The organism is Bryocella elongata (assembly GCF_900108185.1).
Classification (GTDB): domain Bacteria; phylum Acidobacteriota; class Terriglobia; order Terriglobales; family Acidobacteriaceae; genus Granulicella; species Granulicella elongata.
Window position 1 is genome coordinate 57,672 of the sequence record NZ_FNVA01000002.1, and the last position, 115,343, is coordinate 173,014.

A 115,343-nucleotide genomic window follows, 5' to 3' on the forward strand; every position below is an offset into this window, starting at 1 on the left:
GGGCGGCGGCCAGTATCACTCCATCTACGACGACTTCTACTGGTACACGCACTTCCAGGACACGGACTTTGCTTATGGCAAGGCCCTCGCGCAGACCGGCGGCACCATGATGATGCGGCTGGCCGACGCGGACGTGATCCCGTACCAGTTCACCGACCAGGCCGAGACCTACAAGGGCTATGTCGGCGAGATTGAGCGGCTTGCAACCACGATGCGCGCGCAGATCAAGGAGCGTAACGAGAACATCGCGATGGGCGCCTACACGGCGGCGGCGGATCCGAAGAAGATCAGCGTTCCTCCGCCGGTCGACGTGGTTCCGCCGTACTTCAACTTCGCTCCGCTGGACCAGGCGTCGGATGATCTGACGGCTGCCGCGGCCGCCTACGAGAAGGCCTTTACGGCACACGGCGCCACGGCAGGCAACGATGTAAACCTTGAGCTGATCAAGGCTGAGCATGCGTTGACTGACGCTAAGGGCCTGCCGAATCGTCCGTGGTTCGAGAACATGGTCTACGCGCCTGGCTTCTACACCGGCTATGGCGTGAAGACCCTGCCTGCGGTGCGTGAGGCGATCGAGCAGAAGGACTGGCCGATCGTCGATGCGCAGATCGTCCGCACGGCGGCGGCGATCGAACGCGAGGTGGAAATCCTGAAGATCGCGACCGCCGATCTCAACGCGAAGTAGCAGGTACCGGAAACCGTAGGACAGAACAGGTGTTGTCCTCGTGCTTTGGGCGCGTGGGCAGCACCTGTTTTCTTATCATCGAACCTTCAGCAGTTCCTGCGGCACACACCGCGTATCTTTCGATTTTGTTCGAGCTTGAGCGATTATCTCGAGACAACCGATTGTCTAGACAATTTTCGCAACAGTTTTAGTTGACAACCGCCGTACTCGTGTTGCCTCATGGGGAGGCTTTTCGATTCTCCTTTACGGAGTTGCGGCACTTCATGCGCCTTTTTCGCAGCCTCACCCGGGCCGGCTGTAGGCTCGGATCTTCGCATTCGATTCCTCTTGCAACGCTAGCGGTCTGCCTTGTCGTGCCATCGCTGCGCGCACAGGCGCCGCAGGACAGCGACGCGGCGATGCACCGCTTTGTCGCCGGGCTGATGGCGAAGATGACGCTTGCGGAGAAGATCGGGCAGATGTCGCAGATCGCGCGGCATGCTCCGCCGGTGATCTCGCATGAAGAGAGCGTCCGCAGGGAGCAGGTGGGGTCGTTCCTGTTCATGCGCGATCCGCAGGAGATCGATCGGCTGCAGCACATTGCTGTCGAGGAGACGCGGCTGCATATCCCGCTGGTCTTTGGCTTCGATGTGGTGCATGGCTATCGAACGATCTACCCGATTCCGCTGGCGATGGCCGCCTCATGGGATCCGTCCGTCGCCGAAATGGCGCAACATATGGCGGCTCGCGAGGCGAGCGCGGTGGGCGTGCGCTTCGCCTTCGGGCCCATGGTGGACATCGCGCGCGATGCCCGCTGGGGTCGCATCATGGAGGGCGCCGGCGAAGATCCGTACCTGGGTTCGAAGATGGCCGCCGCAGAGGTGATCGGCTTTCAGGGGAAGAAGCTTGGCGCTCCGGACAGCATTATGGCGAGCGTGAAGCATTTTGCAGGGTACGGTGCGACATCCGGTGGCCGCGATTACGACGAGTCGGAGATCAGCGATAACCTTTTGTGGAACCTCTACCTGCCGCCATTTCATGCCGCAGAGCAGGCAGGCGCGGAGACCTTCATGGCGGCATACATGAACCTCAACGGAGTTCCCGCCAGTGCCAATGCCTGGTTGTTGAACGATGTATTGCGCAAGCAGTGGGGCTTCAAGGGTTTTGTCGTCAGCGACTGGGAGACGGTACCGAATCTGGTCACGCACGGTTACGCCGCCGACGCCGCCGATGCAGCCGCACGTGCGGTGAATGCAGGCGTCGACATGGAGATGACATCGCACGACTACCTCAACTACCTCGAGGCCGACGTGAAGTCTGGCAAGGTGAGTGCGGCTACGATCGACACTGCCGTTCGCCGCATCCTCGAAGCGAAGTACAAGCTGGGGCTCTTCCAGCATCCCTATGCACCGGAAGGTGCTGCGGAGCGAGAGCTGGTGTCGCCAGAGCAACGTCATGCGGCGAAGCTCGCGGCTGAGCGCACGGCTGTTCTCCTGCGTAATGAGAATGGCGCCCTGCCGCTGAAGCGCGATGTCAGGTCTATCGCGGTCGTTGGTGCGCTGGCGGATTCGAAGGCCGACACCATGGGCTCATGGAGTCTCGCCGGTCACTACGACGACACGGTGACGATTCTCGAAGGCCTTAGAGCGAAGGTTGGTAGCAGCGTTGAGGTGCGCTTCGCCAGAGGCGTGGAACTGGAGCGCGGCAATGATTCCATCTTCGATCCGCAGTTTGCGAGCCCCAAGCCGACGTTGATCACGCAGCAGCAGAAGGACGCGGCCTTCGCGGAGGCGATCTCCACCATCAAGCGTAGTGATGTTGCCGTGCTGGTAATGGGCGAGTTGCAGAGCATGAATGGCGAGCGCGCCTCGCGTGAGTCACTGGATTTGCCGGGTGACCAGGAGCGACTGCTCGAAGCTGCGGTAGCCACCGGCAAGCCGGTGGTGCTGGTGTTGCTGGCGGGCCGGCCGTTGACGATCCCATGGGCTTCGCAGCATGTGCCCGCGATTCTGGATGCATGGTATCCGGGAACCGAGGGTGGCAACGCGGTGGCAGACCTGCTGTTCGGCGATGCGAATCCCGGAGGTAAGCTTCCTGTGACCTGGCCACGCAGTGTGGGACAGGAGCCGCTGTACTACAACCCCACGCTGAGCCAGATTCCCAATGACCGCGACACCATGTACTGGGATGGATCGAACGCTCCGTTGTATCCGTTTGGCTATGGTCTGAGTTACTCGAAGATAACTGTAGGTGGGCTGAAGTTATCGGATGAGTATCTGCATGCTGGAGGCTCACTGAAGGCCACGGTGACGCTGCACAACGAGAGCGGTGTTGCAGGAGACCAGGTTGTACAGCTTTACGTGCATCAGCGCGCAGGCCTGTCGGCGAGGCCGGTGCGGGAGCTCAAGGGCTTTGAGCGTGTGACGTTGCAGCCCGGTGAGACGCGAGCTGTGACGATTCCCGTCAATGCCGCGGATCTCCGCTACTGGAGCGCCTCGGATCATGGGTGGCACGAGGGAACCGGCACGTTCGATGTGTGGGTGGGCGACTCCTCAGTGGCTACGGAGCACGCTACGTTCGAGGAGAAACCGTAAGGCGAGCTCTTAGCCCTTCGTTCTTGGTTGTCGGCGGAATGCGGTGAGTGACGCATCTCACGATCGGCCCTCTGTACCTTGCGCCACACTCCGGCGACTCGCAAGCTAAGAACTAACAACGAAGAACGAACGACAAAGAGCTTTACCACTCTGAGCATCGCTGCTTCATTGCGCAGTCGGAAACTCTGTCAGCTTCGGATCGATTCGCCCTGGAGCACACTTGGTAGGCTCACCGGTGTCATCGATGATGTGACGGAGACCGCCGTTGGTCAGCAGGCATACAGTCACCATGTCATGGAAGCGCACGCCCGGCGTCTTTGGCACCTCGAAGGCATGGGTGAGGAAGACATCGGGGTTGTGAAAGACGCTGTACACGCCCACGCCCCACGCCTCGTGTTGTTTCACTGCATCCGCAACCTTATACGCTGCCCAGCCCTCCACCCCGGAAGCGCTGGTGTACGCCGCCTGAGTCGGTGGGTCGTAAGGGATCTCCGACTGGTAGAAGTAGGTGCGGCCACGCTCACCGTTCCACTGGACCTGGAAGCGCTGGTGATGCTCGACGAAGAGACCGTAGACGGTCACGTCGTCGCCGTTCACGAGCAGACCGGTATTGCTGAGGTTCTGCGTCCAGCCAACGCCTTTACCGTGATCGGCGCGCCAGATCCAGGTGTGATCGATGATAGTGCCGTGGCTGTTGATCTCGAGGTTGACGTCGGCGCTGCCTGCCCCGGCGCCGCCAACACGGAAGAAGACATCATGCAGCGCAATCGGATGGTCGCCGTGTTGGCCGTTGCTGTTCCTCGGGCCGACCTGCACAAGAACAGGGGACTGCTGCAGGCCTGCATCGATGAGCAGGCCTGCGATGTCGATGCCATCAACATCGGCGGTCTCGATGGCAGCGGTTCCGTGCGTTGGCTTCAGCGTGGCAAAGCCGAGGCCGAGGACGACGGTGTTCGGATGCATGACGCGCAGTGGTTCGGTGAGCTCATAGTTGCCGGGGGTGAGCAGCAGACTCTTTCCGGCAGCGAGCTGAGCGTTCATCGAAGCTGCGCTGTCGTGGTCGGAGCTCGCGATGTAGACGTCGGAGAACGGTATGCTGCGAGCTGACGCGGTGTTCCGGTGGTACCAGCTGGTACCGATCGTGTTCTTTGCGAGCGACGGCACGACGATCCGCCAGTGCATGGCATCGTCGGCCACGAGATAGGGCTTCTCGAGCTCGAGCGGCGTGCGGTCAACGCGCGTAAAGGCCGGGTTGGGCCAATCGCCGCGTGGCGCCTGCATTGCTCCCACGAAGACCATGTTCCAGTTTGAGCCCGTCCAGCTCTTCCACTCGGTGTTGCGTGAGATCCATTGCTGCTGCGGGCCAGAGTCGACCCGGCCATCCACAACGGTGTCTGAGATCCAGCCGCCGGAGGCCCAGCCCTGGTGCACATGCAGCGTGAGTGAGCCCATCACGTGCAGGCGTCGCATGGGCGCTGCCTGGGAGACCGCCCACTCCATGAGGTCATTGGAGGGCGTGACGGCGAGATTTTCGATGGAGCGCCAGAATGTCGTCGTGGCGTTGTTGTCGCGGCTTGCGGGTTCCGCGTAGATGTCCCCAGTCAGGTGGGTCGCGTCAGGGGTCGCACCGAGACCGGCGACCTCGGTGTAGAAGCCGACGGGGAGGTTCAGGTGGTAGTCCCCGGGAAGGAAGAAGATGGCATGCCGCTCTGCGCCGAACTCGTTATGGCGCTCGAGGGCATAGGTTTCGTCGACCTTCTTCTGCATCTCGGCGCGTGGCGTCGCAGGAGAGAAAATGGTGACGTTGGGGCCGAGATCCGGGGTCTGGGCCTGGGCGGCAAACGCCAGGCCAAAGACAGACAAGGACAACCTGACTTTCATTGCGGACAACGATATCTCACGAAACAAGCGTTTGTCTCGAGATTTCGAGGGCAGGGGATACAGAGTATTTGTCTTGACGAATCCTGCGGTCCTTTCGGACTGTCCCTCGAGGTGCACGCTTTTGCAACGCCTGAAGGCGTCGCGACATATGCCTATCGTGGGTGTTCGCGGAATAAGACAGCTTGGAGCGGGGTTTTCGCTTGGACTAGACTGACAGCGTCCATGCCTCGCAAACCCGCTGCAGAAGCCAAACCCGGCGAAGCCAACCGGCCCGTAAGTCTCAAGATGCTCGCCGAGTATCTGGATCTGAGTCCTGCGACCGTCTCCTTCGTACTGAACAACGCCCCCAACCGCTCCATTCCGGAGCGCACGCGAGAACGAGTGCGTGAGGCGGCGAAGAAGTTCGGCTACAAGCCGAGCCACATTGCCCGCTCGCTGCAGGGTAGCCGCACCTTCACCATCGGGCTGCTTCTGCCGGAGATCGGCAACGGCTACCACTCGCAGGTTCTGGAGGGCGCGGCCGATGTGCTGATGAAGAACGGCTACTTCTTTCTCACGGCGCATCATCGGCACAAGGTGGACCTGGTGGACGAGTATCCGGGACTGCTGATCTCGCGCGGTACTGAGGGGCTGCTGTTCATCGATACGCATCTGGATAAGCCTCCCTCGTGCCCGGCGGTGACGATCGCAGCGCACGCTCCGTTGGCGGGCGTGGCGAACGTGGTGCTGGATCACGAGCGTGGCGCGGAGCTTGCCTTGGGCCACCTGTATCGGCTCGGGCATCGGCGGATTGTGTACATGCGGGGCCAGGAGTTCAGCTCGGACTCGCGTGCGCGGTGGGAGGCGACGCTGCACGTCGCACGCTCGCTGGGGCTGACGATTGCGCCGGAGCTGGTCATGAGTCTGGATCGCGACAGCCACTCGCCGGAGCTGGGCTACGAGCGCATGCAGCAGCTGCTGATGCGCCGGAAGGACTTCACCGCTGTGCTGTGCTTCAACGACGTTGCGGCCTTTGGCGTGATTCGTGCGCTGGCCGATGCGGGCCTTCGCGTTCCGGACGACGTCTCGGTCGTGGGATTCGACGACATCCTCGCGGCGGAGTTCTACACGCCGCGCCTGACGACAATCCGGCAGCCGCTGCAGCAGATGGGAGCAGCAGCGGCGTCTCTTCTGCTGGAGAAGATCAAGGGGACGAAGACCGCGGAGCTCACGCGCATCGAGCCGGAGCTGATCGAGCGCGAGTCTACGGCGAAGGCTTCTGCCGCGAAGAAGAAGACGTAGCCGGCTTAGCCTGGGGAGAGATTTCGCGGCGGTGCAAGGAGTGCCGTCGCGGCTGCGCCGAGGAGCATCACGCAGCCGCCCGCCAGGGAGACGTAAAGGCCGCGTGTGAGAGAGTGCGTCGCGTTGGAAACGATGCCTGTGAGCAACGGCAGGGCAGACGAGCCGCAGCCTGCGACCAGGAACGCGAGATTGCCGCGCTCGCCGTGCTCCAACCACATGGCCAGCGCCAACGGATAGACAGGGCCCAGCGCAAAGCCGGCGACCAAGGCGCTCAAGGACATGCTCCAACCGGTGTGGACCACGAGGATCGCGCCGATGGCTGCGCTGAGCAGCGCGGGTGCGGTCGCCAGGACGCGCTTTTCTCCGAGCGCAGCGACCCGCGGGAAGGAGTGCACCAGCCTTCCCAGCAGCAGCCCGAGCCAAAGGCAGGTGATCGTGTCCAGTGTTCCGTTTGATGCGAGGCCGGAGCGGCGGCTGTAGGTGGTGAGCCAGCCGCCGAGGCTGCTCTCGACGCCGGTGGACATGGGGATCACGACGAGCAGCGCGATGCCGGTCCAGGCTGCTTGGCGGACAAGCCGAGCGTGGCTTTCTGTCGATCTCACTGGCGCAAGGGCCACGTCAGTCGCCAGATCCGTTTGAATCACGGGTGCGGAGGCGTTGACTTCCTGCAACACCAGAGTGGCCGCGGTGGCGAAGATCGTGAAGACCACGCCGCTGGCAACGAGCATCGCGTTAAGGCCCCAGTGGGCGCCTCCGCGCAGCAGGATGGACGGGGCAAAGCAGGCGCCTACCGACCAGATGAGGTTGAGCCGTGAAAGCTCCGCGGAACGGGTGGCCGCATGTTGGCGCGACTGCATGAGGCTGATCGCTGTCATGGCCGCGCCCATGCCGCCGCCCATGAGGGTGATCGCGGCAAAGGCTCCGGAAGCCGAGGCCACGCGCAGGCCGAAGAGGCCAATACCCATTGCGAGAAATCCGAGGGAGACAGCGCGGGGGAGTTTGCCACGCGCTATGACCGCTCCCACGCTGGAGCTAACGAAGGACAGGAACAGCAGGATGCCGGCCTGCCGGTCGTTGAAGGACCAGCGGGCGAGCAGCTGGGGCAGCACGGTCCCCGGGAGGACCACGCCAAAGGCGGTCGCTGCAAACAAGACGTAGTTCAGGCCTTCAGTCGGACGATGGTTCGGCACGCGAAAGCGAGTGTACCGCGGCACGTGGGTGACGTGCCGGGACGACGGCAGGCTGCTCCAGGAAGGCGCTGGCAGAACTGACTAGGAATCCTTCTTTTCGCCACGTGGAGGGTCCTGCAGGCTGGAGCGAGTTGGGGCGAGCCCCCGATAAGACGTTGCAGCAGAGTGACCTGCCTTCAAATTGCGCCTGCGCTCCTCGACTGGCGGGACATGCTCATGTCGGCAATTCGGGGCTCGCCTGGAAGTTCCAGCCAGCCAGGCTCGCGCCGTTACTCTGCGAGCGGAGACGCGTCGCTCGGCTGGATCGAGTGTCGCGACCACCATGCGCATGCGAGCAAGACGACGGCCCCTGCGGCGTAGCTGAACGCGAAGGTCGGAGCGGCATTCCAGGCGATATGGCTCTCCACGCCTTCGGGCGTGAGGGTGTAGGCGTGGATCACGCCAAAGCCCGCCAGCAGCGCAGCGATGGCGAGCCAGCCAGCGGCTGCGACGAATCGCCGCGAGACGATCAGCGCCAGGGCTGCGGCCCACAGCATTGAGGTCAACAACGAGCCCTGGCCGAGCGCGATCAATCCGCCGAGGGCGAGGTCGCTACCCGGGACGTCGAACTTTGGCGCGAGGGCAAAGAGCGAAGAGCCAGCCTTGCGCGCGATGGTATCCGCCAGGGTGGTAGCCCATTGTGCCAGCGCCGGGATGAGACCCATGGCGACCGCGACGGTCTGCTGGCGGGGCACGGTCGAGAACGCCTGCCCCACCGTGATGAGGCCAAACCAGACGATCACCGGTGCGGTGACCTCGAGTGGGACGAAGTGCAACACCCACGGCAGCACGCCGGTCGTGCATAGAACCAACGTGACAATGCCGTTGAGCGCGGAGTATCCGGAGCGTGCGCCGTTGGCCTTGTGCGCGGCGTGGCCGAGGTAGATGGTCGTGGGAAAGGGGCTGCCGAGCAGGGCGGCGGCCAGGGTGCCGAGGCCATTCATGGCAAGCGAGGGCATCGTCGCGTAGTCGTCGCCTTCCAATTTGATGCTCTCGAGGATCATCAGGGAACCGAGCGTGTCGAGGGCCGCGAGTGGCAGGATGACGGCAAGGTAGCTCCACCATCTCCGCTGCAGGAGTAGCGCGAAGACGTTGACTGCGTGAGGCAGGTAGAGTCCGGGAGTCGTTACCGGAGGTGCTGCTGCGTCGTAGAGATGCAGCGCGCGCAACACCGCGACCAGAGAGGCCCCGAGGCCGATGGCGACCATCGCAGGCGGTATCCGAAAGGGCAGCTTCATTCGCGAACCATAGAGGGCGAAGAGCACCAACATGGGCGTCAGCGCGATGGCCGCCTGTTGAAACACACCCAGCACGAAGCCGAGGCAAAGGTAGGCGAGGGCGAGGCCGGCCAGCGGAGCCAGCAGCGCGGCCCGCGGCGTCGAGCGGCGCAGCCGGTCCGTGCCGAAGGCCCCGAGCGTCTGCACGATGCCGCTGATCAAGCTCGCGAAGATGCCTGCATGCCATGCCAGCGTGGCGTCGTGGGTGCGCGCGTAGATTGGCGCCATGATGAGGAAGACGTACGCGAAGATGGTGGGTGTGTTGACGCCGAAGGGGATCGCGGTGACGTCGTCGCGGCCTTCGCGCTCTGCCAGCCGCCGCGCCTGCCAGGCGTAGAAGAGATTACCCGCGAGCACGCTGATCGCAACTCCGGGAAGGATGCGCCCGGTGACGAGGCTCATCGGCAGGCCACAGAGCGGGGCGAGGCCGACGATCAGCAGCAGGTCCGGAAAGCCGGAGAAGAACAGACCGAAGAAGCCGTCGAGGTCCCCGGCGGTGAACCACGGCAGCTGAGTCCCACTGCGCAGCTCACTCCGTGCCATAGGTCATCCCGATCTCGGTGAGCCACTTGCGATACGCAATGGCCATGCGATCGCTGCGGAGGTGGAGCTCGGCCTGGAGATCGAGCGGCAGCAGCTCCGGGTGTTGCGATTCCACGATGGCCTTGTCCTGGTAGGCGACCTTGTCCTGGAAGGAGCGAATCTCCTCTGCAGGAACGTCGTGGCCGTAGTTCATCGCGATGATCATGCGCATCTCGCAGTGCTCGTCGTCGATGGGCACGACCTGCGTGAAGAGGCCGAACCGCCGCGTGCTGGCTGGGGAATCCTCACCGCTAACCTTCTCGAGTCCGGCCGTCAGAGGAGCGCCGACCCAGTAGCGATAGGTGACCAGCGCGGGGACGCCGGTACCGTCGGGATCGGGCTGCCATATGCGGATGGCGGTGGCTTCGGGACCAGCACCGTTCTGGTCCGTCCCGCGCCCGACCTCGTAGTCTTCGATCTCCGTATGCTGCGAATCGCCGAGCAGCTCGGTGTGCACGATGCCGAGGTGCGCGACGTCGAGGAAGTTCTCGATGAGCCGCGGTCCCAGCGCGCGGAAGCGGTACGGTCCTGCGGCTACGAGGCGGAAGTCTGGATCGTCTCCCATGCCGAAGTGCGGGACGCCGGCGCCCGGCTGCCCGAGGCAGACCCAGATCGCGCCGTAACGCTCGCGGGTGTGGAAGGTCTGCGCCCGCGCCTTGATGGGCGGAGGCAGGTGCGGTTGTGCCGGGATCTTTACGCACGCGCCGGAGCGGTCGTACTCCCACCCGTGGTAGGGGCAGACCACGCAGTCCTGTCTCACACTGCCCAGGGACAGCTTCGCACCGCGGTGGATGCAAAGATCCTGCCACGCGTGGATGCTGCCGTCATCGGCGCGCCAGAGCACGACATCGCGCGCGAGCAGGACGCGGGGCAGGAGCTGGCCGCGAGCCACTTCCTCCGACCATGCGAGTGCGAACCACTGCTGATGCAGCAGAGGGTCCTTGATTCCGGATGCGGGCCCGATCGGGACTGAAGACACTTTGCCTCTCCGCGAGGACAAATGTCCGCGCTGCAACTGCTTCCATGCCTGCCTGCTGCTCGATGGCCCGATTGTAGCGCCACAGGTAGGTGTTGCCTCCACTTCAACCTGAACGAACAGCTGTGCGCCGCATCACTTTCTATTCCCAGCTCCGTCGAGGAATCTGGTACGGTGTTGTCGTCGTAGCGAGAGGCTTTCCTAGTGTTCGCTGGTCCTTACTTACCGATCGTTGTGTTGCTGGCTGGAGGCCTCGGCTTCGCGCTTGGACCGCTGGCGATGGCGTGGCTGTGGGCCCGCCTGTATTCGCCGAACAAGCCGGGCCAGGAAAAGAACGCCATCTACGAATGCGGCCTGGAAACCCACGGTGATGCCTGGGTGCAGTTCAAGCCGGGCTACTACCTTTACGCAATCATCTTCCTCGTCTTCGATGTTGAAGTCGTCTTCTTGTTGCCCTTCGCTACAGCCTTTACACGGCTGGGTGCAGGCGAGTGCCTTGCCATGTTCGTCTTCATCCTTCTGCTGGTGGAAGGCCTTGCATGGGCCTGGCAAAAGGGCGTTCTTACGTGGTCGTAGTGTTTTGTCGTCGTCATTTGCCACGGCGGTGGGACGCCAGGCGTTGTCTTAACTGCTGCATGAGCAACCGGGATCTTCCATGGATCAAGCACTGAAGCACGAGCTCAGAAGTCAGGGTGTGATTGCCACCACTCTGGAAGAGCTTTACAACTGGGGTCGTCGAAGCTCGATCTGGCCTTTGAACTTCGGCCTGGCGTGCTGCGCGATCGAGATGATCGCGACCACGATGGCGCGTTATGACCTCGCACGTTTCGGCGCGGAGGTCTTCCGGCCCTCGCCGCGCCAGGCTGACCTGATGATCGTCGCGGGCACGATTACGAAGAAGATGGCGCCGCAGGTCGTACGCCTCTACAATCAAATGCCCGAACCGAAGTACGTGATCTCGATGGGCGCTTGCGCCATCTCGGGAGGCCCGTTCAAGCAGGGCTACAACGTGTTGAAGGGCATCGACCGCTACATCCCCGTCGACATCTACATTCCCGGCTGCCCCCCGCGGCCCGAAGCTCTCCTCGAAGGCTTCATGGCGCTGCAGCGCAAGATCGACGAGCAGGCGCTGACCGGCGCAGGCCGCGCGCGCCACCTGAATGCTGACCTTCCCAGCGAGTTCGTCGTACCGAAGTTCGGCGAGCATGATCTCGAGCCACCGATGAATCCGACAGTGTGGAATCCGCCGCTGGTGCAGATCGGCGCGGCTCCCAAACCCGCTCCGGCGGTGCATGCAGCGGCCAAGCCCGCGGTACCTCCTGCGACGGGGGGCGCATAAGCGATGACTCTGGAAGCTCTTGCAGCCCTCAAACTCGAGATTGAAAAAAACGTCCCCGGCGCGATCGTCGAGATCATTACGAACCCCAGCGTTTCAGCGCAGCACTCGCTCCTGATCGACAACGCCCATGGGCTTGCGGTGGCGATGTTCCTGCGCGATGCGCCGGAGCTCAAGCTCGATTACTGCTCCAACGTGACCGGCATCGACTGGCCGTCGCGGGAGATGACCGAGAAGACGAAGGTCAAGAAGATGGTCGAAGGGCCCGATGGGCCTGTGGAGAAGCTGGTCGACGAGGTTCGCAAGTGGACCACCCCAGCGTACCTCGAGGTCGTCTATCACCTCTACTCCATGACCCTGGGCACAGGCCCCGTGATCCTGCGACTCCGCACCGGCGACCGTGGTGAGAACGTGCAGGTGCCTTCGTTTTACTCGGTGTGGCGTTCGTGCGATCTGCAGGAGCGTGAGGTTTATGACCTCTACGGCGTGATCTTCGAAGGCCATCCTGATCTGCGTCGGCTGCTGATGTGGGACGAGTTCACCGATTGGCCGATGCGTCGTGACTATGTCGACCCGGACGACTATGAGTACGAACCCACCGCGCATGACGAAGTGCTGACGCGCGCGAAGGCGCATTATCCGGCAGCGGCGCCCGCAGAGTCCGGACCGGCGGAGGATAACGCATGAGCGCGACCGCAACGCTACCGCCCGCCGCGATGCTGCTCGATTCTGAAGAGGGATCACAGTACCTCGAAATTTCGATGGGGCCGCATCATCCCTCCACGCATGGCGTCTTCCGCATGAACGTGGTGCTGGATGGCGAGACCGTCATCAAGCTGAAGCCCGTCTTCGGGTACCTGCATCGCAATCATGAAAAGATCGCCGAGAACGAGACGTACCTCGGCTCCATGCCGTATACCGATCGGCTCGATTACTTCTGCTCGCTGACCAACAACTGGGGCTATGCCCTCGCGGTTGAAAAGCTTGCGGGGATCGAGGTGCCGGAGCGTGCGGAGTATATCCGTGTCATCACGGCTGAGCTCACGCGCCTGCAGAACCACGCCTCGCTGGTTGGCTTCCTGATGCAGGATATGGGCGCCAGCGGCACGCCGCTGATGTACGCCTTTCGCGAGCGCGAGAAGATCCTTGACCTCTTCGAAGCGCTGACTGGCGCACGCATGATGTGCAACTACATGCGCTTTGGCGGCTGCCGCTGCGATCTTCCCGCTGGCTGGTTGGATTGGGCGAAGAAGGTCGTTGCCTCGTTCCCGAAGTTCCTTGACGAGTTCGAAACGCTGCTGGTCGGCAACGAGATCATCATGGCCCGCACGCAGGGCGTTGGCGTGCTTTCGCGAGAGCTAGCAATAAGCGCCGGTATCACCGGGCCGATGCTGCGTGCTTCCGGTGTGAACTACGATCTGCGCAAGGTCGACAAGTACGGCATCTATGACCGCTTCAGCTTCCGCGTTCCGCTCGGCGATCACGGTGATGTGTATGACCGTTACATGATGCGTCTGCTCGAGATGCGAGAGAGCCTGAAGATCCTTGAGCAGGCGATGAAGGACATTCCGGAAGGTCCGTTCACGGACCCCAAGACGAAGGTTCGCAACTTCCGTCCCAAGCCCGGCGAAGCCTACGGCCGCATCGAAGCGCCGAAGGGCGAGCTTGGGTATTACCTCATCAGCGATGGTTCGCCGAACCCGTACCGTTATCGCGTGCGGCCGCCGAGCCTCATCAACCTCACCGTGCTCGAGGACATGTGCCTCGGCAGAAATGTGGCCGACGTGGTGATCACGCTGGGCTCAGTCGACATCGTGTTGGGCGAGGTCGATCGCTAGTAACAACGCGCTTCGCTGTGGGCGGAGTCGCGCTACAGAGTTTGGCTTTGAATGATTGTGCGTCCGCGCGCTGAAGCGTGCGATCGACGCAAGGGGACAGGTCGTATGGTCGGTTCAGGAATTCTGAAGGGTCTGGCGGAGACAGCCCGCAACTTCGTGGGCAGCTATGCCAGTGAAGAGCGGATGACGACCGTCGAGTATCCAGAGGAGAAGCTGCCACGCATTGAGGCCAGCCGCAACTTCCCCTTCCTCGTATTCGATGGCGATGACTGGCACGCAGGTATGCGCTGCGTCTCCTGCCAGATCTGCGAAAAGGAATGCCCGCCGAAGTGCATCTACATCGAGAAGAGCACCGATAAGAAGCCGGACGCCGTGGGCAAGCTGCAGAACTATCCGGCGCGCTTCGATATCGATATCTCGGTCTGCATGAGCTGCCAGATCTGCGTCGAGGTCTGCCCCTTCGACGCGATCAAGATGGACAACGCCTTCGAATACTTCGCTACCGATCGCTTCGGCGATCTTGTACTGGACAAGCAGAAGCTGTCGAGGTCCAACGAGTACTACCACCAGATCCACCCGACCGAAGCCGCGAACGTGGATGCCGAACTCGCTGCGGCGCGCGCGAAGGCCGCACCCAAGCCTGCCGCTCCAGCCGCCGCCGCAGCAGCACCCGCAGTTGCGAAGCCTGCCGCTGCTCCTGAGGTGACGGCCAGCACAGCAAATAAGCCCGCTGCCAACGATCCTGCAAAGGAGAGCAATGGCTAGTATGAACACAGGAATCGTGGAGCAGGCAGACCAGATCTTCGTGGTGCTGAAGGGCGCGGTGGTGTCGCACCTTCCGACCATCCTGCAGCCGCTGGTTTCGGCCATCATCTCGGTCATTGCGGTTGTTGCGGTCTTCGCTGGCCTCTTCGCGCTGACGACAGTCTTCGAGCGTAAAGGCCTCGGCCGCATGCAGAACCGCCTTGGGCCGAATCGCGTTGGCCCCTTCGGTTTCTTTCAGCCTGCCGCCGATGGCATCAAATCGCTGACCAAGGAAGATCTTGTGCCGCGCGCCGCCGACAAGATCGTCCACTTTCTTGCGCCGGTGGTTCTGGTTGCCGCATCATTCCTTGGCTACGCCGTACTGCCTGTCGGGCGCAACATGGTCGTCACCAACCTCGACGCCGGTGTGCTGTACTTCTTCGCTGCGGGTTCGATGGTGGAGCTTGGCGTCTTCATGGCGGGCTGGTCGAGCCACAGCAAATACTCGCTGCTCGGCGCGATGCGGGCCGTCGCGCAGATGATCAGCTACGAAGTGCCTCTGGTGCTGGCCTCGATCTCGGTCATCATGACTGCGGGCTCGCTGTCTACGGTCGATATCGTGGCGAAGCAGGCGCAGTACACCGGCACCATCGCCCACTGGTACGTGTTCACGCCGTGGGGCTTTGCGGGCTTCATCCTCTTCATGATCGCAGCGACAGCCGAGTCGAACCGCTGCCCGTTCGATCTGCCCGAAGGCGAGAGCGAGATCATCGCGGGCTACTTCATCGAGTACTCGGGCTTCAAGTTCGCGCTGTTCTTCGCGGGTGAGTACCTCGGCATGCTCGCCACGAGCGCGCTGGCAATCACGCTCTTCCTCGGCGGTTGGTCCGCACCGTTCTCGTTCCTCGCGTGGGTTCCTTCCTGGATCTGGTTCTTCGCGAAGCTGCTCACGCTCATCTTCTGCTTCATCTGGGTGCGTGGCACGCTGCCTCGCCTGCGCATGGATCAGCTGATGGGTCTGGCCTGGAAGTTCATGCTACCCATGACGATCCTCAACCTTTTCGTAGCTGCAGCATGGCGCTTCGTGCCCGGGGGCCTGCCGGTGCGCTGGTTTGTCTGCGCGGCGATGCTCGTGATTCCGTTCGCGCTGCTTAGCCGCGGCCTGCGCTCTGAGAAGAAGTTGCAGACCAGAACGTATCGGTTCGCGGAGTGATTCGATGACGATCTTATTTCTCATCCTCGCGGTTCTGGCTATCGTTGGCGCTTCGGCAGCCATGGCGTTTCGCAGCGCGGTGCATGCCATCCTCGCACTGGCTCTGGCCTTCGTCAGCCTCGCGATTCTGTACCTTAGCCTCGATGCACAGTTCGTCGGTTTCACGCAGATTATCGTGTACGTCGGCGCCGTCGCGATCCTCGCGGTCTTCGCCATCATGATGACGCGCAGCGACAGCGCCCATCACCACACTGAGGTCTTCTCGAAGAGCTGGCTCACGGGCCTCGTTCTTGCGGGTGGAGTCTTCACGGTGCTTGCATGGGCGGTGCTTGGCGACAAGACACAGCACGCGGCAGCAGACGCTCCTGCCCCGGTGACAACCGTCACCCAGATCGGTGAAGCGCTCATGCAGCGGTATGCCTTCCCGTTGGAGATCATGGGTCTGTTGCTGACGGCGGCGTTGATCGGCGCGGTGGTGCTGGCGATGCCGTTGCTCTCGAACAAGTCCGGAGCCAAGTCAGTAACGAAGGGAGACGCGCGATGACACCGTTGAACGGCTACCTGCTGCTCGCTGCGTTCCTGTTCTCCATCGGCCTGGCCGGGGCGCTCACGCGGCGCAACGCCATCCTGGTGCTCGCGGGCATTGAGCTCATGCTCAACGCCGCCAACCTCAACTTCATCGCCTTCTGGCGCTACGGGACACATCCCGAAGCGCTCACCGGAACGATGTTCGCCATCTTCTCGATCAGCATCGCCGCAGCGGAAGCTGCTGTGGGCCTCGGCCTGATCCTTGCTGTCTATCGCCACTTCAAGACCACCGATCTCGATGAGATCGACTCGCTCAAGGGATAAGCGAGCGGGACCGCACGCACGATGACGAACACACCCTGGATCGTTCGATACCTCTGGCTGATACCCGCGCTGCCGCTGCTGGCAGGCGGGCTCATCGCCCTCGCCAAGCAGCGGCACCGCAGCTTCGCCGCCGCGGCCGCCATCGGCTCCATGGTGGTGGCCTTTCTGCTATCGATAGCAGCCTTCCTCGAGGCGCTGGGACACCCGGACGTGAAGCAGTTCTTCAACGTGCCGTGGTTCCAGGTCGGCAGCGATGTCCTCAAGCTCGGCTGGATGCTGGATCCGCTGACCGCAGTGATGCTGGTGATGGTCACCTTGGTCGGCACGCTGATTTTCATCTACTCTACCGGCTACATGCATGAGGACGAGAACTTCGCGCGGTTCTTCTGCTTCCTCGCGCTCTTCGCCGGCGCCATGCTGGGCGTGGTCCTCTCGAACTCCCTGCTGCTGCTCTTCATGTGCTGGGAGATCATGGGCCTCACGTCGTACCTGCTCATCGGCTTCTGGTTCTTCAAGCCGAGCGCAGCGGCCGCCGCGAAGAAGGCCTTCCTGGTCACCCGCATCGGTGACCTCGGCTTCTTCCTTGGTATGTCCTGGCTCTACGCCCACACCGGCACGCTGCTCTTCTACGATGGCGGCGCCGGCTGCCTCGAGCACTCTGCGATCGCTTCGCTGGTCGCACACACCACCGCTTTCGGTTGGCCGCTGGCGACGATGATCACCCTGCTGTTGTTTTGCGGTGCCGTGGGCAAGAGCGGACAGCTTCCGCTGCATGTATGGCTCCCTGATGCGATGGAAGGCCCCACGCCGGTCTCCGCGCTCATTCATGCGGCAACGATGGTGGCTGCGGGTGTCTTCCTGATGGCCAGGATCTACCCCATCGCCAGCGCGCATGCGTTGCCCATGCCGGAACTTACACCGACGCTCGCGCTCGAAGTGGTCACCTGGGCCGGTGCGCTGACGGCAGTCTTCGGTTCACTATGTGCGGTGGCACAGTTTGATGTGAAGCGCATCCTAGCCTATTCGACGGTTGCGCAGCTCGGCTACATGATGATGGGTATTGGCGTCGGCGGTGTTTCCGTTGGCATGTTCCACCTCATCACGCATGCGTTCTTCAAAGCGCTCTTGTTCCTCGGAGCGGGCTCGGTGATTCATGGTTGTGACGGCGAGCAGGACATCCGCAAGATGGGCGGCCTGCGTGGGTACATGAAGATCACGTTCTACGCCTATGCCGCGGGCACGCTGGCGCTTTGTGGTTTCCCGCTGTTCTCGGGGTTCTGGTCGAAGGATGAGATTCTCGGCGCGGCCTTCGTCTGGAGCATCTCGCGCATCCCGTTCTACCTCGGCGCCTTCGGTGCGCTGCTCACTGCCTTCTATATGACGCGGCAGATCGCATACGTCTTCGCCGGGCCGCTGCGGCTCTCGCAGTCAGAGATGGCGGTTGCAATCCACGCAACGCATCACGATGGCGCGGACCACAAGCGTCATCCGCATGAGAGCCCGCTGGTGATGATCGTCCCGCTGATCCTGCTGGCGTTCTTCGCGGTGTTCCTCGGCTTCGCTGGCACGGCGGCATGGCCCTGGTTCCAGAGCTTCCTCGATGGCGGTTCCGCGACTTTGAGCTTTGCGGCTTTCACGCATGCGCTTCCGCTGATGCTGGTTTCGATTGCGCTGGTCTTCCTCGGCATCGGGATTGGCTGGGCGATCTATCATCGCCGCCGCATCACGGTGGCTGCCGAGGCCGATCGTCTGCAGCAGGCACAGCCTCAACTCTTCGCATTGCTTCAGAACGCCTTCTACATCGAACCGTTCTATCGAGCGACGCTGGTTAAGCTCAGTGACTTCCTCGCCGTGCTGGCCGATCTCTTCGATCGGTTCCTTTGGGGCGGCCTCGTGAAGGTGGTCTCCATGATCACGGTGGGGATAGCACACCTGGATAGCTTCATCGATTCGAACGGCATCAACGCTGGCTTCGACGAGGGCTGCGAGGTGGTCTCCTCGGGAGGTAAGCTTGGCTCGATGCTGGAGGCTGGCAGGGTGCAAGGCTATCTTCGCGCTATTGGCGCAGCGTTGATCGTGCTAGGCGCATTCCTGCTGTGGACGATTGGGAGGCGCGCATGAACACCTCCTTCCCCTGGCTCAGCTTCTTCACGGCAATCCCTGTAATCGGCGCGATCATTACGCTGCTCGCAGGCCGACGCAGGAACTCCGCGCGTTGGATCGCAGTGGTCTTCGGCGCGATCTCCCTTGTCGGCGTCCTGTGCCTCTGGCACGGCTTCGACGCGAGTTCGGGCGCGCTACAGTTTGAAGAGCGCCACGTCTGGGTACCGGTGCTGAACATCGAGTATCGTCTCGCCATTGATGGTCTTGGCCTGCTGATGCTGTTGCTTAGCGCCATTGTGACGCTGCTGGGCATGGGCGCGTCATGGAAGATCTCGGATCGCGTGCCGCTCTACTACGCTCTCGTGCTCCTGCTCGAAGCTTGTCTCTTCGGCGCGTTCACGGCGCTGAACTTCGTGCACTGGTTCACGTTCTGGGAGCTCAGCCTCGTTCCAGCGTTCTTCCTCATCAAGCTTTGGGGTGGCACGCGTCGCTCCACCGCAGCGACACAGTTCCTCGTGTACACGATGGTGGGAAGCGTCGCCATGTTGCTCACCTTCCTGGCGCTCTATCTCGGAACAGGGCAGTTCGACTTCACGGCACTCGCGCAACTGGCACAGTCCGGCTCGTTGATGCCGCAGACCTTTGCTGCGCTGCATATCCAGCACTTCACGCTGCACGGCTTCGGCATGTTGCTTTTCGCTGGAGCCTTCCTCGGCTTCGCGGTGAAGGTGCCCATCATGCCCTTCCACACGTGGTTGCCCGAGGCGTACAGCGAGGCCCCGAGCGGAACGACCGCGCTGCTCACCGGCGCAATGTCGAAGATGGGGCTGTATGGCTTCCTCCGCGTGCTGCTGCCGATCTTCGGCGTGCAGATGCAGAGCGCACACACGCTGCTACTGTGGATGGCCGCGATCACCATCGTCTCGTCGGGCTTCGCGGCGCTCGCGCAGAAGGATCTCAAGCGCATCTTCGCGTACTCGTCGATCAACCATCTCGCGTATTGCCTGCTCGCGATCTTCGCGGTGGCTGGCGCGGGTGGATTGAATCCCGCAAATGTCGCACAGCAGCAGGCTGCACTCAGCGGTGTGTTGTTCCAGATGTTCAACCACGGCCTCACGGCCGCGACGATCTTCTGGTTCATCGCCCTGATCGAGAGCCGCAGTGATGGGCTCCGTGGTCTTAGGGACTTCGGCGGTCTGCGCAAGGTTGCGCCGGTCTTCGCGGGCCTGATGGGCATCGCGTTGTTTTCCTCGCTGGGTCTGCCAGGCCTCAACGGTTTCGTGGGTGAGTTCCTGATCTTCCGCGGCTCATTCCCACTGGCCATCGCCGCCACCTCGGTTGCAGTACTTGGACTGCTGCTGACCGCGATGTTCATCCTCAATGTGATTCAGCACGTCTTTGCCGGGCCGCTTGCACCCCAGTGGTCGAGCTTCCCGGATCTCTCCCGCAACGAGCGCATGGCACTGGCTCCTGCAATCGCTTTGATGTTCCTGCTCGGGCTGGTCCCGCAGCTTATCCTTGGCCCGCTTCACGGCACCATCATCGCGATGGTGCAACAACTGAAGTTTTAGTAAGTCCTCACCGGTCTCGTACGCATGCTCGCCTGGACGATCTACATCTCGATGGGTGCCGCCGCCCTCCTGCTTCTTTTGCCGCGGCGAAGCGCGCAAGCTGCGCGTGTGGTCGCGCTGGCTGCGGCGATCGGCGGCTTCGTGGTCGCTCTGCTGGGCTTTCTCGCGCAACGGCCGGGTGAGACAGTCACCGTTGTCCGGGTGCCGTGGGTCCCAACGCTGGGCATCGAGTACCATCTCGCTGCCGATGGCATCAGTGCGAGCCTCGTATTGCTGACCGGCGTCGTTGCCATCACCGGTGTGCTCTTTAGCTGGAACATCGAAGAACGAGCGAAGGAGTTCTTCGCGTTCTTCCTGCTGCTGATCGGCTCGGTCTACGGCGTCTTCCTGAGCTGGGATCTCTTCCTGCTCTTCGTCTTCTACGAGATCGTCATCATCCCGAAGTACTTCCTCATCACCATCTGGGGAAGCACGCGGAAAGAGTATGGCGCGATGAAGCTGGCGATCTACTCCTTCGTCGGCAGCGCGATGGTGCTCGTCGGATTGATCGCTGCCTATGTCGTCGCCGGGGAGCATTCGCTCTCGCTCGACGTGCTCGCCGGCCACTACTTCCCGCAGCACTTCCAGATGTGGGCGTTCCCGCTGGTCTTTGTGGGCTTCGCGATTCTTGCCGGCCTGTGGCCTTTTCACACCTGGGCCCCCACCGGCCACGTCGCTGCTCCCACTGCGGCTTCCATGCTCCTCGCAGGCGTGGTGATGAAGCTCGGAGCTTATGGCTGCCTGCGCGTTGCTATGACGCTGTTCCCGCTGGGCATGGCTCCGTGGGGCTTCCACTTCCTCGGCTTCGGGTCATGGCGCGATGTCTTCAGCATCCTCGCCGTGATCGGCATCGTATACGGCGCGACCGTGGCGATGGTGCAGAAGGACTTCAAGTTCGTCATTGGCTACTCTTCGGTAAGCCACATGGGCTTCATCACGTTGGGCCTCATGACGCTGAACCTCACCGGCGTCACCGGCGCGGTGATGCAGATGATCTCGCATGGCCTGCTCGCGGGACTGCTCTTCGCCGTCGTGGGCCGCATGGTCTATGCACGCACGCATACACGGGAGTTTTCCAAACTCGGACCGATGCACCTAAACAAGGTGATCCCGTTTGCTGCCGTGACGTTCATCATCGCCGGTATGGCGAGCATGGGCCTGCCAGGGTTCAGCGGTTTTATTGCTGAGATGATGATCCTACTCGGCGCATGGAAGGCGTTCCCGATGCTCGCGGCTTTGACCGGCGTGGGCATTGTGCTCGGTGTGGTGTACGTGTGGCGCGCGATGCAGAAGGCATTCTTTGCGGGTGATTCCCAAGGCGCTACGCAGCCGCCGGGTGAGTATCATGAGCCGATTCCCCCGATCACGCTGCCGGAGAAGCTCGCTGCAGGCATCCTTATCGCCTCAAGCATCTGCGTTGGTGTTTATCCGCAATTTCTGCTGCGCGTCATCCAGCCGGCACTGAACTCACCGCTCTTCGCGGCACTGCACAACGGAGGCTGGCAATGATCGCGACTCCGTTCCTCGACCTGCTGCATCTCGCGTGGCCCGAGCTGTTTCTGGACATCACAGCGCTAGTGGTTGTAGCGCTTGACCTGCTCGTCCTGCGTCGGCGATCTGTAGCCCTGCGCTTCAGCTTTGCCGCGGCCTTTACGGCGCTGGGCTGTGCGATTGCCATCATCGCAATCCTCACGCGCCCGATCGACGGTGGCGTCTTCGGTGGCATCCTTGTGGGGTCGCCGCTGATCAGGACCGTGCAGGTGCTCATCCTGCTGGTCACGATCGCTTGTGCGTTGATCAGCACACGCTCGGACTTCACCGAGCATGTCGGCGAGTTCTTCCTCCTGTTGTTGCTTGCGACCGAAGGCGCCCTCACGCTGGTTGCGACGACGGACCTGCTGGTCATCTTCGTGTCGCTCGAGTTGCTCAGTCTTTCGCTTTACGCAATGGCCGCGGCGGATAAGCGAAGCAAGCGTGCGGCAGAGGCCGGTCTCAAGTATTTCCTCTTCGGCGGCATGTCGGCGGCGTTTCTGCTGTTCGGCTTCAGCCTGCTTTATGGCGCCACGGGCTCGACGAGTTTGCCGGTGATCGCCTCGAGCCTGCATACGCTCACTCCGCTTGTCGCGATCGCCATCGTGATGACGGCCATCGGCTTCGGCTTCAAGGTTGCCGCCGCGCCGCTGCACTTCTGGGCTCCGGATGTCTACCAGAGCGCACCTGCACCAGCAGCAGCGTTCATCGCCTCTGTCTCCAAGATCGCCAGCTTCTTCGTCTTTTTCGAGTTGCTGCACGCCGCACTCGGTCCCGTAGCGGGCAGCGCAGCGTGGGGGCACTTCGGCGCGGGCTGGTCGCCAGTGATCGCTGTGCTCGCGGCATGCTCCATGGTGCTGGGCAACCTGACGGCGCTGGTGCAGACCAGTGTTCGCCGCTTGCTCGCGTATTCCGCAATCGCGCACGCGGGTTACATGCTGGTCGCGATGATCGCGGGCACGCCGGAGAGCCTGGCCGCGCTGCTCTATTACGTCTTCACGTATGCGCTGACGACTGTCGGGATCTTCGCACTCGTCGCCATCGTGGAGCGCAATGTTGGAAGCGACTCGCTGTCGAGCTTCAATGGGCTGGTCCGCCGTGCGCCGTTCCTCGCGATCTGCTTGTTCATCTTCTTCCTATCCCTTGCGGGCATACCGCCGCTCTCTGGCTTCTTCGCGAAGTTCTTCCTGTTCACCGCGGCCCTCGCCTCGCCGGGCGGACTCGGATTGTTGTGGCTTGTCATACTGGCCATCGCGATGAGCGCGGTATCGCTCTTCTACTATCTGCAGGTGCTCAAGAGGGCGTTCGTGACACCAGCAGAGGAAGGCGCGCCGGAGTTCGAGGTCCCATGGTTCACGCAGGCCGTGATCGGCGTGCTGGCACTCCTTACGCTGCTGTTCGGCTGCGCTCCGAATCTGCTGCTGAGCTGGTTCGAGCACATGATGTAAGTGCGCTTGAAGTGGCGCACCAAAGATCGTGAGCCTGCTGTTCCCAACGCTGCGGAGGCTCTGCTAGACTGGGCCGCCTTACAGGTCGCGAGCACCGTGGGACGCTCGCACACCTCATCCGTTCAAGGTTCATCCACTGGAGAGAAGGAGACTCGCGCATGACCTCAGAGCAGCTCAAAGAGATCGTCGAGCAGCGCATGCGGGATCCGCATGTACTGGGTCGCGTTGCCTGCAACCTGCGTAGCAGTGCACCCGTCGAACAGAAGCACCATGACCAGAGCCTGTTCCAGGTGAGCTGGGAAGATTGCGGTGACTTCTGGCGTGCGACCGTGACCGAAGACGGTGGTTCCAGGCTCGCACAGGTCGACGTTCACGAGAATGGCACGACGCGTGTCGATGCGTTTGCACCGGCGCGTGTCACCGTCTCACCGGACGAAGAGCTCCTCTGCATCACGCGGTACCGCGCGTAGTCCGCAACGCTATTTCGCTGCGGACGGCGTGACGTCTTCCTGCCATGCCGCGCCGGCAGGGAACTCGAAGCGTGCGAGGGACTCTGGCTTGATCTGGATGCTGTAGCCGGGTTGCGTGGGCAACAGGTAGTGACCACGCCGAATGCGCACGGGGTCGAGGAAGTGTTCATGTAGATGGTCGACGTACTCGATCACGCGGTCCTCGAGCGAACAGGACACGGCGAGAAAGTCGAACACCGACAGGTGCTGTACGTACTCGCAAAGTCCCACTCCACCTGCGTGAGGGCAGACGGGCACGCCAAACTTCGTCGCCATCAGGATGATGGCGAGGTTCTCGTTGACGCCCGCGACGCGGCAGCTGTCGATCTGGCAGACGTCGATGGAACCGGCTTGCAACAGCTGCTTGAACATCACCGCGTTGTGGCAATGTTCTCCGGTTGCGATGCGGACACCCGTCTCGCGACGGATACGGGCGTGCCCGAGGATGTCGTCGGGGCTCGTGGGCTCTTCCATCCACCACACGTCCACTTCGGCGAGCTGCTTCGTGCGCTCAATGGCTGTCTCGACTCCCCACTTTTGATTGGCATCAACCATCATCCGGTTGCCGGGGCCGATGGCATCCCTCATGATGCGCGCGCGGCGGAGGTCGTCAGCAGGCTCACCACCCACTTTGAGCTTGAAGTGCGTCCAGCCGTCGGCGAGACCTTCCTGGCATAGTCGGCGGATCTTGTCCTCGCTGTAGCCGAACCACCCTGCCGATGTGGTGTACGCGGGGTAGCCGGAGGTTTCGAGCTGCGCCAGACGTTCTGCCTGGCCTTCCTTGCCGCGACGAAGAATGGCAAGCGCCTCCTCCGGCTTCAGGGCATCCGCGATGTAGCGGAAGTCGATAGCTGCGACGATCTGCTCGGGCGTCATGTCCGCCAGCAGCTTCCATACCGGCTTGCCTTCTGCCTTTGCGTAGAGGTCCCATACCGCGTTGATGAGGGCGGCGCAGGCGAGGTGAATGACACCCTTCTCCGGTCCCAACCAGCGGAACTGCGTGTCGCCGGTGATCTCCAGGTAGAAGCCGTTGAGGTCGGAGGTGATCGACTCCAGCGTGCGGCCTTCGACGCGCTGGGCGAGATAGCGGAGCGCCTCGACGCAAAGCTCCGTGCCGCGGCCCAGCGTAAAGGTCAGGCCGTGCCCTTCGAGGCCCGTGTTGGTCTCGAGGATGCAATAGGCCGCCGAGTAATCGGGGTCTTTGTTCACCGCATCGGAGCCAATCTGCTCGCGTGAGGTGGGGAAGCGTAGGTCGAGTACACGGGCGCGCTGAAGAATGATCTGTGGCAAGAGGACGTCCCAGGGGCTGCAAATGGCTACTCCGGTAAATGGGGTAGCTGGCAAAAGAGTCTATGTGTGAAAAACACCTTTCGTCAATGAAAACACAAGCTCTGGGCCGATGGAGGTGCTGAGATCGATTTTCTTTGTGGGAGCGTACTTTGACATTCAAATCCTTGAGACGGTAGAACGAAGTCGGCGGTGACATCCGCCCATGGAGCGGATACAGCCAATGTTTGAGTACCAGGGGAAGCGCGTTGTGGTCACGGGAGGCGCAAGCGGTATTGGTCTTGCCATTGCCAGGCTGTTTGCCCAGCAGAAGGCAGGCGTTGTGATTGTAGATCTCAACCAGCAGGCTGCGGATGGCGCAGCGGCGGATATCTCCAGCGCGAATGGCGCGAGAGTCGAGAGCGTCGCGTGCAATGTCGGCGATGAGGCCAGCGTGGCCGAAGCGTTTGCGAAGATTGGGGGCCCCATCGATGTGCTGATCAACTGCGCCGGGATCGCGCATGTCGGGACGCTGGCTTCGACGGAGCCAGCCGACCTCGATCGTCTCTACAACGTGAACGTGCGCGGCACGTATCTCTGCATGCGAGCCGGGTTGAAGCCGATGCTGGAAAAGGGCAGCGGCGTGATCCTGAACACGGCTTCCATCGCGGCGACCTCCGGCCTTGCCGATCGCTTTGCGTACTCGATGACCAAAGGCGCGGTGCTTTCCATGACCCTGTCCGTAGCAAAGGACTTCCTGGAGAAGGGAATCCGTTGCAACTGCATCTCGCCGGCTCGTGTCTTCACGCCTTTTGTTGCGGGGTTTCTTGCAAAGAACTATCCGGGCCGAGAGGAAGAGCAGAAGAAGGTGCTTGCGGCGTCGCAGCCCATCGGTCGCATGGGCACTCCGGAGGAGATCGCGTCGCTGGCGCTCTACCTGTGTTCCGATGAGGCGTCGTTCCTCACCGGCGTCGACTATCCCATTGATGGTGGCTTCTTCAATCTCCGCTAGCTGGCATGCTGCGTCGCCTGCGCGGCTACGTACGGAAGCGGCCTCTTGACGCTGAGGGGCCTGCGGACTACGGGAGGTTTCGCACGGAGGATGTCCGAAGCGCATTCCATCACGATGCGACGGAAGATGCTGACGGAGCGGGACTCATTGCCGGTCATCGAGGCCATCCCCAGTTGCAGTCCCGGCAGCGTCTCCTGGAAGGGCTTGGCGACGACGTCTGGAAACATGCAGAGGGACATGGACTCCGCTGCGATGACCACACCTTCACCCGCGGCGGCGTAAGCCATCTGCACGGTGCAGCTTTGCGCCGCGTCAACGATGCGGGGCGTGATGCCAAAGGGCGCGAAGATCGAGTGCAGCCAGGGCTGATGGAAGCGGCAGTCCTTCAAGCGTGTGGCGATGATGGGCTCGTCGCGCAGATCCTTGATCGAGAGCACGGGCTTCTGCGCGAGGTGGCTTCGCGCCGAGACGACGGCTACGAGTGCATCTTCGCCAATGGGGTCGAAGACCATGTCGCGAATGGGCAGCGGACCGACCATCAAGAGCATATCCACCTTGCCTTCCGGCAGGCGCGCGATCTGTTGTTCGGTGGTGAGGTCCTGGATCTCGAGCTCAAAGTCGGGATGTTCTTCTGCCAGCTTGCGCAGCACCGAGGGAAGCAGGACGAATTGACCAACAGGTCCGCAGCTCACGCGCAGTCGAAGACGAGTATGTAGGTTGCTCAGGCAGTCATGCGCGCTATGAACAGCGTCCATGATGGTCTGCGCATATTCGCGGAATGCCACACCAGCATCGGTAAGCCGCACCTGCTGACGATCACGCGTAAAAAGCTTCACCCCGAACGCTTCCTCCAGTGACTTGATCTGGAAGGTGATAGCGGGCTGGCTCATAAAGAGCACGCGAGCGGTCTTGTTGTAGTTCAGCAGATCCGACAGCGTCAGGAAGCATTGCAATTGCCTGATTCGGAAGTCCAAGGAGTGCTCCGGTTCATGAGAGAAACACGTGCGCTGCTACGGGCTGGCCAAGCATTCGGACAACGGTTGAGTTGTGTTGTGTGAAGGGAACGACACGAGAATCGTTGATTTGCGCCGATTTTCACGAACATATCACATTCTCTATCACGGGCTAAAAACTTTTGATTAGACAGCCCATGCGATGCCGGTTAGGCTCACGTCCAAGACCCCAATCAGACCAGTGGTGAGCTCTCCATCCTGGTAACGAAACCGCTCACGGGCATTGCGGATCGCATTTTGTCCGCTGCAGTTCGGCCCGAATGATGACTTCTTAGCAGGCACCAGCCAATCGGTTCTAAGCCGCTTGCAGAGCTCTCTTTGCGCGCACGGAGTCGTGTCTCTACCGCGATCCTGGTTCTCCAACGATCGTCGCCACCGCCGCTCACCGCGCGCGGACGGGTTCTTGTTGTTCTTTGGCAACACCAAATTCACGAGGCAGACCTACTGATGGTTCGACCGTTGATCCGAAGCTTCTTTGTCCTGGTTGTATCGACTCTCCTACTCACCGCTGTCGCGATGGCGCAGCAGACGGGCCTCAGCGGTGTCATCGTCGACACACAGGGAGGGGTGATCTCCAACGCAACGATTGAAGCGAAGGTGACAGGTGGGGCGGTTTACCACGCGAAGTCGAACGCCCTCGGCTCCTGGGTGATCCCAAACCTTGCCGCGGCGGACTACACGATTACCGCGACGGCGCCTGGCTTCGCCACGGTGCAGAAGAAGGTCCTGCTACTGGTAGGCCAGTTAGCCACGGTGGACGTAACGTTGCCCATTGCGAGCGCCACCTCGAACGTGGTCGTCGATGCAACGGATCAAACCGCAATCGATACGACATCGTCTGCTGTCGCAGGCAACATCACGCCGGATGAGGTGCAGGACGTCCCCGTAAACGGCCGCAACTATGTGCAGCTGTCCGCGCTTGTACCCGGCATCAAGGCAAACTCGTTTGGCAATACGCCGGCGGCGTCAGGGCAATCGACCAACGGAGGAGATGCCGAGACGGGCAAGTTCCAAATCACTCTGGACGGCCTGCAGTTCTCGCAGGATTCGGTGGGTTCGAGCTTCGGCCAGCCGCACATCTCGCAGGACGCCATCAGCCAGTTCCAGATCATCACCGATCGCTTCGATGCCACCAGCGGACGCTCTGCAGGAATCTACGTCAACGTGCAGTCGAAGACCGGTGCGAACACGATCCACGGTTCAGCATTCGGTTACTTCCGCAACTCCTTCTTCAACGCGGCCGACCCGGTGGCGAAGAAGGTCATCGACTTCGCCGATCAGCAGTACGGTGGCACCTTTGGCGGCAAGATCAAGAAGGACAAGATGTGGTATTTCGGTTCGTACGAGGGCGAGCATCAGCCCGGTACGCAGACACTGACACCCTACGTCACGACGACGGCAGGATCGCTGATTACGCATCCCAGCACGCTCAAGATCAACGAGTACCTTGGCCGTGTGGACTACCAGCGGAGCGAGAAGAATCGCTTCTTCCTTCGCGGGGATGGCTTCAAGCAGAATACGGATTTCGTGCCGCAGAACAACGAGTTGACGCAGTCCTACACCTCGAGTGTGACCTCGGATGGGTACGTCTTCGACTGGAACCACAACATCAGCGCCAACCTGGTCAACGATGTTCATGCGGGCTTCCACTACTTCCAGTTTCAGAACACGCCGTACTACAACAACAACTCCATCGTTCTGACGCTGCCGTCCGCTACTGTCGGTGAGCCTTACAACGAGCCCGAGATCTTCGACCAGTACACGCAGCAGTACCGCGACGATCTGTTCTGGCTGAAGGGCAAGCACTCATTCAAGATGGGTGGCGAGTACCTTTACACCGTGCATGGCGGAGCGTTCCCGCAGTATCTGCGCGGCGGCCTCACGACCTGCAGCTCCTCGCAGACGGCGTCGCAGGCCCTCTACAACACGTTCTTCCCCAACGGCACTCTCGATCCGACAACCTGGAACTACACCGCGATCAACAACTACTGCGACAAGGGCGAGATCTTCACGCAGGCTTTTGGCCAGTACAACATCAACATCAAGCGCAACATCATCGGAGTGTGGGCCCAGGATGACTGGAAGATCCTTACCCGCCTGACGCTGAACCTCGGCCTGCGCTATGACAACGATCTCGGTGCGTACAACACCTCGTATGTCCCGACGCCCGGTCTGCTGACGCCGAACACGAACCCCAACGCCAACTTCGCGCCGCGTCTTGGCTTTGCGTACGATCCGGGCGGTGATGGCAAGACCTCGATCCGCGGTGGCGCCGGCCTCTACTTCGCTGACCAGGTGGCGAACGCGGTCATCGACGAAGAGCTCTACTCCAGCACGGCGCGTGCGCTGCAGGCCACATTGAGCGGCACCAACCTCTCGTTGCCCTCACCGTTCGCGGGTCAGAATCCCAGCTCGAATCCGACCAACTACGTGACCTCGCCGCAGCCCATTCTTCGCGGCGCCAAGACGCCGTACGCTCTGCAGGCTTCCTTCGGTGTGGCGCGTCAGATCGGCTGGCGCACCAGCGTCACGGCCGATGCGGTTCATATGCGCGTGTACGACGACTACACGGCCCTGAGCGGCAACCTCCTGGCGAACCCGGCGAACGCCGAACAGAACCTTAACCCCACGACTGCGATCAACGCTGCCACCTACGCTTCGCGTTCGTGCGGCAATGGCGGCATCACGCTGGACTCTGTTACGAATCTTGCAACTGGGGCTCCCGGCGGAGCGGCTGCCAAGCAGGTCTGCAACAACCTGTTCGGTGGATCGGTGCGCAACTTCTCCACGCAGCCAGGTGCCGGTGTTATCGCGGATGCGTTGCAGGTAGGCGTGCAGCACACGGTGACCAAGGGCTTCACAGGAGCGTTGGCCTACACCTGGGGCCGCACGAAGAACTCGACCAATGGTGCGTTCGGTTATCCGAACAAGCCCTTCATCCCCGGGCTGCAGCAGGAGTGGGCCAACGGCACTGACGATCAGCGCCACACGTTGACAGTGCACGGCTCCTACAACTGGAAGTACGGCTTGTCTCTGTCGTCGCTCTATCACTACGGCTCCGGTCTGGCGTTTGCCACGAGCTCGGGTTCGACCGTGAACGGCTACTCTGGTTCGACCCGCACGTTTGGCGCGGGTGTGACTCCTGTGGCCCCGGGCTTCACCGGGACCTGCCCGACTACAACCTGCACGACGATCTACGCTCCGCTATCGAAGGTCTCCTACGATGCGGGCTATGGCTACTACGTAATCCAGCGCGACGGATTCCGTGGCACGCCCTACCAGCGGCTCGACGCGCGGCTCCAGGAGAGCTTCCCCATCCACGAGCGCTTCCACGCGATTGTGGCGGTGGAAGCCTTCAACCTGGCCAACCATCCCAACTACGGAAACTTCGCGACGGCCGCGACCACCGGCACCGGAACCAACGCCTATGGCCACCCCACCGCAAGTTCGGGTAACCCGCTGGAGTACTTTGGACGTAATCTACAGTTCATCGGTCGTATCAACTTCTAAGCGCTGTTCGAACGCGCGGCACAACGCTCAACCGCGTTGTGCCGCGTTCCGTCGTCTTCCCCACTGCAGAGAGAAGGTCGGTTGCATGCTTCGCGCGGTTGTCACTCGTATCGTCCTGCCCTTGTCGGTTGCGCTGTTTGTCGAGACATCGCTGTATGCTGCCGTCCCTGCGCAGCGAACCATTACCGTCACCGAAGGCACAAATGTGCAGGTGACGGTGTCGCCCGATGGCAAACAGCTCCTGGCGAATATCCAGGGGCTGATCTACTCGTTACCCTCGGGTGGTGGCTTGGCGAAAGAGATCACACAGCCGTTGCAGGAAGCCTCGCATCCGGACTGGAGCGCGAAGGCCGGACTGGTTGCGATCCAGTCCTACGCCGGTGGTACGTTTCATATCTGGACCATGAAGCCTGACGGCAGTGGCCTGAAGCAGGTGACGACCGGGCATGGGGACGATCGCGAGCCCCGCTTCTCGCCTGATGGGAAGACCATCGCCTTCACCTCCGATCGTGCCTTTGAAGGCTCGTACGACATCTGGACGGTGGATGTCGCGACGGGAAACCTCAACCGCATTACATCTTCCGCAGACGATGAGTTCGGCCCCAACTGGACCCCCGATGGAGCGTCACTGGCCTTCATCAGCGGTACCGGCAATGCAGGGCACGAGATCAAGCTCGTCGACGTGACGAGTGGTAAGCAATCGACGCTGGTGACGCTTCCTGCCACGAAGGGAACTCTGGAGGCGCCTAGCTTCTCTCCCGATGGCCGCAAGCTCGCTTATGTGCGCTTCGACTCTGCCGATGCCCCTGTGGGGCGTCCGGCGATGATCAATGATGCGCATCTCGTCGTGATTCCTGCTACGGGCGGCGAGGCTCTGTATGAAGGCAAGGCTGCGGATACCTTTCCGTTTCCTGCCGTGTGGCGCTCGAGCACAGAGCTCTACTACACGGGCGATGGCAAGATCCTGAAGACCAACCTCCTTGAAGGCACGGAAACCGCGGTGAGCTTCTCCGCGCCGATCCCGGCGAACAAGCCGACGTACACGCCGAAGAAGTACGACTTCGATTCGACGGCAACGCATCGCATCAAGGGCATCTATGCTCCGGCGCTCTCGCCCGACGGCAAAAGCATCGCGTTCGTCGCGCTGAACCAGGTGTTTGTCATGCCTGTAGGTGGCAAGCCAGTGGCGATCACGCATGACATGTTCTACAAGCAGGGCCCGGCATGGTCACCGGACGGCAAGTGGCTCGCCTACGTGAGCGACCGCGATGGCATCGAGAATGTTTACCTGCACGACATTAGTGCGACGAGTGATGCCGGCGACAAGCGCGCTCTGCCCAGCGAGTCCGCGCAGATCATGCCCGCGTGGTCCCCCGACGGCAAGCTCATTGCTTTCCAGGATCACACCATGGCGACGATGGTCGGCGATCTTGCGACGAAGAAGATTCGCACACTGGCTCCGACGACGTTCTTTCCCGGCCGCGCTGCGTTCTCGCCCAATGGCAAGACGGTCGCCATTGCGACGATCAAGCCATACACCAAGCGCTTCCGCGAGGGCACCAGCTCCATTGTGACCGTCGACCTCGCGACTGGCAAGCAGATGACCTTCTCTCCCGCGCCGTTTGAGTCCGTCACAACGCGTACTGAAGATGGCCCGATCTATTCACCCGATGGCAAGGCGATGGCCTTCGTGATGGATGATCTGCTCTACGCGATGGACGTTGACGCGGACGGCCATCCGATGGGCAAAGCATACGCGCTCAACGACGAGACGACCGATGCTGTGACCTGGAGTGGCGACTCGAGCAAGATCCTGTATCTCCACAACGGCGATTTGAGGCTGCTTGATCGGGCGACAAGGAGGGTGGAGACGATTCCCGTCGATCTGACGTTCGCGCAGGCCAAGCCGACACAAAAGGTACTCATCCATGCAGGTCGCTTCTGGAAGGGCGAGGGCTCACAGGAGCTTACTGATGTCGACATCCTCGTCACGGACAACCGCATTACCAGTGTGACGCCACACAGCGCTACGCCACCCGCGGGCGTGACTCGTATGATCGATGCGAGCAAGGATACGGTGCTGCCTGGCATGTGGGAGAACCATGCGCATCCGGACTCGGACAATGGCATCTACTACGGCGCACGCATGGGCAGGCTGTGGCTCGCATATGGCGTCACGGAGCTGAAGGGCCTCGCCGACAATGCGTATCGCGGAGTGGAGCATCGCGAGGTGTACCAGGCGAACCTGGCCCCGGGGCCGCGGCTATTCAATACGGGCGAGGCCGTCGATGGAGAACGCGTCTACTACCCGATGATGATTCCGACGACGTCGGAGGCGCAGCTGCAGCGCGAGTTTGAACGGCTGAAGGCGCTGGACTTCGACTTCGTGAAGCTCTATGTGCGGCTGCCGTTTGCCTGGGCACAAAAGGGCGCGACGTTTGGGCATGAGCAGATGGGCGTGCAGTCCGGCGGCCACTACCTGTTGCCTGAAGTGGACCTCGGCGAGAACGGCATGAGCCACATCAGTGCGACCTCGCGCTGGGGTTGGGCGTATTCGCGTTCACTGGTGGGCCGTAGCTACGAGGATGTCCACAAGCTGCTCGTCGATTCGGGCATGTGGGTGATCAGCACAACGTTCTCGCAGGCGCCGTACAAGGACGATCCGGGCATGGCGACAGATCCTCGGCAGGGCATCGCTCCGCCGTGGGAGCATGCGCGTTTGCAGGCGGCGGTGGCGGGAGCTGAGAGTGCCGACCAGACTCCGGCGCTGCAGCACCTGAAGGACGAAGAGATCACCGTCGCGGATGACTACCGCAAGGGTGGTCTGGTGCTCGCGGGTACCGATTCGCCTTTGGATATCCCGGCGACGAGCCTGCACGCGAATCTTCGCGCCCAGGTGAAGTTCGGCATGGAGCCGTGGCAGGCGCTTGAGACGGTGACGTATCTCCCCGCCAAGGCCTACGGCCTCACGAAGGACCTTGGCACGCTGGAGCCCGGCAAGCTTGCGGACCTTATCATTACCTCAGGCGATCCGCTGAAGAACATAGACGACGTGGCGAAGGTGCAGTGCGTCATGAAGAACGGCTTCCTGTGGAGCGTCTCTGACATTGCGGCTCCATTCACCAAGGTCAGCGCAGGCGCAGATGTTTGCCCCGCGCGCTGAGTCGCCACCACTGCACATTCCTTCGCAGACCTCTCTCCACCGTTTACCCGAACCGCGGGCCTAGCCAACAGCTTCACCAAGGAAACAAGCTTCGATGGGAATCAGTCGCAGGGAATTTCTTACGCGCGTCGGCCATGCCGGCGGTTATGCAGCCACCTTTGCCACGATGCAGTCGCTGGGCTTGATGGAGATGAAAGGGCAGCGCACGAAGCCGATGCCGGTCGCTCCGGGACTCGGCAAGGGCACGAAACTCGTTGTTCTCGGCGGCGGCATCGGTGGCCTTGTCACTGCCTACGAAGCTTACAAGCTGGGATATGACGTCACGTTGCTGGAGGCTCGCGATCGTCCGGGTGGCCGCAACTGGAGCGGACGCAAGGGCACGGTGATCGAGTTCGTCGATGGCACGAAGCAGCCGATCGACTGGGAAGAAGGCAACTACCAGAACCTCGGTCCGGCGCGTCTGCCGAGCACGCACTGGACGATGCTGAACTATTGTCGTGAGCTCAAGGTTCCGCTCGAAGTGGAGATCAACACCTCGCGCTCCACGCTGCTGCAGAACGACAAGGCCAACGGTGGTGTGCCGGTGGTGCAGCGCAAGGCGATGAACGATACGCGCGGCCGTGTGAGCGAGCTGCTCAGCAAGTGCGTCGCGCAGGGTGCGCTCGACACAGAGCTCAGCGCAGAAGATCGCGAGCGTATGAAGGAGTTCCTCACGACCTACGGCCCGCTGGATAAGACCGGTAAGTACCTCGGCTCGGACCGCGCGGGCCTGAAGGTCACGCCCGGTGCGGGGGATCAGACCGAGGTCATCGAGACGCCGCAGGACATGCACATGCTGCTCGATGAAAGCTTCTGGGGCGGGCTGTTGTATGAGGAGGCCTGGGACTGGCAAGCGACGATGATGCAGCCGGTAGGCGGCATGGACCGCATCCCGTATGCGTTCGCGAAGGCGCTCGGTTCCATCGTGCACTACAACTCGCCCGTAACGGAGATTCGCCGCGCCGACCATGGCGTGAAGATTTCGTACCTCGACAATGGGGCGCCGAAGGAGATTGAGGCGGCGTATTGCGTGGTCGCGATGCCGTTTTCGATCCTGAAGAAGATCCCCAACGACTTCTCGCCGGAGGTCAAGACCGTCATCAACGGCTCGACGATGGCGAACTCTTACAAAATGCCGTGGGAGGCTCCGCGCTTCTGGGAGACGGACTTCAACATCTATGGCGGCCTGTCGTTTCTGGCGCAGGGTCCGAGCCCGGTCTGGTACCCTAGCGCGAATCTGATGGCCGAGACGGGCATCATCGTCGGCGGCTATACGGACGAGTACTCGCAGCCGGGCTTTGCCGCGCTGTCCATCAAGGAGAAGCTGGAGCAGTCGAAGCTATCGATCGAGAAGCTGCACCCAGGCTGCTCGAAGTTGCTGCGCAAGGGCATCTTCATGGGCTGGGCGCATGTGAAGTGGAACGAAGGTTCGTGGATCCGCAGCTACGGCGGCGGACCGCAGGGCTACGAGACCATGATCAAGGCCGACGGTCCCTTCTACTTCGCGGGAGATACCATCAGCAACATCGTGGGATGGCAGGAAGGCGCAGCGCTGAGCGCGCGGCGCGCCGTCAACATGATTGGAGAGCGCACGAAGAGCGCCCATCTCGCCCCGCCTGCGGCATCTCCTGAAACCCGCGCGTAGTCGCCGCACTTGTGCCGCGCTGCGGCGGAAGCAGCGCGACGGGCCCACTTCGCTTCCCCGGGAAGCGCCGCTCGCGTGATATCGTCGCGAGTACACACCTCATCACAACAGCAATCTGGAGGCATCCATGAAGTTCGCTCTCAAGTTCCTTGCGCCTGCTCTGCTCGCCGTGGCCGGCGTGGCGCACGCACAGACCGTCGTCAAGCATATCCAGACCGAGAAGGCCGCGATCGCAACGGGCGTCTGGGCGGGTGACACGTACTACCTCAGCGGCCAGCTGGCATCGCCGATTACGCCAGCTGATCCGGCCAAGGGAACTGCCGCCGACTACGGCGACACCAAGGCCCAGGCTGCCAGCATCTTCCCGAAGATCCAGGCTGCGCTCAAGGAGCAGGGCCTCGACATGAAGGATGTCGTCAAGATGACCGTATTCCTCGGCCCGGATCCGAAGACCGGCAAGCTGGACTTCGCGGGCATGCAGTCGGAGTACGTGAAGTTCTTTGGCACCAAGGACCAACCGAACAAGCCGGCTCGCTCGGCCTTTCAGGTCGCCGCGCTCGCTGCCCCCTGGGCGGCGCTCGAAATCGAAGTGATCGCGGTCAAGAGCAAGTAATAGAGCTACTTACGGTACTTTCGTCCGTTCGAGCTCTAGATGGGAAGGGAAGGCCATCCGGCCTTCCCTTTTTCATGTCGTGAAGGGCCCCGATCATCCCATAAAGGATCGCAGAAAGACTACGACCAGCCAGGGCTGCGGGGATATCGTGTGTGATGGCAACTGGGCAGTTTAGGGCTGTTTTGTACAACTTTTGCCCTATAGAAGGGCGGCTTGGGGGCCGATAGCCTCCAAGCTAGGTTCTCGCCCATTTTGCGGGCTTTTTCCATCTGATGCAGACAGAACTGCTCGACATCATCATTATCGGTTGCCTGGTCCTGTTGTTCGCCGCGACGTATCGGACGCGCGCGACGACGATGGTGCGTGCCTGGACGGTGGGATGGTTGTTGGTGCTGGTGCATTTCACGGCCCTCCTGATCCACTCACATAGTGCGTTTGGCCAGCGGCTTGTCGACACCATCAGCCTGAGTGCGCTGGTCGCCTGTGCTGCCGCGTTCCTTCTGCCCGCAGCTCCTGTCGAGGATTGGCGTCGTCAAGCGAAGCTCGTCGCGGTGGCCGGTGTGGCCTCGATGCTGGGCATTCTCCTGGCGGTGTGGGGCGTCGTGGAGCCGTTCCCGTACTACGTCGCACTGGGCGTCGGAGAATTCGCCGCAGTGGTCTATGCGCTTCGCCTGCGCCGAAGCTCCGGTACCGCCGCAACGGCTGCTTTGCTGCTCACGTCCGCGGCGAGCAGCGGCTGGATCGTCTGGACGATCGTGCGTGGTCGCCATGACATTGGCATCTCCGCGCTGTTGTGTGAATTTTTCCTGTACGTCGCGATCGCCTACATGGCGCGCTTTCATCGCATCTCTGGCGGGTCGCTGGCGGTGTCGTGCGGCCTGGTTGCGTGGTCCGCGGTGTTTCCTGTGGCGGAGTTCTGTGGCCACCTCGGTATCGCCAACAGCATCAGTCCGGAGTTCTGGAACGTTCCCAAGTACTTCGTCGCGTTCGGCATGATCCTGTTCCTCCTCGAGGACGAGGTGCGTTCGGCCTCCAGTGCCAGCAAGCACTATCAACTGCTGTTCGAGGGCAACCCGCAGCCCATGTGGATTGCTGACCCCGAGACCCTTGCGATCGAAAGCGTCAACAATGCAGCAGTGAAGCAGTATGGCTTCACGCATGAAGAATTTTGCCGGATGCATGTGACTGGCCTCTTCGCAGACCGGGATGACGAGGCGGACGTGCTCAAGTCGCGTGCGCTGCTGGCTGACCCGGAGCCAAAGGCTCACCGCCGTCGCGATGGCTCAACCTTCCTGGCTCAGGCCACGACGCGCCGCATCGACTCCGCCGGACGTACCCTGGCACTCACGCTCGTCGAAGACATCACCGATCGTCAACAGCTCCACGACCGGCTGCTCCACCAGGCCAACCACGACCTGCTTACCGGGCTGCCCAATCGCGCGTACCTCGAGCAGACACTGAAGCAGACGCTGATGCATTCGCAACGCTACGGTCGCCAGTCGGCCCTTTTGTGCCTCGACGTCGATCGCTTCAAGCAGATCAACGATACGTATGGTCACGCGATGGGCGATATCTGCCTCCAGGAGGTCTCGCGGCGCATCAGTTCGCGTCTGCGCTCCATCGATATGGCCGCCCGTGTGGGTGGCGAAGAGTTTGCGGTCGTGCTGCACGAGATCGCCATGCCCAGCGACGCACAACGCGTCGCTGCGGACCTGCTGCAGACGTTGCATGCCCCCTTTCGCACCGGAGGTTTCACCATTGAGCTCACCGCGAGCATCGGCATCGCGGTGTATCCGCAGGATGCCATGGATGCTGCGAGGCTCTGGCGCAACGCCGACTGCGCGATGTATCGCGCCAAGCGCGCCGGCGGCAACCAGTTCCTGTGCATGTCGCCGGAGATCGGCATCGAGACCTCCGAAGCCAATGAGCTGGAGATTCTGCTCCGCCGTGCGCTCAAAGGCGGTGGCGGCCTGGAGATGTACTTCCAGCCGCTCTACAAGACGTCAGGCGACCTCGCGAGCATGGAGGCACTGGTGCGCTTCCATCATCCGCGTCTGGGCATGATCTCGCCCGACCGATTCATCCCCATCGCAGAAGAGAACGGACTCATCGTTCCGCTGGGGACATGGGTGCTGGAGCGCGTATGCGTGCTGCTGACGGAGTGGCGAGCCCAGCGGCTGCCGCTGGTGCCGGTGGCCATCAATGTCAGCTCGAGGCAGATTACGCGGCCCGACTTCGCGCACATGGTCGTCGACATGATCCAGCACTTCAAGCTTGATCCGCACATGCTGGGCCTTGAGATCACCGAGACCGCGATGATGCGTAACGTGGCCGAAGCCACGCGACAGGTCTCGATGCTGGCGTCGCTCGGGATCGCCTTCTCCATCGATGACTTTGGCACGGGCTACTCGTCACTCGGACAGATCGACAAGCTTCCGGTGCAGACGTTGAAGATCGACCGCAGCTTCACGCAGCGGTTGTGCCGCCCCAACGGCACGTACTCCATCGTGGACGCGATCATCTCGATGGCGCACAGCCTCGGGCTGGAGGTTGTCGCAGAAGGTGTCGAGGATGGCGACCAGCTGCAGCGCCTGCGCGACCTCAACTGCGACGTCGTGCAGGGCTATCTGCTCTCGAGACCGATTCCCGCGAGCGAGGTTCCGGGGCTCCTTCAGAACCGAAGCACCTTGCAGGCGTTCCTCCCGGAACGCATCACGACCTGGGTGGCATAGCACCCTCCTGCCTTGCCGGCCCCTTGACGGACCCTTGACGGCCTTCCGCGGGCTTCTTCCCGCGGCGTAGGATCGTGAGCATGGAAGCGCTCGACAACACCCTTGGTTGGGCTCGCGGCACACAGGATGCCGGCGCAGACTTCAGTCCCGACTACCTTACAGACGCCTCCGGCTACACCGGCCATGCGGAGCGGGTGATCATACCGAGCGATGAGGCTGAGCTTCTCTCTGTCCTCGCTGAGGCCCATCGGACATCGACGCCCATCACCATCGCAGGCGCTGGTACGGGCCTTACGGGCTCACGCGTGCCGCAGGGCGGCTGGGTTGTTTCGATGGAACGCTTCAACAAGCTCGAGATTCACACCGGCAGCGCGATCGTCGGCCCGGCTGTCCGCCTCATGGAGCTTCGCTCCGCGGCCTCCGCAACGGGGCAGTTCTATGCGCCGGACCCCACCGAGATCAGTGCTTCCATCGGGGGCAACATTGCAACCAATGCAAGCGGCTCCCGCAGCTTCAGGTTCGGAGCCACACGTCGGCATGTCATTGCACTCAAAGTCGCTTTGCTGGATGGCACCGTGCGCTGGTACCGGCGCGGGGAAGCTATCGACTTCGAGGTGCCGTCTCTGCCGCGGCCCGAGGTAACCAAGAATACTGCTGGCTATCAGCTATCGCCAGGCATGGACGGGGTGGACCTCTTCATCGGCTCCGAGGGCACGCTGGGTGTGGTCGTGGAGGCAGAGGTTGCGCTGCTCCCTGAGCCTGCAGATGTCTTCTCCGGAGTGATCTTCTTTGCAAGCGATGACGCGGCGTTGGACGCCGTGCGCGCATGGCGTCCGGTGTCCGAGCTGCGCATGATGGAGTATGCCGACGATCTATCGCTGGAGCTGCTGCGCACGCGCTATCGTGACATTCCGGCTTCGGCGAAGGCTGCCCTCATGATCGAAGCCGAGGGCTCTGACCTCGATACGTGGTACGAGCGCCTCGAGGCCCAGCATGCCTTGCTGGATGACTCATGGTTCGCGCTGAATGATCGCGATCGTGAGCGCTTTCGAGCCTTCCGTCATGCCATGCCGCAGCTGGTGGTGGAGACAATGTCGCAACGGGGCTTCCTCAACATGGGCACGGACTATGCGGTGCCTCTGGATCGCGATCGCGCCCTGCTGGCGTACTATCGCAAACGCTGCGGTGAGGAGTTGGGCACACACTATGTGATCTTCGGGCACATCGGCGACGCGCACCTGCATCTGAACATGCTGCCTGCCACCAAAGCTGAGGCGGAGCGCGCGGCGGCGTTGCTGAAGGAGTTCGCGGCGTACGCGGTGCAGCTTGGAGGCACAGTGTCAGCCGAGCATGGACTCGGCAAGCGGAAGGCGCCGCTGCTGGAGTTGCAGTACACGCCTGACCAGATCGACGCGATGCGGATGGTCAAGCAGCGGTTCGATCCGCAATGGCTTCTGGGGCGGGGAACGCTGTTCGGTGCTCCGTTTGCGGTCTCGCAGACCACCGCAGGTTAGCGATCTCCCATCACGATGACCGCCGAGCCGACGACGTCCTCCTGCTTTGCAGCGAGCAGCGCCTCGTTCGCCCGCTCCAGCGGGAACTGCTGCGAGGTGGGCCGTATGCCAATCTCCGCGGCGATGCGCAGGAAGTCCTTGGCGTCCTGGCGGGTCATGTTGGCAACGCTGCGGATCTGCCGCTCCATCCACATGAAGCTGTCGTAGTCGAAGGCGGGCATCTGGTCCAGGTGGATGGCGTTGATGGCGACGATTCCGCCCTTGTCCAGCGACTTGATCGCCGCGAGCACGACGCTGCCCACCGGGGCAAACGTTACGGCAGCATCGAGCTTCACCGGGGGCTGGTCGAGCGCGTCGCCAACCCAGTATGCGCCCATACCGGAAGCCTCCTCGCGGTGCCGTTCCCCGCGAGTGGAGACATAGACCTCGCAGCCCCAGGCCTGCAGAACGGGCATCACCAGCCGCGCCGAAGCTCCAAAGCCAAACAAACCGACGCGCATGCCTTGCTTCACCTCAGCCACACGCAGGCTGCGAAAGCCGATCATCCCCGCACACAACAGCGGCGCCGCGACCGTGGGTTCAAGCTCCATCGGCAGCGGAATGAGGAAGTCGGTCCGCGCGGTAGCGTACTCTGCATACCCCCCATTGCGCGAGTAACCCGTAAACACCGCGTTGTCGCACAGGTTCTCACGACCCGTGGTGCAGAACTTGCAGCTGCCGTCGACGCCACCCATCCACGAGACTCCTACCCGGTCGCCGGTACGAAGCTCCTTCGAGCCGGTGCTGACGACCTCCGCGACGATCTGGTGGCCGGGGATCAGCGGGCGCAGTTTCGCGGGCAGGTCGCCCTCGACGATGTGCAGGTCGGTGCGGCAGACGCCGCAGGCCAGCACCTTCAACAGCGACTCTCCTGCTGCGGGGACGGGGATGGCAACTTCCTCGAGCGTCAGCACCGGATGCTGTGGCGTGACCGGGCCGTTGCGGGCTGTGCCATGGAATACAGCTGCGCGCATCGTCTTGTTTGCCATGGACTCCCTTCAGAGCTAAGAAGCATTCCCTGTGGGAGGCAGATGGAAGTCTGCATAAAGCATGCGGGCTGCGGTGAGGCACAGCGATGTGCCGAAGGCGATGAGATAGCCGTAGACCAGCATTGCCAGCACCTGCGCAGTGAGTGTGTCGATGAGGAAGATGCGGATTCCGGCATAGACGAGCGCAGCCAGCAGAGCGACCGTGGCAGCGGCGTAGTTCCAGCGCGAGATCGCGCGTGTGCTCGCGTGGTGCGCCACGGCAAACTCGGAGATGGAAGTGGCGAGCGCCTGCGCGGCGACCAGCACAAGGAACCAGTGCATCTGCGAGTGGCTGAAGAAGGTCATGTAGATCATCACTCCCACGCCGATGCCGACCACGCCCTGGACCCGGAGCGCAAAGCGAGCCTTGGCAGTCGCTGCCATGTAGCTGGAGATGCAGACCAAGACACTGTCGAAGACGCCATAGGCTGCCAGCGAGACGATGGAGACGCTCATCGCCAGAGGACGCAGCAACACGGTGCGTGTCATATCGGGAACGACGAGGATCGCACTGCCTGCGATCAACGCCAGTAGTCCTCGTCCCAGGGTGGTCCACCAGAAATGTTGTTCATGCCGCATGGTTCGGGCCCTCGGGGCCATTGTCGACCCATCGGGGTCGCCACGCAACATCCCGCATCACAGACGGCTCGAGTCCACAAGTGGGAATCCGCAACGGAAGATTGACGGGGCGTATCGAGGGTGTAGGATGGCCCCCGATAGAATGTGTTATCCCCGTATGAACGACAGAGCAGAAAGAACTAGATCGTCCTCCGCAGCAGCAACCTGGCTCAATCCGGAGCGCTGGCTGGCCTCCATCGTCGAGAGCTCGGACGATGCCATCATCGGGGAAAGCCTCGACGGAGTCATCACCAGTTGGAACGCAGGCGCTACCCGTATCTTCGGCTACAGTGCCGAGGAAGCTGTCGGCCAGACCGTTACCATCCTTTCCTGGCCTGGAGAAGAGGCGCGGGTCGCAGCATACCTCGCAAAGCTCCGCCAGGGAGAGCGCGTCGACCATTTCGAGGTGGTGCGGAGACACAAGAGCGGTCATAAGCTGTTGGTTTCGCTCAGTCTTTCGCCCATCATGGACGACGATGGAGAGATTGTGGGCATCGCGAAGATTGCTCGCGATCTGACTGCCCAGCGCGCCGCAGCCGATCTACTGGCCGAGCGCGACTCCCAGCTGGCCCTGTTGACCGAGAAAGAGGCCACGGCACGTGGGGAAGCGATCTTCGAGCGCAGGTTCCACGAGCTGCTGGAGCACGCTCCCGACGCGATCGTGCAGGTCGATTCTCAAGGGAAGATCGTCGTTGCAAACTTCACGGCGGCAACGATGTTCGGCTACGCTCCCGGCGAACTCCTGTCGCTTCGCGTCGAGGAGCTGATCCCGCACTCGGCGCGTGCAGGGCATGACCAGCATAGAGCGCAGTTCATGGCGGCCAACCGCACCCGGCCCATGGGACAGGGGCTGGATCTGCACGCGCTCCGCAAGGATGGTTCGACGTTCCCGGTCGAGATCAGCCTGTCCCCGGTGAGGGCTGGGGAAGAGTCGTTTGTGACGGCGGTGATCCGCGACGTGACGCAGCGTCGCGAGGCCGAGGTCCGGATGCGCGACCTGCAGGAGACCTACATGGCGGAACTCCGCGAGCGCCAGGCCGAAGCGGAGCGGCTGAACCGTCTCAAGAGCGAGTTCATGGCCTCCATCAGCCACGAGCTGCGCACGCCCCTGCACACTGTCATCGGCTTCGCGGAGCTGCTGGCCGAAGAGACAGAAGCCCAGCTCAACGATCGCCAGCGGCGCTTCCTGGACCATATCCGGAAGGACTCCGAACACCTTCTCGGCCTCATCAATGATGTGCTGGACCTGAGCCGGATCGAGGCGGGTGGTCTCACCCTGCATACCGAACTGGTCGGCCTTCACGCGGTGGCGGATGAAGCGGTCGAGTCGATCCGGCCTTATGCGGAGTCGCGCAACGTCGCGGTCCACCTCGCCCCATCGATGAACTTCGATGTAGTGGCGGACAGGTTGCGGCTGCGGCAGGTCCTGACGAATCTGCTCTCCAACGGGGCCAAGTTCACGCCTGCTGGAGGCTCTGTATCGGTTCGGGCGCGTCGCGACGGTCATCTCGTGGAGATCACGGTAGAGGACACGGGCGTCGGCATTCCCACGGACGAATGCCAGCGCGTCTTCGAGAAGTTCTATCAGGTGGGTTATACCCCGGTGGGGGTGCGCGAAGGTACCGGGCTCGGCCTGGCCATCTGCCGCCAGCTGGTGGAGATGCAGGGCGGAAGCATCTGGGTCGAGAGCGAGCTGGGTCAGGGAAGCCGCTTCTGCTTCACACTCCCGGCGGTCGTGGTGTGACGCCGGTCACCTTCGGGGCCATCGCGGTCTTCTAGCCTCGAGGGGTGACCACCGATACCAAGGCGCGTCCGGGCCAGGGCCCACTCGCGAGTAAGAGAGCCCTGGTGGCCGACGGAAGTACAAGCACCCGCGAGCTGCTATGCACCATCCTGGAAGACAACGGGATGCAGGTGCAGGCTGTCTGCTGCTGGAGTTGTGTCCCGGCCGCGGCGCTGAAGTTCTCGCCCGATGTGATTCTGCTGGATGTCTCGTGGTTCAACGCAGAGAGCCCGGCAATGCTCGCGGACCTGCGTTCGATCCCACAATGTGGCGCTGTGCCCTTGATCGCCCTCGCGCCCACTGCGCTCTACCCGGAGCCTCATTCGATGGCTGAGGCGGGATTCGCTGCGGTGCTCCCCAAGCCGATCACCCCGCAGAGTCTGCGTCGGATCGTGTTGCGTCAGCTTGCGGGCGCTGCGTAGCGGAAGATCGCAGCCACGCGGTCGTCTTTGCAGGGTTAGAGCAGGTCGTAGCGCTTCAACTTGTAGCGCAGCGCATCGCGTCCGATCCCAAGCCGGCGGGCTGCCTCAGATTGGTTCCCGTCGGCTTCCTTCATCGCCTGGGTCACGAGCCGCTTCTCTTGCTCTTCCAAAGTGAGCGTCGTGCCGAAGCCGCAATCATCGGGGGCAGCTCCGTTCAACCGTTCAGGTTGGACGAGGTGGTCGGGAAGCGAGTCGACGTCGATCAGGTGGCCCTCAGTCAGCATGCAGGCACGGCCGATGACATGCTCCAGCTCACGAACGTTCCCGGGCCAGCTGTGACGTTCGAGCACTAGCGTGGCGCGTGGAGTCAGGCCATCGATTGGCTTGGCGAACTCGTGGGCAAACTTGCGCATGAAGTGCCGGGCCAGCAGGGCAATATCTTCGGGGCGATCCCGCAAGGAAGGTACCGCCAGCTCCACCATCGCCAGGCGATAGTAAAGGTCCTCGCGAAACTTGCCTTCTGCTATCGCAGATTTCAAGTCTTTGTGGGTAGCGGCGACGATGCGGACGTTGACTCGCTTCGGGGTGAGCCCACCGACGGGCATCACCTCCTGATTCTGAATGGCACGCAGCAGCTTTGCCTGCGTCGCCATCGGCATGTCGCCGATCTCGTCGAGAAACAGGGTGCCACCGTTGGCGAGGTCAAAGAGGCCGGCCTTGTCGCGGTCGGCGCCGGTAAAGGCGCCCTTCACGTGGCCAAAGAGCTCGCTCTCGAAGAGCGTCTCCACCACGGCCGAACAGTTCAGCACAACGAACCGGCCCTTGAGGCCTCCGCGCAGATGCAACGCCTGCGCGATGAGATCCTTGCCGGCTCCGGTCGGGCCTTTGATCAGGATGGAGCGGAAGTGCGGCGCGACGCGCTCGATCATCGCAAAGAGCTCCCACATCTTGTCGCTGCGGGCCACAAGCCCTTCGAACTCCATCTCCGCACCGGAGTGCGCGCGTTGCCGCCGCGCAGCGGAGTCGATCAGAGCCGAGACGCGCTCCCGCAGGAGCGAGAGCTTTACCGGCTTCTGCAGATAGTCAGCAGCACCCGCACGGATCGCAGCGACCGCCGTCTCGGTGGTGTAGTGGGCTGTCATCAGGATTGCGTCGATCGCCGGGTCGAAGGCGACGACGTGATCCAGCACCTCGAGGCCACTCATTCCCGGCATGACGAGATCTGTCAGCACCAGGCGCGGCCGGTGCTGCTTCACCAGCTCGATGCCGTCAACGGGGTTCGAGGCCGTGAAGATCTCCAGTCCCGGACGGGCGAGGGCGGCGGAGAGCAGCTCGAGGCTGCCAAGGTTGTCGTCGATCACGACGATTGAAACGGAGTCGATCATGACCTTCTGTCTGGTCACCGATTGGTGAGAGCTTCCGCATGGAATACGGGGTCAAGAGCATCGTACCTCGCCGTTCCCGCAACGCACCACCCCCTTCGTAAGATCACCGTGGCTATGAGGTCCACTACGGATTGCCGCCGCCTGCGCGCAAGATAGCGCGATATGACGCACGCGTTGCGCCATATCACGCAGTTTCATGTGATCGCGCACCGCCATCACACCGAAAAGTGACCGAAAACGCGAACTTCGAGTTTGGCACGGCAGTTGCTCTATCCCAGGTGTAACGAATTCAAGCACTCCACCGGGAGAAGCCACAATGATGAGCAAGTGCACCAACTGCCCCAATGCAAACGGATACGCCTTCTGCGGAATGAGCGGAGAGGCACGCGCCTTCATGGAGTCCAACTCGGTGTACATGGAGTACCCACGCGGCAGCGTCTTGTTCCGCGAGGGCGATCGCCCCAACGCCATCTACGTGATGTGCTCCGGTAAGGTGAAGGTCTCGGTGAGCTCGCAGGAGGGACGCACTATGATCCTTCGCATTGCGAAGGCAGGCGACGTGCTGGGCCTTAGCGGAGCGCTTGACGGCGCCGAGCAGGAGACCACGGTTGAAGCTCTCGAGCCGGTCCGTGCCCGCGTGCTGCACCTGAACCACCTCACCACCATGATGCAGCAGTATGCCGAGGTCAGCCTGGGTGCTGCGAAGTCGATGGCGCGCGACTACCGCGCCGCCTTTGAAGAAGCTCGCCTCGTGGCTCTGCCCAGCTCGCCTGCCGGCCGTATCGCACGCCTCATCCTTGACTGGGCGGAAGAAGCCCGCCGCAACTCCAGCCCCTTCGTCACGATGTCGCTGACCCACGAAGAAGTTGCTTCCATGGCGGCTACGACGCGTGAGACGGTGACACGCACTTTGAGCCGCCTGCGCAAGGAGAAGGTCATCTCCACCCGCGGCGTTGCTCTCACGGTGCTTCAACCCAACGCACTGCAACGGATGTCGGCCTGCTAAACGCTGGACCGCCAAGAGCGCTGCGGCTGGTTCCGAGCTGCGGCGAGTGTAAGAGAATTTCAGGACTGTAAAACCTGCGGTTTTCGTAGTTGGAGGGAGCGATCGATGCTCCCTCCATTTTTTTGCGTGTTGAGCCAGGCCCGACACGCGGAAGAAAAAGGGCGGTCCGCCTCGTCCAGTCGGACCGCCTAGTGAAAGTGCGACCTGCGGTTTAGCTTCGTGAACTAGCTCCGCAGAAGCATGACCGGACACTCGGCCTCGGCCATCACCCGGAAGGAGCGGCTCTCGTTCAGCAGAGAAGCCGAGGTCTGTTCATCGGTGGCGAAGACGATCCAGTCGGCCGCAGCCTGGCGCGCGATGCGCACCACCTGGTCGGCTACCCTCCCTTCGACGACCTGCAGGTGTACATGCTCTGGCAGGAGGCCTGAGGCTGTCGCGAGCTGTCCCAGCGCGTGGTGTGCCCATTGCAGGATCCGGCCAGGATTCACCTTGTTCTCGGGGCTGTCGTCGAGCACATGCAGTAGCGTCAGGTGTGCTTCAGCAGCCTTGGCAAGCTCCGATACCTGGCTCACGGCCACTTCGTAGCCGCCTTCGAAGGAGACGGGATGCAGTATGTGGCGGGGCGTCGCGCTCCGTTCGTCGGTGCGCGCCTTGGGGCCCACGATGAAGAGGGAAGAGTGGCCTTCCGCGATCAGCTGGTGCGCAACTGACCCCAGGGCAAGCTGACGCAACTTGCCTCGGCCGTGCGTGCCCATGATGATGCGTGCGGAGTTATGAGCTGCGCGAGCTTCCGTACCGACGACCTCAGACGGCGTGCCGATACGGACTGCGACCTCGCAGCGTATCCCGGCTGCCTGGATGCGAGCCACGGGCTCGCCCAGGGAAAGTCGAACTTCCTCGATGAGCTGTGCGGGGCCGGCGACGGGAACCTCCGCGCCTCCCATCGATGCTGCATACAGAGGGGAGATGCCATGCACGAGAACGATGTTGGCTCCTGCCGTCTGGGCCTGCGCAATGGCGTGTGGCAGAAGGCTGCCGAGGTCGGTCAAGTCCGTTGCAACCAGGATCTTCTCTGGATGTGCTATCGAGAACCGGCGAGTAGGTTGAAGAGTCGATGCTGCCATGGTGTCACCTCTTGATCCTCCTTGCTTCGGTTGTACTGCGTCGCCTGTCCGCGCACGGTGCGAGGAGGTACGCGGGCCGGTGATGAAGGTCACTCGGACGTTGGGGAGTCCAGAGCTCGTTTATTGGGAAGCGCGCGTCTCCTCATCCAGCTCGGCCTTGGGGATGAACTTGTAGCCCGAAAAGATGGAGTCCATCAGCCCGCTCTCTTCTTCGATGGAGACAAGGGCCGCGGTGTAAATGTGCTGGAGGAAGAAGATCCAGAAGACGAACATGATGCAGAAGTGAATCTCGCGCACATACTGGATGCTGATCAGCGGTTGCACCCAGCCAAAGGCTGCACGGATCCACGGCGTGCTCAGCGTCTGCGAGTACAGATCGAAGCCGGTGAAGATCTCCACCAGCGCCAGCATGTAGATGCCGAAGTACGAAAGGCCTGCCAGCGGATTATGGCCAATGTAGGACACCGGCCTCCAACGCAGGAAAGAGTAGTACGTCGCCACCTTGAAGATGCCGCGGAAGCGCTCCTTTGTGGTGGGCACGTACTGGTCGATCGCCACGTACCTGTTGCCGAAGAAGAACCAGAAGATCCGCATCGCAATGCAGATGGCGAAGGCATAGGCCGACAGGATGTGGATGAAGCGCATGTCGCCCATCACCCAGTCGCCGTATCGATCTGCGTCGATGTATGGCGCGTGCATGTAGTAGCCCGTGATGGAAAGCGTGCAGATGCTCGCCACCATCATCCAGTGCGCGACGCGCACTGGAAGCTCCCAGATGTAGACGCGCACCTGGTCATAGGCATTTTCCTTCCCCAGGGGGACAGCGTGACTGGTATGTGCTGCGCTCATCGTGCGCCTCCGATACTCGTGAGTCCCGACGCGTATTCCGACGCGTGTTTCAAATGGTTGTTCATCCCGGCTTACTGGAGGCTATCGAGGTTCTCAGGCGGTGTGGGCTTGTCCGGCGGACGTACCTTGTCGCGAACCATGTTGGCGCCGACCTGCACCACCGTGGCCGCGGCCACGAGACCCACGGCAGTCCAACCGATCTCCTCCGCCTTCACATCGACGCCGAAGCCAGGAACCTTGGGCAAGCGGTTATAGAAGGGCGAGCGCGTGTCCCAGAACTTCGGTGCAGCGCAGCCAATGCAACCGTGGCCAGCCTTGATAGGCCAGCTCGTCGCATCGTTGTAGCGCACCACCGGGCAGTTGAAGGTGGACTCAGGACCCTTACATCCCATCTTGTACAGGCACCAACCCTTGCGCGCGCCTTCATCGCCCCACTCCTCGACATAGCGACCCGCGTCATAGTGAGCGCGGCGCTCGCATTGCTCGTGGATAAGGTTGCCGTAGGCAAACAGCGGACGGTTGAACTGGTCCAGCGCGGGCAACTCGCCAAACGTTAGATAGTGCACCAGCGCCGCAGCCGTATTCTGCGGGTTATGCGGGCAGCCGCCGAGGTTCACAAGGTGCTTGATCCCTGGGACCGCCTGTTCCACGCCGACAGCGCCCGTGGGATTGATGCCGGCGCCAACGATGCCGCCGTCCCAGGCACAGGCTCCTACCGCGAATACCGCTGCCGCCTTGGGCAGCACCTCCCGAGCGATGTCCAGGGCAGTACGTCCGCCGATGGTGCAGTACACGCCACCATCGCCCATAGGAATGGAGCCTTCGACGACGGCGATGAACTTGCCATCGTAATCTTTCATCACGCGATCGAGGGCATCCTGGGCGTGTGTGCCGCTGCCCGCCATGATTGTCTCGTGATATTCGAGCGACAGCACCTCGAGCACAATCTCCGCGATGCCTGGGTCGCTCACGCGCAGCATCGCTTCCGTGTTGCCCGTGCAGTCCTGGAACTCGAGCCACACCATCACGGGGCGCTTCGTCTTCTCCAGCGATTGCGCGATCACTCGGGAGTAGCGGGAGGGTAAGGCCATCGTTGCGGCCATGACGCTGCAGAACTTGAGGAACTTGCGCCGTGAGACGCCGCGGGCTTCCAGCGCTGTCCGTAGATCGAATTCGGGTGCCGTGCTCATACTCTCGCCATCCTGGGCTGAGATGCAGTGCGCCATGGGCGCTCCGCCGCTATGTCGAAGGACTACTCCCCTTCTCGAAGCTGCGAGCAAGTATTGGCTCCTGCACATACAAGCGGATGTGACATGCGTCACGTCCCCAGGTGTAAACCAGCCGCTAGGGTTGTTGTCGGAGGGATCCACCATGAGCGCCGGGTGTTCAGGAAAATGTCCAGGCTGTAAGAAGCGTCAGGAAGAGGAGAGCAGAACTTCCTCACTGATCCAGTTAGTGGCCGACAAACTCAAAGGCGGCAGCGAGAGCTCGGAGGCTGCTGTGGAGAGCAGCGCGCGCGGCTTGATGGTCGCAGAGATCCTCGCGCACGCCACCAGCTTCGTGGTCTAAGTCGCGTTTCGCCCGAATTGCCGTCCCGCGTACAGTGCGGTGTGACTCTCATCACCGTCGGTGGTATGTGGCAGAACGTAGCTTTTGGGCCGGGACATACGGTGCGATTTTCGACCTCGCCTCAGAGGCCGCGACACACCGCACGAGCCAGGCAGCGTGATGGAGGCTGAGTACAGCCAGCCTGCCGGCCGAGAAGGAGAAAGCAGCCATGGCACGTGTCGTAATCGATCCTGTCACACGTATCGAGGGTCACCTCCGCATTGAGGTGGAGGTGCAGGGCAACAGAGTTACCGATGCGTGGAGCTCCGGCACCATGTTCCGCGGTATCGAGAAGATTGTGCGCGGTCGCGATCCCCGCGAGGCCTGGATCTGGGCCCAGCGTATCTGCGGCGTGTGCACCACGGTGCACGCATTGGCATCGGTTCGTGCGGTCGAAGATGCTCTCGGCATCGAAGTGCCCGAGAACGCAAAGCTGGTGCGCAACATCATTGCGGGCACTCAAAATGTCCACGATCACATCGTGCACTTCTATCACCTGCATGCTTTGGACTGGGTCGATGTCACGCTTGCACTGAAGGCCGATCCTGCCAAGACCTCGCAGCTTGCGCAGTCCATCTCCGACTGGCCAAAGTCCTCGACCGCGTATTTCAAGACCGTACAGGACCGCGTGAAGACGCTGGTCGCGAGCGGCCAGCTCAGCCTCTTCTCAAGCGGCGACTGGGGCCACTCGGCGTATGTCCTCCCGCCTGAGGTCAATCTGCTCGCCGTGGCGCACTACATCGAAGCGCTCGATCTGCAGCGTGAGGTCGTGCGCATCCACGCTGTGCTGGGTGGCAAGAACCCCCACCTGCAGACCTATCTCGTCGGCGGCATGGCCTCGGGATTGGATCCCGATGAGCCGGGTGCAGCTATCAACTCGCAGACAGTGATGCTGCTTAACCAGCTCGCGAAGAATGCGGAGACCTTCGTCAAGCAAGTGTATCTGCCGGATGTTCTCGCGATCGCCAGCTTCTACAAGGATTGGTTCTCTATCGGTGAAGGCATCGGCAACTACATGGCCTATGGCGACCTAACTCTGGGCAAGCAGACTGACCCGGTGGGCTACTTCTTCCCGCGCGGCATCATCATGAACCGCGACCTCTCGAAGGTGCATGAAATGGACCCGCAGAAGATTGCCGAGTACGTAGCCCACAGCTACTACGACTATGATGGCGGACTTCATCCCTCGAAGGGCGAGACCAACCCCAACTACACCGGACCGAAGCCCCCGTTCGAGCAGCTCAATACCGATGGCAAATACTCGTGGGTCAAGTCCCCCCGCTATGACAATCACGCGATGGAAGTGGGGCCGCTGGCTCGCACCCTTATCGCCTACGCGAGCGGCCGCCAGAACGTGAAGCAGCAGGTCGATGGAGCGCTTGCCAAGCTCAACCTTCCGGCGACGGCGTTGTTCTCGACGATGGGCCGCATCGCGGCTCGTGCGATTGAGGCCGGCATCATCATTGGCGAGGTCGAGACCTGGATCAATAAGCTCGAAGATAATCTTGGCCACGGCAACGTGAGGATCCACGATGGCGCGATGTGGAACCCCGACAACTGGCCGAAGTCCTGCGCGGGCTTTGGTCTGGAGGAGGCGCCTCGCGGGTCGCTCGGTCACTGGATCGAGATTGAGGACAAGAAGATCGCCAACTACCAGGCGGTCGTTCCTTCGACCTGGAACGCTGGTCCCCGCGATGGCACAGGACAGCGGGGAGCGTATGAACAGTCTCTGCTCAATACACCCATCGCGAACCCAGACCGTCCGCTCGAGGTCCTGCGTACCGTCCACTCCTTCGATCCCTGCATGTCCTGCGCGGTACACGTAGTCCAGCCGAACGGTCAGCTCTACAGCACCATGCAGGTCGATGCCATGGCTTCGGCAGCTGCCAGTGGAGCGCTCTGCCTCGACGAGTAACGAGGCAGTGCCAAACCAAACACAAACTCAAAAAGTCGTCGCAACTACCGGGAGCGTTATGACTGATCGATCTCTTGCCACCCGAGGCGTACTTGGCCTCGGGAACCTGATGCGTATGGATGATGCCGTGGGGATGCTTGCGCTCGATGAGCTGGAAGCATCCCCAGAGCTTCCTCGCAATGTGCGGCTCGTTGAGGGCGGCACCCTCGGCCTCGAGATCATGGGCCGCATCGACGGCCTCACCCACATCGTCGCGTTGGACGCGGTGGACTTCGGCGCCGAGCCTGGTACTGTCGCTCGCTTTGCCGGAAAGCAGTTGCTGAACCTGCCGGTCTCCAAGAGCGTTCACCTCCTGGGATTCGCCGACCTGCTGGCTGCGCTGCAACTGCTGGGCACATCGCCGGAAGAGATCGTGCTCCTCGGCGTCCAGCCGGGTTCGACCGACTGGGGTACTGTCCCCACGGCTCCGGTACGCGCCGCCATGGCGACGCTGGTGAACCGCACGCTCGAGCAGCTCGCTCAATGGGAGAAGACGTCTCCCTCGACGGAATCCCAAACGTCCGTGGCGGGTTCAGCTCTCGCACAAGTCTGATTTTCCCTACCAGTTACTTCGAATTACAAGCCTGCCGTTCCGAATTGAAACTTACCCTTCGCACGGGTGAATCGGGAATCGCACTGCGTTGTCCGCTGAACGAACAGACTTTCTTGTCTGCCATATCTGTCGTTTCCCGTTCTGAAACTCAAGAGCCTGGAGCGTTTACGCGGCATCGCGCGAATCCCTTGTATTTACGGGGGCTTCGACACATTCTGGCAGCATCCATTTCTCCTTCAGGCCCGCATCGATAACAGCACTATCGCGCGGTTAGCGCCACGACGGAAAAAACCTGCACATCCGCCCGTGACGTCTGTCACACCCACTTTGGGGTGTTACTCCCTACTCTCAAGCAGAACAAGAAAAGTCCTGGCGCACGTTAGGCCAGGCTGAATGAGCGGACGTATGCATTATTTGCGGGTCGCAATTTGTAGGCGAGGCTGGACGCTGTACCTTCTGCCCATGTTCGCGATGCTGTTCCTTGCATCGGGAAGAACGTTGGCGGTAGCTCAGGATGCAACGCATCCTGCTTCGGGATTCGTAGGGTCGGAGACGTGTGCGACATGTCATGAAGACGTCGCCAAAAAACTGGGAGATAACCCGCACAGCCGCATCGAAGCGATGCACGGCAAGGCTGGAGCGTCATGTGAAAGCTGCCACGGGCCAGGGAAGGCCCACGTCGATGGCGGTGGCGACGTCACCAAGATCATCAACCCCGCCAAGGCCAATCCCAAGCAGATCAGCGAGACCTGCCTCACCTGCCATGCGGGCGCGCATCCCAACTTTCAGCAGTCGAATCATGCCAAGGCTGGCGTGAGCTGCGTCAGTTGCCATAGCGTGCATGCGGCGAAGGTGGAGAAGTCTCTTCTGAAGGCTCAGCAGCCGGATCTCTGCTTCACGTGCCATGCGGATCAGAAGGCCAGCTTCAATCAGCTCTTCCACCACAAGACACAGGAAGGCCTGATCAAGTGCAGCGACTGCCATGACTCGCACGGTACGTTCGAGGACAAGCAGCTCCGCACCACGGCGGACAAGAACGCAGTCTGCACGAAGTGCCACACGGAAACGCGCGGTCCCTTTGTGTTCGAGCATGTGCCGGTGAAGGCCGAAGGTTGCATGGCTTGCCATACACCTCACGGCTCCCAGAACGCGCGATTGCTCAACGTTCCTAACGTCAACCAGCTCTGCAATCAGTGCCACAGCGCTGTCGCTGCGGGCACCGTGCATGGGCAGGGTGCTGGCTCGTCGGATCAACCGCCGTGCATTGGGTGCCACAACTTCATCCACGGATCGAACATCAACCCGGCGTTTATCCGGTAGGTGTCCCGTGCGGCGTCCGTCCGGGAGCGGACGCCGCGACCAATCGAAGGTGGCCCACGCGCCGCCTCATGGATGGATCACAGCAGGTTTTAGAAGAAGAGGCTTGAGATGACGAACACAGAAAGGTTTTCTCGGCTGCCCGATGGGTCCCCGTATCTACTTCAATATCGGGGGATCACCAAGAGCATCGCGATTGCTACATTGCTGTTGACGGCAGGAGCCGCAGCAGCGCAGGCGCCGGTCACAACGACGTCCTCTGAGGTTGCTGCCCCGCAGGGCTACATCCTCCACCAGACCGCTGATCTTGGCGGGCACATGGCTGGAATCTCCGGAAGCGGAGCCATGTACGACACGCTGGTCAACATCCACCCCGGACCGCGGGTGCTGGGGCAGACCCTCACACTGCACGCCGCGCCTGGAACGAAGCACACTTTGTTTGATTCGCTGTCTGCGACCAGCAATGGCTTCGGTGGTGATCCCATCAACGTGGCCAAGCTGGACGTATCGAAGGGCAAGCTGTACGAGTTCAACGCGATGTTCCGCCGCGATCGTCAGTACTTCGACTACGATCTGCTCGGCAACCCATCCGTTCCGACGCAGACGATCCCCTACGGGATGGTGAACGGCGTGGCCACCACGGCAGGCATCACCCGGAACTTCATCCAGGACTCCCCGGTGATGTTCAACACCGTCCGCCGCATGACAGACACGCATCTGACCATCACTCCGCTGGCGCCCATCACCTATCGCTTCGGGTACTCGCAGAACATCTTCCAGGGTCCTTCGACCACACCGAATCGTTCGATCGGCAAGAACGACGCTCTCCTGGAGGAGTACCAGCGCAACAGCAACGACGACTTCAACGCTTCGATCGAATGGAAGCCTGTAGAGCAGACCCGCCTCACCTTTGAGGAGCAGGTCGACCACTACAAGGGCGACTCGTACTTCACGATCGCCCCGGGCCAGTTCAACGCACAGCTGCCTGACGGTACGCCGGTCGCCCTGGGCAACTGGGACGCAACCGCCAGCCCGTACACCATCTCGATGTGTAACACCGCGAGCATGGGTTCGGGCTACACGAATGCTACCAACTACACCATCTTCACGGCGCCGACGAATGGCAGCGCGCTGCCGGTCGTCAACCCGGCCTGCGCGGTCACTACAAAGTTCCTTCGTACGATGCCGACGCGCGCGCTAATCCCCACCGAGATGGTGCGGTTCCAGAGCTCGAGCATCCGCAACATCGAGATGAACGGCGACTTCCGCTACACGGTTGCGAACAGCAACCTGCCCAACTACAACGAGACCTGGGCCGGCCTCGACGGTATCATCCGTGGCTACACGCAGACGGAGACCGCAACGGTTCAGCGTCGCGTGGTCAGCTTCGACTACGGCATCGTGTGGAATGTCTCAAAGACCTTCACCCTGTCGGATCAGGTGGACTACTCCAACGTTCACCAACCCGGCACTGTGAACGGCACGCCTGGTGTCACGGTGAACACTCCGGCTCTGACGACGGGCAACGCCAACCTCAACTACAACGGACCTCTGGTTGCCGGTACGGCCTTCAGCGTCTCGGGCAACTCTGCAGGTACCGCTCAGTTGGGCTACTATGGCCAGCGGATCGTAACCAACAATGCCACCGTCGGCTGGGATCCCAGCGCGAGGGCAACGTTCGGCCTCACCTACCGCTACAAGACCCGCATGATCCTGCAGGGTGCAGGCAGTGGTTCTGCCGCGACGCTGGTGGGGATCGACGAGAACGCCGGTATCTTCCATGCGAACCTCCGTCCGCTGAAGAACTGGACGGTGAATGCTTCGGCTGAGATCAGCTACGACAACAACGCTCTCGTGCCGGTCAGCCCGCGTCAGCTGAAGCACTACCGGGTGCATACCCTGTATCGCATCAAGCCGTGGGCCACGCTCTCCGGTGCGTATAACGACATCGAGCGCCACAACAACACCAACAACACTGGCACCGTGTCGGCTGATGGTCCGCTGCAGCATGTCGACTACAACCGTACCGTAAGTACCGGCCTGAACCTGGCGCCGAGCGAGAAGTTCGCGTTCGACTTCAACTACTCGTACACGGACAGCTACTACTCCACCAACGCCTGCTACTCGAGCGGAGCCACGACCACCCTGTTGGGAACAGCCTCGTATAACGCAGCTGGCGGTAACAACATCTGCCCGAGCAGCTCTTCCATTTGGGGTCCTGTGAAGGACTTCATGAGCGCGCCCTCGCAGTATGCTTCGGCAGGAATCGTCTATACCCCGAACAAGAAGGTTCGCGGAGGAGCCGGATACCGCATCAGCCAGGTCAACGGTAACCAGTTCTTCGCCGACGCACAGCAGGTCAACGGCTCGCTGGATTCGAAGTACCAGACGCCGTATGTGAATATTGCGTGGACCGTGCGCCCCGGCTGGATCTGGAAGGCGGAGTACAACTACTACGACTACGGTGAAGGTGGTCCTTCGGGGCCGCAGTACTGCAGTACGAGTACCTCAGCGACCGCGACCATCATTCCATGCGCGTCCTCCACTCTGCCCAGCGGCTTGACTGAACCGACCTCCGGCCTGAGTGCACCGCGGACTTTCCATGCCAACATTGTGACCCTCTCCATGCACTACGAGTTCTAGTGCATGGGGGGTCATCCCCATCAACGCAGTTCAACCGGAACGGGAGATGACATGAACAGGATGATCAGGATCGGAGTCGCTGCAACCCTTGCGCTCTCTGCGAGCGTGGCAATGGCCCAGGCAGGAGCGGATACCTATAAGTCGAAGTGTGCGATGTGCCACGGGGCCGATGGTCTGGCCCAGACCGGCGCGGGCAAGGCAATGAAGGTTCCTTCGGTCAAGGACTTCAAGCCGGGTGATGACCTTATCGCCATCACGACCGACGGCAAGGGCAAGATGCCTTCCTACAAGGGCAAGCTGACCGATCCGCAGATCAAGGAAGTCGTCAGCTACCTGAAGTCGCTCGGCAAGTAGCTCCACACATACTGGTGCCGCTGCCTCTGCGGCACCACGCGGCGAGGGCGCGCTAACGCTGCCGGGCCACGGGTCCGTCAACCGAGAGCGCGTCCTCAACGCGCCTATCCGGCCTATCAAAGAGGCGAAAGGAACATAGAACGATGGCTGACTTTGAAAGCTTCAGGAAGAACTGGATCCGGCCGTTCTTCTTTTATGGCAATAACCGGCTAAGTCTCATAGGCGGCGCGCTTACCAGCGCCTCTGCACTCGTTCTCATTGGCTTCTGGGTCATTGATGTCTTCGGTCACGGGGGGAGCAATAACCCGTACATCGGCATCATCGTTGACTTCGCGCTGCCTGGACTCTTTGTTCTCGGCCTGTTGATGATCGCCGTCGGTCTCCTGTTTCGCCAGCGCTCGTTGAAGGCAGCAGGCGAGATCCCGACCGTCTTTCCCTCGATCGACATGCGCGATCCGGTCTTTCGCCACGGCATTGAGTTTGTCGCGATTGCAACGGCGATCAACTTCGTCATCGTTGGCACTGCAGCCTATCGCGGCGTGGCGTACATGGATACGCCGAGCTTCTGCGGGCAGGCCTGCCATGTGATGGATCCTGAGTTTCAGGCGTACCACATGTCGTCGCACCGGGCTGTGCCCTGCACGGACTGCCACATCGCCCCGGGCGTTGGCGGTTTTGTCCACGCGAAGATGAACGGGACGAAGCAGCTTGCGAATGTGCTGCTGCACAACTGGCCGACGCCGATCATGGCGGAGCAGAAGATACCGACTGCAGACAAGACCTGCCTCAACTGCCATAACCCTGAACGGAATATCGGCGACCGCATCCACATCTCGAACACGTTTGGGGATGACGAGAAGAACTCGCTGACGCACACGGTCGCTGTGCTGCATGTAGGTGGCGGCAATGTTCTGGGGCAGATGAGCGGCATCCATGGCGCACACTCCGCGCACATCGAGTACATCGCCACGGATAGCGGGGCGCAGACGATCCCGTATGTCGCTTACACGAACCCGGATGGCTCGATAACGGAGTATCTCTCGAGCGATGCCAAGGGAACGCCGGCCGGGAACCGCCGCACGATGGACTGCATCGACTGCCACAATCGAGCGGCACATTCCTTCGAGACGGCGGAGCAGGCGCTTGATCGCTTCATGGTCGCCGGCGCACCCAATGCGTCTCTACCGTTCGTACACAAACAGGGAATGGCGCTGCTGAAGACCGAGTACAGGACCCAGCAGGATGCGGAGGCTGGCATCACCAAGGGGCTCGAGCAGTTCTACAGCTCGCAGTATCCGCAGGTGTACGCTTCGCAGCGTGCGCAGGTTGAGGCTGCCGCCAAGGCGCTGACCTCGATCTATGACCACAACATCTTCCCGGCCATGAAGGTGACGTGGGGAACGCATCCGAACAACCTGGGCCACAACGATTATCCGGGCTGCTTCCGCTGCCATGATGGAAGCCACACCTCGAAGAGCGGCAAAACCATCAACAACGATTGCACCACCTGCCATAACCTCGCGGCGACGGATGAAGCGTCACCGAAAGCTATGACCGAGCTGGGCCTTCCGTAAGTCCCTGACTGGAGCAGCAACAAAAAGAGCGCGGGCTTCGGCCCGCGCTCTTCTTGTTGCAAGCAATTTGTAACTAGATGCTGGGGACTGGATCCGCTTCTGTAGCGAGTGAGCCATCCTGGCTGGCAAGCATGCTGCCCGAAAGAACGATCAACTCTGCGCCGACCAGGCACAGGTAAAGATTGATGCTCCACGCTGCGAAGCCGTGGCCGAGCCAGGCGCTTCCGAGCAGAATCGCCGCTGCGACGAGGGAGATCGCTGCGGAAAGGTAGCAGCCGGAAGCCCGATGCTTGTCTGAGGGGCACGCTGCCGTCGCCAGTGCGGTCATGGCGGAAGCGAGCGCGGGCACTGCGGCGATACCTAGCAGCCAGCCCGTCGAAACGTGTGTCGCCAGCATGGTGACTAACGACGCCGCGACGACTCCGCCGAGGACTGCCTGGCCGCGAAGCACAACGCGCTGGTGGCGCGAGCCACCTGCCCGCCACGCCGTTGCGGCGACGATCGAGGCATCAATCACGAGGAACGATGCCAGGGAGACGGTCGAGGTCGAGAGCTGCGTGCTGGAGCCCATCGCGGTGCTGGCGATCGACGGAAGAAATAGTGTGCCGGTGCCGGCAAGCACGGCGGCGGTGCCGCGAAACAGTCCGGCTGCCCAGTAGCGGGTGGTCTGCGTCATAGCGAGGAATCTCCGGTTGCAGCGCCGCCACGGTGCGAAGCGTGTTTGGCGCAGGATGCGACGGTAATGGCCGTCGCTATGCCCTTACAGGAAGCATGGGCGAGTACCGGTCTAGTTTCATCGACAATGCGTCGATAGGGTCGTGATCTCGGTCACACGGTCGCAGAGGTTCAGTCCCGGTTTGAACTGTGTGATTCTGCTCCAGCCCGAGGCGTGACCTCTATCACCGTGCCGGGACGCGGGAAGCGTTGGAATGAAGTTGATTCGAGGGCGTTGCCGGTCGCACGGCTCCGCCCATGGAGAACAATCATGCCCGTCATTGGAACTCGTCCAACGCTGAACGTGGAACACATCCTGATGGCAACCGACTTCTCTGACGCCTCGCGCGTGGCAGGGGCTTACGCAATGGCCCTGGGCCTGCGCTTCGGTTCAGCCATCGATGCGGTTCATATCTATGATCCCGCCCAGAACCGTACCTACGAGGATGGCAAGCTGGCGCCGCTCGACGGCACGCGCATCGAGATGCGGCAGGAGCGACTACAGATCATCGAGCGCAAGATGCTGTCGCTCGGGCTGGATGCGCACGCGATTCATGCGGAAGGCCATCCCGCGGCGAAGAAACTCCTCTCCCTGATCGAAGAGCGGCACGCCGACCTCATCGTGCTGGGGACGAGCTGCAGGACGGGCATCGATCGCCTCCTGCTCGGCTCGACCGCCGAGGCGGTACTGCGCGAGACCTGCCATCCTGTGCTCACGGTGGGCCCGCAGTGCGAGCCGCCGGCCTGCGGCCCGCTTGCCTTTCATCGCATTGTCTATGCGACCGACTTTTCGCCTCAGGCTGCGCGTGCAGCGGCGTTTGCACTCTCCTTTGCGGAGGACAGTGCGGCGGAGATCTACTACAGCTACGTTGCAGGCTCTGATGAAGAGCTGACGCTCGAGCAGGAGGCGAGCTTCCGCGCCGAGCTCAAGCGACTCGTTCCCGACTGTTCGGCGGAATGGTGCACACCGCACACGGTGGTCGCACATGGCGAGCCCGTCGAGGCGATCCTCGAGCTCGCGGAGCGCGTTGGTGCCGACCTGATCGTGCTGGGCGCTCGCCGCTCGACCTTCGCGTTGCGTCACCTCGAACGTGGCGTTACACCGCAGGTGCTTGCAGAAGCGAAATGCCCCGTGCTGACGGTCTGCTAGCAACGTTGCTGTGCAGCGCGGCTGCGCACCCGAAGGAGAAATCGATGAGCTGGGACCAGGAATACAGCGCGAAGCTGATGGATGCGGACGCCGCGGTGCGCGGGATTGAAAGTGGGAACAGGATCGTGGTCGGCCAGGCGATCTCCCAGCCGCCCGCGCTCATGCATGCGCTGGCGCGGCGTGCCGAGGCAGGCGAGATCGATCAGGTGCGCGTCTACTACTATCACTCCGAGCACCACATGCGTGAGTCCATCCTGCGCTATGAGCTGATGGGCCGCATCCTGCCGCACTGCATGTTCTGGCAGGCTGGCGAGCGCGAGCTGGAGAAACGTGGTCTCGCTGACGGTGGCCGCAAGGTCGTGTTCTACGTGCCCAACTCCTTCAGCCAGGCCACACGCTTTCTCACCGATGAAGTCAACGTCGATACGCTGCTCATCACCGTGTCGCCGATGGACAAGGACGGTTACTTCACCTTCGGCACCAACAATGACTACAGCTCCACCGTCGCCCGGCACGTCAAGCGTCTGCTGGTCGAGGTGAACCCAGCGATGCCGCGGGTCTTTGGACGCTCGCAGCTGCACGTCTCGGAGGTGCACGCGATCGTCGAGAACCACGTTCCGTTGCTTGAGCACAAGCCGCGCACGGTGGTCCCCGAGGAACTGGTCATCGCGAAGCACATCGCCGGCCTCGTACCGGATCACGCCTGCCTGCAGTTCGGTGTGGGTGGCCTTCCGAATGCCGTTTGTGATGCTCTGCGCGAGCGCAAACACCTGGGCGTGCACACCGAGGTCCTGACGCCGGGGATTGCGAAGCTTATCCGCAGTGGAGCGGTGAGCAATCGCTACAAGGCACTCAACACCGGCAAGAGCGTCTTCACCTTCGCTCTCGGCGACCGCGAGATGTACGACTTTCTGAACGAGAACATCGGGCTCGAAAGCCATCCTGTGGACTACGTGAACGATCCCGCAGTGATCGCGCAGAACGATAACGTCGTCAGCGTGAACTCGACCATCGAGATGGATCTGACCGGCGCCTGCAACTCCGAGCACGTCAACGGGCACCAGTTCACCGCCACGGGTGGCCAGCTTGACTTTGTGCGCGGGGCGTACGCCTCACGAGGAGGCAAGTCGATCCTCGCCTTTCAGTCTTCCTGCAAGAGTGGCACGATCAGCAAGATTGTGCCGCGGCTCTCCGGGCCGGTAACCACGCCACGAACCGACGTGCACTATGTCGTCACGGAGAACGGCTTCGCGAACCTCAAGGGAATGTCGTCGACAGAGCGCGCGATGGCGCTGATCGGCCTCGCCGCGCCACAGTTCCGCGCGGAGTTGACCCGCGAGGCCCACGAGCGGTTCCTGATCTAGGCGCAATCCAGAGATAAGGCAGGTCCGGCGGGCGGAGAACGGCCACAAGGCCCCTCGTTTGTGAATGGCCCTTTACAATATCTGAATATGTCTTTGTCTGTGCGGTCCGTGGATCTTGTCGGGGTTGGTTTGAATGCCACGGATACGGTGATTGCTGTCGATCATTACCCGGAGCGCGGCTCCAAGATCGGCTACCGCGATGAGACCGTCATGCCCGGCGGGCAGGTGGCCTCCACGGTGGTAGCCTGCGCGCACTGGGGACTCTCCGCACGCTACGTCGGCAAGCTTGGCGATGATGATGCGGCCCGTCTGCATGCGCGTGAGTTTGAGCGTGCGGGCGTTGAGGCGCAGATCGTCAACGTCGCCGGCGCCGCCAGCCACAAGTCTCTCATCCTCGTGGACCACGACGGTGAGCGCACGGTGCTGGGCCGGCGCGACCCCCGCCTGACCCTGCGGCCGGAAGAGATCCGGCGCGAATGGATCGTGAACGCGCGTGCGCTGCATGTGGACGGCTACGACACGGCTGCCGCCACGCTGGCTGCGACATGGGCGCGCGAAGCCGGCGTTCCCGTCATCTCGGATATCGATGAGCCCTATCCCGGCGTCGAGGCTCTGCTCGAGAAGATCGACTATCTCATCGTGAGCCGCGACTTTCCCTGCGCGCTGATGGGCGAAACCGACTACGCCAAGGCGCTGCTTGCAATGCATGAGCGCTTCGGCAACATCCTCTCTGCAACGACGCTGGGCCCCGGTGGGGTGCTGGCGTTCGATGGCAAGCAGTTCCATTACAGCGCGGCGTTCAATGTGCCGGTGGTGGACACGACGGGCGCGGGCGACACCTTCCATGCGGGCTTTATCTTCGGTCTGCTGCAGGGCTGGAGCCTCGACCGTATCATGGAGTACTCGTGTGCCGCGGCTGCCCGCAACTGCATGTTTACCGGCGCGCGTGGAGGTCTGGGGACGGTTGCGGAGATTGAGGCCATCGTCGCGACAACCCCCCGCCACTCGGCCCCGGCGTATGTCACTCCGCTGCTCGCGATCCCCGCGTAGTTCCAAGTCGCGCCCGGACCAGCGCGAAAGAGATTCAAATCCTCGGCGTCCAACGACAAGCCCTTGATACCACAGCGTGGTGAGCAACCACACTGCGGGCACTTCTGGGCGTCTTAGGCGAGCCTTTTCGTTAACGCTCGATGAATCTGGGCTCGCGTTGCACATGGGATTGCCTCCCCTTGTGGATGCATGTTGATGGAAACGCAACAATCTCTCGTCATAGTGAGATCACTACCTGTTGGGTCACAACTGAATCACGTCCTGCGGCGAAAGCCCTTAGCTGCGTGGATGCAACGCCCGGCAGACGAAACCGATCCGCTGTGCTGGACCAATGACAGCGGACGTCATCACAGCATTCCCAATGACTTCGGAGGCACATTCGCCATGCAACAAAATTTACACAACGGGACGCGGCGCAGCCCGCAGCGGCTCGTAGCATTCCTGCTGACGTTCGCGGCATGCTTCGCGATCCTCGCCTTCACGCCGCTCGCGCGTGCGCAGTACGACAACGGCAGCCTGCTCGGCACCATCAAGGACCCCAGCGGGGCTCCCATCGCGAACGCTTCGGTGACGGTCACCGATGCTGCGACCGGTATCTCCACGCAGACGAAGACCAATGGCTCCGGTGACTACGAGGTGCCCACGCTGCACGTGGGTACGTACCGCATCAGCGCCACGGCGCAGGGCTTCTCCGAGGCGGTCGCGCAGAACATCGCCGTCTCGGTCGGCGGACGTCAGCGCATCGATCTCACGCTGAAGGTTGGTGGTGACACAACCACGGTCGAAGTCTCCGACGTTGCATTGCAGCTCGAGACCGAGACCAGCGAACGCGGCCAGGTCATCACCGGTTACCAGAGCGAAGCCTTCCCTCTGGTAAGCCGCAACTACTCTGACCTCCTCGCGCTCATCCCGGGTTCGCGCCAGGCGCCGACCGCCGCGACCACAAGCTCCATCAACTCGCTCGTCCGCGCCGGTGCCTACAACATCAACGGCCAGCGATCGATGTTCAACAACTTCATCCTCGACGGTATCGACAACAACGCGTACGGCGAGTCGAACCAGGGCTTTGACAACCAGATCATCGCTGTTCCACCTGACTCCGTCGCCCAGTTCCAGGTCGTGACGAACAACGAGAGCGCTGAGTACGGTCGCAGCTCGGGTGCGACCATCAACGTGGCTTCGCAGAGCGGTACGAACAAGTTCCACGGCACCGTGTATGAGTTCATCCGCAACACGGATCTCAACGCTGCCGGATTCTTCAAGCCGACGCAGGTCGGTGGCACCGGCATCACCACGGCATTCAAGAAGCCCACGTTCAACCGCAATCAGTTCGGCTTCAACCTCGGCGGCCCCATCATCCCCAACAAGCTCTTCTTCTTCGTCGACTACGAAGGCTTCCGCCAGGTGCTCAAGCCGCTCAGCGTGCTCACGCTGCCTACACAGGACGAGCTCAAGGGCATCCTTGCGGTACCCGTGAAGAACGCGACTACCGGTGTTGCTTATGCCGCCGGGACAGCGATCCCGACGTCGGCGATCAATCCGCTTTCGGCCCAGATCCTTGGCTACTATTCGAGCATCGTCAACGCTCTGCCCACGGTGGGTCTTATCACCGAGGGAACCTCCGGGCCCACCGGTCTTGCCTCCAACGACTACGCAGTCCAGGTGCCGTTTACCGACAATGCCGACAAAGGCGATCTCCGCCTCGACTACCAGGTGAACCCCAAGCTCAGCACCTTCCTGCGCATCAGCGATCGCAAGGAGAACGGCGTCAACTATCCTGCCATCCCGCTGCCGCTTGACGGCCAGACCAACGGCAAGATCCGCATCCTCGATCAGCAGATTGCTCTCGGCGCCATCAAGCAGATTGGCGACAACAAGGTGCTCGATGCCCGCATCGGCCTGAACCGCACCAAGGCTGGCAAGTACACGCTCTCCATCGGCGACAACGTGTTCTCCATCCCCGGCCTGCCGAGCAACCCGGTGGTGGCTGGCGGCCTGCCCTCCGTCGGGATCACCGGCTTCACCGCCTTCGGTCGCCAGAGCACGAATCCGCAGTGGCAGAACCCCGCCTTCCTCGACCCCAAGGTGAACTTCTCCTGGGTCAAGGGCAAGCACTCCATGAAGTTCGGTTATGAGTTCGAGCATCTCTGGATGGCGGTGAACGACAACAACCCGCTCTATGGTTCCTACACCTACGGTGGCGGCTATAGCGTCTGCACGGCAACCTACTCTCCCACGACGTGCGGCAATGACATCAACGGCGTCGCAAACAAGGGTGTTACGGTCTCCGACGACTACTGGGCCGACTTCCTCTTTGGCACGACCAGCTCCTACTCGCTGGCCAACTACTACGTCGCACACCTCACGCAGACGATCCAAAGCGTCTACGCGCAGGATGACTGGAAGGCACTGCCGAACCTGACCATCAATCTCGGCCTGCGCTGGGAGTATGGCTCGCCCTATGGCGATCTGCACAATGCCGTCTCGAACTTCGATCCCGTCTCGCAGACCGTCCTGACGACCACGCCCGGCGCGGTCTCCGGCAGTGGCATCACTCCGATCTCCGCCGGTGGCGTCTATGGCCGCACGCTGGTGAACCCCGACCTCAACGACTTTGCTCCGCGCATAGGCTTCTCGTACGCGGTGGATCCCAAGACGGACATCCGCGGCGGCTTCGGAATCAGCTACGTGCATTACACGCGCGCCGGTTCGGGCGACATTCTGAACATCAACGCTCCGCAGGCGCAGTTTGCCGCAGTTACGCAGATTGCTCCCACCACGAGCAACAAGTGCTCCACACCGCTTCCGGCGCAGATTATCGCCGTGGGAACGACGACACCCTCCTGCTACGCCACAGCCGACCAGGGCTATCCCAGCGGCCTCGTGACCAGCTTCAACTCCGCGACGGACAACATCACGTGGGTCCCGAAGAACACCCGCGACAGCTACGTGGAGAGCTACTTCCTCAGCGTACAGCGCACGCTGATCAAGAACTCTGTGCTGGATATCGCCTACGTAGGAAATCACGGCCTGAAGCTGCAGGGCTTCCTCAACGGCAACCAGAAGAACCCGTCCAACGGCTTCGCGCGTCCCTTCGGCAACTGGCCTTCGGACATCACCGAGGCGCTGAACGAGTTCTACTCCAACTACAACTCGCTGCAGGTTAAGTATGAGCAGCGCTTCGCCGGCGGTCTCACGCTGCTGAACTCCTTCAACTGGCAGCACTCGCTTGATAACGCCAGCGCTTCGCTCGAAGGCAACACGCCTTCGCCGCAGGATGGCAACAATATTCGCGCGGACTACTCCCAGTCGGACTACAACCTGCCCGTTTCCAACATCACCAGCCTCGTCTACGAACTTCCCTTTGGCCGCGGCAAGACGTTCGCTACGAATACCAGCGGCGCGATGGATGCATTGATCGGTGGCTGGCAGCTCAGCCTGATCAACACCGCCCAGGGCGGAACGCCGTTCAACCTCACCTTCACACCCAACTCCGCGCAACAGGTCTCGCAGCAGATCTCCGCAACCTACCGCGGGGCGAACGAGTATCGTCCCGACCGTGTTGCCGGAGTCGCCGTAACGCAGGGTCGCAGCAGCATCTCGTCTGGCACGGGCTATGTGAACTACGTCAACTACAACGCCTTCCGTCTGCAGCCCATCAAGGACGTGAACGGCGCTGTACTGAGCCCCTTCGGAACGGCCAGCCGCAATCCAGGTCGCACGCCCGCCCTCTACCAGAGCGACTTCGCCGTCAACAAGAAGTTCGTTACGCCGGTACCGGGGCTCAAGGTGGAGTTCCGCACGGAGTTCTATAACCTCTTCAACCACACCAACCTGTATCTGCCCAGCACCATCGGCGGAACCCAGGGAACGACGTCGGCCGCAGTCGGCACTGGCGGCAGTGTGCCGGTCGGCGCCATCACGGGCGGCGTGCCCACCAGTGGCGGGCAGATCACCAGCACCTTCACTCCGCGCGTCATCCAGTTCGGCCTGAAGATCCTCTACTAACACCCTCAACCGCGCGGCCCGGGCTTGCCAACAGCCCGGGCCGCGTTTTTCTTTCCCTGCAGTTGGCCGTCTGCATGCGAACGAGGTACGCTCTTGCAGCGCGCGCAAGCAGCAGTTTGCGCGTCGGGAACAGGACAGCAACGATGGCAGACAAGCAATACATCCTCGCACTCGACCAGGGAACGACCAGTTCTCGAGCCATGGTGATCGACGCAGCGGGCAACGTAGTCGCCCTGGCGCAACGCCCCTTCGAGCAGCACTTTCCCCAGCCCGGCTGGGTAGAGCACTGCCCAATGGATATCTGGTCGTCGCAGAGTGGCGTATTGACGGAGGCCCTCGCCGCGGCTGATCTCGAAGCCCACCACATTGCCGCCATCGGCATCACGAATCAGCGCGAAACCACGGTGCTCTGGGATCGCGAAACCGGCGAGCCGGTCTGCAACGCGATCGTCTGGCAAGACCGCCGCACCGCTTCATGGTGCGATGCGCTGCGCGAGCGTGGCCTCGCACCCAAGATCCAGGAGAAGACTGGCCTGCTGCCCGATGCATACTTCTCGGCCAGCAAGCTGGTGTGGATGCTCGACCATGTGGAAGGCGCGCGCGCCCGGGCTGAGGCTGGCAAGCTCGCCTTCGGTACCGTCGACAGCTGGCTGGTGTGGAAACTGACGCAGGGCGAGACGCACATCACGGATGTCACGAACGCCTCGCGCACCATGCTCTTCAACATCCATACGCTGGAATGGGATACCGAGCTGCTGGAGCTCTTCAACGTGCCCGCCTCGCTGCTCCCGAAGGTCGTCTCTTCGAGCGGAGAATGCGGCCGTACTCGTGGGCTGCTCGATGGCATCGCCATCGCAGGCATCGCGGGCGATCAGCAGGCTGCGCTCTTCGGGCAGATGTGCACCAGGGCCGGCATGGCGAAGTGCACCTATGGCACCGGCGCCTTCATGCTGATGAACACCGGCGAGAAGCCTGTGACCTCGAAGAGCCGCCTGCTCACGACCATCGCCTGGCAGATTGACGGACGCACCGAATATGCCCTTGAGGGCAGCATGTTGATGGCGGGCGCGGTCGTGCAGTGGCTTCGAGACGAGCTTCACCTGATCCGGAAGTCGTCAGAGATCGAAGAGCTCGCGGCGTCGGTGCCTACGTCTGACGGCGTGGTGATTGTGCCTGCCTTTGCCGGTCTCGGCGCGCCGCATTGGGATCAGTACGCTCGCGGCACCATCGTCGGTCTCACGCGGGGTACGGGCAGAGCGCACATCGCGCGCGCTGCGCTGGAAGGAATCGTGCTGCAGGCCGCAGATGTACTGGAAGCGATGGAAGCCGACGCAGGTATGCCACTGATGCAGCTTCGCGTGGATGGCGGCGCCGCTGCGAACAATCTGTTGATGCAGATCCAATCCGATGTCCTTGGCATCGAAGTGGTACGGCCGAAGAATGCGGAAGCCACGGCGCTGGGCGCAGCCTATCTTGCAGGACTCGCCGTGGGATACTGGGCGAACACCGAGGCCATCGCGGAGCAATGGCAGGTGGATCGCATCTTCAAGCCGGAGATCGATGCGGAGCAACGCAAGCGTGTGCGGGCCACGTGGCATCGCGCACTGGATCGGGCCCGCGAGTGGGAGCAGGCGTGACGACAAGAGAAGACAGGCTGCGCGAACTTGGCGATGCTTCCTTCACCTGGGATGTCCTTGTGATCGGTGGTGGTGCGAGTGGATTGGGTTGTGCCGTGGAAGCAGCCTCGCGTGGCTATCGCACTGCTCTCGTGGAGCGCACCGACTTTGCCAAGGGAACCTCCAGCCGGAGTACGAAGCTCGCGCACGGTGGTGTGCGTTACCTCGAGCAGATGAACCTGACGCTGGTGCTGGATGCTCTGCAGGAGCGTGGCCGCATGCTACGCAACGCTCCGCACCTCGTGCACGATCTCAGCTTCGTCGTGCCTGCCTATGACTGGACGGCGCTGCCATACTACGGATTCGGCCTCAAGGTGTACGAGTGGATGTCCGGCAAGCTCTCACTGGGTACCTCGCACCTGCTCTCTCGCGATGAGGCCAGCAAGCTGCTGCCTGGCGCGGCTCGCCACGATCTTCGCGGCGGTATCCTCTATCACGATGGCCAGTTTGACGATTCGCGCTACGCGGTGACGTTGATGCGCACCCTCGAAGATCTCGGCGGCATTGCGCTGAACTACTGCGAAGTCACGAGCCTCATCGAAGACAAAGGGCAGATTCGCGGAGCGCATGCGCGAGAGCGCGAGAGCGGGGCCGAGCTTGAGCTGCACGCTCGCGTCGTCATCAATGCGACTGGCGTCAACGTGGGGACGGTGCTGGCTATGGATGGGCATCCGAATCAGGCTCTGCTCAGTGTGAGCCAGGGAACACACTTCGTGTTGCCCAAGGATTACCTGCCCGGCAACACTGCGATGATGATCCCCAAGACCAGCGACGGCCGCGTCCTCTTCGCGATCCCATGGCAGGGCGCGACACTGGTGGGAACCACGGACGAGCCTGTCGAGCATGGTGCGGATGAGCCCCGGGCGCTCCCGGTCGAGCGCAACTTCCTGCTCGAGCACATTGCGAAGTACATGGGGCGCACACCGCAGGCGAGCGAGATTCAGAGCGTATGGAGCGGACAGCGTCCGCTGGTGCGGCACGGCAGCGGCAAAACCTCGCAGCTCTCACGCGACCACAAGGTGATCCTGTCGCCATCAGGGCTCGTGACGATCACCGGCGGCAAGTGGACCACCTATCGCCGCATGGGCGAGGACACGATCAACAAGGCTGCTGAAGCCGCTGGCCTGGCGAAGCAGCCTTCACGCACCGCGACGATGAAGCTGCACGCAGCGCTCGACGTGCCGCTCGCTGAGGCTTCGAAGTGGGAGCAGGTCTATGGCTCTGATCTCCCATCGTTGATCGCTCTCTCTGACGACCGCCCCGAGCTGAACGAACTCCTGCATCCTGCGCTGCCGTATCGCGCGCGAGAGGTCGTCTGGGCCACGCGGCATGAACTCGCCCGCACCAGCGAGGATTTCCTCGCCCGCCGCACACATGCCCTGCTGCTGAACGCACGTGCAGCGATGGAGGCGGCGCCGAAGGTGAGCGCGTTGCTGGCCGCCGAACTCGGACGCACTCCCGAGCAGCAACAGGCGGATCTCGATGCCTTCCTCGCCAACGCTCAGGGTTATGTCTACCGAGAGGCCTGATTCCAAGCCAATCCCCGCACAACGAGTCATCCCCAAGCCCAAACTCGAGCCGTACTGTGCTCGTCAGACGAAAGGATCGCGCTGTGTCTTTCAATATCTCTGTGCCACACACTGAGCCTGTGGGCTATAAAGGTCGCTGCCCTATGTCGCTCCTCCTGCTCACTTTGTTTGCCGCTACCTTCTGCGCCCCTCTGCTGGTAGCGCAGGGCAGCGACACGTCATCGTCAGACCCTTACATGGAGCTGATGCAGAAGGCTTCCGCGCATGCGAAGAAGCATCACACGAAGTATCCGCCGGCTCTCTCTCCGCTCTTCAGCACATTGCTTGGACCTGACCCTGAGGTGCACGTCGCCGATCTTCAGAAGGCTGGCTTCAAGGTTGTGCCATGGACTACCAACGACCCCGAGCAGATGAAGCAGCTGCTCGCGCTCAAGGTGGACGGCATCATCTCCGACCGTCCCGACATTCTGCACAAGGTCATCCTCGAAGCACGCGAAGCCGCGAAGGGCGATGCAGCTCAGCTCGCCTATCTCGATCAGCTCGACGCTGAAGGCCACCGTGGCGGACGCGGCATCCGGCCGGAGAACACGCTGCCCGCCTTTGAAGGAGGCCTCGACAACGGCATCCACACCATCGAGACCGACACGGGCGTGACGACAGATCATCAATCGCTCATCTGGCATGATCAGTTCCTCAATCCGCAGTCCTGCCGCCACGCGGATGGCACGCCGTATACGCTGGAGAACCGCGTCTACACCAGGGACATCTCCATGGCGGATGCGCAGAAGACCTTCATCTGCGACAAGCTGCACTTCGGCCCGGATCAGAAGAACGACCTCGCTCTCTCGCCGGTTGCCGTGGCCTTTGCAAAGCACGAGGGCATGATCAGTCCCTATGCTCCGACCAGTGCCGCGCAGCTCTTCCGCTTCGTCAATTTCTATGAGAAGTACTACGAGAGCGGAGAGGGCAGCCATCTTCCTGAAGCGAAGCAGCGCGCGTACACGGCGAAGCACGTGCACTTCAACCTGGAGACCAAGATCGTGCCTCCCGGCATCAGCGAAGCATCGATGATGGCGCAGATGACGGGGCATACCCTCGCCGAGTTGAAGGCGTCCGGCAAGGTTCCTGCCAGCGCGTTTGAAGAGAACCACACCGTCGATCTCGTGACGTTCGTCGATACGCTGTGCGGCTTTATCCGCGAGTACCACATGCAGGAGCGTGCCGACGTACAGAGCTTCGACTTCCGCACTCTCCTGCTGGTGCAGGAGAAGTACCCCGAAATTCCTACCTATTACTTAACGGAGTCGGCCAAACTGCTGAGCTCGGAGATGGTGCCGGAGGAGTTGCGCGTCAGCAAGCGCTGACGCCACGCCTCGACCACCCGCTGCGTCTGGCCAGGAGAAAGACAATGAAGCGAGAGTTCCTTGGACAACTGATCTCGGAAGCCACAGCGATGTTCATGATTATCGCTTTCGGAGATTCCGTCGCGGCGATGTACACGCTCTACACCCCGAGCCCGTACCAGCAGGCGTATTGGGGCGTGTGCATCGCCTGGGGCCTTGCCGTCACCATGGCAATTTACACCACGGCCTCGGTGAGCGGCTGCCACGCGAACCCTGCCGTCACGCTGGCGCTTGCTATCTATCGCAAGTTCTCCTGGCGCAACGTCGTCCCATACTGGGCGGCGCAGGTCGTCGGAGGTTTTGCCGGCGCGGCGCTGGTCTATCTCCTCTTCTCTCCGGTCATCGACAACTACAACGCGGCAAACCACCTCACGCGCGCGGTTGGTGGCGCGGCGGGAGTCTTCTTCACTCACACCGGTCTGGCCATCACGCCCATGCACGCCTTCGTGGATGAGATCATCCTCACGGCCTTCCTCATCTTCGGCATCTTCGCGATCACGGAGAAGTTCAACGAGAGCGCTCCAGGAGCGAATGGTGGGGCACTGATGATTGGCTTCCTCGTCGCGCTTATCGGTGCATCGATGGGTTACCTCGAGGCCTGGGCACTGAACCCGGCACGTGACTTCGGCCCCCGCCTCTTCTGTTTCTTCGCGGGCTGGGGAGCCTCAGCATTGCCGTCGCCGGACAATTACTGGTGGATCCCGATTTTGGCTCCGCTGTTGGGAGCGGTCGTGGGCGGTGGGGCGTACCAGGTACTGATCTGGCCCTATCTGCCGGCCCGCCGTAAGGCACTCCTTGAGGCGCAGCAACAGGTCGCAGGCAAGGCCGCGTAGAGCGCGCGAACATACCGGCTACGGCTGACGGAAAACACGCCGATTCGTCGGCTGTCTGACAGAAAATCGAAATGCAACGGGCGACCCCTGACTGTAGGTCGCCCGTTTCGCGTGCGCGTCCACTAGCCATTGAGGCAGCCGTTATCCTAGCGAAATCAATGAGATAGCTGGAACTCCAGACAGGCAAGAACGATTCGACAGGAGCCCTAAACCGGCTGCGAGTTTCTCTCACTTGGGAACAATTTACCTATTGACACTTGTGCGAGCGCGGACGTACGGTTTTATGCCGGTAAGACAGTTTTGCTGCTGCGCTTTTGGAGGATCCTCGATGACGCTTCGTACTTTGAATTTCCAGCGCCACGCTGGTCGTGTGTCTGGAGGTGGTTTCGGCCGCCTTCTCGCGATCATGCTGGCCGTAACCTGCCTGTGCTTCGGCCATCAGCCGATGCAGGCCCAAACCGGTGGTGAGGCGGGCATCCAGGGAACCGTAGCCGATGCCACAGGCGCCGCTATCCCCAACGCAACCGTCATCGTCAAGAGCAACGCCACGGGCGTTGAGCTGACCCGCCAGACGAACGGCGACGGCCTCTACACTGTCTCGCCCATCATCCCGGGCGTCTACACCGTCACGGTGAAGGCCGCTGGCTTTGAGACATTCGTTCAAAAGAATCTCCAGGCTAACGCGCTTGTGATGACGCCTCTGAACATCGGGATGAAGGTTGGCGCGCAGGACACGACTGTCGAAGTCACTGGTGCGCCCCCCGCACTCGAGACCACCAATGCGACCCTTGGCCTCACCATTCAGAATGAGACCTACACAAACCTTCCGTTGACGCTCAACGGGCAGATGCGCGACCCGACTGCTTTTGGCACTCTCGCCCCCGGTGCACAGGGGGGCGCTCGTCTTCCGCTTATCGGCGGCACGGGCAATTACCTCGGCCAGCTTTACCTCGATGGTCTCCCCGCGGAGACGGTCAGCCAGCAGGGCGACAACCGGGTGGTGTCGCAGTCTCTATCCGTGGACGCCGTCGACCAGATGCAGGTCGTCACCAGCACGCCACCGGCGGAGTATGCCGGAGCCGGAGCCGAGAACTTCACGATGAAGTCCGGTACCCTGCAGTACCACGGGAGCGTAAAGGACTTCCTCCGCAACACGGCATTGGATGCATGGCAGTTCGTAAAGCCCGCAACCGGCAAGCCGATCGATCATCAGAACGAACTTGCCGCGACCTTCAGCGGCCACGTCCCCGGCACCAAGCGCATCTTCTTCTTCGTCGCGTATGACAAATACCACAACCGCACGCAGAACAACGCGGCGTCGTACACCATTCCCACCCTGCAAATGCGCACGGGTGACTTCCGTCAGCTTGGCTGCCTCGGTATAAAGGCTGCGGCCGACCAGGCGGCCTGCGCCACTGCTGGCGGCCCCTCGGGTACCTCGGGAAGTGTGACGTACGGTGGCACGACCGTTGCCGTTACCCCATATCTTTACGACCCCACGACCAACAGCTGTCCAGCTGGAAGCAGCTGCTCACGCCAGCCATTCGTGTCGGGTGGAAGCTACAACGTCATTCCTTCGAATTACATCTCGGCCATCTCCCAGGCTATGGAGCAGTGGCTGCCGACTCCAACCAACTCGAACGTCGTCAACAATTACACCGCCCCTCTCGCCAAGGGATACGATAACCACGCCATCGACTGGCGTGTGGACTTCGACTGGACGCCAAAGCATCGCATCTCCACCGTGGGCTCGATGGGTGCGGTCAACTACCTGAATAACTTCGGCGCCCCAAATCTGCCGCTCCCGTATGTGGGCGGTGACAATGCTGCCATCTTCCCGAAGGCCTATGACGTTCAGGATGCGTACACTATTTCAAACACAATGGTGAACCAGTTCAAGTTCGGTTATGTGCGATTCTTCCAGAACATCTCGGACGCAACCCAGAACACCAAGTATGGGCTCAACAAACTGGGCGTTACCAACCTCCCCAGTGGACAGGGCGGATACACGTTCCCGCTCGAGACCTTCAACACGACCACCGCTTTCGGTACAGCACAACAGGCATGGCGCACCAGCGCTACCTCGACGCAGCTCACGACGCCCAATAACTTCGCACTGGTCGATAACCTGCAGTGGGTCAAGGGCGCGCACAGCCTGACCTTTGGCATCTCCATCCAGTGGCAGCAGATCAACAACGCCAACCCCGCAACCTTCACCGGCGATCTTTCGCTGGCGCCGAGCGCCAACTCGACGGCGAATTACGTCGGCACCTCACTTTCGACCACCGCAACGGGTTACTCCTATGCCAGCTTCCTTCTCGGAGCTTATGGCACCACGACGACCGCGCTGCAGTATGTCAGCGAAGAGGGCGGGCGCTATCGCCCCATCGCTCCCTACGTGGAAGACACCTGGAAGGTGAACTCCAAGCTGACGATTGATGCTGGCCTCCGCTGGGATTATCTGCCGCCCTACCGCGAGGTGAAGGATCACTGGAGCTTCCTGAACCCCACCGGGATCAACCCCGCAACCGGAACCGCTGGCTACAACGAGTTCGCCGGTAACTACGGCGGCGCGGGCGTGAGCTGCCAGTGCCGTACGCCGGTGCCGACCTACTGGAACAACTGGGGCCCACGCGTGGGCATTACGTTCCAGTCCGATCCCAAGACCGTATGGCGCGCTGGCCTCGGCCGCGTCTTTTCGCAGGCCGGCGGTGTCGGCGGACGTGGCGGCGCCTTCAACGGCACCGGCCAACTCGGCTTCAACACCACCGCAACCAGCCCGACCGAAATCACCACTGGCATCAACGCAGCGCCGTCCTTCTACCTCAATAGCAGCAGCGCGCTCGGCAGCCTCGCCAACACCGACATGTTCGGGGCCGGCTATGTCTACCCGACCGCTCCTACTCCCGGAGCGGCAACGCAGATCCTGGATGCCGGCCACTATATCAGCCCCACGACAAACAAGGTCGTGACGGCCTCCACCGCACCGGGCTATGCGGATCCGCACTTCTCCTCCCGCGCCCCGGATGTCATGTTCTACAACGCCGGTATTGAGCACGCCGTTACGGACTCACTGACGATGGCGGTCAACTACGTTGGCAACCAGAGCCATCACCTCATCAACTCCACCAACACCGGTACTGGCACCGCGCGCGGCTACTGGAGCAACCAGCTCAATCCGGTCTACCTCGTTGGCCTGGGAGCAGCGACGGACTCCACCGGCAAGCTCCCGTTGCTCACAGCTCCGGCGAACTCCGCCAACGTGGCGAAGGCGCAGGCTCTGATGTCCGGCATCAGCATCCCGGCGTTCTACCAAGCGGCGGCGAACGCGGGCGATACCACCGCGACCATCCAGCAGGGCCTCGTGGCGTACCCGCAGTATTCGGGACTTTCGGATACCTGGGGCAACGTCGGCAATTTCAGCTACAACTCCCTGCAGGTCACGGTGCAACAGCGTCTCTCGCACGGTCTGACCTTCAACTTCAACTACACATGGGCGCGCAACGTAGGCGACGACGGCCCGTATCGTACAGGCTATGCTCTGCCCTCGGGCTCGGTCTCCCGCAGCACGCAGGCGTACAAGATGAACCGCATCGACCGCAGCGAGACCACCGTCTCGACTCCGAACGTGATCCATGCGTTCGGAGTCTGGAACCTGCCGTTTGGCAAGGGCCACATCGGCGGCGGCAATCCCATCGTCAGCGCCCTCGTGAGTGGATGGCAGATCAATTCGATTGCCACCTATGCCAGCGGCACACCGGTGCAGATCACCTACGGCGGTTGCACCACAGGTCTGCAGGGACAGTGCATGCCGGACTACAATCCGGCCTACACGGGTACGGCCCGGCAGAACGGTAAGTTCGGTACGTCAGCTTCGGGCCGTCTGGCTTCGAACCTGAGCAACGTGCAGTACTTCAATCCCACGGCGTTCATCGCTCCTACCTCGGTCAACGCCGGGACTGGAGTCGCAGCGCTCAACCTGATCGGCAACGCCGCTCGTACCGGAGCGGATGGGCTTCGCAATCCGGCGCAGTGGAACATCGACTCGGGTGTTCGCCGCACGATCCCCCTCTATGGCCGTTTCGCCTTCACCTTTGAGGCGGACTTCTTCAATACTCTCAACCATGTACTGTTCTCGAGCCCGAACGCGGTATATGGTTCGTCCACCTTCGGTCAGATCGCAAGCGCTTCGAACAGCCCACGCTCGATCCTGCTCGCGGGTCACATCACGTTCTAACCAACTGCACTTCTCCTCCCGCGTGCGGCGCCTCCTACGCCGCACGCGGTTTTGTTTGTGGGGTGCCAGATTCTGCAGTCTCCAGATACGACGACGCCGCTTCCTTAGGGAGCGGCGTCGTCGTGTTCTCTTGCTTGAGTGTCGGCTGCGCGTTATGGCTTGTACGCAACGACGGCGTTGCCCTTGTCCGAGAGATCCCTCGCCACGGGATCATGCTTCAGCGCCTTCAGCCCGCTCACCACGGCCTCCGCGTTCATCGTCGCCCCAGCTGCAGTCGTATGCGTATGCGGGTCACCAAACAATGGCTCCACGGCAGCTTCACCCATCGCGTCATAGCGGCGCGCAATAATCTCGTTCAAGTCGATCAGCGGCACACGGTCGCGCTCGGCGATGGCCATCGTCCAGCCACGGTAGGTGCTGGTCTGCCGCTCGATGTGACCGTCCTTCCAGGTCTTGCGTGGGATCAGCGTGCATAGGATCGGGATCGCTCCCTTTGCACGCGCTTCCTTCACATACTGATCCATATAGTGGCCGAAGCTATAGACCGTCTCGTGGACGTGGCGCACCGGATTGTCGACTTCCTTGGCTTCATCGCCCACGCCGTTGATGCTTCCACGCGCGCGGTCCTTATCATCCAGCGGGCCCGAGTCGTTGTGCCCGAACTGAATCAGGATTACGTCGCCCGGCTTCACCAGCTTCAGCGTCTCGGCCCAGTGGCCTTCGCTGATGTACGTGCGGGAGCTTCTTCCACCGATAGCCCGATTGACGATGTTGACCTTCGAGGTGTCGAAGAACTGTGCCAGCTCATCGCCCCAGCCCATCTGGTTGTGCGCTCCATCGCCATTGCCGTTGCGCACCGTCGAATCGCCCACCAGGAAGATGCTGCGCAGCTTCGGATTCGCCGGCGTCTGCAGATGCAGCTTCGCGTACACACCTGGGTCGGTGGTCGCGACAGTGTCCGGCGCAACGCGCGGAGTCACCATGCGATGCAGCTCCGCGCCAGCCAGCATGAAGCCGCCGACGCCATAGTGGAAGCTCGAGGAAGGCAGGTAGTACGCGGGCTCCGCTCCGGTCTGTTGAATATCGCCGAGGCGGCCGTCAGCATAGATGTGCTGCGTTACCATCGCACGCCACGCACGCTCGATCACGGGCTTGTAGGTCGCCACATCGAGGAAGCCTTCGTTGATGCCATAGGCCATGCCGAAGACGATCAGCGCAGAGCCTGAGACCTCCGGCGCCGGGAAGTCCTTCCCATCCAGCATGCTTGAGTGCCAGAGGCCATCGGCATCCTGCAGCTGCGCGGTGCGCGCGGCAAGGTCCTTCAGGTTCTGGATGTAGAACTCGCGGCGTGGATCGTCCTTGGGCAGATACTGCAGTGTGCGTGCGATGCCGCCCATCACCCAGCCCTCGCCGCGCGACCAGAAGATCTTCTTTCCGTTCGGGCCGAGCTTGTTCACGAAGCTCGCATCGCGCGCGTAGAGATGCTCGTCCTTGTCCCACATCGGCTCGTAGCTCTTCGCCCACTGCGCATCCAAATAGTCGATGTACTTGTGCTCACCCGTCGCCGCATACATCCGCGCCCACACCGGCGGCGCCATGAACAATGCATCGCACCACCACCACGGAATGCGCGGGTCACCAGGCCTCAACGTCGGCAGGTCGATCACCTGGTCCAGGTTCGCCCGCACAGAATCCAGGATCGCCTGGTTCTTCTTGCCGCCCTGCAGGTAAAGCTCAAGATACGTCTGCGCGATGCTCTCATCGTCCGCGTTCGATAGCTTGCTGCGGAAGCCATAGTGAAAGCCCTCCGCCATCGAGGTCATGGCATCGCGGTACTTCGGATCGCCTGTCGCATCGGAGACCGCCATGAAGCCCGCATACATCACGCTCTCGGTCCATATCTGATCCCAGTAAGGGCGTGAGCGCGCCAGATCCCAATCGGCAACCTTGCGCGTGACGTGGTCGACCGCAGCAGTGTCGAGCGCGGGAGATACGTCGGTCGCGAGTGGCCCTGGATCGATCGGAGCATCGCCGAAGTGGCGGCTCGTGTCCTTGTCGATGCCGGCCTGCATGGCTGGCGTCGGCTTCGGTAGCTCCTGTGCGCCGCACGCTAGGCTGGCAAGCGCCGTGCCTAGCAGAAACGCTCCTGCCCGGCGGATTCTCATCTTCATCGTGGGTACTCCTGTTGTCTGTTGCTCAGGCTCATGTTGTTTCTCGCAAGCATCAGCGCGTCTCCGTTTCGAGCTTCACGGTTCCAAGGATGCCCGAAGGCAGCGGCTTTACCTTGTCGAGTTCCTGCATCTGAAAACGATCGCCATACTTCGCGATGAGCGGTTTGAAATCATGTGGAGGCAGCGCGGACCATGCATTGAATGCCGTGTTGTAGACGTGAATCTCGATGTGGTTCACGCCCGGCTTCAGCAGTGAGGTCACATCGAGCCGATATGGCGGATGCCACAGTGCCCCTGTCGGCTTGCCATTGATGGTGACCAGCGCAGCTTCGCGAATCGGCGCGAGGTACCATGCATGCGTTCCTGGCCCGGGACGCGTCACAAGCGGGTTTGGCGTGCCATCCGGAAGCAGATCGCTCTTGGTGCGCTCCGGGCCTGCGGGCGCATTTGGCGCGCCTGGCTCGGGTGACCCACCATCGACAGCGAGGAACACTTTGCCGCCCGGCAGCTTATTAAGCGTCACATCCTGCGAATACACGACCTCGCCGGAGTAATGCTGCGTGTCTCCAGCGTTCCAGTCGGATGGCAGGGAAGCCTTCCGTGTTGCGCCAGTGCCGGCAAAGCGCACCGTCCAGTTGTTATCCATCTCCGCGAGCGTGTGCGAGGTGATGTCCTTCGCAGGAGTCGCCGGCTTAACGGCCTCGTTCCCGAACACATAGACACGCGACTGGTATGGAGCAAGCTCTATGTCTACGCCGTGTGCCGGAATGCTGCGGACGGTCATCGCTGAGTCAGCTGACCACTCCTGCCCACCTGCGAACTTCGTCGTGAAGTCGGCCGTGAGCTTCACGGTCTGGTTCGAGGTGTTCGCGACGAAGTACACATCGGCATCGCGCAGTGAGCGGCGAATAAAGCCGATGACGCCGCGATCGTAGTCGCTGACGTTGCTCATGGCGAGGTCCGGCTTCATCGCGGCGACGAGCGCCTTCGCGGCGCTGCCAGCATCCGGAGTGAGCGCGATGCTCTGCGTCAGGTGCATTGCATCGGGAAGTGGCTTGCCATCGGGATCGAGCGTGGGCAGCTTGCCCATCGCGACCGCATGCCCACCACGCTCCACGAATGTGTCGATGGCCTTCAGCGTTGCTGTCGGAATGCGATCGCTCGGCGGCAGAAGGAGCAATGTATGATCGCCAAGTCCCTGACGGTTGATCGTCTCCGCATCGATGAAGTCGATGTTGTAGCCGGCTGAAAGCACTGCGCTCATCAGTTCCTTCGGTACCATCTGCTGCATCGCGGCCGTGACACTCACCTTGCCAGGCATAAAGGCGGCCCATGCATCGTCTGTAGGCAACAGCAATGCAACCTGGTTCGCAGGCTTGCCCTGGCGTAGCAGCCAGCTCATGCGCGAGATATAGTCCGTCACCGTAGGCATCACCGGATGCCATGGGTTGTGATCGTTGAAGACCGCTGCCGCGTAGAGACTCCAGCCCGGCTCGGGGACCTCGGGCGTACCGTCGGCCATCTTCGGCGGCGAGTACGGCCAGCCATGGAAGATCAGCAGGTTCTCTCCGGAGAGGAAGTCGATGTCCGCTTCAGCCTTCATGTCCAGCGGCGTCGCGCGGAAGACCGGCGAGTGCAGCCAGGTAAACGTCTCGCCGCTGGTGATGGTGCGGCCGTTCAGGTGGTTCGCGGACGTGGCCCAACGGAGTGTCGAGAACGCACGCCACTGTGGTCCTTCGCCTTCGGCAAGATCGACGAGCCGCTCACTTGAGAGCGAGACTGCAGGCTCGCCGTAGGTCTGCGAGCGGAAGCGCGTCTTATGCTCGCGCGCCCAGTCGTTGATCTGGGTAAGGTAGTTCTCGTTGATCAATTCAGTGAGCGTGATGCCCCAGTCATGGCGCACCTTTGCGGCGGCTTCAGTGCCTCCCAGCCAAAGCTCCGGCAGATGCGGGATCAGGTCATAGCCACGGCGCTTCTTGAACTCCTCGGGTAGCGTCGGTGTCCAGTCCGCGCCGTAGGCTTCAAGCGAATCGGAAAAGATCGCATACGGTGGCGTTGCGCCAAAGGCCTTCACGAGTGGTTCGCCAACGGTCTTCAAATGATTCGCAACGGCCTTCCTGCTGAACGGATCGAGCACCGGGCCATCGGCGTCCACAGCGGCTCGCTTCACCTGCTGGCCGGTGTGGCCGTCGATGAAGAGTAGTGCCACCTGGCCCGCAGTAGCTGGTGCGATCACGTCACCTGTGACGGCCTTCGCGGACGAAGGATCCCAGGTCTTCGCATCGCCCTTGGCGACGAAGCGCGCCACGATCTCTTCGGCAGCAGCAAGCTTGGGCAGCGGCAACGAAGTCGCGCCCACCGGCAGCGGCACAGCCATCAGGCGCAAGCGGCGCGCCGCCTCTTCCGCCGTGATGTGCGGTCCGCCATACGGCCATCCGCTGCACAGTGTCACGTCGATGCGCAGACCCAGCCGCTTGCCTTCGGCTTGCGCAAAGGTCACCGCGTCTAGCATCTCCGGCGAAAGCCAGCTGAGGTTCCTCAGGTTCTTTGCCGGGTCGTCCAGCACCTCGGGATAGACGAACGCCAGCTCCGCGCCACCGATGCCGTCGGCTTTCATCTGCGCGAGTTCGCGAGCGATCTCCGGCTTCACGACTGCCGGGCCGAACCACCACCAGCGCACCATGGGGCGTGCGTCTGCGGGAGGATGTTCGAAGCCAGCGTGAAGCGTGGCGAGGCTTGTCGCGGGATAGCTGTAGCCGTGTGCCTCGGCCAGGGGAGCAGGGTGCTGTGCCGTTGCAAGCGACGCATGGGCGCAGACCGCAATGGCGGCAAGCGCAGGAAGAAGACGGAGTGAACGCATACTACTTGCCTCCGATGGAGCCGAGGGTGTGCGGCGAAGTGGCCGCGGGTTTGTTGGCGGGCGAGGTTGCAGGCGATTCTAACGGTGCGGGAACGAACTCCTCGCCGGGCTTGTGATTGAGTTCGGGATCCGAGTCATAACCGGGAGTTGGTGCATCGAGGATCGGCGTGGTCAGGCCCGCCAGCGCGGGAGCCGCATCATTCTTCAGCAGCTCGAAGATTGTGACCTCATTGCGACCCTGCTTCAGCCATGGTCCCGGAACATAGAGCGTACCCTGCGGACCAATGTCCCAGAAGCGACCCAGTGGATGTCCGTTAATCCAGATCACGCCTTTGCCCAGCGCACGTACATCGAGGAAGGTATCGCCGACCTTATCCAGCGTGAAGCTGCCCTTAGCGAAGTGCGGGGTCGGCGTAAGCGACACGGCAACATGGCTGCCCTCGGAAACCAGGGGTTCCGTTGACATCGGAAGTGAGAGGATCTCCCACCCGCGCAGCGGCAGATCGTTGATAGAGGCATCGTGGATGCCCTTGGTCTCGTCACGCATCTTCTTCGTGGAGTTCAGTCGGCCTGTGTTCTCGACGAGAATATCGAGCTGCGCCTTCCCTGACGCGAAGAGCTTGATCGTGTCCTCGTGGAAGTGACGGTCGAGCGGCCCCATCAGCTTTCCATCGAGGTATACCAGTGCAAAGTCCTGCAGGTGATCGAGCTTGAGTACGTTTGCTCCGGGCTGCAGCACGATCTGCTTGCGATACAGGATGTAGCCATAAGACTGGCCCACCTGCTCCATCGTCTTTGGCAGGTCGCTGTGAATGGGCTTCGGCAGGTGCTCCCAGAGCGACGTCGAGTGCGTGAGTCTGAACGGAGCGACAGCGATGACGGGCGGCGCTTCAGGCACCGGCAGCGGCTTCTCATGCGTGTATTTCAGGATAGTGTCGCGGTAGGCGAAGAACTTCTTCGTCGCGTGTCCGGCTTCGTCGACGGGGGCGTCGTAGTCGTAGCTCGTTACGTTGCCGCGATACGCCCCGGTGGACTCGCTGGCGCCGGCCATCATGCCGAAGCTCGTGCCTCCGTGCACCATGTAGATGTTCATCGAGGCCCCGCGCCGCATCATGGTATCGATGTCCTCAACCTGAGGCGCCACGGGTCGTGTCTCGTGCGGATGCCCCCAGAGATCGAACCATCCCGGCCAGTACTCGGTTGCGAAGAGCGGTTGCCCCGGCCGCTGCTTCGCGAGGATATCGAGTGCCTCAGCCGCGCGCCCCGTGCCGAAGTTCACGCCAGAGTAAACGCCATCGATCTCACCCTTGGCCAATGCTTTGGATGGGTCCACCGTGTAGAGCAGCGCATGCGTAAATCCTGCAGCGACGAAGACATCGCGCATGTGCTTCATGTAGCTGGGGTCGTTCGAGAAGTTGCCATACTCATTCTCGATCTGCACCGCCAGGATCGGCCCGCCGAGACCCACCTGCAGTGGTCCCACTTCCTTCGCGAGCCGCTTCATCCAGCGCTCGACCGGCGCCGTAAAGGCTGGATCGTTGGTACGCAGAGCCGTCGCCATCTTTGGGTCGGCCAGGAGCCACGCCGGGAAGCCGCCAAACTCCCACTCCGCGCAGGAGTACGGGCCGGCCCGCAGCAGCACGTGCATGTGCTCCTCCTGAACCGTCTTGATGAAGGCGACCAGATCGTTGTTGCCGCTGAAGTCATACACGCCGGGCTTCGGCTCATGCACGTTCCAGAAGACGTACGTCGCAATGGTGTTTAGGCCCATGGCTCGCGCCATGCGGATGCGCTGACGCCAGTACTCGCGCGGGACACGAGCGTAGTGGATCTCCCCGGAGAGCACCAGCAGCGGCTTGCCGTCGAGCTCGAAATGATCTCCCGCACCTGCGAAGCGGTGAGCCTCGGCAGGAGCCTGCGCGGCGGTGCAGTGCGGGAGCATCGCGGCAAGCGCGAGCGCAAAGGGCGACAAGGAACGCAGTGAAGATCGAAGGCTCATAGCGATGCGGACGGCGGCTTTTCCTGTAACGCAGACGGTTCCTGGGGCTCAGCCATTATCTGCGAAGCGGCATAGGCTCGGCAGCCGAAGGGGAAATTATTTTCCTATTGACATCAAAGTGACCCGGCTCCTATCGTCATCTGGTTCCCGCTACTGGCCGCACGTTTGTGCGCAGCCGAGCTATGCCTGTTCGCCAAGGAGATCGTCGTTGCAGCGTGTCTGCTTCCTGCTAAGGGTTCGTCCCGAGAAGATCGAAGAATATCGGGAGGCGCACCGCCACGTCTGGCAGGAGATGCGTGAAGCCCTCACTCGCACCGGCTGGCACGACTACTCTCTCTTCCTCGCGCCGGATGGCCTCCTCGTCGGATATCTTCTCTGCGAGGACTTCCAGGCGTGCCTTGCCGGCATGCAGGCCGAAGAGATCAACGAGCGCTGGCAGACTAAGATGGCCCCATTCTTTCTCGCCAGCGGAAACGCAGACGACAACATGCATCCGCTGGAAGAGGTCTTCCACCTCGATTGACCCGCGCGGAGGCCTCGCCATGCGATGTTCGATACGGTTGAGGCCCCTTCTGTAGCTACTTCAACAGATGAAGCAAATCTTGCAGTATGGATACAAAGTTGTGGCTACACCCCACATTCGTTCCGTATCGTAAAGCTTGAATGCGAAAAAAGATCGCAGTGATTGGAGCTGGCCCGGGCGGGCTTGCGTCGGCCATGCTGCTGGCACGAAGAGGCTTTGAGGTTCAGGTCTACGAGAAGGCGGACCGGATCGGTGGCCGCACGGGAGAGATCGTCCTCGACGGCCAGTACCGCTTCGACATCGGCCCCACCTTCCTCATGATGAACTACGTCCTCGAAGAACTTTTCGAGGATGCGGGCCGGCGGATTGAGGACTACCTCGACATCCGTATGCTCGACCCCATGTATCGCCTCAGCTTTGAGCATGCGTCGATGCTGGTGCATTCGGACCCAGTTGCCATGAAGCGAGAGATCGAGCGCTGCTTCCCCGGGGAGGGCGCCGGCCTCGATCGCTTTCTCCGCGACGAAGAGATTCGCTTCCGCAAGCTCTATCCCTGCCTGCAGCGCGACTATGGTTCACTCTCCCGTTTCCTGAGCCCTACTCTTCTCACCGCACTGCCGCACATCGCGCTGGGCCGGTCTCTGTATGACGTGCTTTCGGGTTACTTCCGCAGCGAAGAGCTGCGCCTCTCCTTTACCTTCCAGTCAAAGTATCTCGGTATGTCGCCCTGGGACTGTCCCGGCCTCTTCGCCATGATTCCGTACACCGAGCACGCGCACGGTGTCTTCCACGTCATGGGAGGCCTTACGCAGATTCCCCAGGCGTTCGCGAAGATCGCAAGGGAAGAGGGCGCGAAGATCCATACGAGTTGTGGGGTGAAGGAGGTTCTTCGCAACGGCCGCACGGTCACGGGGCTCCTGCTTGAGAACGGCGAGCACGTGGACTGTGACGAGGTCGTGATGAACGCCGACTTCGGCCACGCGATGGCCACACTCTTTCCCGGCCAGGATCTCGGCAAGTACGCCGCGCCCTCGCTTGAGAAGAGACCCTTCTCCTGCTCGACGCTGATGATCTATCTCGGAATCGACCGGACCTTTCCGGACATCGAGCATCATACGATCTTCTTTGCAGAGGACTATCGGCGCTGCCTTGAGGACATCACGAAGCACAAGACTGTCTCGGAAGAACTGTCGGTCTACGTGCGCAACTCCGCGCCGCTCGATCCGTCCTGTGCGCCGGAAGGCCACTCAGCGCTCTATATCCTTCTGCCGGTCCCCAACAATACCTCGGGCATCGACTGGTCTGTTCAGGCGCCGATCTATCGTGAGCAGGTGCTCGATCTGATTGCGAAGCGAAGCGGCTATGGTGACCTCCGGCCGCACATCACTGCTGAGCGTATGATCACGCCGGCGGACTGGGAGCGGTCCGGTGTGTTTCTCGGGGCCACTTTCAACATGGGCCATAGCTGGGACCAGATGCTCTACTTCCGTCCCCATAATCGCTTCGAGCTCTTCGACAACCTCTACCTGGTCGGCGGGGGGACCCATCCCGGCAGCGGCCTGCCGACGATCTTCGAGTCCGCACGCATCTCCTCCAACCTCATCTGCGACCGCTACAAGGTCCCGCATCCTGAGCCCAGGCCCTTTCACGCGGAGCTCGCGTACTAGGACTCCACCGCATGCTAACTCGCATCGATGCCGCTCGTTCCGCGCAACAACGCTGGGCTGCGCTCAGCGTGCGGGAGCGTGCACGTCGACTGCTTCCATTGCGGCGCGTACTCGCCGCGCGCATGGACGAAGTCATTGCGACCATCTCTAGTGAGGTGGGCAAGCCGCCACTGGATGCTCTGTCCGGAGACGTCATGGTGGTGCTCGAACACCTCCGCTGGTGCGAGAAGAACGCCGCTCGGGTGCTGGCCACGCGTCGCGTCGGAGCTCCTGCACTTCTCTACACTGGCTGCACCTTTACGGAGAGCGAAGAGCCCTACGGAGTCGCGCTCGTGCTCGCGCCCTGGAACTACCCGCTGCAACTCTCGCTGGTCCCTGCGACCACCGCGCTCTTCGCAGGCAATTCGGTGATGCTCAAATGCTCCGAGTTCACGCCGAAGCTGGCGGCGCTCATCGAAGACTGCGTGCATCAGGCCGGGCTTCCGGAAGGCCTGCTCAGCGTCAGCGCCGGCGGTGCGAATGAGGGGAAAGCTCTTCTCGATGCTGGCCCGGACCTCGTGTTCTTCACGGGCTCAAGCCACGTCGGGCGCAGTGTCGCAGAGCGTGCAGCAGCGCGGCTCATCCCTTGCGTGCTGGAACTCGGCGGCAAAGACCCGTGCCTCGTCTTCGCCTCCGCTCCCATCGAACGGGCGATAGAAGGCGTGTGCTATGCCGCCTTCTCCAATGCCGGCCAGGTCTGCGTGGGAGCGAAGCGTCTCTACGTCGAGCAATCCATCTTCGAGAGCTTCCTCTCGCGTTTCGTCGCTCGCGCCAGGCAGCTTCGCATCGGGTCCGATCTCGCAAGCGATATGGGCCAAGTACGCATTGCGCCGTTGCGCGAATCCCTCGCGGCGTGGGTCGCAGACGCCATCGCAGGGGGAGCGACCCTGCATACTCCGTTCGATCCGACGTCCGAAAACATCGGGCCGCTCGTCTTCACCAGCGTGGCTCGGGACTCGCACATCCGCGGGGAAGAAACCTTTGGCCCAATCGTATGGCTTGAGCCCTTTGACGGCGAGCGCGATGCCATGGCGCGCGCCAATGACTCGCCCTTCGCACTTGCCGCTTCCATCTTCACCGGCGATAGCGCGCAGGCGGATCGCATCGCATCGCAGCTCAATGCAGGCGGCGTAAGCATCAACGATGCCATCCGGCAGGTAGGCAATCCGGTTGCCGCGTTCGGCGGCAATCGCGCCAGCGGCTATGGTCGTTACCACGGCGAGTGCGGGCTGCGTGCGTTCTCGCGAGTCAAGACGCGAATGATTACGTCCGGCAAGGGAACGCACGAGCGCCACTGGTTTCCGGCTTCGGCAAAGACCTTCCGGGAGCTGCAGGCGGTCCTTCAGCTGCGCCACGGTACGGGTTCGCTGGCCGGTCGGTTGAAGGCTCTGGTTAGCGCATCTCTCTCGAAGTAGCAGGACGTTGGAATCACGAGGCGATTGAGGATCAATGAAGGTCTATGAGCAGTAAGCAGGGACAGCGGGTGGTTGTCATTGGTGCCGGCCTCGGAGGCATGTCGGCGGCGATTCAACTGGCGCGGGCCGGCTTCTCCGTCGATCTGCTCGAAAAGAACGACAAGGTCGGCGGCAAGCTCAACGTTCACGAGGAAGCAGGCTTCTCCTTCGATCTTGGTCCCTCGATCTTCACGTTGCCGCAGATGTTCCGGCCCGTCTTCGAAGGCGATGGCAAACGGCTCGAAGATTACATCCATCTCGAGCGAGTCGATCCGCAATGGCGCAACTTCTTCGAAGACGGCACAGTCGTGGACCTGTGGGAGAGCACCGACCGCATGCGCCCTGAGCTGGAACGCTTCGGCCCCGAAGCCTTCGAGGACTACCAACGCTTCGTTCAGCACTCCAAGCTGCAATATGACATCACCGAGCGAGGCTACTTTCAGCATGGCCTCGATGGCTTCTGGGAGTTCATCCGCTTCTACGGCCTCAAGGGCGCCGATGGCCTGGACTTCATGGGCACCATGGCGGGCGGTATCTCGAAGCGCGTACGCAATCCTTACCTGCGCGACATCCTCGAGTACTTCATTAAGTATGTGGGCAGCTCGGCCTATGACGCGCCCGGCTTCATGAACCTGATGCCCAACATCCAGCTCGAGTTCGGCCTGTGGTACGTACGCGGTGGCCTCTATGAACTCGCCCGTGCGTTCGAGCGTCGGCTCGCGGAGGTGGGTGTGCGCCTTCACCTCAATCATCGTGTCACCTCGATCGACAAGAGCGTTGGCCGGGTCACGGGAGTGCGGGCGATCGACGCAGAAGGCCTGGAGCATACGCTCCCAGCGGAGTTCGTCGTCTCCAACATGGAGGTGATTCCCGCGCATGAGCAGCTATTGAACGCTTCGCCCCGCAAGATGCGCAGCCTGCAGCGCTTTGAGCCCGCATGCTCGGGCATCGTCCTGCATCTCGGGCTCGATCGCATCTATCCGCAGCTTGCGCATCACAACTTTTTCTATGCGAAGGACCAGAAGCATCACTTCCACCGTGTCTTTCGCGAAAAGCTGTTGCCCGACGATCCTACGATCTACCTCGTCGCGCCCACACGCACCGACCCCACGCAGGCGCCTCCGGGCTGTGACAACATCAAGATCCTTCCGCACATCCCTTACATCAACGACAAGCATCCGTTCACCCGCGAGGACTGTGTCTCGCTGAAGGAACTCTGCCTCGACAAGCTGGAGCGCATGGGGCTGACTGACCTGCGCAAGCACATCGTCGTCGAAGACTTCTGGACGCCATTCGATATCCAGGAGCGTTATCTCTCCAATAAGGGATCGATCTATGGGGTCGTCTCTGACCGGCGTCGCAACTTCGCTTTCAAAGCACCCAAGCAGAGCAAGGAATTCAGCAACCTCTACTTCGTCGGAGGGAGTGTGAATCCCGGCGGAGGCATGCCCATGGTGACGCTTTCAGGAACCCTCGTGGCGCGCCGGATCATCGAGCAGGCGAAAGCGTAGGCTGATCCTGCATGGTCTTCTACTATCTTGCGTCTCTCGCTGGTGTGCCCGCAGGATGGTTGCTGTTCCGCAACGCACGCACACTGCCCGGGGCCATCGCGAACGGTAAGTCGCATAACGTAAGCCTGATCATTCCTGCACGCAACGAAGAGGCGACGCTGCCTACGTTGCTGCGCTCCCTTCGCGAAGGCACGGTGCAGCCCGCAGAGATCATCGTTGTCGACGACCATTCGTCCGACCGCACCGCAGAGATCGCGCGTGGCTTCGGCGCGAAGGTGATCGCCGCTGCGCCATTACCGCCGGGTTGGACAGGGAAGACGTGGGCCTGCGCGCAAGGCGCTCGAGCGGCCGCTGGAACGACCTTGCTCTTCCTCGATGCCGATACGATGCTGGCACCTGATGGCCTTGCGAGAATCCTCAACACATACTGGGCGTTGCAACCGCCCTCTGCCTTGTCGGTGCTGCCGTTCCATGCGATGCAGCGCGCCTACGAGCAGCTCTCGCTCTTCTTCAATCTCATCATGGCCGCGGGCGCCGGAGGCTTCAGTGGCTTCGTCGAGCCCGAACTCTTCGGTCAGTCGCTGATGATCGACCGCGACCTCTATCAAGCTGTTGGAGGACACGAGTCGGTGCGACAACACGTTCTCGAGAACCTGCACATGGCCGCACACATTCGCGAGGCAGGCCGCAAGACCATCACTGCAGTCGGCCAAGGCTCCCTCTCGATGTGCATGTTTCCCGGAGGCACAAGTCAGCTCGTCGAAGGGTGGACGAAGGGCTTCGCCGCTGGAGCTGCAAGCACTCCCCGAAGCACGGTCTGGCTGATCAGCCTCTGGATCGCAGGGCTCGCTTTGTCGGCGATCAACCTGCTCGCCGCGACTGTCTCTGTGCCCACCTCGATTGCGAGCCGGTGCATTGCGCTTCTTGTCTACGTCGTGTTCGCGACGCAGATCTTCGTCTTGTCGCACCGTTTCGGCAGCTTCAAATTCTGGGCAGCGCTTGTCTACCCGGTCTTTCTCGCGTTTTACCTCGCGGTCTTTGCACGATCGGTATTGCTTCGTCGGCGCGGCACGGGCGCCACGTGGAAGGGACGGTCGTTGTGAAGTTCGGAATCCTCCTTGCAAACGTGTTGGGCTTCCCTATGCTGCAACTCACCGTCGCGTGGATCTTCGTTCGCCTGCCCGATAGCATCTTCGCAAGGCCGGGCAGCGCCGTATCTCCCACCGAAGCACACTTCTACCGTGACGTGGCTCGCATTCGCCAATGGAAGCGACTCCTGCCATCCGGCGGCCGGTGGGTTGGATCAACGTTCACTTACGAAACCGCGTTGCTTGCTGGATCACCCGGCCGCCGCCGCTTCCTGCTGGAGACGAGGCGGTCAGAAGCCGCACACTGGACGTCTGTGCTCGCGACCTCCGTCTTTCTCCTCTGGAACCCTCCATGGGCCGGTGCTGTGATGCTCGCAGCGGGAGCCATCTTCAACGTGCCTTGCCTCGTCGTGCAGCGCTACAATCGCGCTGCACTGCAGCGGGGACTCTGCCGCCGTTCGGAATAAAGCGCGCAGGAATCCGGCATGCGGACTGAAACTCCCATGTCACAGATAAAATCGACTCCAGCCATCGCTCCAGCCAATCACGCTCGCCTGCGCTAAGGCTGCAACAGAAGGGAGCGGAATTGCCTCCGCACACTGCATCGATGACGATTCGTCCAATCCGTGCTCGCGCACTTGGTGGCCTGGGGCTCTTGTTCAGCGCGATGTTGCTCGCCGCAAACGCCGCAGCCCAGGCTGCAGCCGCACCTGCTGCATCATCGACGATGAAGCCCCTCGTAGATCCGAGCATCGTCGCGCAGGCAGATGGCATCGTGCGCGTCGACAAAGCAGATCCACAGCTGCGTTACGCCTTTCTTCCCATCGTCTTCCCCAGCTCTCACGCTTCCAATCTGATGCAGCTCCGCAACGGCGATCTTTTGTGCGTGTGGTTCTCCGGTAGCTGGGAAGGCGAGAGCGGCGTAGCGATTGTGCTCTCGCGTCTGGACCATGGATCGAAGCGGTGGAGTAAGCCAATCATCATCGATCACCACGACGGCCAGTCATATCAAAACCCCATGTTGTTCGAGGCTCCGGACGGTGTCCTGCACCTCTATCACACCACCCAACCCTCCAACGGTGGCGAGAATCAGGCCCGCGTGCTTGAGGTGCTTTCGCACGATGGTGGCCACACGTGGTCCCAGCCCAGGCAGTTGCTCGAGCGTGCGGGCGCCTTCACGCGCCACCCCATGGTCGTGCTCCCTGATGGCAGGTGGTTGCTGCCGCTCACCGTGATGACGAGTGAAGGCATCGGCTCCGGTGCAGACACCAACTACTCCGTCATGGATATCAGCGCCGATCATGGATCAACATGGACTGAATGCGCCGTGCCGCACAGTGAAGCCCTGGTGCAGCCGACCCTCGTGGAGGTTGTGCCGCACAAGTGGATTTCGCTCTTCCGCGACCGCCGTTCGATGTGGATGTACCGCAGCGAGTCTTCAGACGGTTGCAAGTGGAGCGAGCCCACAAAGATCGCGCTCCCCAACAACAATGCATCAACGCAGATGATTCGCTTGAAGGACGGACATCTCGCTCTGGTCTTCGACAATACGAGCAAGACATTCGGCGAACCTGCATCGCAAGCGCGCAAGCCTCTGTCGATTGCCATCTCTACCGATAATGGGGAGACGTGGTCCGCAGTCAGGGACATCGAGACCGGACGCATAGGCTATGGTTCGCTCGAAAGCAAGCCGCACATCCCGGGGCGTGAAGAGTACTCGTATCCAAGCGTCTTCCAGACACGTGATGGGCGCATCCACGTCAGCTTCACCTTTCGCAGGCAGACGATCAAGGACGTGAGCTTTCCTGAAAGTTGGGTAGCTGCGGGATCGACCCAGGGGCAATACCGACCTTCACGTTAGGCTATACGGCACGTGAGGCGAGAGGACGATTGTTGATCAGCACCCACGATCGAAGCAGCGCGGACGGCCCTAGCAGTCTCCAGCTCGTGATGCTCGCCGATGACCTCACCGGCGCCTGTGATGCTGCAGCTCCGTTTGCAATGAGAGGCCTCCGCACGGAGGTGGGCATCGCCCGCAACGCTACGCGATCCTCAGAATGTCAGGTCTGGTCATGCAGCTCCGAGTCACGAGAAGCCAACGCAAGCTCTGTGGAGCCTATGCTCGCGCGCGTTCTCGGACGCATTCCTCCTGCTGCCGCCTTCTTCAAGAAGGTGGACTCAGTCTTTCGGGGCAACACGTTTGCGGAAGTGGCGAGCGTACGTCGACTTCGCCCTGAGCGGACGGCCATTCTCGCGCCAGCGTTCCCAGCCGCTGGCCGCCTGGTGAAAGATGGCGTCCTCGAGATTCAGGATCTGAGCGGTACACGAAGTCTCAGGCTGATCGAGAAGCTTCGCGATCAGGGGCTCACGGTACATCACATCACGGCGAGTTGCGATGCCGACGAGCTTCGCTGCCAGCTCGCAGACGACGCAGGATCTGAGGGCTCCGTAATTCTTTACGATGCCACCGTGCAGCTCCATCTCGACGCTCTGGTCAACGCGGCCGACGCGCTCGAAGCCCCTCTGTGGATCGGCTCTGCGGGGCTCGCGCATGCGATTGCAGAGAGTTTCAGCTCAGGCTCAACAGCAATCGAACCCCGCGTCGACACCCTTCCGCAGACGACGAATGCTCTGCTCTACTTCGTAGGCAGCACGCACCCTGTGACCCGCGCGCAGGTCGAAGCTCTCGCACAGCATCGCGAGCGCATGCCAAATATCCAGGTGATCGATGTGCCCCGCGGGCCTGCCGCGAGAGACCTCATCCTCGACGCAGTATGGGGGCTTCGGTCCGAGACGATCTCATGCCTTTTCGTTACAGGAGGCGATACGGCGTCGGCGGTCTTTGCAGCGCTTGGCATCACCGCTCTTCGCGTGGTGGACGAGTTCGCGCCCGGGCTGCCGCATTGCCACGCGATCGGCGGGAGATTCGATGGAGTTCCCGTGCTGCTCAAGTCCGGCGGCTTTGGGGAAGCTTCAGGTCTGTGTGACATCGCGGAGCGCTTCGCGCCGATGCCGGCGCATGTCGGAAGGAGTTCGTTGTGAGCATGGACAAGGCACTGCCGCGTATCGCGGTGACGTTGGGAGATCCCGCAGGTGTTGGCGTCGAGGTGACGTTGAAGGCGCTGCAGGACGTGGCTCTGCAGCAGGCCGCGCGATGGCTGATTCTCGGCGACGCAGCTACGTTGCGCGCTGGAGAACGTGTGACTGCCATTAGCCTTGGTGACCTCGGGCCCGGCGTCTCCTTCATCGATTGCGGACAGCTCGACAACGCTGCCGAAGTGGAGTTTGGTGCGCTGCGCGCTGAATATGGCAAGGCCGCAGCGGCTTATGTCCACGACGCCACATTGATGTGCCTCAACGGCGAAGCGGACGCGATGGTCACCGCGCCGCTCAACAAGGAAGCCGTGGCCCTCAGCGGGATGCACTTCACCGGGCACACCGAATACATCGCCGAGCTCTGCGGCGCGACCGATTCGCGGATGCTCCTCGCAGGCCGCAAGCTCAGCGTGGTGCACGTCTCCACGCACACCAGCCTCCGCAACGCGTGCAATCTCGACCGCGATCGCATCATCCGAACCATTGAGCTTGGCAATGATGCGATGAAGCTGCTGGGACACGCGCGGCCCCGCATCGCTGTCTGCGGACTCAATCCGCACGCGGGGGAGCATGGGCTCTTCGGCAGTGAAGATGCGGATATCATCGCGCCTGCCGTGGAAGCCTGTCGCGCGATGGGGATCCAGTGCGAAGGCCCCGTCGCTCCGGACACCATCTTCTTCCGCGCCGCCAATGGTTCGCACGATCTCATCGTGGCGATGTATCACGATCAGGGCCACATTCCGATGAAGCTTCTGGACTTCGAAGCGACGGTGAATACATCCCTGGGAATCCCCATCATTCGCACATCGGTCGACCATGGCACGGCCTTCGACATTGCCGGAAAGAACATCGCCGGCGAAGCCAACATGCAGGCCGCAATGCGCATGGCGCTCACCATGGCGGAGCATCGCATCGCCAGGTCTGCGCAGGATACGGTGAGCGCTTAGAGCGCAAACATGCGAGCCCTCGACCTCGTTGTCATCGCTGCATATCTCATCGCGTTAGTCGGCATCGGTGCGCGCTTTGCACGGCGTCAGCGAACGACGGAAGAGTACTTCGTGGGTGGCCGCTCCGTGCCGGGCTGGGCGATGGGCCTCTCGCTGCTCGCGACCATCATCACGAGCGTCACGTTCATCGCTTATCCCGGTGCGGCCTACGCTGGGGACTGGTCGCTGCTGGTCCCGGGCATCATGTTCGTTGCGATGCTGGGCATCGTCGGCTCAGTCGTCGTGCCTTTCTTTCGCAGCGTCGTCCGCATGAGCGCGTATGAGTACTTTGGCCTGCGCTTTGGCTCGGGCGTGCGTCTCTACGCCTCAGCCACCTTCGCGATCGGGCACTTCTCGAAGATGGGCTTCGTGTTTTATCTACTCTCGCTTACGTTGAGCGGCATGCTCGGCTGGCCCGTCGATCGCATCATCTTCCTGACCGCTGCGATCACCGTTCTTTACACGCTGCTTGGCGGTGTTGAGGCCGTCGTGTGGAGCGATGTGCTGCAGGGCTTCGTACTTTGGGTCGGTATCCTTGTCTCGCTCGGCTTCCTTCTCTTCCTTCCTAAGCAAGGGCCCGGAGCTGCACTCGGGATGGCATGGCATGCGCACAAGATGAGCCTCGGCAGTACCGCGTTGCGCTTCGACAAGCCGACCATCATCGTGCTCGTGATCTACGGATTCTTCTTCTACGTGCAGAAGTACACCGCGGACCAGACCGTGGTGCAGCGATATCTGCTCGCGCGAACGGATCGCAGTGCACTGCGTGGCATCGCCCTGGGAGCGGCTTTGTGCCTGCCGGTATGGACGGCCTTCATGCTCATTGGTTCGCTGCTATGGAGTTTCTACAAGCTCACCGGCGAAACTCTGCCCAAGGGACTGAAGCCTGATCAGGTTTTTCCTCACTTCCTACTCACACATATCCCACCTGGGCTTGCGGGGCTCTTCATCGCTGCGCTCCTCGGGTCTGCCATGGCAATGCTGGCCTCCGATATGAACTGCCTCGCGGTGATTGGTGTGGAAGACTTCTACGCTCTCGCGCGACCCCGCAGCACGGACCGCGAGCGATTACGGGTCGGCCGCATCCTCGTGGTGTTCAGCGGCTTTGCTGCAGCGGGTGTCGCAGAGGTTCTTGCGCACACGCATGGCAGTGCCCTGGCGCTCTACTACACGGTGACGGCGATCGTTGCGGGAGGTCTTGCAGGCCTCTTCCTGCTGGGATTCCTCGTGCCTCGTGCGACGAAGGCCGGAGCCATCGCGGGCATTCTCGCAAGCCTTGCCATGACATTCTGGGCTGTCTTCACTGAGGGCGGGAAGATCCTCGATCTGGGTCGCTGGAACTATCGCTGGCACGACTATCTTGTCGGCGCGATCGGCCATGTGCTGCTGCTCGTGGTGGGCATCGCTGTGAGCTATTTCGCTCCCGGTGCGCCACGCGGTGTAGATCTCACACTCTCAGGCTGGCGCGCAGGCCACGCGGCAAGAGACGAAGCATCGATCGCGCATTAGTTGTTGGAATCTTCGGAGGCAAGGATGACAAATCGTCTACACGCAGCACTCGCCAAGTCTGAGAACACACCGCTCATCGGCGCGGCCTGTTACTTCTATGATCCCATCTTTCTTGAGATGGCGATTCTCATGGGCTTCAAGGTCATCTGGATCGAGATGGAGCATGGACACATCACCTTCGCCGAAGCCGCGGATCTTTGCCGCATGGCGGCAGGGCATGACGTGCTCACGATGATCCGCATCGCCGACACACGCCGCGAGAACATCCTCAAGGCCTGCGAGTGCGGCCCCGACATGATCGATGTGCCTATGGTCGATACGCCGGAGACTGCAGCGGAGCTTGTGCACTTCGCACGCTATCCCACGGAGGGCGGTCGAGGGGCCTTCGGCATCTCGCGCTCGCTTCGCTATGGCCTCGTCGACAGCCTCGCCGAGGCGCAGAAGCAGTTGAACGAAGAGCTGAGCCTGCTTGTGCAGATCGAGACGAAGGAAGCGCTCGCACGCGTCGACGAGATAGCGGCGGTGCCTAACGTTGACATCTTCATCGGCCCGGCGGATCTCGCGGCGTCCCTCGGCCTCGCCGGGCAGACAGCGCATGCCGAAGTGCAGGCGGCTTGCACACGGATCGTGGAGTCGGCGAAGCGTCACGGCAAGAAGGTCGTTACCGCATGCGCGCCCGCAGACTTTCCCTTCTGGGCAAAGCTCGGCATCGATGTCCTCTTCGCGATCAACGACATCAGCGCCCTGCGTGCGGGCGCGAAGGTGGCCCTTGACGCAGCGAAGAAGGCCATCGCCGAGCAGGGATCGGGAGCAGCGTGATGCGAACGATCACGCTTCTCCAGCCCCGGCGGCTTGTCTTTGGTTCAGGCTGCTTCACGAATGCGTGTGAGTATCTCGCCGCGCTCCCACAGACGCATGTGCACATCATCACCTCACCTTCATTGGCCGGGCATGCCAGGAACATTGCGGGGCGCCTTGCGGAATCAGGCAAGTCCGTCAGCATCGATGGCTCGGTCGCGAAGGAACCCACCATCGCTTTGTTCTATGAAGCTGTGGCGACGGCCCTCGAGGCCCATGCTGATTGCGTGCTGGGCCTTGGCGGTGGCAGTGCGCTCGATCTCGCCAAGCTTGTCGCCGCGTTTGTCTCCTCTTCGCAACGCGTCGAAGATGCCTTCGGCATCGGTCTGCTCAAGGGGCGCTCCTGCCATCTCGTCTGTATGCCAACGACAGCTGGCACAGGCAGCGAAGTCTCTCCCAATGCGATCCTGCTCGACGAAGCCGCTGCCCTGAAGAAGGGTGTTATCAGCGAGTTTCTTGTGCCCGACGCCTCCTTCATCGATCCGGAGCTGGCACGCAACGTTCCGGCGCTCGTCACTGCGTTCACCGGTCTCGATGCCCTGACGCATTGCCTCGAAGCGTACACCAACAAGTTCGCGCATCCACTGATCGATACCTATGCGCTGCAGGGGATTCGCTTGTGTGCGAGGCATCTGGTCGCAGCTGTAAGCGACGGGACAAACCTTGAAGCCCGCGAGGGCATGGCGCTCGCCAGCCTCAACGGAGGTCTTTGCCTCGGCCCCGTGAACACGGCCGCCGTGCACGCTCTGGCATATCCGCTCGGCGGCGAATTTCATGTGCCCCATGGGCTGTCGAATGCGGTGCTGCTTCCGGAGGTCTTCCGCTTCAACGCGGCGGCAACGCCCGCGCGTCACGCGCAGGTGGCTCTCGCGCTTGGAGCGGAACGCAAGGGAACGGCGATGGAGACCGCGTTGGAAGGGGCGCGTCTGCTCGAGGAGCTATCGCGTGCGTGCGGGCTCTCAGCGGACCTGTCGTCCTACGGCGTCACCCGCGACAGCATTCCCCGCATGGCCTCGGCAGCCCTCACCGTGCAGCGTTTGCTCAGGAACAATCCTCGCGAGCTCACCCAGGCAGATGCCGAGCGGATCTACGGACAAGCCCTGTTCAGGTAGGAATCTCCGGCGACCTCTACAATAGAAGGGTTGCGCTGAATCAAAGCGAAGGAGTCCGTACACCCCTCATGTCGACTGAGTCGAAGGTCATCAACTGCGAGCCGCTCAAGAGCCTCATCCGTTCCGTTCCCGATTTTCCCAAGTCCGGCATCCTCTTCTACGACATCACTACGTTGCTGAAGGATAAGGCTGGCTTCGCGGAACTGATCGATGCGTTCGCGCAGTACTACATCGGAAAGCAGATTGACCTGGTGCTTGGCATCGAGGCTCGCGGCTTCATCTTTGGACCCGCGCTGGCGTATCGCCTCAACGCAGGCTTCGTTCCCGTGCGTAAGCCCGGCAAGCTTCCCGCCGAGACCATCACGGTCAAGTATGACCTCGAGTATGGTTCCGACTCACTGCAGATCCACAAGGACGCCATCGCCCCAGGCCAGCGAGTGATCATTGTCGATGACCTGCTCGCCACCGGCGGCACGATGCAGGCAACGATCGACCTCGTAAAGCAGATGGGGGGCGAAGTTGCCGGCATCGCCGTTGCGATCGAGCTGGACTTCCTCAAGGGCCGCAATCGCTTCCCGGAGTATGACGTCTGCTCGCTTCTGCACTACGACGACTAGAGCCGGAATCTGCTGAAAGCCACGAACACAGAAAAGACAAGTGGGGTGATCTCGCCGAGATCACCCCGCTTGTACTTGTTGAATTTGCTTAGCGCGCGCTGTGGCGCGGGAACACCGCGACGTCGGAGCCTTCCCGCTTGACCGGAATCGGCATCGGCGCAGGGCCGGCCGGGCGTGCCTCGTGGGGTTTCTGGAAGACGGTGATGACACGATTGCGGCCCTGGGCCTTCGCTTGATAGAGGCAGGCATCCGCGCGTTCGACCATGGACTGCACGTTGTCAACAGGGCCAACGTAGGTCGCCACGCCGATGCTGGCAGTCACGCGAACGGCCTCAAAAGCCTCTTCCTTGCGGGTCTCTCGTGCCGGCAGCAGGATACGTGCGATGCTCGCGCGCACACGCTCTGCGACGAGTAGAGCGGCCTCTGCGGACGCATGCGGAAGCAATACGGCAAACTCCTCACCACCCCAGCGTCCCAGCACATCGATACCGCGAACCGAGTCCTGCATCTTCTCAACCGCAGCACACAGGGCTTCGTCTCCCGTCTGGTGCCCATAGCGATCGTTGATGTGCTTGAAGCGATCGAGGTCGACCATCAGGATCGAGAAGGGGCTCTCGTTGCGGCGGCTGCGTTCCAGCTCGCGCTCGCACCACATCAGGAAGACGCGGCGGTTGTAGATGCGCGTCAACGGGTCGGTGGATGCCATCTGCTCGAGCCCCGACGTCAGGATGGTGGTTGCCATCCAGAACAGGCCGAAGCCGACGGCGACGATCATTCCAATGTGAACGAGAATCGTCGCGGCGATGGGCGCGCGTCCCGCCGTCGATGGCGGGAAGATGTGCAACACCATCGTGATGCTGCGCAACGCAATGACCAGGGCGAAGAGGTACATCGTCACCGCGACATAGCGAGAAGGCAGCCGGGTCTCGCGGTTGGCCTGGCCGTAAAGCAACGTCGCTGTTTGGCAGGCCTGGATGACCTCCAGCAGGCGAAGGGCTGATGCGATCACATCCGGCGTGTGCCAGCGGATCAGCGAGAAGATCGTGATGACGACCTGAATCGACAGCAGCGTGACGCCGAGCTTCGGGATCCGGACCTTCGCGTCGATCATCTCCAGGACGGCAACCTGCATCAACACCAGCGCGCCGAGGCAGAGAATACCCGCGCCAGCAGCGCCAAATTTTACAGGCAAATATGCGGCCAGGAGGAGTGCCGAACAGCTGCCGCTTCCTGCTGCGAATGCAGCTCCCACCCAACCCATCCCTCGGAGGAGAGGATTGCTGATGCGCACGGCCAGCAGGCCCGCGCTGCCTCCAGCGAGTAGTACGGCTCCGAGAATGAGGACAACTTCTAATGCGGACATCAGAACAATCTGCTCAGAAACCAGGGATGGGTGCTACTCAAGGGGCTCGGACTGTAGAGTGGGCCTCCCCACTGTTATCAATCGTTTCTGCTCAAACCACCACAACACGGAAGTGGTACAGCGGCCCCGCAAGAGGTTGATTTGCGTACCGCCTCTGGCGATACGTTCAGTCTTGTCTCAAAGCGGGACATTGTGGCGCTGCAGGCATATCCTAGGAACAGTATGGTTTTCGTGCTCGACAACTACGATTCGTTTACCTACAACCTCGTGCAATACATCGGCGAGCTTGGCGCGGCTGACACCCCCAAAGCGGTGGAAAAGCAGCACCTTCGGGGTAACAAAGCTGGTGCTGGTGGGGCGTCGGGCACCAGTTTGTCTGAAATCTGCCGCGAAATTGTCGTCAAGCGAAACGATGAAGTGACCCCGGAGCAGATCGTGGCCATGCGGCCGGACCGCATCCTCCTTTCGCCCGGGCCTTGCACCCCGCAGGACGCGGGCATCCTCGTCCCGCTGATCGAGCACCTCGCCACTCTTCCGGCTGACGAGCAGATTCCCGTTCTGGGCGTCTGCCTCGGGCACCAGGCCATCGGAGCGGCCTTCGGCGGCGATGTCATCCGTGCTCCGAAGCTGATGCACGGCAAGACCAGCCCCGTCGTCCACGACAATCGCTCTGTCTTCCGCGATCTCCCCCAGCCCATGACCTGCACCCGGTATCACTCGCTGATCGTGGCGGAGGAGTCCCTGCCCGCGGAGCTCGAAGTCTCCGCCTGGACCGAGGCCAGTGGCGACGAGAAGCCCATCATCATGGGCCTGCGCCACCGCACGCTGCCCATCGAAGGCGTGCAGTTCCACCCGGAGAGCGTCCTCACCGACCACGGCAAGCGGCTGATCGAGAACTTCCTGAAGCAGTAACCACCGTTCGGCCCTACGACCGTCATTCCGAGCGACCGGGTCCCCGACGAGCGTTCTCTGCCCGTTGGGGTGGGGAGCGAGGAACCCCTGTATTCTTCCGCACAGCCTGAGCAGGCTGGCGAAGGAACAGCGCCTTGCAGGATCAGCCGGCGTTTGACGTCGATGTGTGCCGGCTCTCATCCCCCAGCCACCGCATCACAGCGAACATCACCACGCACGCCACAAGACTCACCCCACCATCAACCGCGAACATCCCCGCCAGCCCGTGCAGGCCTCCGATCCCTCGCGCGTAGCTGTGGCCGTCGAGCACTCCCATGTAGCTGATCGGCAGCACCGTTGCGGCCGTGAGCAGACCAAACTCCGTGGCGGCCAGCGGGTTGTCGCGCCCGATCGCTCTCAGGCAGATCGCCACCGCGGCCGTGAAGCTCATCGCCTGGAAGACGTTCTCGCCCAGGAACGCGATGGCGAAGGTCGTCGGCGTGCGATGCGGCAACAGCATTAGAAGCGTGAACACGCATCCCGCCGCGCCGATGCCCAGATACAGCGCCAGCGGCCGCAGACGCCTCGCCAACACCGGGACCAGCAGGCATCCGGTCGCTCCGGCGATGGTCAGCATCAGCCCGCCCACGCGACTGACGAAGGCCTCGCTGGCATGGAAGTCCCCCGCAACGCCCCCAAGGGTATTGGTCAGAGAGAACGAGCCGGTCGGCGCGAGAAAGAGAGCCAGCGTCAAAAGCACCTCCCGCTGCTTCAGCAGGGAGCCAAGCTGTCGCCAGAACTCGCCGAAGTGGCTGGCCAGCCTCCGCGCCTGCTCCACTTCGCGCTGCGGCACTGGCATCCAGAGGAAGATCAACGCCGGGCAAGCGACCAGAGCACCGAGCAGAAGTGCTGCCGTCATCGGGCTCACCTCGCGCAGCAGCTCACCTGCCGCGATGGTCATGATGCCGTTGCCGCCCAGCGTTGCGACCTGCGTCCAGGCGCCGAGCCTGCTCTCGATGACGCCGCCGTGATCATCCTCCGGGACCAGCGTCGCCAGCCAACCTCCCAGCGCGTTGGAACTGAGGGTGGCTGCAGCGTATGCCAGCATGATGGCCGCTTCAAACGCTGCCAGGTGCGCGCGCAGCAGGATCGCTGCCGCGAGTCCGGCACCCGCGAGCAGAGCGAACGCCGTCGCATACCATCGCCGCGAGAACCGCAGGTCCAGCAGCGGCCCCAGCAGGAAGACCCAGATCCCCCACGAGAAGCAGGCCGCGCTGATGGCCGCGATGCGGGTTTCGGTGACGTGCTCCGCCGCCAGCAGCTGCGGCAAAGGCAGCACAAGGAAGCCGCCCATCAAGCCGAAGGTGCCGTTCGCCAGCCCCATCAGCCAATACGGGGCCACACGACGCGCACGCGGCGCCGAAGGGGCGAGAGGGATTGGAGTCGTGACGTTGATCCGTTGATGCTACCGCAGCCGCAACGCTACTTTGCCAGTGGTTGCCACAGCTCGACGCGATTGCCATCGCAGTCGTTGATCCACGCAAACTTGCCGTAGGGCGCGTCTTCGCGTTTCGGGTCGATCCACACAGCCTTCGCAGCCAGCTCGACCAGCAGGGCATCGAGATCGTCCACGCGGTAGTTGATCATCGCCTGCTGCGGACCATGCTCGCCCGTCGGGCCAAAGTAGGTGGTGGTCGCGGGGAACGCCGCCCAGGAGGTGCTGCCTGTCGTCGCCGGAACCTCATCCTTCCACGAAAAAGTGATCCCGCCGTAGCTGGTTAGCGCAATGTGGAGGTGTTCGGCGTACCACGCGGTCAACGCCTTCGGATCCTTCGAGCGGAGAAACACCCCGCCAATACCTGTGACACGAGCCATCGCTATCTCTCCATATGCTTCGGCAATGACGATCTTCCTGCCCGCAGGGGCCGCCGAAATCACCGCTAGAGTAGCAGGCTCCGGTTGCCGGAGAGAAGCAGCATCTCCGGAGAAATCCGGGCTACGGAGGTGTTGTCGTCCCGGTACTTCCGGTCGCTCCAGTGGAGCCGGTCGTGCCCGTGGTCCCGGTTGCGCCCGTGCTGGTGCTGCCGAAGCTGTCCGTGGAGTTCGACTTCCCGTTCAGCCCCTGGCCGAAGCTCGACGCATCGGTTGAGGTGACGCCTGACGAGCTTCCGCTCGTGCTAGACGCCGTTCCCGCCGGACCGCCGCCGCCGAGCAGGTTCACGTTCGTCTTCAGCAGCTCGATTCGCGGGTCGTACCAGAACTCCCACGTCTCGTAGGTGGTCTGCTTGTTCGGCGTCAGGATAGAGTTGCCGCTGCGTGCCGGGCCGACCCCATAGATGACGCCGCCTGAACCGTCGCCGAATCCCGAACTCCCCGTCGAGCCCGTGCTCCCGGTTGCGCCACTCGCACCCGTGGCACCCGTCGTAGGCGAACCCACCGTCGCTCCCGTGAAGCCGCTGCTCAGAGCCGTGCCCGAGCTGACCGTTGTGGTCGAGCCGCCAATCGTCGAACCGATTCCCGACGACAGTCCCGCAGCCGAACCCAGGCCGCTGCTCAGGCCCTGAAGCTCCTGCCCGAAGAAACCCTTGATCGTGGTCTGCGGCGTGTGGATGAGACGCCAGTCGCTCTTCCCGGTCAGGGGATCGACGTACCTCTGGCGCAGGAAGCGCACCGTGGTGGACTTCTCCAAGGCATCCATCGAGCCCGGATAGCTCTTGCACTTGCAGGTGCGCTGATACAGCTGGATGGCCCGCACATACTGCTCCGCGCGGGCTTCGCTGGCCAGTTCCTTCTGACGCTGGAGATCCCGCGCGATCACCGGCGCCGCAGCAGCCAGCGCGACGAGAATCAGCGCCGCCATCACGACGACGGCCAGCAGCATGTATCCCGCTTCCGCGGCTCTCGAGGCCCGTCGGCGGCGCTGCAGCACGGTTTGGGGCCTGGACTTCATGAAGTGGCAGGAACCGTTCATCTACTGCGTAGACATCGGCAGCGTCTGGGTAAAGTGGTTCGTCAGGTCTTCCATCTGCACGCTGTTGGCATTGATCGTGACGACCTTGTAGCGGCGCGCCACGATGTCTCCCTGCGAAGCGAGGTAGACGTCCTCACCCGAGAGGATGAACGCCTGCCGCACACCTTGACGCGTTGCCGTGCCGAAGAACTTCAACGGCATCGGCGGGCAGTTGGGCGGGCAGGGAACCGGTGGCGGCGGTGGCGTATAGGGCACTGTAGCCACTGGCCCCTTGCGCACCCCCGGCACGTTCGTCGGAATCGCCACGGGCGGCGTGTAGATCAGCGAGAAGATGTTTCGTCCCGTCCCCGCGTAAACGAGGCTTTCGGTGCGCAGCATCGCACTCTGGTTCAATGTCGGGTCGAGGCTCGACGAGGTGCTTGCGACGCGCTTCGCGGGAACGCCCGGCACGGCGCCCAGGCCCCTGTTTCCCGTCGAGGCTGCCGCCGCGACAGGCCCTTCGCTGCTGTTGTTCAGCATGTCCCGCGTCGCGGACGTGTTGCTCGAGCTTGGTGTGGCCACGATAGCGGGCGTGGTGGGTCCATCGGATTCGATGAACTCCGTGTAGATGAAGCGAACCAGCAGGATCGACGCGAGCGTCAGCAGCACACCGGCGGCGATGGTCTTATTGCGGTTCTGCGTGCCGGCGTTCACTGTGCGCCTCCGGTGCCGGACGTGGCGTTGGCGCTGGCGTTCTTGTCAGAGGCTTCAGCCTCGCCCACCGCGGGCGAGCGGAGGTACGTGGTCATGCGAATGCGAAGATTCACCAGGCCAGTCTGCTGGCCCGTCAGGTTGATGCCGTTGATGACGAAGAAGCTCCTGTCGCGCTCGATCGCATTGATGAACTCGACCACCGGCCGGTAGTCGCCGGCGATCGACGCATCGATGCGCACCTGCGTCAACGCATGCGGCCCGACCAGCACCGGGTCATACGCATACTGCGCGCGCGTGAGCCGGACTCCATTGGTGGCCAGTTTACCCAGCTCCGCCGCTACCTGTGACGTCGCGTACGGTAGCCGCTTCGCATAGAACTTGTCGGCCTGTTCGGTTGAATCCGCGAGCTTTGCATCGAGCCCACGGAGAGGTTTGGCCGCGATCTCTGCTGCGTGCAGCTGGTTTTGTTGGGCTACCAGCGCGTTCTCGTCGTTCGCGTTCAACCCCTGCCATACGAAGACCAGGTGTACGACCAGGTAAAGCACCAGCACGCCCAGCGCGGCGACTCCCGCAAGGTGCAGATTCAGCTCCGTCAGCAAGGCGCGGGCACGTTCGGTCAGCCGAGGCACGTGCCGCGTCACCGACGAGCTGTTGGGTGGAGGAACGATGACGGTTGTGCTCACCGTGCACCTCCCTGCGGCTGTCCGGGACGGGGCCGGTTATACGGAGAGCCCGGTGCCCCGAGGGGCGGCAAAGTCACGCCATGATTGCGGACATGAGGCGTCGCGATCGGCGTCCCGCTGGTCCTCTTCGGCTCGCTCGCCACATCGCTCACAGGCTTCGCCTTGGGAAACGCCTGGCCTTCGGGGAGCGGGTTGTAGTCGGCGAGAATCTCAAACTCCACGCCCGCAGGACCGGCAGCCGCCTGCTGCTGCGGCGTGCCCTGCTTGCTCTGCTGGCTCTCGCTGTTCAGACGAGGCCGCAGGAACCGCTCCGAGCGTTCCAGGTTGCGCACCAGGTCGACGGCTTTGCCGCGATCGCCCGCAACCCGCAGCCGGATCACCACGCTGCCATCGGGATTCACCTGCGGCTCAATCGAGGTGACCTGCACGCCCGTGGGAAGCACGCGCTCCAGATCCATCATCACGGCCGTCCAGCTGAAGCTCTTGCGCAGGAAGAGTGCGTTGAGGAAGTGAGCGCGGTCCAGCACCGCAGCATTGTCCGGCTGATGCATGCGGCGCTCATTGCCCAGCTTCTCGTTCTCGAAGACCAGGGTGCGCTGCTTCAGCTGCGCCATCTTCGCCTTCTGCACATCCAGCTGCTGTTGCATCATGTGGCTCGCCACCGCGATGCCCACGCCCGCCAGAACCAGCGCGCCCATCAGGATGCGCAGCCGCATCAGGTAAGGCCGCAGCTCCACAAAAGGGCGCGTCGCCAGATTGACCGAAATCCGCATCAGCCCTTCAGCGCCCCCACCACGCCTGCGATCCATCCTCGCATCACGCCACCGGTCGCAGCATCTGCGGCGAGCGCGTCAGTGCCCACTACCTCGCGCACCTTCAAACCTTCTGCTTCGGCGATGCCTTGCTCATTCAAGATATGACGCAGCCGGTCTGCACCCAGCGGCCCAGCGCTCCAGATGATCTCGGGCGCGGCCGCGAGCGTGTCTTCGTAATAAGCCGCACCCTTGCTCACAGCCTGCGCAATCTCCTCGCCCACTTCAGTCGGAGCCAGCGGAGTTGCCAGAGCCATGGCTGGCGTCACGTTCTGCGCCTCGCCCATACCCAAAAGTGACTCTTCGCGACCCGAATCTTCATTCGCGGGATCCACGATCAGCGCTGGAATGTCGGGCAGGTCGGACGGCGCAAGATCGATACCGAGGTGCAGCAGCAGAATGCCCTCGCGCACGATCGCCGTCGTCACTCCGAGCGGGTTCGCGTTCACCAGCAGCACCGGCGACGATGAGTCCACCGCGGCAATCGCCGCCAGCGTGGACGGCAGCACCGCCCCAGGCTCAAATCCTGCCTCGCGAGCCACTGTCTCGTACTCGCTCAATACATCGCGGGGAATGGCCACTGCCAGCACACGCACGCCAGCCTTGCCGGAGCTCATCACCTGATAGCTGATCATGGCCTCGTCGGCGTCGAACGGCACCAGCTTCTTCAGCCGGAAGCGCACCAGCGGCAGAGCCTCGGTGATCTTGCTGGGCAGGGAATCGAAGTCCAGCAGCAGCACACGCACCGCACCGTCGGGAATCACAACCGTCAGCTCCGACCCACGCGTGTTGGGCTTGCCACCCACCGACTCCAGCGCCCGCCGCAACGCTGCGGTCACGGCTATACGGTCGACGATGTTGCCGGGTTTCAGGCTCGGTGCAACCGCGCCTTCGGCCAGGTCCACCTTGGCGACCGCAGCAATCGGAGCGGCAGCCTGGGGCGACCGGGCAGCGACGACGCCGCGCGGGGTGATCTCACACGCCAGCCGCGGCCGCGTACCTGATGCTTTCGGCAAAAAATCCATGCGCAAGAAAATGCTCTATCTAGAGTACCGTGCAGCAGTACCGTGGCGGGTGGCTGTTTCCAGACTCTTGATCCTTGGACGGTCCAAAACAGCCTTCGGTTATGACGCAAGCCCCATAACCGAAAGGATGTCCCGCAGGCTGCGCTCCCCCTAGGAAAGCCTCCTGAGTCCGTCATTCCGAGCGCAGCGAGGAACCCCTGTATTTCGCCAGTGGTTGCGAAAACGCAGCTCTCCCGTAGGCCAACCATCTGTAAATCGCTGACGGTTAGGTGTCTGGCGCGGCAACGATCGGAAGGGCCCGGTTTCAACCGGGCCGAAAAGGCCCAATCCAGAACGAGTCTTTAGCCGCTAAGGTACCTGTTCGCACCCTGAGTGGTGCGAATGATGGCAACATCCAAGAGGAGGCCCGGTACGCAGCGCTTGAAGAGGGAAGGGAAATGAACAAGGACCATTACACCTATCGCGTCACCTGGTCGCCGGAAGACAAGGAGTACATCGGCCTCTGCGCCGAGTTTCCATCGCTCTCGTGGCTGGCCTCAACCTCGCAGAAGGCGCTCGCCGGTATCCAGAACGTCGTCGCGGAGGCGGTGAACGACATGGAAGCCAACGGAGAGCCTGTGCCCGTAGCGTTTGCCGATCGGCACTACAGTGGAGAGTTCCGCGTGCGCATCCCACCCCACGTCCACCGTGCTCTGGCGGTCGAATCTGCAGAGCAGGGCATCAGCCTCAACCGGCTGGCGAGCGCGAAGCTGGCAGGCTGATCCCTACCGTCCCGTCTCGATAAACGTAACCTTGTTGATCTCTCGCAGCGTAGTGATCCCCGCTCGCACCCGCTCCAGCGCCGAATCCCGCAGGAAGTGCATGCCCTTCTGCTTGGCTTTCTTGCGGATCTCCGAGCCCGGCTTCTTCTCCAGCAGCATCTCGCGGATCTCGTCGTCCAGCTCCAGCAGCTCGTGGATCGCCGAACGTCCGCGATAGCCTGTCCCGCCGCACTCGATGCAGCCTGTGCCTTCGCGGAAGCTCACGCCGCGCCACTCCTCGGGAATCAGACCGTTCTCCACCAGCTCCGCGTCGCTGTAGTGCACATCGCGCACGCAGAACTCGCACACCTGCCGGACCAGCCGCTGGGCCAGAATGCAGTTCAGCGCCGAGACAAAGTTGTAGGGCTCCACGCCCATGTTCAGGAAGCGGCCCAGCACGTCGACCACGTTGTTCGCGTGGACGGTGGTAAACACCAGGTGCCCCGTCAGCGCCGAGTTGATCGCAATCTGCGCTGTCTCCGCGTCGCGGATCTCACCGACCAGGATCTTGTCCGGGTCATGGCGCAGAATCGACCGCAGGCCGCGTGCGAACGTCAGGCCCTTCTTCTCGTTCACCGGAATCTGCGTGATACCGCGGATCTGGTACTCGACCGGGTCCTCGATGGTGATGATCTTGTCTTCTTCGCTCTTGATCTCGTTGAGCGCGGCGTACAACGTGGTCGTCTTGCCCGAACCCGTCGGCCCGGTCACCAGCACCATCCCGTACGGCTCCTTGATGTACCGGCGGAACCGCCGCAGATCCTCTTCGCCGAAGCCCACGACGTCCAGTGAAAGGTTCTTGAACTTCTCAGACATCGACTCCTTGTCGAGCACGCGGAGTACGGCATTCTCGCCATGCACCGTCGGCATGATCGACACACGGAAGTCGATGAGCCGGCCCTTGTAGCGCACGCGGAAGCGGCCGTCCTGCGGTACGCGCCGCTCGGCGATATCCAGCTCGCTCATGACCTTGATGCGGCTCAGGATCGTCTGGTGATGCTCGCGCGCGATGGGCGCCATGGCCTGCTGCAGCACACCGTCGATGCGGTACTTCACCAGCAGCGAGTCGTCGAAGGTCTCGAGATGAATATCCGACGCCCGCCGTTCCAGCGCGGTAAAGATCGTCGTGTCCACCAGGCGAATGATCGGCGAGATGTCATCGTCCGCCGTCAGCTTCTCGATCGAGATGTTCTCGTCCGGATTGTCCTCGCTGGTCAGCACGTCGAAGGCTAGGCCTTCGCTGGCTTCATCCAGCACCCGCTGGCTCTGCTCCGTCTTCTTCAGCAGGTCGGTGATCTGCGACAGCGTCGCGACCCGCGTGACAATGCGCGTTCCCAGCAGCCCGCTGATCTCGTCGATCACCATCAGCTTCGATGGGTCGGCAACGGCGATTGCCAGCTTGCCGTCCAGCTGTTCCAGCGGCACGAAGTTGTACCGGAACATGATATCCACCGGAACTCTCTTGAAGAGCTCGTGTTGGATTCGGAAGTTCTTCAGGTCCACGAAGTCCGCGTGATATCTGCGAGCGAGCATCTGGGCTCGCTCGAGCTCGGTCATCGCTTCGGGGCTGTACGGCTGCGCAACGGGGATAGTGGCCATATGTTGTCTGACGATTCCCAAAAGTAACTGTAGCGGAAATAAATCCTGAGGTGAGGTCAACCCCAAAGGACTAAAATCAGTCTTTATCCGATGAAACCCGATCCGGCGGGTTGACTCCTGGCCTTATTCAACCGCAGTCGGAGGATGGTCGAGCAATGCGATTCCTTCATCTTATCGGGACAATGGATCCGGCGGCCGGTGGGCCGACCGAGTCGGTTCGTTTGCTGTTGAGCGATGGCTATAGCGGCGAGGTCGTCAGTCTGGATGCCCCTGACGCTGCTTACCTGCGCTCCTATCCCTTTCCGGTGCACGCTCTGGGGCCAGTCTCGCACCGCTACGGATTCTCGCTGAAGCTCAATCGCTGGCTGCGGGAGAACGTTCACCGCTTCGACTGCGTCATCGTCAACGGCCTTTGGGGCTATCCCGGACTCGCCGCGCTGGACGAGGTGCGCGGCAAGCTGCCGTACTTCGTCTTCGCTCACGGCATGCTCGATCCCTACTTCAAGCACCGTTTCCCGCTCAAACATCTCAAGAAGTGGATCTACTGGCTGCTCGTCGAGTACCGTGTGCTCGTCGGCGCCGACTACGTGCTTTTTACCTCGGAGGCCGAGGCCAGGCTTGCGCGTGAAAGCTTCTGGCTGCACCGTTGGCGAGAGCTGATTGTGCCTTATGGCACCGGTAGTCCGCCCGACCGGACCCCCGCCATGCGCGAGGCGTTCCTCGACCGATGCCCTGAGGTCCGTGATCGCCGCTTCCTGCTCTTCTTCGGTCGATTGCATCCCAAGAAGGGCTGCGACTTGCTGATCGAGGCCTTCGCGAAGACCGCCGCGCTCGACCGCGAACTCGATCTCGTGATGGCCGGCCCCGATGAGGTCGGCTGGGCTTCGCAACTGCAGGAACTGGCTTCGCGCCTCGGCGTCGCAGACCGTATCCACTGGCCGGGCCTCCTGCGCGATGACGCCAAGTACGGTGCCCTCTATATGGCAAATGCGTTCGTGCTCCCCTCGCACCAGGAGAACTTTGGCATCGCGGTCGCCGAAGCTCTCGCCTGTGGCGTTCCCGCACTGCTCTCCGACAAAGTGAACATCGCCGCCGAAGTGCAGGCCGATGGCGCCGGACTGATGCAGCCCGACACCCTGGAAGGCACAGAAGCGCTGCTGCGAGGGTGGCTCGAACTTTCGCCAAACCAGCGCAATGCCATGCGCATACAAGCGCTCCGCACGGCCGAAGTGCGTTACCGGATGGATCGCACTGCGGCCATGCTGGTGGAGAAGGTGCGCAAGGCTCAAAGGGGACATGCCGCGGGCAGACCGCGTTTTTCGCAGATCTAATTGCCCAACCCCGCGTCGTGCCGGTCCAAAGCGTACCCGCCGAGCATCGAGTCTAGGACGAGCCGTTCAGGCTGAAGATCGGCAGGTAGAGCGCGATCAGGATGGTCACCACGACCAGGCCCATCACGATCAGGATCACCGGCTCGATCATGCTCATGATCGCCGCCAGCGAGGTCTGCACGTCTTCCTCGAAGAACTCGGCGACCGAGTTGAGCATCTGGGGAAGCGCGCCCGTGCTCTCCCCGACCTCAATCATCTCGATGGACAGCTCCGGGAAGACCCTGGTGTTCTCCAGGCTCACAGAAAGTCCCTTGCCCTCGCGCACGCCTTCAACGGAGGTCCTCACCGCGCGGGCGATCTGCCGCGACTCGATCGAACGTGCCGCGGTCTCGAGCGAAGGCACAAGCGGCAGGCCGCCGGTCAGAAGGGTCGCGAGGGTCCGCGAAAACAGCCCTACCTGGTACTTCAGCCACACCTGCCCGAAGATCGGCAGCCGCACGCGCACTTTGTCGACGAACAGAGCTCCCGGCTCGGTCTGTGTCCAGCGGAAGATCAGCCAGCCTAACAGCGCGGCCACCGGCGCAACATACAGTCCGTAGTGCTGCGCTCCCTGACCCACAGCCAGCAGAATCAGTGTCATCTGCGGCAGTTGCGTGCCCAGTTGGTCGTACAGCTGGGCAAACCGCGGCACCACGAATGTGATCAGGAAGATGAACAGCCCGATCACCATCAGGATCAGAAAGCTGGGATAGATCAGGCTCGCCCGAACCTTCTTGCGGAAGGTCAATGCCACTCGCTGAAAGTCGAGAAACCGCTGCAGCACCTCTTCCAGGTTTCCCGAGCGTTCGCCGGCCAGCAGTGTCGTCGTGTACACGAGCGGCACGCCGCCCTGCGCCTCAAAGGCTTCGGAGATGGACTGGCCCGTGCGCACACGCGCGGCCACATCCTCCAGCTGAGCCCGGAAGTAAAGGTCCTTCTGCCGCTTGGCCAGCAGTTCCAGCGAACTCAGGATCGGCAACCCCGCGCGAATCAGCGTCAGGAACTGCTGATTGAAGATCAGGAACGGCCCGAGCTTGATCTTCTTCTTGGTCGAGCGGCCAAAGGTCGACTTCGCCTTGACGTCATAGACCAGGTAGCCAGCCTGGGTGAAGCGCGAACGCAACTCCTCGGCCGTGGCAGCGGTGTGGACCTGCTCCAGAATGCGGCCACGGTCGTCAGCGAGTTTTACGGTGAACTCTGTCATGCAGGATAGCTGTCCTTAGCTTAGACGGGAGTGGCCGCCATTGGCACGCACGCTTGAGGCGAGGGAGAGGAATGGCAGCTTTCTGCCGCTCTTGTCGCAATCCCGGCGGGAGCAAATTAATTCAACCGAATGGTTGACAGTGCGGAGGCGCTGGCATACATTCAACCGTATGGTTGAACAACGAAGCCCGGATCTTGATCTTGTCTTCCAGGCGCTCTCGGACAAGACCCGCCGCGCGCTTCTGCAAACGATCGCTGGACGCCGCCTGACGGTGGGAGAGCTGGCCACGCCGTTCGCGAACACCATGTCGCTCGCCGCCGTCAGCAAGCACCTCGATGTTCTCGAACGCGCCTCGCTCATCCGCCGCGACAGGGAGGGGAAGTCCCGCATGGTCTCCCTGCAGCCCCGTGCCCTGGAGGCTGCGCAGGATTGGCTGGCCTTCTACCACCAGTTCTGGAGCGACAACCTCGACCGCCTCCAGGCGCACTTCGAATCCCAAGCCGAGCGGGAATCACAAACGGAAAAGGAGTCCTGATGGCCGTCATTCCTTCTTCGCAACCGGCTTCGCCGTTCTCGTCGGTCAAGCTCACTCGCATTCTCCGCTCCAACCGCCAGCAGGCCTGGGACGCCTGGACCTGCCCCGAGATCATGATGAAGTGGTGGGGGCCACGCGACCGCATCTGCATCGGCGCGGAGCTGGACGTCCGAGTTGGCGGAATCATTCGCCTCACCGACGACACGCCTCCGCACGCCATCCCGTTCCCCAATGTTCCCCGCTCAGTTACCGGCTGCGGCGTATTCACCGAGGTCGTCCCCTGCGAGCGTATGCAGTTCACCTGGGTCACAGCCTTCCGGTCCAATGAAGAGTCGCTGATCACCGTCACCTTCCGCGACGTCGAAGGCGGCACCGAAATCACCGTCTTCCACGAAAAACTCCCCTCCGACATCGCCCCTGCCTACGACGGTGGTTGGTCCGACACCCTCGTCAAGCTCGTGGCGCTCTACGCCGCATAACTCGCCTCGCCAACCGAAAAGGAATCCTGATGTCCACTACCGCTGCAGTCCCATCGCTCGCCTCCGCTGTGCCGTTCGTCAAACAGTCACGCGTCATTCGCACCTCTCGCAACCGCGCCTACGAGGCCTGGACGAAGCCGGAGATCGTCCAGAAGTGGTTCGGGCCGGCAAACCGCTTCTGCCCCCTCGCCGTGCTGGACGTCCGCGAAGGCGGACTGTTCCGGATCGAAGCGCACGCCAAGCCGGACGCTGTGCTCCCTCCGGGCCAGCCGCAGGTGACTTGCGCTGAAGGCGTCTACACGGAGGTCCTTCCCGGAGAGCGCCTGCAGTTCACCTGGAAGCCTTCCTGGAACCCTGGAGAAGAGTCGCTTGTCACCGTGACCTTCCGCGACGCCGACGGTGGCACCGAGGTGACGATCCTCCACGAACGAATCTCTAGCGACGCGAGCCAGAGCTACACGATGGGCTGGACGGGTGCGCTCGAGAAGATGTCCGTGCTGCTCGCGGAGTAGGAAGATCTGCAAAACGCACAAAGGCCCCGCCGCAGCGGGGCCTTTGCCATGGGAACAGCGTGGTTTACACGCTGAAGCTGGAGCCGCAACCGCAGGTCGACTTCACCTGGGGGTTTTCGAACTTGAAGCCGGCGGCCTCAAGCGTCTCCACATAATCGACCGTGCAGCCGTTCAGGTACATGGCGCTGGTCGCGTCCACGAAGACCTTAAGGTCTTCGAAGCGCACAACCTTGTCCATCATGCCTGCGGCGTTTTCAAAGCTCATGGAGTACTGGAAGCCTGAGCAGCCACCGCCCACAACACCGATGCGGAGACCGGCGGGGATCGGATCCTGTGTGGCCATGATCTCCTTCACCTTCGCAATCGCGGAATCGGTGAGGTTCACAGGCTGGGAGCTCTTCGGCGCTTCCACAACTTCGGGGGTGACGGCAGCAGTAGCCATGGTTTCGATCTCCTTCGCAATCTTCGAGCGCAAATCTCGCGCAATCTCTTCGATTCCAGTCTAACAGCAGTCTACGACTGCTTTGGTGCGCGTTCGCACCACTTGCTCGACCGGGGCCCGAAATGACCGCCGCAGGGCTGTCCGGCGGAATTCCCGGGCGGGGGAAGTTTGCCTATCCCGACCGGAAGCCAGCCTGCCCGAAGGTGTTGGATGCCCGGTGCACGATCGTGGATTCACCCCACCTATACCCGGGGCGTAGGATGGCTCTATTCCTATGCGCCTGATCGAAGCCATCGCCGATGCATTTATCGCTACGTTCGGAATCACCGTGCCGGACGAAAAGGCGCGTGAACGCGCCTCCTGGTTCATCCTTGGACTCATGGTCCTGACCGTCCTGGTTGTGACCGGCGTCGGAATCACCATCTACCACTTCATGCACGACTAGGCCGCGTTGCAGGCCATCCACGGTCCCCATGCCACTTTTGGAACACCGAAAATGCTGTCGAAAGATGGTGCGCAGGATCACTTCCTCTGGTGCCAGACCGGGTCTATGATTCTGGCGCTGAAGGACCGGGTCGCTTGACGCCAGCGAACGGGTAAGTGGGCCGGGTGTTTCGGCAGATGGTTCAAGGAGGTCCTCGATGACCACACTTGTTGTCCTGTCCATAGTCTGGGGCGTAATGATCGCCGGCTTTCTCGCCCTCATGATCTATCGCTCGCACCTAACTAATATGGAAACCGATCAGCTCTTCCTCTCGGACGCGAGCGGCACCGCCTCCGTGCACGTGGAACAGGACATGATCGTGCATCGAGTCCAGGCCCTGGCCCTTCCCACGCGCATCTATGCCATCGCGATTGGTCTCCTCACCGTCGTGATCGGCGTGATGTACGTCATGCAGGTGATCATGCCGAGCTTGTCGGGCCGCATCAACTAGCGGCTTTGGCGTCAGGCTGTCATTTCACCCAAGCGTGAGCTGGCCCCCTTCGAGCTGGCAGCGGCGCGGTGAAGAGACCTGTTGTTTCGGCCCGTGCATGAGGTCACGCACGGCATGAACGAGGCCCAGGTCTCCTCACTGCGCATCGCCTCTGGCTTCATCGGGAAAGTTCTGTCCTCTCGGAGCCATCGGTGGGGGGCAGGAACAAAGCGATTCGACGTCAGCCTGATCCAAAAAACAAGGCCCGCTCACTGTGAGCGGGCCTTGCTGCTTTCCACTGTCTACTGTCTGTCCATTACTGTCTTCTCTACGCGTTGTACGTCGACGACGACACGCGACCGCCGCGACCCGTCCAGTTGGTGTGGAAGAACTCACCGCGGGGTTTGTCGATGCGCTCGTAGGTGTGCGCGCCGAAGAAGTCACGCTGTGCCTGCAGCAGGTTCGCCGGCAGACGCTCGGTGCGGTAGCCGTCGTAGAACGCCAGCGCGGTCGAGAACGCAGGCGTCGGGATACCAGCTTCGATCGCTGCGATCAGGCCCTTGCGCCAGCTGGCGTTGTACTTGTTCAGGATGCCCGAGAAGAAGTCATCCATCAGCAGGTTCTCGAGCTTCGGGTTCTTGTCGTACGCGGCCTTGATGTTGTTCAGGAACACCGAGCGGATGATGCAGCCGCCGCGCCACATCAGCGCGATGCCACCCATGTTCAGGTTCCACTTGTACTCCTTGGCGGCCTCGCGCAGCAGCATGTAGCCCTGCGCGTAGCTGATCAGCTTGGAGCAGAACAGCGCGCGGCGTACGTTCTCGATGAACTCCGCCTTGTCGCCCGTAAACGCAGGCGCCGTGGGGCCGGTGAGGATCTTCGAAGCTTCAACGCGCTCTTCCTTGATAGCCGAAAGGCAACGGGCGAAGACGCTCTCGCCGATCAACGTCACGGGCATGCCCATGTCGAGAGCGGAGATCGCGGTCCACTTGCCGGTACCCTTCTGGCCAGCGGTGTCGAGGATCTTGTCGACCATCGGCGTGCCGTCATCGTCCTTCTTGGCGAAGATGGTCGCGCTGATCTCGATGAGGTAGCTGTCGAGCTCGCCCTTGTTCCACTCGGTGAAGATCTCGGCCAGCTCGTCGGCGGTCAGGTGCAGCGTGTC

Annotated in this window: 90 protein-coding genes (2 of these 90 cut by a window edge); 62 read left to right on the top strand and 28 right to left on the bottom strand. The window is 61.9% G+C overall.

Annotated elements, in window-relative coordinates:
* Together C4S68_RS06510 and bglX are read left to right on the top strand one after the other, a co-directional pair.
* On the top strand, window positions 1-685 hold the final stretch of the coding sequence (locus C4S68_RS06510) for a transferrin receptor-like dimerization domain-containing protein (RefSeq protein ID WP_103932265.1). Its footprint begins 1,571 nt before the window's first position; only the last 685 of its 2,256 coding nucleotides appear in the window; its start codon lies beyond the left edge, outside the window; it ends in the stop codon at window positions 683-685.
* A 263-nt stretch (window positions 686-948) separates the two neighbouring features.
* Window positions 949-3,258: a beta-glucosidase BglX gene (bglX, locus tag C4S68_RS06515; RefSeq protein ID WP_103932266.1), complete on the top strand. Its 2,310-nt coding sequence runs from the start codon at window positions 949-951 to the stop codon at window positions 3,256-3,258.
* 165 nt (window positions 3,259-3,423) lie between these two features.
* On the opposite strand, the gene C4S68_RS06520 is transcribed toward bglX, so the two are convergent.
* Entirely contained in the window at window positions 3,424-5,127 is a 1,704-nt protein-coding gene (locus C4S68_RS06520; protein WP_146072050.1) for a coagulation factor 5/8 type domain-containing protein, read from the bottom strand.
* Between the two features lie 234 nt (window positions 5,128-5,361).
* On the opposite strand from C4S68_RS06520, the gene C4S68_RS06525 reads away from it, so the two are divergent.
* Window positions 5,362-6,420 carry a LacI family DNA-binding transcriptional regulator gene (locus C4S68_RS06525; RefSeq protein ID WP_235011424.1) on the top strand — a complete coding sequence of 353 codons (1,059 nt, stop codon included), beginning with the start codon at window positions 5,362-5,364 and terminating at the stop codon, window positions 6,418-6,420.
* Between the two features lie 5 nt (window positions 6,421-6,425).
* Here C4S68_RS06525 and C4S68_RS06530 read toward each other — a convergent pair whose 3' ends face one another.
* The 3 genes from C4S68_RS06530 to C4S68_RS06540 all read right to left on the bottom strand — a co-directional run bounded on the left by C4S68_RS06530 (window position 6,426) and on the right by C4S68_RS06540 (window position 10,487).
* Window positions 6,426-7,610, bottom strand: coding sequence for an MFS transporter (locus C4S68_RS06530; protein ID WP_160115041.1), 1,185 nt, complete (start codon window positions 7,608-7,610; stop codon window positions 6,426-6,428).
* A gap of 269 nt (window positions 7,611-7,879) precedes the next feature.
* A complete protein-coding gene (locus C4S68_RS06535) occupies window positions 7,880-9,469 on the bottom strand; it encodes a permease (RefSeq protein WP_103932269.1) in 1,590 nt (529 codons plus the stop codon).
* Entirely contained in the window at window positions 9,456-10,487 is a 1,032-nt protein-coding gene (locus tag C4S68_RS06540; RefSeq protein ID WP_200821500.1) for an aromatic ring-hydroxylating oxygenase subunit alpha, read from the bottom strand. Before C4S68_RS06540 ends, C4S68_RS06535 begins: the two co-directional genes overlap by 14 nt.
* A 201-nt stretch (window positions 10,488-10,688) precedes the next feature.
* On the opposite strand from C4S68_RS06540, the gene C4S68_RS06545 reads away from it, so the two are divergent.
* From C4S68_RS06545 to C4S68_RS06605, 13 genes are all read left to right on the top strand, one after another.
* Window positions 10,689-11,060 carry an NADH-quinone oxidoreductase subunit A gene (locus C4S68_RS06545; protein ID WP_235011425.1) on the top strand — a complete coding sequence of 124 codons (372 nt, stop codon included), beginning with the start codon at window positions 10,689-10,691 and terminating at the stop codon, window positions 11,058-11,060.
* Window positions 11,061-11,139: 79 nt separating this feature from the next.
* On the top strand, window positions 11,140-11,823 hold the full coding sequence (locus tag C4S68_RS06550; protein ID WP_103932270.1) for an NADH-quinone oxidoreductase subunit B: 684 nt from the start codon (window positions 11,140-11,142) through the stop codon (window positions 11,821-11,823).
* 3 nt (window positions 11,824-11,826) lie between these two features.
* A complete protein-coding gene (locus tag C4S68_RS06555; protein WP_103932271.1) occupies window positions 11,827-12,507 on the top strand; it encodes an NADH-quinone oxidoreductase subunit C in 681 nt (226 codons plus the stop codon).
* Window positions 12,504-13,658 (top strand): NADH-quinone oxidoreductase subunit D, encoded by a 1,155-nt coding sequence (locus tag C4S68_RS06560; protein WP_103932272.1) that lies wholly within the window; start codon window positions 12,504-12,506, stop codon window positions 13,656-13,658. The genes C4S68_RS06555 and C4S68_RS06560 overlap by 4 nt, the downstream gene beginning before the upstream one ends.
* Before the next feature lie 105 nt (window positions 13,659-13,763).
* A complete protein-coding gene (locus C4S68_RS06565; protein WP_103932273.1) occupies window positions 13,764-14,423 on the top strand; it encodes a 4Fe-4S dicluster domain-containing protein in 660 nt (219 codons plus the stop codon).
* Window position 14,424: 1 nt separating this feature from the next.
* Window positions 14,425-15,615 carry an NADH-quinone oxidoreductase subunit NuoH gene (gene nuoH, locus C4S68_RS06570; RefSeq protein WP_103932274.1) on the top strand — a complete coding sequence of 397 codons (1,191 nt, stop codon included), beginning with the start codon at window positions 14,425-14,427 and terminating at the stop codon, window positions 15,613-15,615.
* Window positions 15,616-15,619: 4 nt separating this feature from the next.
* Window positions 15,620-16,159 (top strand): NADH-quinone oxidoreductase subunit J family protein, encoded by a 540-nt coding sequence (locus C4S68_RS06575; RefSeq protein WP_200821501.1) that lies wholly within the window; start codon window positions 15,620-15,622, stop codon window positions 16,157-16,159.
* A complete protein-coding gene (nuoK, locus tag C4S68_RS06580; RefSeq protein WP_103932275.1) occupies window positions 16,156-16,467 on the top strand; it encodes an NADH-quinone oxidoreductase subunit NuoK in 312 nt (103 codons plus the stop codon). Before C4S68_RS06575 ends, nuoK begins: the two co-directional genes overlap by 4 nt.
* A 21-nt stretch (window positions 16,468-16,488) precedes the next feature.
* Window positions 16,489-18,588 (top strand): NADH-quinone oxidoreductase subunit L, encoded by a 2,100-nt coding sequence (gene nuoL, locus C4S68_RS06585; protein WP_103932276.1) that lies wholly within the window; start codon window positions 16,489-16,491, stop codon window positions 18,586-18,588.
* Window positions 18,585-20,141 (top strand): complex I subunit 4 family protein, encoded by a 1,557-nt coding sequence (locus C4S68_RS06590; protein ID WP_103932277.1) that lies wholly within the window; start codon window positions 18,585-18,587, stop codon window positions 20,139-20,141. Before nuoL ends, C4S68_RS06590 begins: the two co-directional genes overlap by 4 nt.
* Window positions 20,142-20,165: 24 nt before the next feature.
* On the top strand, window positions 20,166-21,689 hold the full coding sequence (locus tag C4S68_RS06595; protein ID WP_103932278.1) for a complex I subunit 4 family protein: 1,524 nt from the start codon (window positions 20,166-20,168) through the stop codon (window positions 21,687-21,689).
* Window positions 21,686-23,158, top strand: a complete 1,473-nt coding sequence (locus C4S68_RS06600) for an NADH-quinone oxidoreductase subunit N (protein ID WP_103932279.1) — start codon at window positions 21,686-21,688, stop codon at window positions 23,156-23,158. The genes C4S68_RS06595 and C4S68_RS06600 overlap by 4 nt, the downstream gene beginning before the upstream one ends.
* Before the next feature lie 158 nt (window positions 23,159-23,316).
* Window positions 23,317-23,628 carry a hypothetical protein gene (locus C4S68_RS06605; protein ID WP_103932280.1) on the top strand — a complete coding sequence of 104 codons (312 nt, stop codon included), beginning with the start codon at window positions 23,317-23,319 and terminating at the stop codon, window positions 23,626-23,628.
* 9 nt (window positions 23,629-23,637) lie between these two features.
* Here C4S68_RS06605 and C4S68_RS06610 read toward each other — a convergent pair whose 3' ends face one another.
* The gene (locus C4S68_RS06610) at window positions 23,638-24,957 is read right to left on the bottom strand and encodes an L-fuconate dehydratase (protein ID WP_103932281.1); all 1,320 of its coding nucleotides are present in this window, start codon (window positions 24,955-24,957) and stop codon (window positions 23,638-23,640) included.
* 220 nt (window positions 24,958-25,177) lie between these two features.
* Here C4S68_RS06610 and C4S68_RS06615 point away from each other — a divergent pair, with 220 nt between their 5' ends.
* Complete coding sequence (locus tag C4S68_RS06615; protein ID WP_103932282.1) at window positions 25,178-25,945, top strand: SDR family NAD(P)-dependent oxidoreductase; 768 nt, start codon at window positions 25,178-25,180, stop codon at window positions 25,943-25,945.
* Here C4S68_RS06615 and C4S68_RS06620 read toward each other — a convergent pair.
* Window positions 25,942-26,919: a LysR family transcriptional regulator gene (locus C4S68_RS06620; protein WP_103932283.1), complete on the bottom strand. Its 978-nt coding sequence runs from the start codon at window positions 26,917-26,919 to the stop codon at window positions 25,942-25,944. The genes C4S68_RS06615 and C4S68_RS06620 overlap by 4 nt on opposite strands.
* 486 nt (window positions 26,920-27,405) lie before the next feature.
* Between C4S68_RS06620 and C4S68_RS06625 the strand changes: the two genes are divergently transcribed.
* The 6 genes from C4S68_RS06625 (at window position 27,406) to C4S68_RS06650 (ending at window position 40,174) form a co-directional block, all read left to right on the top strand.
* Complete coding sequence (locus C4S68_RS06625; protein ID WP_103932284.1) at window positions 27,406-30,468, top strand: TonB-dependent receptor; 3,063 nt, start codon at window positions 27,406-27,408, stop codon at window positions 30,466-30,468.
* 85 nt (window positions 30,469-30,553) lie between these two features.
* Window positions 30,554-33,631 (top strand): amidohydrolase family protein, encoded by a 3,078-nt coding sequence (locus C4S68_RS06630; protein WP_160115042.1) that lies wholly within the window; start codon window positions 30,554-30,556, stop codon window positions 33,629-33,631.
* Window positions 33,632-33,725: 94 nt separating this feature from the next.
* A complete protein-coding gene (locus tag C4S68_RS06635; RefSeq protein WP_103932286.1) occupies window positions 33,726-35,315 on the top strand; it encodes a flavin monoamine oxidase family protein in 1,590 nt (529 codons plus the stop codon).
* A gap of 127 nt (window positions 35,316-35,442) precedes the next feature.
* Window positions 35,443-35,928, top strand: coding sequence for a Rid family hydrolase (locus C4S68_RS06640; RefSeq protein WP_103932287.1), 486 nt, complete (start codon window positions 35,443-35,445; stop codon window positions 35,926-35,928).
* A 272-nt stretch (window positions 35,929-36,200) separates the two neighbouring features.
* On the top strand, window positions 36,201-38,660 hold the full coding sequence (locus C4S68_RS06645) for a putative bifunctional diguanylate cyclase/phosphodiesterase (protein ID WP_103932288.1): 2,460 nt from the start codon (window positions 36,201-36,203) through the stop codon (window positions 38,658-38,660).
* 80 nt (window positions 38,661-38,740) lie between these two features.
* A complete protein-coding gene (locus C4S68_RS06650; RefSeq protein WP_103932289.1) occupies window positions 38,741-40,174 on the top strand; it encodes an FAD-binding oxidoreductase in 1,434 nt (477 codons plus the stop codon).
* Here C4S68_RS06650 and C4S68_RS06655 read toward each other — a convergent pair.
* Both C4S68_RS06655 and C4S68_RS06660 read right to left on the bottom strand, forming a co-directional pair.
* Window positions 40,171-41,202, bottom strand: a complete 1,032-nt coding sequence (locus C4S68_RS06655) for a zinc-dependent alcohol dehydrogenase family protein (protein ID WP_235011426.1) — start codon at window positions 41,200-41,202, stop codon at window positions 40,171-40,173. The two genes, C4S68_RS06650 and C4S68_RS06655, sit on opposite strands and share 4 nt — an antisense overlap.
* 15 nt (window positions 41,203-41,217) lie before the next feature.
* Window positions 41,218-41,820 carry a hypothetical protein gene (locus C4S68_RS06660; RefSeq protein WP_146072051.1) on the bottom strand — a complete coding sequence of 201 codons (603 nt, stop codon included), beginning with the start codon at window positions 41,818-41,820 and terminating at the stop codon, window positions 41,218-41,220.
* A 157-nt stretch (window positions 41,821-41,977) separates the two neighbouring features.
* Here C4S68_RS06660 and C4S68_RS06665 point away from each other — a divergent pair, with 157 nt between their 5' ends.
* Both C4S68_RS06665 and C4S68_RS06670 read left to right on the top strand, forming a co-directional pair.
* Window positions 41,978-43,603: a sensor histidine kinase gene (locus C4S68_RS06665; RefSeq protein ID WP_103932291.1), complete on the top strand. Its 1,626-nt coding sequence runs from the start codon at window positions 41,978-41,980 to the stop codon at window positions 43,601-43,603.
* 104 nt (window positions 43,604-43,707) lie between these two features.
* Window positions 43,708-44,064 (top strand): response regulator, encoded by a 357-nt coding sequence (locus C4S68_RS06670; protein ID WP_160115043.1) that lies wholly within the window; start codon window positions 43,708-43,710, stop codon window positions 44,062-44,064.
* Window positions 44,065-44,099: 35 nt separating this feature from the next.
* Here C4S68_RS06670 and C4S68_RS06675 read toward each other — a convergent pair whose 3' ends face one another.
* Entirely contained in the window at window positions 44,100-45,449 is a 1,350-nt protein-coding gene (locus tag C4S68_RS06675) for a sigma-54-dependent transcriptional regulator (protein ID WP_103932293.1), read from the bottom strand.
* A gap of 316 nt (window positions 45,450-45,765) precedes the next feature.
* On the opposite strand from C4S68_RS06675, the gene C4S68_RS06680 reads away from it, so the two are divergent.
* Window positions 45,766-46,455 carry a Crp/Fnr family transcriptional regulator gene (locus tag C4S68_RS06680; protein ID WP_235011427.1) on the top strand — a complete coding sequence of 230 codons (690 nt, stop codon included), beginning with the start codon at window positions 45,766-45,768 and terminating at the stop codon, window positions 46,453-46,455.
* Between the two features lie 224 nt (window positions 46,456-46,679).
* Here C4S68_RS06680 and C4S68_RS06685 read toward each other — a convergent pair whose 3' ends face one another.
* From C4S68_RS06685 to C4S68_RS06695, 3 genes are all read right to left on the bottom strand, one after another.
* Entirely contained in the window at window positions 46,680-47,579 is a 900-nt protein-coding gene (locus tag C4S68_RS06685) for a universal stress protein (RefSeq protein WP_103932294.1), read from the bottom strand.
* Window positions 47,580-47,699: 120 nt separating this feature from the next.
* Window positions 47,700-48,428: a Ni/Fe-hydrogenase, b-type cytochrome subunit gene (gene cybH / locus C4S68_RS06690; RefSeq protein ID WP_103932295.1), complete on the bottom strand. Its 729-nt coding sequence runs from the start codon at window positions 48,426-48,428 to the stop codon at window positions 47,700-47,702.
* Window positions 48,429-48,499: 71 nt separating this feature from the next.
* Window positions 48,500-49,618: a hydrogenase small subunit gene (locus tag C4S68_RS06695; protein WP_103932751.1), complete on the bottom strand. Its 1,119-nt coding sequence runs from the start codon at window positions 49,616-49,618 to the stop codon at window positions 48,500-48,502.
* Between the two features lie 587 nt (window positions 49,619-50,205).
* Between C4S68_RS06695 and C4S68_RS06700 the strand changes: the two genes are divergently transcribed.
* From C4S68_RS06700 to C4S68_RS06725, 6 genes are all read left to right on the top strand, one after another.
* The gene (locus C4S68_RS06700) at window positions 50,206-51,951 is read left to right on the top strand and encodes a nickel-dependent hydrogenase large subunit (RefSeq protein WP_103932296.1); all 1,746 of its coding nucleotides are present in this window, start codon (window positions 50,206-50,208) and stop codon (window positions 51,949-51,951) included.
* Between the two features lie 58 nt (window positions 51,952-52,009).
* On the top strand, window positions 52,010-52,543 hold the full coding sequence (locus C4S68_RS06705; RefSeq protein ID WP_160115044.1) for a hydrogenase maturation protease: 534 nt from the start codon (window positions 52,010-52,012) through the stop codon (window positions 52,541-52,543).
* 498 nt (window positions 52,544-53,041) lie between these two features.
* Entirely contained in the window at window positions 53,042-53,863 is an 822-nt protein-coding gene (locus C4S68_RS06710; protein ID WP_235011428.1) for a DmsE family decaheme c-type cytochrome, read from the top strand.
* A 108-nt stretch (window positions 53,864-53,971) separates the two neighbouring features.
* Entirely contained in the window at window positions 53,972-56,503 is a 2,532-nt protein-coding gene (locus C4S68_RS06715) for a hypothetical protein (RefSeq protein WP_146072052.1), read from the top strand.
* Window positions 56,504-56,554: 51 nt separating this feature from the next.
* Complete coding sequence (locus C4S68_RS06720; RefSeq protein WP_160115045.1) at window positions 56,555-56,857, top strand: c-type cytochrome; 303 nt, start codon at window positions 56,555-56,557, stop codon at window positions 56,855-56,857.
* A gap of 143 nt (window positions 56,858-57,000) precedes the next feature.
* Window positions 57,001-58,431, top strand: a complete 1,431-nt coding sequence (locus tag C4S68_RS06725; RefSeq protein WP_103932301.1) for a cytochrome c3 family protein — start codon at window positions 57,001-57,003, stop codon at window positions 58,429-58,431.
* A gap of 73 nt (window positions 58,432-58,504) precedes the next feature.
* Here the strand turns inward: C4S68_RS06725 and C4S68_RS06730 are convergent, their stop codons facing one another.
* Entirely contained in the window at window positions 58,505-59,107 is a 603-nt protein-coding gene (locus tag C4S68_RS06730) for a hypothetical protein (protein ID WP_103932302.1), read from the bottom strand.
* A gap of 309 nt (window positions 59,108-59,416) precedes the next feature.
* Here C4S68_RS06730 and C4S68_RS06735 point away from each other — a divergent pair, with 309 nt between their 5' ends.
* From C4S68_RS06735 to C4S68_RS06775, 9 genes are all read left to right on the top strand, one after another.
* Entirely contained in the window at window positions 59,417-60,295 is an 879-nt protein-coding gene (locus C4S68_RS06735; RefSeq protein WP_103932303.1) for a universal stress protein, read from the top strand.
* 44 nt (window positions 60,296-60,339) lie between these two features.
* Window positions 60,340-61,659 (top strand): acetyl-CoA hydrolase/transferase family protein, encoded by a 1,320-nt coding sequence (locus tag C4S68_RS06740; protein WP_103932304.1) that lies wholly within the window; start codon window positions 60,340-60,342, stop codon window positions 61,657-61,659.
* Between the two features lie 99 nt (window positions 61,660-61,758).
* Window positions 61,759-62,709, top strand: coding sequence for a carbohydrate kinase family protein (locus C4S68_RS06745; protein WP_407641099.1), 951 nt, complete (start codon window positions 61,759-61,761; stop codon window positions 62,707-62,709).
* 384 nt (window positions 62,710-63,093) lie between these two features.
* Window positions 63,094-66,717: a TonB-dependent receptor gene (locus C4S68_RS06750; RefSeq protein WP_103932752.1), complete on the top strand. Its 3,624-nt coding sequence runs from the start codon at window positions 63,094-63,096 to the stop codon at window positions 66,715-66,717.
* 143 nt (window positions 66,718-66,860) lie between these two features.
* Window positions 66,861-68,354 carry a glycerol kinase GlpK gene (glpK, locus tag C4S68_RS06755; protein WP_103932306.1) on the top strand — a complete coding sequence of 498 codons (1,494 nt, stop codon included), beginning with the start codon at window positions 66,861-66,863 and terminating at the stop codon, window positions 68,352-68,354.
* A complete protein-coding gene (locus C4S68_RS06760) occupies window positions 68,351-69,922 on the top strand; it encodes a glycerol-3-phosphate dehydrogenase/oxidase (RefSeq protein WP_235011429.1) in 1,572 nt (523 codons plus the stop codon). Before glpK ends, C4S68_RS06760 begins: the two co-directional genes overlap by 4 nt.
* A gap of 143 nt (window positions 69,923-70,065) precedes the next feature.
* Window positions 70,066-71,286, top strand: a complete 1,221-nt coding sequence (locus C4S68_RS06765) for a glycerophosphodiester phosphodiesterase family protein (protein ID WP_103932308.1) — start codon at window positions 70,066-70,068, stop codon at window positions 71,284-71,286.
* A gap of 44 nt (window positions 71,287-71,330) precedes the next feature.
* Window positions 71,331-72,158 (top strand): MIP/aquaporin family protein, encoded by an 828-nt coding sequence (locus C4S68_RS06770; protein WP_103932309.1) that lies wholly within the window; start codon window positions 71,331-71,333, stop codon window positions 72,156-72,158.
* 328 nt (window positions 72,159-72,486) lie between these two features.
* The gene (locus C4S68_RS06775) at window positions 72,487-76,395 is read left to right on the top strand and encodes a carboxypeptidase-like regulatory domain-containing protein (RefSeq protein ID WP_103932310.1); all 3,909 of its coding nucleotides are present in this window, start codon (window positions 72,487-72,489) and stop codon (window positions 76,393-76,395) included.
* Window positions 76,396-76,547: 152 nt separating this feature from the next.
* On the opposite strand, the gene C4S68_RS23585 is transcribed toward C4S68_RS06775, so the two are convergent.
* From C4S68_RS23585 to C4S68_RS06790, 3 genes are read right to left on the bottom strand one after another with little or no spacing between them, the layout of a single operon-like run.
* Window positions 76,548-78,566, bottom strand: coding sequence for a glycoside hydrolase family 88 protein (locus C4S68_RS23585; RefSeq protein WP_235011430.1), 2,019 nt, complete (start codon window positions 78,564-78,566; stop codon window positions 76,548-76,550).
* Window positions 78,567-78,618: 52 nt separating this feature from the next.
* On the bottom strand, window positions 78,619-81,426 hold the full coding sequence (locus tag C4S68_RS06785) for a glycosyl hydrolase (RefSeq protein ID WP_103932311.1): 2,808 nt from the start codon (window positions 81,424-81,426) through the stop codon (window positions 78,619-78,621).
* 1 nt (window position 81,427) lies between these two features.
* Window positions 81,428-83,425 (bottom strand): glycoside hydrolase family 35 protein, encoded by a 1,998-nt coding sequence (locus C4S68_RS06790; RefSeq protein ID WP_103932312.1) that lies wholly within the window; start codon window positions 83,423-83,425, stop codon window positions 81,428-81,430.
* A gap of 208 nt (window positions 83,426-83,633) precedes the next feature.
* On the opposite strand from C4S68_RS06790, the gene C4S68_RS06795 reads away from it, so the two are divergent.
* The 13 genes from C4S68_RS06795 (at window position 83,634) to C4S68_RS06855 (ending at window position 97,885) form a co-directional block, all read left to right on the top strand.
* Complete coding sequence (locus C4S68_RS06795; protein WP_103932313.1) at window positions 83,634-83,948, top strand: L-rhamnose mutarotase; 315 nt, start codon at window positions 83,634-83,636, stop codon at window positions 83,946-83,948.
* Between the two features lie 140 nt (window positions 83,949-84,088).
* The gene (locus tag C4S68_RS06800) at window positions 84,089-85,615 is read left to right on the top strand and encodes a phytoene desaturase family protein (protein WP_103932314.1); all 1,527 of its coding nucleotides are present in this window, start codon (window positions 84,089-84,091) and stop codon (window positions 85,613-85,615) included.
* Window positions 85,616-85,626: 11 nt separating this feature from the next.
* Window positions 85,627-87,069, top strand: a complete 1,443-nt coding sequence (locus tag C4S68_RS06805; RefSeq protein ID WP_103932315.1) for an aldehyde dehydrogenase family protein — start codon at window positions 85,627-85,629, stop codon at window positions 87,067-87,069.
* Window positions 87,070-87,113: 44 nt separating this feature from the next.
* The gene (locus C4S68_RS06810; protein WP_103932316.1) at window positions 87,114-88,619 is read left to right on the top strand and encodes a phytoene desaturase family protein; all 1,506 of its coding nucleotides are present in this window, start codon (window positions 87,114-87,116) and stop codon (window positions 88,617-88,619) included.
* Between the two features lie 11 nt (window positions 88,620-88,630).
* Window positions 88,631-89,722 (top strand): glycosyltransferase family 2 protein, encoded by a 1,092-nt coding sequence (locus tag C4S68_RS06815; RefSeq protein WP_103932317.1) that lies wholly within the window; start codon window positions 88,631-88,633, stop codon window positions 89,720-89,722.
* Window positions 89,719-90,174: a glycosyl-4,4'-diaponeurosporenoate acyltransferase CrtO family protein gene (locus tag C4S68_RS06820; protein ID WP_103932318.1), complete on the top strand. Its 456-nt coding sequence runs from the start codon at window positions 89,719-89,721 to the stop codon at window positions 90,172-90,174. Before C4S68_RS06815 ends, C4S68_RS06820 begins: the two co-directional genes overlap by 4 nt.
* A gap of 140 nt (window positions 90,175-90,314) precedes the next feature.
* Window positions 90,315-91,568 (top strand): sialidase family protein, encoded by a 1,254-nt coding sequence (locus C4S68_RS06825; protein WP_103932319.1) that lies wholly within the window; start codon window positions 90,315-90,317, stop codon window positions 91,566-91,568.
* 89 nt (window positions 91,569-91,657) lie between these two features.
* Window positions 91,658-92,749, top strand: coding sequence for a four-carbon acid sugar kinase family protein (locus tag C4S68_RS06830; protein WP_268807272.1), 1,092 nt, complete (start codon window positions 91,658-91,660; stop codon window positions 92,747-92,749).
* 2 nt (window positions 92,750-92,751) lie between these two features.
* Window positions 92,752-93,750, top strand: a complete 999-nt coding sequence (gene pdxA / locus C4S68_RS06835) for a 4-hydroxythreonine-4-phosphate dehydrogenase PdxA (protein WP_103932321.1) — start codon at window positions 92,752-92,754, stop codon at window positions 93,748-93,750.
* Between the two features lie 9 nt (window positions 93,751-93,759).
* Entirely contained in the window at window positions 93,760-95,298 is a 1,539-nt protein-coding gene (locus C4S68_RS06840) for a sodium:solute symporter (RefSeq protein ID WP_103932322.1), read from the top strand.
* Window positions 95,299-95,322: 24 nt separating this feature from the next.
* Window positions 95,323-96,117, top strand: coding sequence for an HpcH/HpaI aldolase family protein (locus tag C4S68_RS06845; RefSeq protein ID WP_103932323.1), 795 nt, complete (start codon window positions 95,323-95,325; stop codon window positions 96,115-96,117).
* Window positions 96,117-97,268, top strand: a complete 1,152-nt coding sequence (locus C4S68_RS06850) for an iron-containing alcohol dehydrogenase (RefSeq protein ID WP_103932324.1) — start codon at window positions 96,117-96,119, stop codon at window positions 97,266-97,268. Before C4S68_RS06845 ends, C4S68_RS06850 begins: the two co-directional genes overlap by 1 nt.
* Before the next feature lie 68 nt (window positions 97,269-97,336).
* Window positions 97,337-97,885 (top strand): adenine phosphoribosyltransferase, encoded by a 549-nt coding sequence (locus C4S68_RS06855; RefSeq protein ID WP_103932325.1) that lies wholly within the window; start codon window positions 97,337-97,339, stop codon window positions 97,883-97,885.
* Between the two features lie 88 nt (window positions 97,886-97,973).
* On the opposite strand, the gene C4S68_RS06860 is transcribed toward C4S68_RS06855, so the two are convergent.
* The gene (locus C4S68_RS06860; RefSeq protein WP_103932326.1) at window positions 97,974-99,248 is read right to left on the bottom strand and encodes a GGDEF domain-containing protein; all 1,275 of its coding nucleotides are present in this window, start codon (window positions 99,246-99,248) and stop codon (window positions 97,974-97,976) included.
* A 222-nt stretch (window positions 99,249-99,470) separates the two neighbouring features.
* Here C4S68_RS06860 and C4S68_RS06865 point away from each other — a divergent pair, with 222 nt between their 5' ends.
* Window positions 99,471-100,160 carry an anthranilate synthase component II gene (locus C4S68_RS06865; RefSeq protein ID WP_103932327.1) on the top strand — a complete coding sequence of 230 codons (690 nt, stop codon included), beginning with the start codon at window positions 99,471-99,473 and terminating at the stop codon, window positions 100,158-100,160.
* Between the two features lie 142 nt (window positions 100,161-100,302).
* Here C4S68_RS06865 and C4S68_RS06870 read toward each other — a convergent pair whose 3' ends face one another.
* The 7 genes from C4S68_RS06870 to C4S68_RS06900 form a co-directional block, all read right to left on the bottom strand.
* Window positions 100,303-101,541, bottom strand: a complete 1,239-nt coding sequence (locus tag C4S68_RS06870; RefSeq protein WP_146072053.1) for an MFS transporter — start codon at window positions 101,539-101,541, stop codon at window positions 100,303-100,305.
* An 80-nt stretch (window positions 101,542-101,621) separates the two neighbouring features.
* Window positions 101,622-102,014 carry a VOC family protein gene (locus C4S68_RS06875; RefSeq protein ID WP_103932329.1) on the bottom strand — a complete coding sequence of 131 codons (393 nt, stop codon included), beginning with the start codon at window positions 102,012-102,014 and terminating at the stop codon, window positions 101,622-101,624.
* A 121-nt stretch (window positions 102,015-102,135) separates the two neighbouring features.
* Window positions 102,136-103,089: a type II secretion system protein gene (locus tag C4S68_RS06880; protein WP_160115046.1), complete on the bottom strand. Its 954-nt coding sequence runs from the start codon at window positions 103,087-103,089 to the stop codon at window positions 102,136-102,138.
* Window positions 103,090-103,110: 21 nt separating this feature from the next.
* On the bottom strand, window positions 103,111-103,803 hold the full coding sequence (locus C4S68_RS06885) for a hypothetical protein (RefSeq protein ID WP_103932331.1): 693 nt from the start codon (window positions 103,801-103,803) through the stop codon (window positions 103,111-103,113).
* Window positions 103,800-104,486: a hypothetical protein gene (locus C4S68_RS06890; RefSeq protein ID WP_235011431.1), complete on the bottom strand. Its 687-nt coding sequence runs from the start codon at window positions 104,484-104,486 to the stop codon at window positions 103,800-103,802. Before C4S68_RS06890 ends, C4S68_RS06885 begins: the two co-directional genes overlap by 4 nt.
* On the bottom strand, window positions 104,483-105,259 hold the full coding sequence (locus tag C4S68_RS06895) for a PilN domain-containing protein (RefSeq protein ID WP_103932332.1): 777 nt from the start codon (window positions 105,257-105,259) through the stop codon (window positions 104,483-104,485). Before C4S68_RS06895 ends, C4S68_RS06890 begins: the two co-directional genes overlap by 4 nt.
* Window positions 105,259-106,323, bottom strand: coding sequence for a type IV pilus biogenesis protein PilM (locus C4S68_RS06900; protein ID WP_103932333.1), 1,065 nt, complete (start codon window positions 106,321-106,323; stop codon window positions 105,259-105,261). Before C4S68_RS06900 ends, C4S68_RS06895 begins: the two co-directional genes overlap by 1 nt.
* Window positions 106,324-106,760: 437 nt before the next feature.
* Between C4S68_RS06900 and C4S68_RS06905 the strand changes: the two genes are divergently transcribed.
* Window positions 106,761-107,084, top strand: coding sequence for a type II toxin-antitoxin system HicB family antitoxin (locus tag C4S68_RS06905; protein ID WP_103932334.1), 324 nt, complete (start codon window positions 106,761-106,763; stop codon window positions 107,082-107,084).
* Between the two features lie 3 nt (window positions 107,085-107,087).
* Here the strand turns inward: C4S68_RS06905 and C4S68_RS06910 are convergent, their stop codons facing one another.
* Window positions 107,088-108,722: a GspE/PulE family protein gene (locus C4S68_RS06910; RefSeq protein WP_103932335.1), complete on the bottom strand. Its 1,635-nt coding sequence runs from the start codon at window positions 108,720-108,722 to the stop codon at window positions 107,088-107,090.
* A gap of 155 nt (window positions 108,723-108,877) precedes the next feature.
* Here C4S68_RS06910 and C4S68_RS06915 point away from each other — a divergent pair, with 155 nt between their 5' ends.
* Complete coding sequence (locus C4S68_RS06915) at window positions 108,878-110,053, top strand: glycosyltransferase (protein ID WP_103932336.1); 1,176 nt, start codon at window positions 108,878-108,880, stop codon at window positions 110,051-110,053.
* A 52-nt stretch (window positions 110,054-110,105) separates the two neighbouring features.
* Here the strand turns inward: C4S68_RS06915 and C4S68_RS06920 are convergent, their stop codons facing one another.
* A complete protein-coding gene (locus tag C4S68_RS06920; RefSeq protein WP_103932337.1) occupies window positions 110,106-111,296 on the bottom strand; it encodes a type II secretion system F family protein in 1,191 nt (396 codons plus the stop codon).
* A 40-nt stretch (window positions 111,297-111,336) separates the two neighbouring features.
* On the opposite strand from C4S68_RS06920, the gene C4S68_RS06925 reads away from it, so the two are divergent.
* Genes C4S68_RS06925 through C4S68_RS06935 form a run of 3 tightly spaced genes read left to right on the top strand, consistent with a single transcriptional unit; the run spans window position 111,337 to window position 112,822 of the window.
* Window positions 111,337-111,831 (top strand): ArsR/SmtB family transcription factor, encoded by a 495-nt coding sequence (locus C4S68_RS06925; protein ID WP_200821502.1) that lies wholly within the window; start codon window positions 111,337-111,339, stop codon window positions 111,829-111,831.
* Complete coding sequence (locus C4S68_RS06930) at window positions 111,831-112,310, top strand: SRPBCC family protein (protein ID WP_103932339.1); 480 nt, start codon at window positions 111,831-111,833, stop codon at window positions 112,308-112,310. Before C4S68_RS06925 ends, C4S68_RS06930 begins: the two co-directional genes overlap by 1 nt.
* A 29-nt stretch (window positions 112,311-112,339) precedes the next feature.
* A complete protein-coding gene (locus C4S68_RS06935) occupies window positions 112,340-112,822 on the top strand; it encodes an SRPBCC family protein (RefSeq protein WP_103932340.1) in 483 nt (160 codons plus the stop codon).
* 64 nt (window positions 112,823-112,886) lie between these two features.
* Here the strand turns inward: C4S68_RS06935 and C4S68_RS06940 are convergent, their stop codons facing one another.
* Entirely contained in the window at window positions 112,887-113,264 is a 378-nt protein-coding gene (locus C4S68_RS06940; RefSeq protein ID WP_103932754.1) for a HesB/IscA family protein, read from the bottom strand.
* Between the two features lie 274 nt (window positions 113,265-113,538).
* Here C4S68_RS06940 and C4S68_RS23135 point away from each other — a divergent pair, with 274 nt between their 5' ends.
* Complete coding sequence (locus C4S68_RS23135; protein ID WP_160115047.1) at window positions 113,539-113,709, top strand: hypothetical protein; 171 nt, start codon at window positions 113,539-113,541, stop codon at window positions 113,707-113,709.
* A 196-nt stretch (window positions 113,710-113,905) separates the two neighbouring features.
* Window positions 113,906-114,199 (top strand): hypothetical protein, encoded by a 294-nt coding sequence (locus C4S68_RS06945; RefSeq protein ID WP_103932341.1) that lies wholly within the window; start codon window positions 113,906-113,908, stop codon window positions 114,197-114,199.
* A gap of 307 nt (window positions 114,200-114,506) precedes the next feature.
* On the opposite strand, the gene gnd is transcribed toward C4S68_RS06945, so the two are convergent.
* Window positions 114,507-115,343, bottom strand: partial view of a decarboxylating NADP(+)-dependent phosphogluconate dehydrogenase gene (gnd, locus tag C4S68_RS06950; protein ID WP_103932342.1) — the 3' portion only. The gene runs 624 nt beyond the window's last position; 837 of the gene's 1,461 nt are visible here — the last part of the coding sequence; the start codon falls outside the window, past its right edge; it ends in the stop codon at window positions 114,507-114,509.

Coding starts and splice junctions, on each gene's coding strand:
- C4S68_RS06905 (WP_103932334.1), top strand. CDS start 106,761: ATGAACAAGGACCATTACACCTATCGCGTCACCTGGTCGCCGGAAGAC.
- C4S68_RS06790 (WP_103932312.1), bottom strand. CDS start 83,425: ATGAGCCTTCGATCTTCACTGCGTTCCTTGTCGCCCTTTGCGCTCGCG.
- glpK (WP_103932306.1), top strand. CDS start 66,861: ATGGCAGACAAGCAATACATCCTCGCACTCGACCAGGGAACGACCAGT.
- C4S68_RS06810 (WP_103932316.1), top strand. CDS start 87,114: ATGAGCAGTAAGCAGGGACAGCGGGTGGTTGTCATTGGTGCCGGCCTC.
- C4S68_RS06535 (WP_103932269.1), bottom strand. CDS start 9,469: ATGGCACGGAGTGAGCTGCGCAGTGGGACTCAGCTGCCGTGGTTCACC.
- C4S68_RS06730 (WP_103932302.1), bottom strand. CDS start 59,107: ATGACGCAGACCACCCGCTACTGGGCAGCCGGACTGTTTCGCGGCACC.
- C4S68_RS06815 (WP_103932317.1), top strand. CDS start 88,631: ATGGTCTTCTACTATCTTGCGTCTCTCGCTGGTGTGCCCGCAGGATGG.
- C4S68_RS23585 (WP_235011430.1), bottom strand. CDS start 78,566: ATGAAGATGAGAATCCGCCGGGCAGGAGCGTTTCTGCTAGGCACGGCG.
- C4S68_RS06550 (WP_103932270.1), top strand. CDS start 11,140: ATGGATCAAGCACTGAAGCACGAGCTCAGAAGTCAGGGTGTGATTGCC.
- pdxA (WP_103932321.1), top strand. CDS start 92,752: ATGGACAAGGCACTGCCGCGTATCGCGGTGACGTTGGGAGATCCCGCA.
- C4S68_RS06915 (WP_103932336.1), top strand. CDS start 108,878: ATGCGATTCCTTCATCTTATCGGGACAATGGATCCGGCGGCCGGTGGG.
- C4S68_RS06855 (WP_103932325.1), top strand. CDS start 97,337: ATGTCGACTGAGTCGAAGGTCATCAACTGCGAGCCGCTCAAGAGCCTC.
- bglX (WP_103932266.1), top strand. CDS start 949: ATGCGCCTTTTTCGCAGCCTCACCCGGGCCGGCTGTAGGCTCGGATCT.
- C4S68_RS06735 (WP_103932303.1), top strand. CDS start 59,417: ATGCCCGTCATTGGAACTCGTCCAACGCTGAACGTGGAACACATCCTG.
- C4S68_RS06625 (WP_103932284.1), top strand. CDS start 27,406: ATGGTTCGACCGTTGATCCGAAGCTTCTTTGTCCTGGTTGTATCGACT.
- C4S68_RS06940 (WP_103932754.1), bottom strand. CDS start 113,264: ATGGCTACTGCTGCCGTCACCCCCGAAGTTGTGGAAGCGCCGAAGAGC.
- C4S68_RS06525 (WP_235011424.1), top strand. CDS start 5,362: ATGCCTCGCAAACCCGCTGCAGAAGCCAAACCCGGCGAAGCCAACCGG.
- C4S68_RS06740 (WP_103932304.1), top strand. CDS start 60,340: ATGAGCTGGGACCAGGAATACAGCGCGAAGCTGATGGATGCGGACGCC.
- C4S68_RS06900 (WP_103932333.1), bottom strand. CDS start 106,323: ATGGATTTTTTGCCGAAAGCATCAGGTACGCGGCCGCGGCTGGCGTGT.
- C4S68_RS06675 (WP_103932293.1), bottom strand. CDS start 45,449: ATGATCGACTCCGTTTCAATCGTCGTGATCGACGACAACCTTGGCAGC.
- C4S68_RS06665 (WP_103932291.1), top strand. CDS start 41,978: ATGAACGACAGAGCAGAAAGAACTAGATCGTCCTCCGCAGCAGCAACC.
- C4S68_RS06660 (WP_146072051.1), bottom strand. CDS start 41,820: ATGCGGCATGAACAACATTTCTGGTGGACCACCCTGGGACGAGGACTA.
- C4S68_RS06770 (WP_103932309.1), top strand. CDS start 71,331: ATGAAGCGAGAGTTCCTTGGACAACTGATCTCGGAAGCCACAGCGATG.
- C4S68_RS06650 (WP_103932289.1), top strand. CDS start 38,741: ATGGAAGCGCTCGACAACACCCTTGGTTGGGCTCGCGGCACACAGGAT.
- C4S68_RS06750 (WP_103932752.1), top strand. CDS start 63,094: ATGCAACAAAATTTACACAACGGGACGCGGCGCAGCCCGCAGCGGCTC.
- C4S68_RS06785 (WP_103932311.1), bottom strand. CDS start 81,426: ATGCGTTCACTCCGTCTTCTTCCTGCGCTTGCCGCCATTGCGGTCTGC.
- C4S68_RS06645 (WP_103932288.1), top strand. CDS start 36,201: ATGCAGACAGAACTGCTCGACATCATCATTATCGGTTGCCTGGTCCTG.
- C4S68_RS06705 (WP_160115044.1), top strand. CDS start 52,010: ATGACTGATCGATCTCTTGCCACCCGAGGCGTACTTGGCCTCGGGAAC.
- C4S68_RS06700 (WP_103932296.1), top strand. CDS start 50,206: ATGGCACGTGTCGTAATCGATCCTGTCACACGTATCGAGGGTCACCTC.
- nuoH (WP_103932274.1), top strand. CDS start 14,425: ATGAACACAGGAATCGTGGAGCAGGCAGACCAGATCTTCGTGGTGCTG.
- C4S68_RS06715 (WP_146072052.1), top strand. CDS start 53,972: ATGACGAACACAGAAAGGTTTTCTCGGCTGCCCGATGGGTCCCCGTAT.
- C4S68_RS23135 (WP_160115047.1), top strand. CDS start 113,539: ATGCGCCTGATCGAAGCCATCGCCGATGCATTTATCGCTACGTTCGGA.
- C4S68_RS06640 (WP_103932287.1), top strand. CDS start 35,443: ATGAAGTTCGCTCTCAAGTTCCTTGCGCCTGCTCTGCTCGCCGTGGCC.
- C4S68_RS06935 (WP_103932340.1), top strand. CDS start 112,340: ATGTCCACTACCGCTGCAGTCCCATCGCTCGCCTCCGCTGTGCCGTTC.
- C4S68_RS06555 (WP_103932271.1), top strand. CDS start 11,827: ATGACTCTGGAAGCTCTTGCAGCCCTCAAACTCGAGATTGAAAAAAAC.
- C4S68_RS06720 (WP_160115045.1), top strand. CDS start 56,555: ATGAACAGGATGATCAGGATCGGAGTCGCTGCAACCCTTGCGCTCTCT.
- C4S68_RS06635 (WP_103932286.1), top strand. CDS start 33,726: ATGGGAATCAGTCGCAGGGAATTTCTTACGCGCGTCGGCCATGCCGGC.
- C4S68_RS06680 (WP_235011427.1), top strand. CDS start 45,766: ATGATGAGCAAGTGCACCAACTGCCCCAATGCAAACGGATACGCCTTC.
- C4S68_RS06565 (WP_103932273.1), top strand. CDS start 13,764: ATGGTCGGTTCAGGAATTCTGAAGGGTCTGGCGGAGACAGCCCGCAAC.
- C4S68_RS06910 (WP_103932335.1), bottom strand. CDS start 108,722: ATGGCCACTATCCCCGTTGCGCAGCCGTACAGCCCCGAAGCGATGACC.
- C4S68_RS06605 (WP_103932280.1), top strand. CDS start 23,317: ATGACCTCAGAGCAGCTCAAAGAGATCGTCGAGCAGCGCATGCGGGAT.
- C4S68_RS06560 (WP_103932272.1), top strand. CDS start 12,504: ATGAGCGCGACCGCAACGCTACCGCCCGCCGCGATGCTGCTCGATTCT.
- C4S68_RS06825 (WP_103932319.1), top strand. CDS start 90,315: ATGACGATTCGTCCAATCCGTGCTCGCGCACTTGGTGGCCTGGGGCTC.
- C4S68_RS06850 (WP_103932324.1), top strand. CDS start 96,117: ATGCGAACGATCACGCTTCTCCAGCCCCGGCGGCTTGTCTTTGGTTCA.
- C4S68_RS06880 (WP_160115046.1), bottom strand. CDS start 103,089: ATGAAGTCCAGGCCCCAAACCGTGCTGCAGCGCCGCCGACGGGCCTCG.
- C4S68_RS06805 (WP_103932315.1), top strand. CDS start 85,627: ATGCTAACTCGCATCGATGCCGCTCGTTCCGCGCAACAACGCTGGGCT.
- C4S68_RS06895 (WP_103932332.1), bottom strand. CDS start 105,259: ATGCGGATTTCGGTCAATCTGGCGACGCGCCCTTTTGTGGAGCTGCGG.
- C4S68_RS06575 (WP_200821501.1), top strand. CDS start 15,620: ATGACGATCTTATTTCTCATCCTCGCGGTTCTGGCTATCGTTGGCGCT.
- C4S68_RS06685 (WP_103932294.1), bottom strand. CDS start 47,579: ATGGCAGCATCGACTCTTCAACCTACTCGCCGGTTCTCGATAGCACAT.
- C4S68_RS06830 (WP_268807272.1), top strand. CDS start 91,658: ATGCTCGCCGATGACCTCACCGGCGCCTGTGATGCTGCAGCTCCGTTT.
- C4S68_RS06865 (WP_103932327.1), top strand. CDS start 99,471: ATGGTTTTCGTGCTCGACAACTACGATTCGTTTACCTACAACCTCGTG.
- nuoL (WP_103932276.1), top strand. CDS start 16,489: ATGACGAACACACCCTGGATCGTTCGATACCTCTGGCTGATACCCGCG.
- C4S68_RS06595 (WP_103932278.1), top strand. CDS start 20,166: ATGCTCGCCTGGACGATCTACATCTCGATGGGTGCCGCCGCCCTCCTG.
- C4S68_RS06695 (WP_103932751.1), bottom strand. CDS start 49,618: ATGAGCACGGCACCCGAATTCGATCTACGGACAGCGCTGGAAGCCCGC.
- C4S68_RS06655 (WP_235011426.1), bottom strand. CDS start 41,202: ATGGCAAACAAGACGATGCGCGCAGCTGTATTCCATGGCACAGCCCGC.
- C4S68_RS06875 (WP_103932329.1), bottom strand. CDS start 102,014: ATGGCTCGTGTCACAGGTATTGGCGGGGTGTTTCTCCGCTCGAAGGAT.
- C4S68_RS06765 (WP_103932308.1), top strand. CDS start 70,066: ATGTCGCTCCTCCTGCTCACTTTGTTTGCCGCTACCTTCTGCGCCCCT.
- C4S68_RS06600 (WP_103932279.1), top strand. CDS start 21,686: ATGATCGCGACTCCGTTCCTCGACCTGCTGCATCTCGCGTGGCCCGAG.
- C4S68_RS06930 (WP_103932339.1), top strand. CDS start 111,831: ATGGCCGTCATTCCTTCTTCGCAACCGGCTTCGCCGTTCTCGTCGGTC.
- C4S68_RS06840 (WP_103932322.1), top strand. CDS start 93,760: ATGCGAGCCCTCGACCTCGTTGTCATCGCTGCATATCTCATCGCGTTA.
- C4S68_RS06945 (WP_103932341.1), top strand. CDS start 113,906: ATGACCACACTTGTTGTCCTGTCCATAGTCTGGGGCGTAATGATCGCC.
- cybH (WP_103932295.1), bottom strand. CDS start 48,428: ATGAGCGCAGCACATACCAGTCACGCTGTCCCCCTGGGGAAGGAAAAT.
- C4S68_RS06800 (WP_103932314.1), top strand. CDS start 84,089: ATGCGAAAAAAGATCGCAGTGATTGGAGCTGGCCCGGGCGGGCTTGCG.
- C4S68_RS06845 (WP_103932323.1), top strand. CDS start 95,323: ATGACAAATCGTCTACACGCAGCACTCGCCAAGTCTGAGAACACACCG.
- C4S68_RS06590 (WP_103932277.1), top strand. CDS start 18,585: ATGAACACCTCCTTCCCCTGGCTCAGCTTCTTCACGGCAATCCCTGTA.
- nuoK (WP_103932275.1), top strand. CDS start 16,156: ATGACACCGTTGAACGGCTACCTGCTGCTCGCTGCGTTCCTGTTCTCC.
- C4S68_RS06860 (WP_103932326.1), bottom strand. CDS start 99,248: ATGTCCGCATTAGAAGTTGTCCTCATTCTCGGAGCCGTACTACTCGCT.
- C4S68_RS06920 (WP_103932337.1), bottom strand. CDS start 111,296: ATGACAGAGTTCACCGTAAAACTCGCTGACGACCGTGGCCGCATTCTG.
- C4S68_RS06775 (WP_103932310.1), top strand. CDS start 72,487: ATGACGCTTCGTACTTTGAATTTCCAGCGCCACGCTGGTCGTGTGTCT.
- C4S68_RS06615 (WP_103932282.1), top strand. CDS start 25,178: ATGTTTGAGTACCAGGGGAAGCGCGTTGTGGTCACGGGAGGCGCAAGC.
- C4S68_RS06630 (WP_160115042.1), top strand. CDS start 30,554: ATGCTTCGCGCGGTTGTCACTCGTATCGTCCTGCCCTTGTCGGTTGCG.
- C4S68_RS06725 (WP_103932301.1), top strand. CDS start 57,001: ATGGCTGACTTTGAAAGCTTCAGGAAGAACTGGATCCGGCCGTTCTTC.